This window comes from Pseudomonas sp. 28 E 9 (assembly GCF_900004785.1).
Classification (GTDB): domain Bacteria; phylum Pseudomonadota; class Gammaproteobacteria; order Pseudomonadales; family Pseudomonadaceae; genus Aquipseudomonas; species Aquipseudomonas orientalis_A.
Genome location: NZ_CVTK01000044.1, coordinates 1 through 95,412 on the forward strand (window position 1 = coordinate 1; position 95,412 = coordinate 95,412).

Consider the following 95,412-nt stretch of genomic DNA (forward strand, 5'->3'; position numbering starts at 1 on the left):
CCTTGTTGCTCGACGGCCAGCGCGGCCGCCTGCACGTCGACCCCGATGCGGCCACCCTGCAACGCGCGACCGTCGAGCGCGACACTCGCGAGCAACGCCTGCAAGCCGCCTCTGCGCAACGTCATGAACCGGCGCTGACCCGCGACGGCCACGCGGTGGAAGTGTTTGCCAATATCGGCGAAAGCGCCGGAGTGGCCGCAGCGGTAGAGCAGGGCGCCGAGGGCATCGGCCTGTTACGCACCGAGCTGATTTTCATGGCCCACCCGCAAGCGCCGGACGAAGCCACCCAGGAAGCCGAATACCGCCGCGTACTCGACGGTCTCGACGGGCGCCCGCTGGTGGTGCGCACCCTCGATGTGGGCGGCGATAAACCGCTGCCGTACTGGCCGATTGCCGAGGAAGAAAATCCCTTCCTCGGCGTGCGCGGCATTCGCCTGACCCTGCAACGCCCGCAGATCATGGAAGCGCAACTGCGCGCGCTGTTGCGTTCGGCGGACAACCGGCCGTTGCGCATCATGTTCCCCATGGTCGGCAGCGTGGATGAATGGCGCGCGGCCCGGGACATGACCGAGCGTCTGCGCCTGGAAATCCCGGTGGCCGACCTGCAACTGGGGATCATGATCGAAGTGCCGTCGGCCGCGCTGCTGGCGCCGGTACTCGCCCGGGAAGTCGACTTTTTCAGCGTCGGCACCAACGACCTGACCCAATACACCCTGGCCATCGACCGTGGGCACCCGACGCTGTCGGCCCAGGCCGATGGCCTGCACCCGGCCGTGCTGCAACTGATCGACATCACCGTGCGTGCCGCCCATGCCCATGGCAAATGGGTCGGCGTGTGCGGCGAGCTGGCGGCGGACCCGCTGGCGGTGCCGGTGTTGATTGGCCTGGGTGTGGACGAGCTGAGCGTGTCGGCCCGCAGCATCCCCGAAGTGAAGGCGCGGGTGCGTGAATTCAGCCTGAGCCAGGCCCGGGGCCTGGCGCAACAGGCACTCGCGGTGGGCTCGCCCGCCGAAGTACGTGCTCTAGTGGAGGCCGTGTAAATGGCAAGGATTTTGACCCTGACGCTGAACCCGGCGTTGGACCTCACGGTACGCCTGGCGCGCCTGGAACCCGGTGCAGTCAACCGCAGCGAAACGCTCATCACCCATGCCGCCGGCAAGGGCGTGAACGTGGCGCAGGTACTGGCGGACCTCGGCCACGCGGTGACCGTGGGCGGCTTTCTCGGTGAAGACAACCCGCAGGCGTTCGAAGCACTGATCGCCCACCGTGGGTTTGGCGACGCGTTCGTTCGCGTGCCGGGGGAAACCCGCAGCAATATCAAGATTGCCGAACAGGATGGCCGGGTGACCGACATCAACGCGCCGGGGCCGCTGGTGAGCGAGCAGGCGCAAGCCGAACTGCTCAAGCGACTTGCGCTGATCGGCCCTGACTTCGACGCGGTGGTGGTCGCCGGCAGCTTGCCGCGTGGCGTCAGCCCGCAATGGTTTCAGGCACTGATCGAGCAATTGAAAAACCTCGGTTTGAAAGTGGCCCTGGACACCAGCGGCGAAGCCTTGCGCGCCGGGTTGAAGGCGGGCCCCTGGATGGTCAAGCCCAATACTGAAGAGCTCGCCCAGGCGCTGGACAACGCCACCGATGCCATCCGCCAGTTGCATCAACAGGGCGTGGAACATGTGGTGGTCTCGGACGGTGCTGCCGGCGTGAGCTGGTACAGCTCGGGGGCGACCCTGCAGGCCACGCCGCCCAAGGTGACGGTGGCCAGCACCGTAGGCGCCGGCGATTCGCTGCTGGCGGGCATGCTCCACGGCCTGCTGCGCGACGAAGCGCCCGAGCAGACCCTGCGCCGCGCCACGGCGATTGCCGCGATGGCGGTGACGCAGATCGGTTTCGGCATCAGCGATGACGCGCAGTTGGCGCGTCTCGAAAGCGGCGTCGATGTGCGCACGCTGACAGAACAATAAGAGGGTTTGTGATGAAGTTAGCCATTGTTACCGCCTGCCCGAACGGCATGGTCACCAGTGTGCTGTGCGCCCGCTTGCTGGACGCCGCTGCACAGCGCCAGGGCTGGAGCACCAGTGTCGAAGTGGTGGACGTGCAACGCCCGGAGAGCCAGCTGTCCCAGGCGACCCTCGATGACGCCGAATGGGTGTTGCTGGTCAGCAGCACGCCGCTGGATATGCAGCGTTTTGTCGGCAAGCGCGTGTTCCAGAGCACGCCGGCCCAGGCGCTGGCGGATGTCGACGCGGTCTTGCGTCGGGGCGCCGAGGAGGCGCAGGTGTACGTGGCGACCGAGGCACCGGCCGGGAATGCCCCGCGCATTGTCGCGATTACCGCTTGCCCGACCGGCGTTGCCCATACGTTCATGGCCGCCGAGGCCCTGCAGCAGACGGCCAAGCGCCTGGGCTACGACTTGCAGGTCGAGACCCAGGGCTCGGTCGGTGCGCGCACGCCGTTGAGTCCGCAGGCCATCGCCGACGCCGACGTGGTGCTGCTGGCGGCGGATATCGAAGTCGCCACCGAGCGCTTCGCCGGCAAGAAGATCTACCGCTGCGGCACCGGTATTGCCCTCAAGCAATCGGAAGCCACGCTCAACAAGGCGCTGGCCGAAGGCGCGGTGGAAAGCGCCGGCAGCGGCGCAGTGGCCAAGTCGGAAAAAACCGGCGTGTACAAACACCTGCTCACCGGGGTGTCGTTCATGTTGCCGATGGTGGTGGCGGGCGGTTTGTTGATCGCCTTGTCCTTTGTGTTCGGCATTCATGCCTTCGAAGAAAAAGGCACCCTGGCGGCGGCGCTGAAAACCGTCGGCGACCAGGCGTTCATGCTGATGGTGCCGTTGCTCGCCGGCTACATCGCCTACTCGATTGCTGATCGCCCCGGCCTGGCGCCGGGCATGATCGGCGGCCTGCTGGCGGGCACGCTGGGCGCCGGGTTCATTGGCGGGATCTTCGCCGGTTTCCTGGCCGGCTACAGCGTCAAGCTGATCTCGCGGGCAGTGCGCCTGCCGCAAAGCCTGGAGGCGCTCAAGCCGATCCTGATCATCCCGTTGCTGGCCAGTTTGTTCACCGGGCTTGCCATGATCTATCTGGTTGGCCCACCGGTGGCGCGCTTGCTGACCGGGCTGACGGATTTTCTCAGCACCATGGGCACCACCAACGCGGTGCTGTTGGGCATCCTGTTGGGCGGCATGATGTGTGTCGACCTGGGCGGGCCGATCAACAAGGCGGCGTACGCGTTTTCCGTCGGCCTGCTGGCGGCATCGAGCGGGGCGCCGATGGCCGCGACCATGGCCGCCGGCATGGTGCCGCCGATTGGCATGGGCATCGCGACGTTCCTGGCCCGACGCAAGTTCGCCCAGACTGAACGCGAAGCCGGCAAGGCCGCGATGATTCTCGGCCTGTGCTTTATCTCCGAAGGCGCGATTCCGTTTGCCGCCAAGGACCCATTGCGCGTGATCCCGGCCAGCATCGCCGGTGGCGCATTGACCGGCGCGCTGTCGATGTACTTCGGCTGCAAACTGGCCGCGCCCCACGGCGGGTTGTTCGTGTTGGTGATTCCGAACGCGATGAATCATGCGCTGCTGTATCTGCTGGCGATTGTGGCCGGCAGTGTGCTGACCGGTGTGGTGTATGCGCTGATCAAGCGGCCGGAAGCGGCTGAGTTGGCCGTCACTGCCTGACGCGGAAAAAATGTGGGAGGGGGCTTGCCCCCTCCCACATTTGGATTTGCATTGGCGGTAAAGGGCGGTGTCATATCTGCTTCATCCGCCCGTGCTTAAGTGGCCCTTTTGATACTCAAGAGGGCACACGCATGAGCCATTTCGATCTCGGCCGTCGCCGCGTGATGCAAGCTGTCGGCGCGGGCCTGTTGTTGCCGGGCCTGGCGCCGGCGGTGATTGCGTCGGTCAAGGACCGCCCGCTGCTCAACGATGGCGTGCAATCAGGCGATGTGCTCGGTGACCGCGCGATGATCTGGAGCCGCAGCGACCGCCCGGCGCGGATGGTGGTGGAGTGGGACACCCGCAGTGTGTTCAGCAACCCACGCCGATTCGTCTCGCCCCTGGCCGACAACCGCAGTGATTTTACCGCCCGCGTCGAACTCACCGGGTTGCCCGCCGACCAGGCGATTTTCTACCGCGTGCATTTCGAAGACGCCCAGACCGGCATCGCCAGCGAGCCGTGGTTCGGCCACCTGCGCAGCGTGCCGCAACAGCGTCGCGACATCCGTTTTGTGTGGAGTGGCGACACTGTCGGGCAAGGCTTCGGCATCAACCCGGACATCGGCGGCATGCGCATCTATGAAGCCATGCGCCTGCGCCTGCCGGACTTCTTTATCCACAGCGGCGACACTATCTACGCCGACGGCCCGGTGCCGGCGCAACTGGCCACCGAAGGTGGACGCATCTGGCGCAACATCACCACCGAAGCCAAGAGCAAAGTCGCCGAAACCCTGGATGAATATCGCGGCAATTACCGCTACAACCTGCTGGATGAAAACGTGCGGCGCTTCAATGCCGAGGTGCCGCAGATCTGGCAGTGGGACGATCACGAGGTGATCAACAACTGGTCGTCGAGTAAACAGCTGGATGAGCGCTACCAGACTCGCGACATCAACACCCTGGTCGGCCGTGCGCGCCAGGCCTGGCTGGAATATTCACCGATGCGCCGGCAAAGCGCCGACGCGGGCGGGCGAATTTATCGCAAGCTCGGTTATGGTCCGCTGCTGGATGTGTTCGTGCTGGACATGCGCAGTTATCGCGGCCCGAACGACGACAATCTGGGCGGCGAAAAGCCCTTCCTCGGCCGCGAGCAACTGGACTGGCTCAAGCGCGAACTCAAGGCGTCCCAGGCGCAGTGGAAAGTGGTCGCAGCCGACATGCCTATCGGTCTGGGCGTGCCCGACGGTGAAGTCAGCCCCGGCGTGCCGCGCTGGGAAGCGATTGCCAACGGCGATCCCGGCCCGGCCCAGGGGCGTGAGCTGGAAATTGCCGAGTTGCTGGGGTTCCTGCGCGCGCACAAGGTCCGTAACCATGTATGGCTGACCGCTGACGTGCACTATTGCGCGGCGCATCACTATCACCCGGACCGGGCGGCGTTCCAGGATTTCGAACCGTTCTGGGAGTTCGTCGCGGGGCCGTTGAATGCGGGGAGCTTCGGGCCCAATCCGTTGGACAAGACCTTCGGGCCCGAGGTGGTGTTCGAGAAGGCACCACCGGCGCAGAACACCTCGCCGTTTGCCGGGTTTCAGTTTTTCGGCGAGGTGCAGATTGATGGGCAGACGGCGGAGTTGACCGTGATCCTGCGAGACTTGGATGGGCTTTCAGTGTTCGAACAGAAGCTGCAACCCGCCTGAAAACTGTAGGAGCGAGCTTGCTCGCGAAAAACGTCAACGATAACGCGTGTTTTCTGAATGAACGCGGTGCCTGTGAGTTTTTCGCGAGCAAGCTCGCTCCTACAAAAAGCCTTAAGCCCCTCCCACATTGATCAGTACACATCCCGACGATAGCGGCCTTGTTCGATCAGGCGCTCCACCGCTTCACTGCCGAGGATGTCCACCAGCGCCTGGTCCACACCCGTGGCCATGCCCTGCAAACTGCCGCATACATAAATCACCGCACCGTCGGCCAGCCATTTGCGCAGCACGTCGGCGGATTCGCGCAGGCGATCCTGCACGTAGATTTTTTCCGCCTGGTCCCGCGAGAACGCCAGGTCCAGCAGGGCCAGGTCGCCACTGGCCAGCCAGCCTTGCAGTTCTTCCCGGCACAGGTAGTCGTGGGCGATATGGCGTTCGCCGAACAGCAGCCAGTTACGCTGCCGACCGTCGGCAATGCGCGCCTTGAGCAGGCTGCGCAGGCCGGCCAGGCCGGTGCCGTTGCCCAGCAGGATCAGCGGCACGGGCGCCTCGGGCAGATGGAAGCCGCTGTTGCGGCGCAGGCGCAGGCTGATGCTCGAGCCTACGGCGGCGTGTTCAGTCAGCCAACCGGAGCCCAGGCCCAGGCTGCCGTCCGGATGACGCTCCTGGCGCACGATCAGCTCCAGCACGCCATCACTGGCAATCGAGGCGATCGAGTATTCGCGCATGCCCGGCGGCACCAGCGCATCCACCAGTGCCTGGGCATGCAGGCCGACCAGGTGGGTGCGGTTGTCCGGCAGTTGGCGTGTGGCCAGGGCCTGGTCCAGCGTTTGCGCCAGGCCTTCGATCAACACGCCGTCGCCGCCGGCCAGGCCCAGCCCTTCCAGGAAGTGCTCGACGGCCCGTGGGCCATTGCGCGGCAGGATTTCCACCAGATCACCGGCCAGCCAACTGCTGGGCGAGGGTGGCGTGAGGCCCAGCAGGTACACGGGAGCGCCGACGCTGTCCGGGTTGAGCAGGGTGCGTTGACTCAAGGTCCAGTGTTCAAACCGGGCCGTCTGCCACGCCGCTGCCGGCGCGTGACCGGTGAGCTGGCCGAGTTGTTGTTGCCAGGTCAGCAAGGCCTCGGTGTCGCCACTGTCGACTTCCACCGGCGCAAACAGCGGGTTGCCGCCCTGATGGGTCAGCCAGAAGTGCAGGCGCCTCGCAAAACCGCAAAAGTGCGCGTACTGGCGGTCGCCCAGGGCCAGCACCGAGTAGTTCAAGCCTTTGAGCGACAGGTCCTGACCGAGCACGCTGCGCTCAAAGCCACGGGCGCTGTCGGGCGCTTCGCCGTCACCGAATGTACTGACCACGAACAACGCCTGTTGCGCCTGACTGAGGTCATCGCGGCTGACGCTGCCCAGGGGCTGCACCTTCACCCCAAGCCCTGCGGCCTGCAATTGCCCGGCGGTCTGCCAGGCCAACTGTTCGGCAAAGCCGCTCTGGCTGGCAAAGCCGATCAACCAGGCCGGCGCGTCGTCGTGGCTTGCCACCAGGCCTTTGCGCGCGTCACGCACCTGGCGTTTTTTGCGGCGACGGTCCAGGTACAGCAGCCAGCCGGTGATAAAGAACAAGGGCATGAGCAGCGCGCTCACCGTGAGCACAATTCGCCCCACCAGCCCGAAATAACTGCCGGTGTGCAGCGCATAGACACTGGTCAGCAACTGCGCCTTGAGGCTCTTGCTGGCGTAACGCTCATGGGCCGTGACCTCGCCGGTGGCCGGGTCGAGGTTGATCTGGTTCAGCGCGCGGTCATGGGGCGAGCTGTCGAGCAGGTAATACACGGTGGCCGGTTGCCCGGCGACGGCCGGCAGGCGGATGTTATAGGCGCTCAAGCCAGGGCCTGCATTGCTGTAGATGCTGCTCCAGATCGCTTCGTAGTTGGCCGCAGGCGCAGGGCCTGCGGGTGGCGGGCCGCGCTTGCGCATGCGCTCGTTCTGCGGCGCGTCGGACAGCAGTTGGGTCACGCCACGGTTGTACCAGTCGTAGGACCAATACAGCCCGGTCAGCGCTGCCAGCAGATAAAGCAGCAGGCACCAGGTGCCGAACACCGAGTGCAAATCCCAATTGAAGCTGCGGCCCTTTTTACGCCAGTCCAGGGTCAGCCATACACGCCAGTTCCTGACCTGGCGCGGCCAGCGCAGGTACAGGCCGGAAAGGCAGAAGAACAGCAGGATCAGGGTGCAGGCGCCAGTGATGTTGCGGCCGGTGTCGCCGATGGCGAGGAAGCGGTGCAACTGCAGGATGAAGCCGAACACATCCTGGCCGACGGCGTCACTCAGGTAGTCGCCGGTATACGGATCGAAGTAACGCAACGGGCCACGCTGCTCGCCTGGCGGCGGGGTAAAGGACACGCGGGCGGCTTTGCCGCTGTGGTCTTCCACCCACAGCATGGCCACGCGCTTGCCTTCGGCGGCTTCCAGCTTGCGCACCAACTCGGCGGGCGGCAGCACGCCGGCTTCGCGCTTCTGCACGTTCAGTACCGTGGGGTTGAGCGCGCGCAGGATTTCATCCTGGAACGAGTACGCAGCCCCGGTGATCCCCATCAAGGCCAGCACCAGCCCGGCCGTGATGCCGAAGAACCAATGCAACTGAAACAGGGTTTTCTTCAACACGTCAAAGCGCCTCGCTTAGCTGGATATAGGTGTCACGGCGCGCATTATGCCGTGAGTTGCCGAAAAACACGCAAAAGCCCCGCGCATCTGATGCGTGGGGCTTGTTGTGCTTGATGGAGAACGTGCTGATGGCCGCGCGGATGGATCGCTCACGTGGATGGGTGGTCAAAGCAAGCGCTTGCCGATTGGGTCGATCAAGAGCAAGAGCGCAGTCGCTTGACGCGTCGACACTATGTTTTACGGTTATGGCACGTTCGCGCGGACTGCTGAAACTTCGGAGCACGCACAAAAAAGCCCATGAAACGTCATGGGCTTTTTAGTTGCAGCCGTCTTACACGTAAAACGATTTCAACGGCGGAAACCCATTGAATTCTACCGCGCTGTAGCTGGTGGTGTAGGCGCCGGTCGACAGCCAGTACAAGCGATCGCCAATCGCCAGGTTCAGCGGCAGGCCGTACTTGTAGTTTTCGTACATGATGTCGGCGCTGTCGCAGGTGGGACCTGCGATGACCACTTCTTCCATCTCGCCTTTCTTCTCGGTCCAGATCGGGAACTTGATGGCTTCGTCCATGGTTTCGATCAGGCCGGAGAACTTGCCCACATCCGTGTAAACCCAACGCTCGACGGCGGTACGCGATTTGCGCGCTACCAGCACCACTTCGCTGACCAGGATACCGGCGTTGGCGATCAACGAACGGCCCGGCTCCAGAATGATTTCCGGCAGGTCGTCACCGAAGTCTTCCTTGAGGAAGCGGATGATTTCTTCAGCGTAGGTTTCCAGGCTGTTGGTGCGGGTGATGTAGTTGGCCGGGAAGCCACCGCCCATGTTGATCAACTTCAACTCGATGCCGTCTTCTTCCTTCAGGCGTTCGAAGATCACTTTGACCTTGGCGATCGCCGCGTCCCACACGCTGATGTCGCGCTGCTGGGAACCGACGTGGAACGAGATGCCGTAGGGCACCAGGCCCAGGTCACGGGCGAGGATCAGCAGGTCCATGGCCATGTCGGTCTGGCAGCCGAACTTGCGCGACAAAGGCCAGTCGGCCGTGGTCGAGCCTTCGGTGAGAATGCGCACATACACTTTCGAACCCGGCGCGGCCTTGGCGATGTTGCGCAGGTCGGCTTCGGAGTCGGTGGAGAACAGGCGCACGCCCTTCTCGTAGAAGTAGCGGATGTCCCTGGATTTCTTGATGGTGTTGCCGTAGCTGATACGGTCCGCGCTGACGCCACGGTCCATGACCTTGTCCAGCTCGTAGATCGAGGCGATGTCGAAGCTCGAACCCTTGTCTTTCAACAGGTCGATGATCTCGACGGCCGGGTTGGCCTTGACCGCGTAATACACCTTGGCGAATTCGAAACCGGCGCGCAGGTCATCGTAGGCCTGGCTGATCATCGCGGTGTCGATCACCACGAACGGGGTTTCCTGTTTGTCGGCGAACGCCTTCATTTTGTCAAAGGTGGCGCGCGCGAAATAATCTTCGACGTTGATCGACATGCTGGGAACTCCTAAGGGCAAACTGTATTAATCAATGGGTGCAAATGAACGTCCTCCGTATCCCCACTTTGGTTCGCCTACTTCCCAAGGCATGTCGCCGAAAGCAAAAAGGCCATGGGATACGCGTCCCTTGGCCTTGCTGTCTCGTCGTCAGTACTTGAGCCGGATGGATCGTTTCCAGCATGGACGTTCGGCGCGAACTTTAGGGCTTGATGGGCGTGGGATCAACTAAAAATGTCGCGTTTTTGCACGCGTTCGTCGCGCGACCCCGTGCAGCTACTTATGTAACCGACCGGTGTGACGGATTGATGTTCCCCGGATGGGGAAAATCGACTGTATTTCACTGACACCCTGGGGGGCAAATGTGGGAGGGGGCTTGCCCCCGATGGCGGTGGCTCAGTTAAATAGTTATCAACTGACCCACCCTCATCGGGGGCAAGCCCCCTCCCACATTTTGACCTGTGTCGCGTCAGGTCAGGCCAGAGCGGTCTCGGCCGGGGAGACGATACTGGTCTTGCCGCCACGGGACTTGCCGGAACTCAGGTACTCGGCAATCGACTCCTGGGTCACCTCGCCCAGGAACACCCGCTCGGCATCCATCACCGGCAACCATGAACGGTTGAACTCGTACATGCGCGACAGCAGGATGCGCAAATGCTCGTCATACGCCGCCGTGGCGTTGAACTCGCGCAGGTATTGGCCGCAGGTACCGGTCTGACGGTGCAGGTCGCGACGGCGTACATAGCCCAGCGCCTTGTTCTCGGCGCAGGTGACCACCACATAGCGGCGGTCGTGCTCGTCCATCAGTTCCAGCGCATCGGCCACCGGGGTTTCCGGGCTCACCGACGGCGCGTTGTCCGCCGCGTCTTCGGCCTTGACCAGCAACAGGCGCTTGAGGGTACTGTCCTGGCCGACGAAGTTGCTGACGAACTCGTCCGCCGGGTGCGCCAGCAGCGTGTCCGGGTGGTCGATCTGCAGCAGCTTGCCGGCGCGGAAGATCGCAATCTTGTCGCCCAGCTTGATGGCCTCGTCGATGTCGTGGCTGACCATGATCACGGTCTTGTTCAGCGCACGCTGCATTTCGAAGAACTCGTTCTGGATCATCTCGCGATTGATCGGGTCGACCGCGCCGAACGGTTCATCCATCAGCAGCAACGGCGCATCGGCCGCCAGGGCACGAATCACGCCGATGCGCTGTTGCTGGCCACCCGACAATTCACGCGGGTAGCGGTGCAGGTACTGCTTGGGTTCGAGCTTGATCATGCTCATCAGTTCGCGGGCGCGGTCGTGGCATTTCTGCTTGTCCCAGCCGAGCAGCTTGGGCACCACCACGATGTTTTCTTCGATGGTCATGTTCGGGAACAGGCCGATCTGCTGGATCACGTAGCCGATGTTGCGACGCAGGGTCACTTCGTCCAGGTCGGTGGTGTCTTCGCCGTTGATCAGGATCTTGCCCGAGGAAGGCTTGATCAGACGGTTGATCATCTTCAGCGTCGTACTCTTGCCGCAGCCCGACGGGCCGAGAAATACGCAAATTTCGCCTTCGTTGACGGTCAGGCTTACATCGTTGACGGCGGTGACAGTCTTGCCGTTGCTTTGAAAAGTCTTGGACAGGTTTTGAAGTTCGATCATTTGAGCAATCCTTTTGGAGTCAGCGAGCGTTGCAGCCATTGCAGAAGCAGGTCGGCGAAGATGGCCAGGAGACTGACCAGCACGGCGCCGACAATCAGCATCGACATGTCGCTGCGGCTGATGGAAGCCAGAATAAGTACACCCAGGCCACCGGCGCCGATGGTGGCGGCGATGGTCATCACACCAATGTTCATCACCACGGCGGTGCGTACGCCGGCGAGGATCACCGGCACGGCAATCGGCAGCTCGACCATGCGCAGGCGCTGGCCGAAGGTCATGCCGATGCCTTTGGCCGCCTCGCGAATGCCCGGCTCGACACCGGTGAGCGCCAGGTAGGTATTGCGCATGATCGGCAACAGGGAGTAGAGGAACACGGCGGTAATCGCCGGCATCGGCCCCAGGCCCTGGCCGAACCTGGAGTAGAACGGCAGCAACAGGCCGAACAGGGCGATGGAAGGCACCGTGAGCAATACCGTGGCGCTGGCTTGCAAGGGGCCCGCGAGGGTCGGGTAGCGGGTCATCAGCACGCCCAGGGGCACACCGACGACAATCGCGAGAATCACAGCGATACCGACCAGGGTGATGTGCTGCCAGGTGAGGTGCAGGACCTGGGCCCAATCAAGATGGGAAAAGGCGTTCAAAAATTCCATGTCTTCTCCTCGTTAGTTGATTGGATGTTGGCGCAGGAAATCGGCGGCAACGGCGGACGGGCTTTCATGGTCGACGTCGACCCGCGCATTGAGCTGGCGCATGGTTTGGTCGTCGAACAGCGTGGCCAAAGGCTTGAGCTCGGCGGCCAGTTGCGGGTGCTTGTCGAGGTAGTCCTGGCGGATCACAGGCGCGGCGGTGTAGTCCGGGAAGTAGTGCTTGTCGTCCTCGAGCAGCTTCAACTTGAACGCGTTCAGGCGACCGTCGGTGGTGTAGACCAGGCCGGCAAACACTTGGCCATTACGCAACGCGGTGTAGACCAGGCCTGCGTCCATCTGCCGAGTGTTCTTGCGCGTCAGGTTCATGTCGTACAGCTTGACCATGCCTGCCAGGCCGTCGGAGCGGTTGGCGAACTCGGTGTCCAGGGCGACCAGGCGGTGATCCCTGGCGTCTTCGGCCATGGCTTTGGTGAGATCGCTGATGCTGTTGATCTCGGGGTGTTCCTGAGCCACTTTCTCGGGCAACGCCAGGGCGTAGGTGTTGCTGAAGCGCGATGGCGACAGCCAGACCAGGCCCTTTTTCGCGTCGAGTTCCTTGACCCGCGCGTAGGACTGTTCGCTGTCGAGCTTCTCGTCGATGTGGTTGTAGGCCACCAGCGACACGCCGGTGTATTCCCAGATCAGATCCAGTTGCCCGCTTTCCTGGGCGCTGCGCGCCAGGTTGCTGCCCAGGCCGCCGGTCACGCGGGCGTCGTAGCCCTTGCTGCGCAGGTACTGGGAAGTGATTTCGGCGAGCAGGGTCTGTTCGGTGAACACCCGGGCGCCGATGCGAATCACCGGTTTTTCAGCGGCTTGCGCAATACCTGCAAACAGCAGGACGCAGCCTAATATCAAGCTTAGTTTTTTCATCTCGATTCCTTACCTGGCGTTAAGACGGGCGCAGCCCGCGTTCCAGCCAAAGGCGGCTGGCCATGGTCACCAGGCCATCAAGCAGCAATGCGAGCAGCGCGGTGCAGGCGGCGCCGAGCAGCAGTTGCGGCTGGTTGTTCAGGGCGATGCCGGGGAAGATCAGGCTGCCCAGGCTGTTGGCGCCGATCAGGAATGCCAGCGGCGCGGTCCCAACGTTGATCGCCAGGGCCACCCGCACGCCACCGATGATGATCGGCACAGCGTTGGGCAATTCCACGCGAAACAGCACCTGGCGCGGGGTCATGCCGATGCCGGTGGCGGCTTCCTTGAGTGAGCCCTGCACATTTTTCAGGCCTTCGTAGGTGTTGCGCACGATGGGCAGGAGAGAGGCGAGAAACAACGCGAAGATGGCCGGGCCGCTGCCGATGCCGAGGACGCCGAGGGCGATGGCCAGTACGGCCAGGGGAGGGACGGTGTTGCCGATGTTGAAAATCTGCATGAAACGTTCTGCGCGCCCGACCATGTTCGGTCGACTGAGCAGGATACCGGCGGGGATCCCCACAATCAGGGCGGCCAGCATGGAGACCAGGACGAGAATCAAATGAGCTTGCAGGTAAAACAATAAATCGTCGCGGTACAGTTCGATCGTGTTGATGCCGATCCAGTGGACCAGCAGGGCCAGGAGCGCGACGACAACCGCTGCTCCCATAAGCCCTTTGCCATAGCGAATAGCCACAGGCGGACTCCTTTTTTCTTCTGTCGACGAACACATTCCCGCGTGGCAAGCCATTGCTGGCTGTCAGCGAAATGTGATCGCGAAATGCAGCTCGCCAATGCCGTCAAAAGCGGCATGAGTTCGAGCCATAAGCGCAGCCTCGTCAGGCTAACTTGCTGATTTTCCAGCCCCTGTTCCGAGTGCGTAAGCAGGGGAGTGGACGTCTCTACCTTTTAAAAGGTTCCACACTTGGGAGCATTTAGCCACCCCCAATGGGCTCAACGGTGGTCCGTACCCTCGCGTTTGCGCTATACTCGCCGCCCTTTTTTGACTCACCTGCCAGGCGATTTCCCATGACCCACCAGGCCGCCGAAGTCGCGAAACGCCGCACTTTCGCCATTATTTCCCACCCCGATGCCGGTAAAACCACCATCACCGAAAAGCTGCTGCTGATGGGCAAGGCAATCGCGGTGGCCGGCACGGTGAAATCGCGTAAATCCGACCGCCATGCGACATCCGACTGGATGGAAATGGAAAAGCAACGGGGTATTTCCATTACCACGTCGGTCATGCAGTTCCCGTATCGCGACCATATGGTCAACCTGCTCGACACCCCGGGCCACGAAGACTTCTCCGAAGACACCTACCGCACCCTTACTGCGGTGGACTCGGCATTGATGGTCCTCGACGGCGGTAAGGGCGTCGAGCCGCGCACTATCGCGCTGATGGACGTTTGTCGTCTGCGCGACACACCGATTGTCAGCTTCATCAACAAACTCGACCGCGATATCCGCGATCCCATCGAGTTGCTGGATGAAATCGAAGCCGTGCTGAAGATCAAGGCCGCGCCGATCACCTGGCCGATTGGTTGCTACCGCGATTTCAAGGGCGTGTATCACTTGGCCGATGACTACATCATCGTCTACACCGCCGGCCACGGGCATGAGCGCACCGATGTGAAAATCATCGAAAAGCTCGACTCCGACGAAGCCCGCGCCCACCTGGGCGACGAGTACGACCGTTTTGTCGACCAGTTGGAACTGGTGCAGGGCGCCTGCCACGAGTTCAACCAGCAGGAATTCCTCGACGGTCAGTTGACCCCGGTGTTCTTCGGCACTGCCCTTGGCAACTTCGGTGTCGACCACGTGCTCGACGCCGTGGTGAATTGGGCACCCAAGCCTCTGGCCCGGGTCGCCAACGAGCGTACCGTGGAACCGGTCGAAGAGAAATTCACCGGCTTCGTGTTCAAGATCCAGGCAAATATGGACCCCAAGCACCGCGACCGTATCGCCTTCATGCGTATCTGCTCCGGCCGCTACGAAAAGGGTATGAAGATGCGCCACGTGCGCACCGGCAAGGACGTACGCATCGGCGATGCGCTGACGTTCTTCTCCTCCGAGCGTGAACAGCTCGAAGAAGCCTACGCCGGCGACATCATCGGCCTGCACAACCACGGCACCATCCAGATCGGCGACACCTTCACCGAAGGCGAAGCGCTGGGCTTCACCGGTATCCCGCACTTCGCACCGGAACTGTTCCGCCGCGTACGCCTGCGCGACCCGCTGAAATCCAAGCAACTGCGCCAGGGCTTGCAGCAATTGGCTGAAGAAGGCGCCACCCAGGTGTTCTTCCCCGAGCGCAGCAACGACATCATCCTCGGCGCCGTCGGTGTGCTGCAGTTCGATGTGGTCGCCAGCCGCTTGAAAGAGGAATACAAGGTGGAATGCTCCTACGAGCCGATCACCGTGTATTCGGCGCGCTGGATCGAGTGCAGCGATAAGAAAAAACTGGAAGAGTTTTCCAACAAGGCCGTGGAAAACCTGGCGGTGGATGGCGGTGGTCACCTGACCTACCTGGCCCCGACGCGGGTCAACCTGGCGCTGATGGAAGAGCGTTGGCCGGATGTGAAGTTCCGGGCGACGCGCGAACACCATTGAGTTAGGCCCCTGATTTTTAGCAACTAACTGAAAGCCCTACAGATTTTATCTTTAGGGCTTTTTTTTACTTCGTAAACGGCTAAGAGTCAACTGTGAAGTTTGACAGTAGATTTTTATAGTGTTCAGCCGTTAGATAGGCAAGAACGTCGTGAGGCCTACCGCCAATGCTTATAAGTAGAAGTTCAATGGCATGTTCTTGGCTCGGGGCTTTTAAAGTACAGAGCTTTATATCAGGTCACCTAGCATGGAGATTGGATCATGGTCAATCATGAGGAAGAGCAGGTACAGAATGCTACCGGGCATTTTGAATATCGTTTTGAAGGCGGGGGGCTTGTAACCCCGCAGTATAAGTACGTATATCTTGAAGAGGGGCCGCAACCGATTCCACCGATTTTTAAAGGTCGGGATACTCAAAATGGTATTCGTGAAACGGGTCTTACCTTTGCATTCAACTCGTATGATTTCTGGGGTGTCAATGTTCCTGTCGGTCAGGGATTCACTGTGCTGCATTGGACAGTAGGGATTAGTACTGAAGTTAAGTCTGGTTTTATTACTGGAATGATAAATCCTTCAGATAAAGCCGGGTTTTTTAAGTTTGATCTCAATGTGGATATTGCGGGTTCGACGAAACGCGTCGAAGGGTTCTTTATATTGAAGCAAAACGTTACTGCATAGTCTTGAAAGGCTCTCTCGCCTGGCTCCAGCATTGGGCCATCAGGTGATAGTGGAAGGTGAGCATCATTAAGATCTTAGCGGTTGAGAGAAGGGTGAAGCTGTCATGGCTTCGCCCTTTTTTGGCTGTGAAATACAATCAAATGTGGGAGGGGCTTGCCCCCGATGGCGGTCTATCAGTGACATGTAACGTCCTGACCCACTGCTATCGGGGGCAAGCCCCCTCCCACACTTTGTCCTCTATACGGCTGGGGATTGGCGAGAATCGTGCGTCGGGTCTAGCGTTCACACATTGACTGCGAAGGAGACCTCTGTGCGAAATGTTCGATATGCTATTTGTCTGATGCTACTGGCAGGCCCGGGGCTGACGACGCTCCCGGCACTGGCCGTCGATGGCACGCCCCAATGGAAGGACACCGGCCCTGTCACCAAGAGAAAGGCCAACGAGGTCAATTCCGGCAGCTGGAAACCGCAGCCCCAGCCCACAGACGTTAAAGATCCGGAAAACCCGATCAACGAAGGGGAAGACAGTGTGACCTTCGACGACGGCGAAACCTGAGACGCGGCGCCAACCCAAAAAGAAGCCCCTCCCGCCAGGCTGATGCGCAACCTGACGGGAAGGGCTGTAGAACTCACTGACGCCGCATCACCCCTGTAGGAGCGAGCTTGCTCGCGAAGAACGCAAGGGCACTGTGATAAACCAGATGCCCGCGTAATTGTTGACGCTTTTCGCGAGCAAGCTCGCTCCTACATGATTCAGGCGACGAACTGCTCTGCGTAGTGGCACGCCACCTGGCGATTATCCAACGGCCGCAACAGCGGCTCCTCGGTGCTGCAGCGCGCTGTCGCGTACGGGCAGCGCTTGTGAAACGCGCAGCCAGGCGGCGGGTTCAGCGGGTTGGGCAGTTCGCCGACGATTTTGATTTTCGGTTTGTTCGGGTCCGGGTGAATGGTCGGGGTGGCCGACAGCAGCGCCTGGGTGTACGGGTGCAGCGGGCGGGCGTAGATGTCTTCCTTGGGGCCCACTTCCACCGGGCGGCCGAGGTACATGACCATCACGTCGTCGGCGACGTGTTGCACCACCGCCAGGTTGTGGGAGATGAACACGTAGGCGGTGTTGAATTCCTGCTGCAAATCCATGAACAGGTTGAGCACCTGGGCCTGGATCGACACGTCCAGCGCCGAGGTCGGCTCATCCGCCACCAGCACTTTGGGTTGCAGCATCATCGCCCGGGCCAGGGCGATACGCTGGCGCTGGCCACCGGAGAACATGTGCGGGTAGCGCTGATAATGCTCGGGGCGCAGGCCCACTTGCTTCATCATCGCCTGCACTTTTTCGCGGCGTTCGGCGGCGGACAGGTTGGTGTTGATCAGCAGCGGCTCGCCGAGCTGATCGCCGACCTTCTGGCGTGGGTTCAACGAGGCGTACGGGCTCTGGAACACCATCTGCACGTCTTTGCGCAATTGCTTGCGCTGGGCCTTGTCGGCACCGGCCACTTCCTGGCCGGCAATTTTAAGCGAACCCGAAGACGGCTCCTCGATCAGCGTGAGGGCGCGGGCCAGGGTGGACTTGCCGCAACCCGACTCGCCTACCACGGCGAGGGTCTTGCCGGCTTCGAGTTCGAAGGACACACCATTAAGGGCACGCACCGTGGCGTGGCCCTTGAACAGGCCACGGGACACTTCGTAGTGACGGGTCAGGTCGCGGGCGGTAAGAACGACGGCCATTACGCCACCTCCTGGTTCAAGGGGTAGAAGCAGCGCGCGAGGCTGTTGGTTTTCGGATCAAGGCTCGGGCGCTGGGTGCGGCAGTTTTCCTGCACGTACGGGCAGCGCGGCGACAGCAGGCAACCCTGCGGGCGGTCATAGCGGCCCGGCACGATGCCGGGCAGCGTGGCCAGCCGCGTGGCGCCCAGGCTGTGTTCCGGAATCGCCTTGAGCAGCGCTTCGCTGTACGGGTGCGCCGGGATGTCGAACAGTTGCGGCACCTGGCCGACTTCCACGGCCTGGCCTGCGTACATCACGCACACGCGCTGGGCGGTTTCAGCCACGACCGCGAGGTCGTGGGTAATCAGCACCAGGCCCATGTTCTGTTCTTTCTGCAGGGCCAGCAGCAGGTCCATGATCTGCGCCTGGATGGTTACGTCCAGGGCGGTGGTCGGTTCGTCGGCGATCAGCAGTTTCGGCTCTCCGGCAATCGCCATGGCGATGGCCACACGCTGGCTCATACCGCCGGACAATTGGTGCGGGTAGGCATCCATACGGCTGGCGGCGCCCGGGATTTCAACTTTTTCCAGCAGTTCGATGGCGCGCTTGCGCGCTTGCCGGCCGGACATTTTCAGGTGCAGGCGCAGCACTTCTTCAATCTGGAAACCCACGGTGTAGCTGGGGTTCAGCGCGGTCATCGGGTCCTGGAACACCATCGCCAGGTCTTTGCCGACGATCTGGCGGCGCTGGCGGTTGCTCAGCTTGAGCATGTCCTTGCCGTCGAAGTTCAGCGCGTCGGCGGTGACGATACCGGGATGCTCGATCAGGCCCATCAGCGCCATCATGGTCACGGATTTACCCGAGCCCGACTCGCCAACGATTGCCAGGACTTCGCCTTTGTCGACGGTAATGTCGAGGCCATCGACCACCGGTACGGCGGTCTTGTCGCCGAAGCGCACGTTGAGATTCTTGATTTCTAACAGTGACATGGGAATCTCCTCAGGCGGCGTTCTTGAGTTTCGGGTCCAGCGCGTCGCGCAGGCCGTCACCCATCAAGTTGATTGCCAGCACGCTGAGCAAAATGGTCAAGCCAGGCAAGCTCACTACCCACCAGGCGCGTTCGATGTAGTCACGGGCCGAAGCCAGCATGGTGCCCCACTCAGGCGTTGGCGGTTGTACGCCAAGGCCAAGGAAGCCCAGGGCCGCAGCATCGAGAATCGCCGAGGAAAAGCTCAGGGTCGCCTGTACGATCAGCGGCGCCATGCAGTTGGGCAGCACGGTGACGAACATCAGGCGTGGCAGGCCGGCACCGGCCAGGCGCGCAGCCGTCACGTAGTCGCGGTTCAGCTCGCCCATCACCGCAGCGCGGGTCAGGCGCACGTAGGACGGCAGCGACACGATGGCGATCGCGATCACGGTGTTGATCAGGCCAGGGCCGAGGATGGCGACAATCGCCACCGCCAGCAGCAGCGAGGGCAGGGCCAGCATGATGTCCATCAAACGCATGATGGTCGGGCCGAGCAGGCGCGGGAAGAACCCGGCGAACAGGCCCAGCAGGATGCCCGGGATCAGCGACATCACCACCGACGACAAGCCGATCAGCAGCGACAGGCGCGAACCCTGGATCAGGCGCGAGAGCAGGTCGCGGCCCAGTTCGTCGGTGCCGAGCAGAAACTGCATCTGCCCGCCTTCCAGCCACGCAGGCGGAGTGAGCAGGAAGTCGCGGTATTGCTCGCTCGGGTTATGCGGTGCAACCCAGGGTGCGAAGATCGCGCAGAACACGATCAGCAGCATGAACAACAGGCCGGCGACCGCGCCTTTGTTCTTGGAGAAGGCTTGCCAGAATTCTTTGTACGGAGACGGGTACAGCAGGCTCTGATCGACTGCTGACACTGGAGTAGAGGTAGTCATGGTCATGATCTCAGCGCTGGTGACGGATGCGTGGGTTGGCGAAGCCGTAGAGGATATCCACCACGAAGTTCACCAGGATCACCAGGCAGGCGATCAGCAGAATGCCGTTCTGCACCACCGGGTAGTCCCGCGCGCCAATGGCTTCGATCAGCCATTTGCCGATGCCGGGCCACGAGAAGATGGTTTCGGTCAGTACCGCACCGGCCAGCAGCGTGCCGACTTGCAGGCCGACCACGGTCAGCACCGGGATCAGTGCGTTGCGCAGGCCGTGCACGAACACCACGCGCGCCGGCGACAGGCCCTTGGCCTTGGCGGTGCGGATGTAGTCTTCACGCAGCACTTCGAGCATCGACGAGCGGGTCATGCGTGCGATCACCGCCAGCGGGATGGTGCCCAGCACGATGGCCGGCAGGATCAAGTGGTGCAAGGCGTCCCAGAACGCGTCCGGCTCGTCGGCCAGCAGCGTGTCGATGAGCATGAAGCCGGTGCGCGGCTCGATGTCGTAGAGCAGGTCGATACGCCCGGAAACCGGGGTCCAGCCCAGGCTCACCGAGAAGAACATGATCAGGATCAGGCCCCACCAGAAGATCGGCATCGAATAACCCGCCAGGGAGATGCCCATCACCCCGTGGTCGAACAGCGATCCTCGCTTGAGTGCCGCGATCACCCCGGCCAGCAGGCCCAGGATACCGGCGAACAACAGGGCGGCCATGGACAGTTCCAGGGTCGCCGGAAAGAGTGCGGTGAACTCGGTCCACACGCTGGTGCGGGTGCGCAGGGATTCGCCAAGGTCGCCCTGGGCAAGTTTGCCCACATAGTCCAGGTATTGCGCATACAACGGCTTGTTCAAGCCAAGGCGTTCCATTGCCTGGGCATGCATTTCGGGGTCAACCCGACGCTCGCCCATCATGACTTCTACGGGGTCGCCTGGAATCATGCGAATCAACGCAAAGGTCAGCAACGTGATGCCGAAGAACGTGGGGATCAATAACCCCAGTCGGCGGGCAATAAAACTAAACATCTTGGTGTATACCTCAATCAGCCGGTTAGGCAGGTTCGGCGCCGTCAGGGTCGACGGCGCCGAGCGTTTTTCTTATTTACTTCACCTGGGTGGTGGCGAAGTTATTTGTACCCAGAGGGCTTTGGGTGAAGCCTTCTACGTTCTTGCGCATGGCGGTGAACAGTTTCGGATAAGCCATGGGAAGCCATGGCTGGTCCTTCTCGAAAACATCCTGTGCTTGTTCATAGAGCGCAGCCCGTGAGGCCGGTTCCTTTTCTGCACGGGCCTTGTCGATCAAGTCCTGAAACTCCTTGTTACACCAGCGTGCGTAGTTTTCGCCGTTTTTCGCCGCATCGCAACTCAGGTTGGGTGTGAGGAAGTTGTCCGGGTCACCGTTATCGCCGACCCAGCCAGCCGAAACCATGTCGTGCTCGCCGTTTTTAGCGCGCTTGAGCATTTCGCCCCATTCCATGACTTTGATATTGACCTTCAGGCCAACCTGCGCCAGATCCGCCTGCATGCGCTGGGCGCCGAGCATTGGATTGGGGTTGGTCGGGCCGCCGCCGTTGCGGGTGAACAGGGTGAATTCGGTGCCTTCCGGTACGCCGGCTTCCTTGAGCAGGGCGCGGGCCTTGTCCAGATCGCGGGGCGGGTTTTTCAGTTTGTCGTTGAAACCCAGCAAGGTCGGCGGATAAGGGCCGGTACCCACTACCGCATTGCCTTTGCCGAACAGGGCATCGGTATAGCCTGCCTTGTCGAACGCGATGTTGATCGCGTGACGTACCCGGGCATCGCTCATGTATTTGTGGGTGGTGTTCATCGCGGTGTAACTGGTGGTCATCGCCGCCAGTTCGTCGACTTTCAGGTTCGGGTCTTTCTTGATGCTCGGAATATCATCCGGCTTGGGGAACAACGCGATCTGACATTCATTGGCCTTGAGCTTCTGCAGGCGCACGTTGTTATCGGTGCTGATCGCCAGGATCAACGGATCAACTGCCGGTTTGCCGCGAAAGTACTCAGGGTTGGCCTTGAAGCGCGCCTGGGCATCTTTTTGATAACGGATGAAGATGAACGGGCCAGTGCCGATGGGCTTGGCGTTAAGGTCATCGGTCTTGCCGGACTTGAGCAACTGGTCGGCGTATTCCTTGGAGTGGATTGAAGAAAATGCCATGCCCAGGTCGGCCAGGAACGGTGCTTCAGGACGGGTCAGGGTAAAGACGACGGTGTGATCATCGGTCTTCTCTACGCTCTTGAGCAGTTCCTTGAAGCCCATGCTTTCGAAGTACGGGTAGCCTACGAGCGACTTTTTATGCCACGGGTGATTCGGGTCCAGCTGGCGCTGGAAGCTCCAAAGCACGTCGTCGGCGTTCAGGTTGCGCGTGGGTTTGAAATAGTCGGTGGTGTGGAACTTGATATCGTCACGCAGGTGGAACGTGTAGGTCAGGCCATCGGCGCTGATTTCCGGCAAGTCCTTGGCCAGCGCCGGGACCACTTCGGTGGTGCCGGGCTTGAAATCCACCAGGCGGTTGAACATGGTTTCGGCGGCGGCGTCAGCGGTCACGGCGGTGGTGTACAGGACCGGGTCAAAACCTTCCGGGCTGGCTTCGGTGCAGACCACCAGCGGTTTGGCCGAAACGCCGATCGCCACGCTCAACAGCGCAGCGGCCATGGCAGCTTGTAACGGGAGCATTTTCATTCAGAGCCCTCTGCAATCGATGGAGCCAGAAACGCGAAGACGGCGGGCTCGTCCTGAGCCCGCCGCTTACCTGGCGCTAATTAAAGAATGTTGAACGGGATGGTGGTGACCAGACGGAACTCTTTGATGCTGCCGTCGGACTGGAACTCGCTGCCACGGTGCTCGACATAGGTTGCGCGCACGGTTGTGGCTTTGAGCGGGCCGCTCTGCAGGGCGTAAGAAGCACCTACACCGTATTCCTGGTGCTTCTCGCCGTCCTGGGACTGGATACCGTCGTAGGCGAACTTGGCGCGGCCATTGTTGCCGGTGTAGTGGGTACCGTCGATGCCCCAGCCGCGGGCCGAGTAGGCGTTGAACTTCAGGCCTGGCACGCCGTATTCGGCCATGTTGATGGCGTAGGCGATCTGGAACGATTTCTCGTTCGGGCCGTTGAAGTCAGACGTCAGGGAGTTGGCCAGGTAGATGCCGTTGGTTTCGTGCAGGTAGTCGAAGTACTCGTTACCGTTCACTTGCTGATAGCCGAAGGTCAGGCTGTGGGCCTGGTGAGTCAGGCCCAGGGACAGGGAGAAGGTATCGTTGTCGATTTCCCCCATCTCTTTTTTGCCTTCATCGACCGTCTTGTAGTAGTTGAAGCCGGTGGTCAGGCCCAGTTGCTGAGCGTCGCCCAGTTCGTGGGTCGCGCCGAAGTAGTACTGGTTCCAGAAGTCCTTCACGTTGGCGGCGAAGAAGCTGGTCTTCAGGCTTTTCAGCGGCTGGTAGTTCACACCCAGGGTGGAGACCTTGTCAGTTTCCGCGCCATTGCCGTATTCGCTGCGGAATTTCGACAGGCTCTGTTCGGTTCGCGGGGAAACGCGATCGAAAATACCGCCCTGGAACGACAGGTTGCTGAATTCTTCGCTGTTGAAGCTCACACCCTGGAAGCTTGAAGGCAGCGCACGGTTGCCGATGGTGTCGACGATGCCGCTGCTGAAGTTCTGGCGACCGGCGGTCAGCGTGGTGTTGGACACGCGGAACTGCACGTTGGCCAGGCCCAGTTTGCTCCACTGGTCGACGGCATCACCGTTGGAGTCGGCCAGGGTGCGGTTGGAGCCGCCCTTGATATCACGCTTGCTGCGGTCCAGGACCAGCGCGTTGTACACCGCCACTTCGGTCTTGACGCCGACAGTGCCCTGGGTGAAACCCGAGCTGGCGTTGAGGATGGTGCCCTGTACCCAGTTGGTACGGTTGCGGTCGGTACGGGTTTCACCATGCTTCTGGTACGAGAAGGTGCCCCCACGGTATTTGCTTTCATGGGAGTACCAGTTACGCGTGGTGCCGCCCAGGCTGAAATCTTCGATGAAGCCCTTGGCCTCGCTTTGGGCGCTGGTGCCGGCCAGAGTGGTAGGAACGAAGTCCTGGCTCTGGGTTTCAGCGTAGGCGGTGGCCGTGATGCTGCTGATGGCCAGGGCCAGAAGCGCTTTGCTGCTCAGTTTCATGGGTGAAGCTCCTTTGGTTCTCTTTTTTATGCCGGTCTTTTTAGGTGAACCGGCTATTGGGTGTGTAACTCGTTCAAGCTGTTGCAAACGTTTGGCGTAGGAAAATTCCCAACAAAAGCCTGCACGTTTGCCGCAGGGCCAACATCGCCCTGCGCAATCCGGTTATTTTTTCTTATGGGGTGATACTGACGCCCGAGAACACGTTGCGGCCGAAGGGGCTCACTTTGAAGCCTTCGACTTTGGCGCTTAACGGCTGGTTGACCGTCGAGTGGGCGACTGGCGTGATCGGCACCTGCTGCTTGAGCAGTTGCTGTGCCTGTTTGTACAGAACAGTCCTTTGTTCACGGTCGGTGACGACCTTGGCTTGCTTGATCAGCTTGTCGTACGCCGGGTCACACCACATGGAGTAGTTGTTCCCGCCGATGGCGTCGCAGCTGTAGAGGGTGCCCAGCCAGTTGTCCGGGTCACCGTTGTCGCCGGTCCAGCCGATCAGGCTGACATCATGCTCACCGTTCTTGGTGCGCTTGATGTATTCGCCCCATTCGTAGCTGACGATCTTCACTTTCAGGCCGATCTTGGCCCAATCGTTCTGCAGCATTTCAGCCATCAGCTTGGCGTTGGGGTTGTACGGACGTTGTACCGGCATCGCCCAGAGGGTGATCTCGGTGCCTTCCTTCACACCGGCGGCCTTGAGCAGTTCCTTGGCTTTTTCCGGGTTGTAGGCGGCGTCCTTGATGCTGTCGTCGTAGGACCACTGGGTCGGCGGCATGGCGTTGACGGCCAGTTGTCCCGCACCCTGGTAGACGGCGTTGAGGATGCTCTGCTTGTTCACCGCCATGTCCAGCGCCTGGCGCACTTCAAGCTGGTCGAACGGCTTGTGGCGCACGTTGTAGGCGATGTAGCCGAGGTTGAAGCCTGGCTTGGTCAGCAGTTGCAGGTTCGGGTCGGCCTTGAGCGCGTCGACATCGGCAGGGCGCGGGTGCAGGGTGATCTGGCATTCGCCGGCCTTGAGCTTCTGCACGCGCACCGAAGCGTCGGTGTTGATGGCGAAGATCAGTTGGTCGAGCTTGACCCGGCTCGGGTCCCAGTACTGTTTGTTCGCCACGTAGCGAATCTGCGAGTCTTTCTGGTAACGCTGGAACACAAACGGGCCGGTGCCGATCGGCTTCTGGTTGATATCGCTGGGTTTGCCTTCCTTGAGCAACTGCTCGGCATACTCGGCGGAGAGGATCGCGGCGAAGCTCATGGCGATGTTTTGCACGAACGCGGCGTCGACCGTGTTCAAGGTGATCACCACGGTGTGCGGGTCGGTTTTTTCGACCTTGGCGATGTTCTTGTTCAGGCTCATCCCGTTGAAGTAGGGGAACTCGGTAGGGTAGGCCTTGCGAAACGGATGGTCGGGGTCAAGCATGCGGTTGAAGGTGAACAGCACGTCGTCGGCGTTGAAGTCGCGCGTCGGCTTGAATTCCTTGTTGCTGTGGAACTTCACCCCTTCACGCAGGTGAAACGTGTAGGTCAGTCCGTCTTCGGAAATATCCCAGTTGGTGGCCAGCCCGGGCACGACGTCAGTTGCGCCCTTTTCGAACTCGACCAGGCGGTTGTACAACGGCTCTGCAGCGTCGTTGTCGGTGGCGGTGGTGTATTGCGCGGTGTCAAAGCCTGCCGGGCTGCCCTCGGAGCAGAACACCAGGCTCTTCTTGTCGGCGGCTTCAGCCGTTGTGGCCACGGCCAGAAGGCCGGTGGCAAACAGTGCGGATAGAACGGTGGTATGGCGCATGACGATCCCGATCCTTGTTTGTAGTTATCAACAGCGAGCGGTCCCACTGGCCACAGCCAGGGAGACATCACTGATCCCACACACAGCGAGTACCTTTCTCAAATTGGGGCCCCTGCCGTCCTACGACGTTATGGGTCGCGGACTTCACAGTAAATGCGCCAAATCGGACTGGCCTTGTAGGTAACGGAGACATGAAGCGCAGTTCATTACTGTAGGACGGCGGCGCTTAAAATGTGGTCTGTTTCCTACGATCTAGGCGGATGAAATAACGGCGACGTTGTGAAACGTCGCCGTGATTGATCCTTACTTGCCGCTTACGCTGACGCCGTAGAAAGAGTTCAAGCCAAACGGGCTGATCTTGAAGTCCTGCACGGTGTTGCGCATGGGTTGATACACCGTCGAGTGCGCGATAGGTGTCATCGGAACTGCGTCTTTGAGTACATGTTGCGCCTGCTTGTACAGCTCGGTGCGTTTGGCGACATCCGATGTGGCCTTGGCTTGTTTCACGATGCCGTCGAATTTCTTGTCGCACCACTTGGAGAAGTTGTTGCCCGACAGCGAGTCGCAGCCGAACAGCACGTTCAGCCAGTTGTCCGGGTCACCATTGTCGCCGCTCCAGCCAATGATCATGGCCTGGTTCTCGCCGCCCTTGGAGCGCTTGATGTACTCGCCCCACTCGTAGCTGGTGATCTTGACCTTCAAGCCGATCTTGGACCAGTCGTTCTGCAGCATCTCAGCCATCAGTTTGGCGTTCGGGTTGTACGGACGCTGAACCGGCATGGCCCACAGTACTATCTCGGTGCCTTCCTTGATGCCGGCTTCCTTGAGCAGCGCCTTGGCTTTCTCGGGATTGTAGGCGGCGTCCTTGATGGTGGTGTCGTAGGACCATTGGGTCGGCGGCATGGCGTTGACGGCCAATTGACCGGCACCCTGGTACACCGAGTCGATGATCTGCTGCTTGTTCACCGACATGTCCAGCGCCTGGCGTACGCGCAGGTCTGCCAGCGGGTTTGGCTGATCGCTGCCCTTGACCTTGTCCATCACGTTGTAGGCCACGTAGCCCAGGTTGAAACCGGCCTGGTGCGGCAGTTTCAGGTCCTTGTCTTCACCCAGCGCCTTGAGGTCGGCCGGACGCGGGAACAGGGTGACCTGGCATTCGTTTTTCTTGAGCTTCTGGATACGCACCGACGGGTCAGTGGTGATGGCGAAGATCAGGTTATCGATCTTCACGTCTTCAGGTTTCCAGTAGTCCTTGTTGCCGGTGTAGCGAATGTTCGAGTCTTTCTGGTAGCTCTTGAACACGAACGGACCGGTGCCGACCGGCTTCTGGTTGATGTCGGCAGGTTTGCCTTCCTTCAACAATTGCGCGGCATATTCGGCGGATTGGATCGAGGCGAAGCTCATTGCCATGTTCTGAATGAACGCGGCGTCCACGGTGCCAAGGGTGAACTTGACGGTGTGGTCATCGATTTTCTCGATGTTCTTGATGTTGGTGTCCATCCCCATGTCCGTGAAGTACGGGAACTCGGTGGGGTAGGCCTTACGGAATGGATCGTCTTTATTGATCATCCGGTTGAACGTGAACAGAACGTCGTCGGCCGAAAATTCACGAGTCGGCTTGAAGTACGGGGTGGTGTGGAACTTGACGCCTTCGCGCAGGTGGAAGGTATACGTCAGGCCGTCCGGGGACACGTCCCAGCTGGTGGCGAGGCCAGGCACCACGGCGGTGCCGCCGCGTTCGAACTGGCTCAGGCGGTTGAACATGGTTTCGGCCGAGGCATCGAAGTCTGTTCCGGTGGTGTACTGGCCTGGGTCAAAACCGGCCGGGCTCCCTTCGGAGCAGAACACCAGGTTAGTTGCCGCTTGGGCAAATGGGGCTGCGGCCATAAGGCCAGCGCTCACTAATAACGGAAGGACTGCGTGTTTAAGCATGTTGGCCTCATGATTTGTTGTCATTTTTGGTGGTGAGGGCGACCTCGTGAGTCGGCCTGCGGATACTTATGCAGGCGCCATACCCATTGCAAGATGTTGAACGGTTGCAAGCACCAAACAGTGGGACGGGCGTACAAGAATGTCGCATTTATGAAAGTTTCGACATAAATGTGTCCGTTTGGCGGTTTTTTTCGGTGCGTCGGGCGCACCGCAAAAGCCCAATCGAGGCGTCTAGTGCACTCGATTGGGGCGTTGTTGTTACTTATCTAGACTCACACCGTAGAACGGTGTCAGCCCGAACGGGCTGATCTTGAAGTCGCGCACTTGCTTGCGCATTGGCTGGAAAACCGTCGAGTTCGCAATAGGCGTTATAGGTACTTGTTCCTTAAGGATTTGTTGTGCCTGTTGATACCACTTGATGCGCTGTTCGCGGTCGTTGCTGACCTTGGCCTGCTGCACCAGCTTGTCATAGGCCGGGTTACACCATTTGGCGTAGTTGCTGCCCTTGACTGCGGCACAACTGTAGAGCACGCCGAGCCAGTTATCGGGGTCGCCGTTGTCGCCGGTCCAGCCATAAATCATCGCGTCGTGTTCACCATTTTTGGCGCGCTTGATGTATTCGCCCCACTCATAGCTGACGATATTGGCCTTGATGCCGACCTTGGCCCAGTCCTGCTGGATCATTTGCGCGGACATGCGCGCGTTCGGATTGGAGGCGCGTTGCACGGTCATCGCCCAAAGATCGATGGTGGTACCAGGTGCAACCCCTGCTTCTTTTAGTAGCGCCCGAGCCTTGGTCGGGTCGTACGGTGCATCCTTGATCGCCGGGTCATAAGACCACTGCGCCGGTGGCAGTGCGTTATGCGCCAATTGTCCGGCGCCCTGGTAGACCGCCTTGATGATTGCAGGCTTGTCGATGGCCATATCCAGGGCCTGGCGCACTTTGAGCTGGTCCAGCGGCGGATGGGTAACGTTGTAGGCCAGGAAACCCAGGTTGAAGCCGGCCTGCTGCAGCACGCGCAAGTTGGGGTCCTGTTTCATCACCTCGATGTCGGCGGGGCGCGGGTAGCCGCTGACCTGGCATTCGCCGGCCTTGAGTTTCTGCAGGCGCGCGGCGGCGTCCGGGGTAATGGCGAAGACCAGGTTGTCGAGTTTCACGTCCTCGGGCTTCCAATACTGTTTATTGGCGACGTAGCGGATCTGCGCGTCTTTCTGGTAGCGCTTGAACACGAACGGTCCGGTGCCCACCGGTTTCTGATTGATGTCCTCGGCCTTGCCTTGCTTGAGGAGCTGGGCGGCGTACTCGGCCGATTGCACCGAGGCGAAACTCATGGCCAGGTTCTGCACGAACGAGGCATCGACGTTGTTCAGATTGAAGCGCACGGTGTGGTCGTCGAGTTTGTCGACGCTTTTGATCGTGGTGTTCAGGCCCATGTCGGTGAAGTAGGGCGATTCGGAAGGGTAGGCCTTGCGAAACGGGCTCTCGGCATCCAGCAGACGGGTGAAGGTAAACACCACATCATCGGCGTTGAAGTCGCGGGTCGGGGTGAAGAAGTCGGTGGTGTGAAACTTGACGCCATCACGCAAGTGGAAGGTGTAGGTGAGGCCGTCTTCGGACACATCCCAGCGGGTGGCGAGGCCGGGCTCGACTTCGGTGCCGCCACGCTTGAACTGGGTGAGGCGGTTGAATACGGTTTCGGCGGAGGCGTCAAAGTCGGTGCCGCTGGTGTATTGGCTGGGATCGAAGCCGGCGGGGCTGGCTTCGGAGCAGTAGACCAGGGTGGTGGAGGCGTGAGCCAGCGGCATAAAGGCCAGGAGGCCTGCGGCAAGGAGGAGCGGTTTGAAGGCAATTCTGTCCATGGAGACCCCTGAAATCGCAACCCTGTAAAAGCTGCGCAAATGAAAACGGCGGTCACCGAGGTTACCGCCGTTCAGGGTTGTCAGGTAGGGGTCACTGCATCTGCACTTCAATCACGCCGTCTGCGCTCATGTTGACTTGGCTGGTGCCGGCTTCCACTTCAGGCGTGGGCGCCGAATCGGCCATCGCCGCTTTCATCATCATGGCGCCGCGCGCGTAGGGCATCGGGTAGCCGTTGGTGTTGAAATTCAGGTTGACGATTTTGTAACCCTTGCCGCCGAGTGCATCGGTAGCCAGTTGCGCACGGGCCTTGAACGCTGCCACTGCGTCTTTGAGCATCGCATCTTCGCTGGCCTTGCGCGTGCTGTCAGCGATGGCGAAGTCCATGCTGTCCATTTTCAGGGTGTTCAACAGCTCGCCGGTGAGTTTGGACAACGCCGGGAAGTCCGCGCTTTCCAGGCGCAGTTCGGCGCGTTCACGCCAGCCGGTGATTTTCTGGTTCTTGCTGTCGTAGATCGGGTAGCTGTTGCGGCTGCCCTGGCGCAGGGTCACGGCCTTGACTTCGCGGGCCTGGCCCAGGGCGGTGTTCATGGTGGTGGTGATTTCAGCGGCAAGCTTGGCCGGGTCGGCGTTTTGCGACTCGGTGTAGAGGGTCACGATCATCTTGTCGCGCGCCACTTCCTGGCTGACTTCGGCGCGCAGGGAGATCTGGTTGTAATGCAGTTCATCGGCGGCCATGGCCGGCAGGCTGGCCAGGGTGCTGGCACCGAGGGTGAGGACAGCGGCACTGCGAATGAAACGGGACATGAAAGCTCCTTGGGATTGTCGTGTTCGGTATGACTGTAGACGGTGGCGCCGGGTTCTTCGGGTTTACATATTCCCTACATGTTGTGACGGCGCCGACGAACGGTCATCTGCCCCGCCTGCGTCAAAGAGCCACACGCGCCGTGCCGGTGGGTCTGCTTCGTTTATACTCATGCCGATCCGCCTGCAGCGCTCATCGGGAGAGCTCATGCTCGCCGCCGTAAAACTGACTTCCGCCACTCGCCAGAATCTCTGGCGCCTGACGTTCATTCGCACCCTGGTATTGGCCGCACAGGCCGGTTCCGTCGGGCTTGCCTATTGGTTCGACCTGCTACCGCTGCCGTGGCTGCAATTGGCTGTGACCCTAGGCTTTTCCTCCGTGCTCTGTGCGTTCACCGCCATCCGCTTGCGCACCACCTGGCCGGTCACCGAGTTGGAATACGCGCTGCAATTGGCCTGCGACCTGTTTATCCACAGTGTGTTGCTGTACTTCTCCGGCGGTTCCACCAACCCGTTTGTGTCTTATTACCTGGTGCCACTGACCATTGCCGCCGTGACCCTGCCGTGGCGCTATTCGGTAGTGCTGTCGGGCATCGCACTGACGCTGTACACGCTGTTGCTGGCGCAATTCTATCCACTGCAGACCTTTCCGATCGCTCGGGAAAATCTGCAGATCTACGGGATGTGGCTCAGCTTTGCCTTGTCTGCCGCCGTTATCACGTTTTTTGCCGCGCGCATGGCCGAAGAGCTGCGCCGCCAGGAAGAACTGCGCGCCATTCGCCGTGAGGAGGGCTTGCGCGACCAGCAATTGCTGGCGGTCGCCACGCAGGCGGCAGGTGCCGCCCATGAGCTGGGCACGCCGCTGGCGACCATGAGCGTGCTGCTCAAGGAGATGACCCAGGACCATCACGACCCGGCGTTGCAGGATGACCTCAGCGTGCTGCAGGAACAGGTCAAGCAGTGCAAGTTGACCCTGCAGCAACTGGTACGCGCCGCCGAAGCCAATCGGCGTCTGGCGGTCGAGATGCAGGATGTCACCCAGTGGCTCGACGAAGCCCTGAACCGCTGGCACCTGATGCGCCCTGAAGCCAGTTACCGTTTCAGTCTGTTGGGCCAGGGCAGCGTACCGCGCATGGCGCCGCCGCCGGATCTCACCCAGGCCTTGCTCAACCTGTTGAACAATGCCGCCGACGCCTGCCCTGAAGGCCTGGGCGTGCAGTTGGACTGGGACGCGGAAAACGTCACCATCAGCATTCGTGACCACGGCGCGGGCGTGCCGCTGGCCATTGCCGAGCAGATCGGCAAACCGTTCTTTACCACCAAGGGCAAAGGTTTCGGCCTTGGCCTGTTTTTGAGCAAGGCCAGCGTGACCCGCGCGGGCGGCTCAGTGAAGCTCTATAGTCATGAGGAAGGCGGTACGCTCACCGAGCTGCGCCTGCCCCGTGTCGCACGAGGAGATATCGATGAGTGACGAGATCCAAGTCGAAGGCGAAGAACTGCCGCATTTGTTGCTGGTAGATGATGACGCCACCTTTACCCGCGTGATGGCGCGTGCCATGAGTCGTCGCGGCTTTCGCGTCAGCACCGCAGGCTCAGCCGAAGAAGGCCTGACCATCGCCCAGGCCGACCTGCCGGACTACGCCGCGCTCGACCTGAAAATGGACGGCGACTCGGGCCTGGTGCTGTTGCCCAAGCTGCTGGAACTCGACCCGGAAATGCGCGTGGTGATCCTCACCGGCTATTCCAGCATCGCCACTGCCGTCGAAGCCATCAAGCGTGGCGCCTGCAACTACCTGTGCAAGCCGGCGGATGCCGATGACGTGCTCGCCGCGCTGCTGTCCGAGCACGCCGACCTCGATACCCTGGTTCCGGAAAATCCCATGTCGGTGGACCGCCTGCAGTGGGAGCACATCCAGCGTGTACTGACCGAGCACGAAGGCAATATCTCCGCCACCGCTCGCGCGTTGGGCATGCACCGGCGTACCTTGCAGCGTAAGTTGCAGAAGCGCCCGGTACGACGCTGAACGGCGACTGAACAACCCGCTTCAGGCTGCACGGATGCACGAACCGATCACCTATGATCGGTTCAAACGCCTGTGATGTTTTCCTACCGAGCCTGAACAATGAATCAGAACGCTGAATATTCCGCGGTCAACGATGCGGTGCGCGGGCAATTCTTCCGCCGAACCTGGGCCATGATCACGCCGTATTGGCGCAGTGAAGAGAAGGGCAGGGCCTGGTTGCTGCTGGCCGCCGTAATTGCTTTGTCGCTGTTCAGCGTGGCGATCTCGGTGTGGATCAACCACTGGTACAAGGATTTCTACAACGCGCTGGAGAAGAAGGACACGGCTGCTTTCTGGCACTTGATCGTTTACTTCGGCGGCATCGCGGCCGTGGCGATCCTGGGCGCGGTGTACCGCCTGTACCTGACCCAGATGCTCACCATCCGCTGGCGTGCCTGGCTCACCGAACAGCACTTCGCACGCTGGCTCGCCCACAAGAACTACTACCAGCTGGAGCAGGGCGGCTACACCGATAACCCGGACCAGCGGATTTCCGAAGACCTCAATACGTTCACCTCCAGCACCTTGAGCCTGGGCCTTGGGCTGTTGCGCAACGTGGTCAGCCTGGTGTCGTTCTCGATCATCCTGTGGGGCGTGTCGGGCAGCATCGAGGTGTTCGGCATCACGATTCCCGGCTACATGTTCTGGTGCGCGTTGCTGTATGCCGCCGTGGGCAGTTGGCTGACGCATTTGATCGGGCGTCGTCTGATCGGCTTGAGCAACCAGCAACAGCGCTTCGAAGCCGACTTGCGTTTCTCCATGGTACGGGTACGTGAAAATGCCGAAAGTATCGCGCTGTACAACGGCGAACCGAATGAAAAGCAGCGCCTGAGCACGCGCTTCGGCAAGGTCTGGCACAACTTCTGGGACATCATGAAAGTGTCCAAGCGCCTGACCTTCTTTACCGCCGGCTACAGTCAGATAGCGATTATCTTCCCGTTTATCGTGGCCGCGCCGCGCTACTTCACCGGCAAGATCGAACTGGGCGAGCTGATGCAAATCAACTCGGCGTTCGGCAATGTGCAGGAGAACTTCAGTTGGTTTATCAACGCCTACTCGGAACTGGCGTCGTGGCGCGCTACCAGTGACCGTCTGCTGAGTTTCCAGCAGGCCATGAGCGACAACGAGCAGCGTGCCCCGGCCATCGATGTGCGCCCTGAAGGCGAACACCTGATGATCAAGAATCTGGGCATGGACCTGGCCGACGGCCGTCACTTGCTCACCGACGCCGACATGACCGTGGAGCCTGGCCAGCGCGTGATGCTCAGCGGGCGTTCCGGCAGCGGCAAGAGCACCTTGCTGCGAGCGATGGGGCATCTGTGGCCGGCCGGCCATGGCAGTATTCGCCTGCCGGCGACGCGCTATCTGTTTCTGCCGCAGAAGCCGTATTTACCGATTGGCACGCTTAAGGCCGTGTTGAGTTATCCACAGGACGACAGCGTCTATCCGGCAGAACGTTATGCACAAGTCCTGGAAACCTGTCGCCTGCCGCACCTGGTCAGCCGCCTGGATGAAGCCAACCACTGGCAGCGCATGCTCTCGCCCGGCGAGCAACAGCGCCTGGCCTTTGCCCGGGCGTTATTGTTCGCGCCGCAGTGGCTGTACATGGACGAAGCCACCTCGGCCATGGATGAGGAGGATGAGGCGACGTTGTATCAGGCGCTGATCGATGAACTGCAGGGGTTGAGCATCGTCAGCGTCGGCCATCGCAGCAGTCTCAAGCGCTTCCATGAAAGGCATGTGCGGATCGAGGGTGGGCGGTTGCAGGAACAACAACCGGCCTAAGGTCATGTGGGGTCAAGTGTGGGAGGGGGCTTGCCCCCGATGGCGGTGTGTCAGTCACCTGCTTTGGATCTGACACATTGCTATCGGGGCAAGCCCCCTCCCACATTAGATCTCCATGGTCAGGGAAACTTAGCCCCAACAAAAAGCCCGGCTGATCATCGATCAGCCGGGCTTTTTAATGGCTTGAATGAATTACTTCTTCAAACCGTAATGCTCATCCAGCATGCCGGGGGCGTTCGGCGTTTTTGGCGCGTAGTCCCGAGGCGGTTCCTGGTTTTCCCGGGGCGGGGTCAGGCGTTCCCGTGGGGTTTGCGGTGCATCGGAATGCAGCGCGGCCAGCAGGCGCTGGCGGGTGATGTCGTCGAGGGCCAGGCGGTTTGCGCCATCGGCGAGATGATCCTGTACTTCCTGGTAGCTCTGGGTGAGCTTCTTGACCAGGGTCGCGGTGCTGTTGAAGTGGGTAACAACCTCGTTCTGATAACTGTCAAAACGTTCCTGAATGTCATCCAGCTGACGTTGCGTGCGGTTAGGCGCGGCATTCGGCAGCAGGCGAGCAACCAGGAATCCAATGGCGACACCGGCAACCAGGGCAAGAGTCGGCAACAACCAAACTAAGAGCGAGTGTTCCACGAGTCCTTCCTCTATAAACGGCTTTGCTTTACGTTAACGGCTCAAACCTGCGCTGTATACCGCGATTAAGCTCGCAATGATGCCATGCACAGACTTTTAGCTAGACGAGTCGACCCCTTGAGAGGTCACGGAGTTCATCCTTGCTCATGCGTGAAACCCCCGTTTTGATCGATGGCCCGGTGGGCCAACTGGAAGCCCTGTATCTGGATCACCCCGAACCACGTGGCCTGGCGCTGATCTGCCACCCCAACCCGGTGCAGGGCGGGACCATGCTCAATAAAGTGGTGTCGACCCTGCAGCGCACCGCGCGCGATGCCGGTTTGATTACGTTGCGTTTCAATTATCGTGGCGTCGGCGCCAGCGCCGGTTCCCACGATATGGCCAGCGGTGAAGTCGACGATGCCGAAGCGGCCGCCACCTGGTTGCGCGAAAAACACCCGCAGTTGCCGCTGACCCTGCTGGGGTTTTCCTTCGGCGGCTATGTGGCCGCAAGCCTCGGTGGCCGCCTGGAAGCCAAGGGCGAAAAGCTTGCGCACCTGTTCATGGTCGCCGCCGCCGTGATGCGTCTGCGCGACACCGATGTGCTGCCACAGGGATGCCCGTTGACCCTGATCCAGCCGGAAACCGACGAAGTGGTCGACCCGCAAGTTGTCTACGACTGGTCCGCCGCCTTGAATCGCCCCCATACGCTGCTGAAAGTGGCAGAATGCGGACACTTTTTTCATGGCAAGCTGACCGATCTCAAGGATCTGGTGCTGCCACGCCTTTCGAATTGACGACAAGCGATCACCCATGACGACCCGTACCCGCATCCTCACCGGTATCACCACCACCGGCACGCCGCACCTGGGCAACTACGCCGGTGCGATCCGCCCGGCGATCCTTGCCAGCGAAGACGCCAATGCCGATTCCTTCTACTTCCTGGCCGACTACCACGCCTTGATCAAATGCGATGACCCGCAGCGCATCCAGCGCTCGCGCATGGAAATCGCCGCGACCTGGCTGGCCGGTGGCCTGGATGTGAACCGAGTGACGTTCTACCGCCAGTCCGACATCCCCGAGATCCCCGAGCTGACCTGGCTGCTGACCTGTGTGGCTGCCAAGGGCCTGCTCAACCGCGCCCACGCCTACAAGGCGTCGGTGGACAAAAACGTGGAGAGCGGCGAAGACCCGGACGCGGGCATCAGCATGGGCCTGTACAGCTACCCGGTATTGATGGCGGCGGACATCCTGATGTTCAACGCGCACAAGGTGCCGGTCGGCCGCGACCAGATCCAGCACGTGGAAATGGCCCGTGATATCGGCCAGCGTTTCAACCACCTGTTCGGCAACGGTAAAGAATTCTTCACCATGCCTGAAGCGTTGATCGAAGAAAGTGTCGCCACCTTGCCGGGCCTGGACGGGCGCAAGATGTCCAAGAGCTATGACAACACCATCCCGTTGTTCACCAGCGCCAGGGACATGAAGGAGTCGATCTCGCGGATCGTCACCGATTCGCGCGCGCCAGGCGAAGCCAAGGACCCGGACAACTCGCACCTGTTCACCCTGTACCAGGCATTCGCGACCAAGGCCCAGGAAGAAGAATTCCGTGGTGAGCTGTTGCAAGGCCTGGGCTGGGGCGAGGCGAAGAACCGTCTGTTCCAACTGCTCGACGGCCAACTCGGTGAAGCGCGCGAGCGTTATCACCAACTGATGTCGCGCCCGTCCGACATGGAAGACCTGCTGCTGGTCGGTGCGAAAAAAGCCCGTGCCGTGGCGGCGCCGTTCCTGGCTGAGCTGCGCGAAGCGGTGGGCCTGCGCTCGTTCGTCAACCAGGCTGCGGCGCCGGTCGCCACCAAGAAGAAAGCAGCGAAGGCTGCGCGCTTCGTGAGCTTTCGTGAGGACGACGGCAGCTTCCGCTTCCGCCTGCTGGCGGCCGATGGCGAGCAACTGCTGCTGTCGCGCAACTTCGCCGACGGCAAAGCGGCCGGCGCGGTGACCAGGCAATTGCAGAGCGGTGATTTGGACATACGCACCGAGGCCCGGCGCTTCAGCGTATGGCTGGACGACGCCGCTGTGGCCGACAGCGCCGAGTTCGCCGACGAAGCCTCTCGCGATGCCGCCATCGCTGCGTTGCGCGTCGCGTTGGCCCCTTCCGAGGATTAACCCGACCAAGGGTTGATTGCCATTATCCAGGGCCGTCGTTACAGTGACGGCCCGTTTTTGTTGCCTTGCTAACGAAATTATGACGCCCCTAGAACGATATCAAGCTGATCTGAAACGCCCTGACTTCTTCCATGACGCGGCCCAGGAAAATGCGGTGCGTCATTTGCAGCGCCTGTATGAAGACCTGGTCGCGGCCTCGCAAACCAAGCCGGGGATGTTCAGCAAGCTGTTTGGCAAAAAAGACCACACGCCGGTCAAGGGCCTGTACTTCTGGGGTGGCGTCGGCCGGGGCAAGACTTACCTGGTGGACACTTTCTTCGAAGCGCTGCCGTTCAAGGAAAAGGTGCGTACCCACTTCCACCGCTTCATGAAGCGTGTGCATGAAGAGATGAAGACCCTGCCGGGGGAAAAGAACCCGCTGACGATCATTGCCAAGCGTTTCTCCGACGAAGCGCGGGTGATCTGCTTCGATGAGTTCTTCGTCTCCGACATCACCGATGCCATGATCCTCGGCACCTTGATGGAAGAGCTGTTCAAGAACGGCGTGACCCTGGTCGCCACCTCGAACATCGTGCCCGATGGCCTCTACAAGGACGGCCTGCAGCGCGCGCGCTTCCTGCCGGCCATTGCGTTGATCAAGCAGAACACCGATATCGTCAATGTCGACAGCGGCGTCGACTATCGTTTGCGTCACCTCGAGCAGGCGGAGCTGTTCCACTTTCCGCTCAACGAGGCGGCCCACGACAGCCTGAGGAAAAGCTTCCGTGCGTTGACGCCGGAATGCACCCAGGCGGTGGAAAACGATAAGTTGATGATCGAGAACCGCGAAATCATCGCCTTGCGTACCTGCGATGACGTGGCCTGGTTCGAATTCCGTCAACTGTGCGACGGCCCGCGTAGCCAGAACGACTATATCGAGCTGGGCAAGATCTTCCATGCGGTGATCTTGAGCGGTGTGGAGCAGATGGGCGTGACCACCGACGACATCGCGCGGCGCTTTATCAACATGGTCGACGAGTTCTACGACCGTAACGTCAAGCTGATCATCTCGGCGGAAGTCGAACTCAAGGACCTGTATACCGGCGGGCGCTTGAACTTCGAATTCCAGCGCACCTTGAGCCGTTTGCTGGAAATGCAGTCCCACGAATTCCTGTCGCGCGGACACAAACCCTAATCGCCCTGCCCCCCCCCCTGTAGGAGCGAGCTTGCTCGCGAAGGTCGTTAACGATAACGCGTGGAATCTGATTCCCCGCATTGTCCTTGAGTTCTTCGCGAGCAAGCTCGCTCCTACAGGCGTGTTTCAGGCGGCCTGCTGGAATTGCTGGCGGTATTGATTCGGCGACAACTCCGTGTGCTGCCTGAACAACCGCGCAAAGAAGCTCGCATCGTCGTAACCCACCTCATAGCTGATGGTCTTGATGCTCTTGCGGCTGCCCGACAGCAGGCCCTTGGCGGTCTCGATGCGCAAGCGTTGCAGATAATGCAGCGGCTTGTCGCCGGTGGCGGCCTGGAAGCGGCGCATGAAGTTGCGGATGCTCATGCCGTGCTCCCTGGCGACGTCTTCGAAGCGGAACTTGTCGGCAAAGTGTTCTTCGAGCCAATGCTGGATCTGCAGGATGATCACATCCTGGTGCAGCTTCTGCCCGCCGAAACCGATGCGCCCCGGCGAATAGCTGCGTTGCACCTCATACAGAATGTCGCGGGCCACGGCCTGGGCGATGTTGGCCCCGCAGAAGCGTTCGATCAGATAAATGTAGAGGTCGCAGGCTGAGGTGGTGCCGCCGGCGCAGTACAGGTTATCGGCGTCGGTCAGGTGCTTGTCCTGGTTGAGCTGCACCTGGGGGAAGCGTTCGCTGAATACAGTGAAGAAGCGCCAGTAAGTGGTCGCTTCCTTGCCATCGAGCAGGCCGGCTTCGGCCAGCCAGAATACCCCGGTGGCTTCGCCGCACAGCACGGCGCCGCGGGCGTGTTGTTCGCGCAGCCACGGCAGCACCTGGGGGTAGCGGGTGCACATGGCGTCGAAGTCGTCCCAGAAGGCCGGCAGCACGATGATGTCGGCATCTTCCAGGCCGCCGTCCACCGGCATGATCACATCGCTGAAACTGCGCACCGATTGCCCGTCGGGGCTGACCAGGCGCGTTTCAAAGGCAGGGGTCAGGCCCAGGCCTTGTTGCTTGCCATAACGCAGGCTGGCGAGGTGGAAAAAATCCTTGGCTTGCATGAGGGTGGAAGCGAATACCCGATCAATGGCCAGAATGCTGACGCGCCGCAGGGGCGTGGAGATTTGGTTAGACATAATTTCATTTATTCTTATAGGGGAAAGTGGTCACCAGACGGCTGGATCGTCTTATTTTTTGTCGCATGTGTCCAGTGTCCCGTGACGCATTCGCGGCATAGGCTCTGTGGGATCGATTTTGTCCGACAATCCACACAGGTGACCCATGATTGCCAGAACCTTGTTCAGCCCGGAGCACGAACTCTTTCGCGACAGCGTGGGCACCTTTCTTGAAAAGGAGGCGGCGCCTTTCCATGGGCAATGGGAGAAACAGGGTCATATCGACCGCAGCCTGTGGAACAAGGCGGGGGAGGCGGGGATGCTGTGCTCGCACGTGCCGGAAGAATACGGCGGGCTGGGTGCGGACTTTCTCTACAGCGCGGTGGTGATCGAAGAGATCAGTCGCCTGGGCTTGACCGGCATTGGTTTTTCGCTGCATTCGGACATTGTCGCGCCGTACATCCTTCACTACGGCAGCGAAACGCTGAAACACAAATACTTGCCCAAGTTGGTCTCGGGCGAGAAGGTCACGGCCATTGCCATGACCGAGCCGGGGGCCGGCTCCGACCTGCAAGGGGTGAAGACCACGGCGGTGCCGGACGGCGATGATTATGTGATCAACGGCTCCAAGACCTTTATCACCAACGGCTATCTGGCCGATCTGGTGATCGTGGTCGCCAAGACCGATCCCAAGGCCGGCGCGAAGGGCACCAGCCTGTTCCTGGTGGAAGCCGATACACCGGGCTTCGCCAAGGGCAAGCGCCTGGAGAAGGTCGGCATGAAGGCCCAGGACACCTCGGAGTTGTTCTTCCAGGATGTGCGTGTGCCTAAGGAAAACCTGCTGGGCCAGGCCGGAATGGGCTTTGCGTACCTGATGCAGGAACTGCCCCAGGAACGGCTGACCGTGGCGATTGGCGCGCTGTCTTCAGCGGAGGCGGCGCTGCAGTGGACGCTGGATTACACCCGCGAGCGCAAGGCGTTCGGCAAGGCGATTGCCGACTTTCAGAACACCCGGTTCAAGTTGGCGGAGATGGCCACCGAGATTCAAATCGGCCGCGTGTTCGTGGATAAATGCCTGGCATTGCACCTGGAAGGCAAGCTGGATGTGCCGACAGCGGCGATGGCCAAGTATTGGGCCACGGACCTGCAATGCAAGGTGCTCGATGAGTGCGTGCAACTGCACGGCGGCTACGGCTTCATGTGGGAATACCCGATTGCGCGGGCGTGGGCGGATGCGCGGGTGCAGCGCATTTATGCGGGGACCAATGAGATCATGAAGGAGATCATTGCGCGGGCGCTTTGATTGTGTGGTGTGGCTGATGGCCTCATCGGGGGCAAGCCCCCTCCCACATTTTGATCTGTGAACAGGGTCAGGTGGGGGGGGCAAGCTCCCTCCCACACATTTTGATCTGTGAACAGGGTCAAGTGTGGGAGGGGGCTTGCCCCCGATGGCGGCCTGAAGGTCAATCAGGGCGCCGGATTCGGATGATCCTTCTGAATCGCCTCAATTCCTTCCAGCACTTCTTTCGACAGTTTCAGCTCGGCGCTGGCAATGTTGCTGTCCAGCTGCTCAAGGCTCGTGGCGCCGATGATATTGCTGGTCACAAACGGCTGTTGCGTCACAAACGCCAGCGCCATCTGCGCCGGGTCCAGGCCATGTTCCCGCGCCAATGCCACATAACGGCTGCACGCCGCTTCCGACTGCGGATTGAAGTAGCGACTGAAGCGGCTGTACTCCGTCAGGCGCGCCTTGGCCGGGCGCGCGCCGCCCTCGTACTTGCCGCTGAGCATGCCGAACGCCAGGGGCGAGTAGGCCAGCAAGCCGCATTGTTCGCGAATCGCGATTTCCGCCAGGCCCACTTCAAAGCTGCGGTTGAGCAGGTTGTAGGGGTTCTGGATCGACACCGCGCGGGTCCAGCCACGGGCTTGGGCCAGGGCCAGGAATTTCATGGTGCCCCACGGCGTTTCGTTGGACAGGCCGATGTGGCGGATCTTGCCGGCCTTGACCTGCTCATCCAGCGCTTCGAGGGTTTCCTCCAGCGGGGTGAGGTCGTCTTCGTCCTTGTGCTTGTAGCTCAATTGGCCGAAAAAGTTGGTGCTGCGCTCCGGCCAGTGCAGTTGGTAGAGGTCGATCCAGTCGGTCTGCAGGCGTTTGAGGCTGGCGTCGAGTGCCTCGACAATGTGCTTGCGGTTATGGCGCAGGTGGCCGTCGCGGATGTAATCGATGGTGTTGCCGGGGCCGGCGATCTTGCTGGCGAGGATCCAGTCGGCGCGGTCGCCACGGCTTTTGAAGTAATTGCCGATATAACGCTCGGTCGTGGCATAGGTATCGGCCTTGGGCGGTACCGGGTACATTTCCGCCGTATCGAGGAAGTTGATTCCGGCCGCCTTGGCCCGTTCGATCTGGGCGAAGGCCTCTGCCTCGCTGTTCTGCTCACCCCAGGTCATGGTGCCCAGGGCGATCGCGCTTACGTTCAGATCGGTCCGGCCCAGCTGTCGATAATCCATCGGGTACTCCTTCGGGGAAAACAATCATAAAAGCAGGTTGAATTTTTTTTCGCAATCTGCATAATTGCCCACCTCTTTCTGCAGTGGAAGTGATGCGCCGCCTGCCGAAGAATCTTGCCGTTGAACGGACGCGCTGACCCGAGCCCCCGATAGCGTCTGTATCCGGCTGCCTTTGACCTTGTCAAAGTACGCACTATTCAGTAAGATCCGCCGTCTAATTTACAGGGCGGCCCCTGAGGCTATTAAAGAATGACAACTTTTACTGCAAAACCGGAAACAGTTCAGCGCGACTGGTTTGTCGTCGACGCCGCTGGTCAGACCCTGGGTCGTCTGGCCACTGAAGTCGCCAGCCGTCTGCGTGGCAAGCACAAGCCTGAATACACCCCGCACGTTGATACCGGTGACTACATTGTCATCATCAACGCTGAGCAGGTACGTGTTACCGGCAACAAAGCGCAAGACAAAATGTACTACCGTCACTCCGGTTTCCCAGGCGGTATCAAGTCTTCCAACTTTGAAGGCCTGATCTCCAAGAAGCCTGAAGCCCCGATCGAAATCGCGGTCAAAGGCATGCTGCCTAAGGGCCCACTGGGTCGCGATATGTTTCGCAAGCTGAAAGTCTATGCGGGCGCTGTACACCCTCATGCTGCTCAGCAGCCCCAAGAACTGAAGTTTTAACGGAATAGTTCATTATGTCGGCGACTCAAAATTACGGCACTGGCCGTCGCAAAACCGCAACCGCACGCGTTTTCCTGCGTCCGGGCACTGGTAACATCTCGATCAACAACCGCTCCCTGGACAACTTCTTCGGCCGCGAAACTGCCCGCATGGTAGTTCGTCAGCCGCTGGAATTGACCGAGACCGTTGAAAAGTTCGACATCTACGTCACCGTTATCGGTGGCGGTGTAAGTGGTCAAGCTGGCGCAATCCGCCACGGTATCACTCGCGCTCTGATGCAGTACGACGAAACCCTGCGTGGCGCTCTGCGCAAAGCTGGCTTCGTAACTCGCGATGCTCGTGAAGTTGAACGTAAGAAAGTCGGTCTGCGTAAAGCGCGTAAGCGTCCGCAGTACTCGAAGCGTTAATTCGCTTTACGTTCCACAAAAACGCCCAGCCTCCTCACGGAGCTGGGCGTTTTTTATTGCCTGGGATTTATGCAGATTTTTCGCCGTGACAACTTGCCACATCCGTAGACCCCCTATACTACAAGGCCTGGGGGTGGAGCTCCGGGTAATTCCCTTGTCATACGTGGGGCTTTTCATTACCATCCGTCAAAATTTTTATAAGTAAAGATTCAACACTTAGTAGACGCCTGATTTAACAGGCCAAAAAGCTGATGGGAGAGGACTGAATGAGCAATGACGGCGTGAATGCAGGCCGGCGTCGCTTTCTGGTAGCAGCCACATCCGTGGTGGGTGCTGCAGGAGCGGTGGGGGCTGCGGTCCCGTTCGTGGGGTCATGGTTTCCCAGTGCCAAGGCGAAAGCCGCAGGTGCACCGGTGAAGGTGAATGTCAGCAAGATCGAGCCAGGGCAGCAGATGATTGCTGAATGGCGCGGCCAGCCGGTCTTCATTGTTCGTCGTACCGAGGAAATCCTGGGGAATCTCAAGAAGATTGAAGGCCAGTTGTCTGACCCCCAATCCGAGAAGTCCGACCAACCCGCCTACGCCAAGAACGAAGCACGTTCGATCAAGCCGGAGATCCTGCTGCTGGTGGGGCTGTGTACCCACCTGGGTTGCTCGCCTACGTTTCGCCCGGAAGTCGCGCCCGCTGACTTGGGCAAGGACTGGGTTGGCGGTTACTTCTGCCCCTGCCACGGTTCCCATTACGACCTCGCCGGCCGTGTCTACAAGTCCCAGCCTGCACCCTTGAACCTGCCGGTTCCTCCGCACACCTACGAAACTGACGACCTTATTGTCATTGGCCTCGATAAGGAGAACGCGTGATGAGCAAGTTCATGGATTGGGTGGATGCGCGCTTCCCCGCCACCAAAATGTGGGAAGACCATCTCAGCAAATATTACGCGCCAAAAAACTTCAACTTCTTCTACTTCTTCGGCTCCCTGGCCCTGTTGGTGCTGGTCAACCAGATCGTCACCGGTGTCTGGCTGACGATGAGCTATACGCCTTCGGCGGAAGAGGCGTTTGCCTCTGTCGAGTACATCATGCGTGACGTCGAGTACGGCTCGATCCTGCGCCTGCTGCACTCCACCGGCGCATCGGCGTTCTTTATCGTGGTCTACCTGCACATGTTCCGTGGCCTGCTCTACGGTTCGTACCAGAAACCCCGCGAGCTGGTGTGGGTGTTCGGCATGCTGATCTACCTGGCGCTGATGGCCGAAGCCTTCATGGGTTACCTGCTGCCATGGGGCCAGATGTCGTACTGGGGCGCCCAGGTGATCATCTCGCTGTTCGGTGCCATCCCGGTGATCGGCAACGACCTGACCCAGTGGATTCGCGGCGACTACCTGATCTCGGGCATCACCCTGAACCGCTTCTTCGCCTTGCACGTCGTGGCCTTGCCGATCGTGATCCTGGGTCTGGTGGTATTGCACATCCTGGCGCTGCATGAAGTCGGCTCCAACAACCCGGACGGCGTGGATATCAAGAAGCACAAGGACGAGAACGGCATCCCGCTGGACGGCATTCCATTCCACCCTTACTACACCGTGAAGGACATTGTCGGTGTAGTCGTGTTCCTGTTCGTATTCTGTTCGATCGTGTTCTTTTTCCCGGAGATGGGTGGTTATTTCCTGGAGAAGCCTAACTTTGAACAGGCTAACGCCTTCAAGACGCCCGAGCATATTGCCCCGGTCTGGTACTTCACGCCGTTCTACGCCATCTTGCGTGCGATCCCCGACAAACTCATGGGCGTCATCGCCATGGGCGCGGCGATTGCGGTGCTGTTCGTACTGCCGTGGCTCGACCGCAGCCCGGTCAAGTCCATGCGCTACAAAGGCTGGCTGAGCAAGATCTGGCTGTGGGTGTTCTGCATTTCATTCGTGATCCTGGGCGTGCTGGGCGTACTGGCGCCGACCCCCGAGCGCACGTTGCTGTCGCAGGTCTGCACCTTCCTGTACTTCGCCTACTTCATTCTGATGCCGTTCTACACCCGGCTCGAGAAGACCAAACCGGTTCCGGAAAGGGTGACTGGCTGATGAAAAAATTATTCGTTGCATTAGTGCTTGCGGCCCTGCCGCTCCTGTCTTGGGCCGCCGAGCATGGCGCGCAGCTGGAAAAGGTCGACATCGACGTCTCCGATAAAGCCGCTCTGCAGGACGGTGCGCGCACGTTCGCCAACTACTGCATGGGCTGCCACAGCGCCAAGTTCCAGCGCTACGAGCGGGTGGCCGACGACCTGGGCATCCCCCATGAGTTGATGCTGGAAAAACTGGTGTTCACCGGGGCCAAGATCGGCGACCACATGAACATCGGCATGAAGCCGGCGGACGCCAAGGCCTGGTTCGGTGCGGCACCGCCGGACCTGACCCTGGTAGCACGTGTGCGGGGCACCGACTGGCTCTACGGCTACCTCAAATCCTTCTACGAAGACCCGACCCGGCCCTGGGGCGTGAACAACAAAGTGTTCCCGAACGTCGGCATGCCCAACGTTCTGGTCGGCCTGCAGGGTCGCCAGGTGGTAGGATGCAAACAGGTTCAGGTCGTTGAAGACGGCAAGAAGCAATATGATCCGTTGACCGGCACGCCGCTGACCCATGAAGCGTGCGATCAACTGACCATCGTGCCCAAGACCGGTACGCTGAACGAAGAGCAGTTCGACGAGAAGGTCAAGAACCTGGTGACCTTCCTGGCCTACTCGGCCAACCCGGTCAAACTGCAGCACCAGCGCATCGGTACGTACGTCTTGCTGTACCTGGCTTTCTTCTTCGTATTCGCCTATCTGCTCAAACGCGAGTACTGGAAGGATGTGCATTGATCCAACCGTAAGCAATTGCTGTTAATCTTGCGCGCCCAGCGGCATCTCTGAACACGTAGCGCCGGTTTTACCGGACGTTACAGGGATGCTCTCTGGGCGCGCTCGTTTTTGAGCTTTCGATAATTTCAACAAGCGAGGAGGACCGCCATGGGCGTGACCAACCGGTTGGCCTGTTACTCCGACCCCGCCGACCACTATTCCCACCGAGTACGCATCGTGCTCGCAGAGAAGGGTGTCAGCGCCGAGATCATCAGTGTGGAGGCGGGCCGTCAGCCGCCGAAGCTGATCGAAGTGAACCCTTACGGCAGCTTGCCCACCCTGGTCGATCGTGACCTGGCGTTGTGGGAGTCAACCGTGGTGATGGAATATCTGGATGAGCGTTACCCGCATCCGCCTTTGCTGCCGGTTTACCCGGTGGCGCGTGCCAACAGCCGCCTGCTGATCCATCGGATCCAGCGTGACTGGTGCGGGCTGGTGGATGTGATTCTCGATACCCGCAGTAAAGAGGCCGCGCGCGTACAGGCGCGTAAGGAATTGCGCGAAAGCCTGACCGGCGTTTCGCCGCTGTTCGCCGATAAACCTTTTTTCCTCAGTGAGGAACAAAGTTTGGTCGATTGCTGCCTATTACCCATACTCTGGCGCTTGCCGGTTCTGGGCATTGAACTGCCACGGCCGGCCAAGCCGTTGCTTGATTACATGGAGCGCCAATTTGCGCGTGAGGCTTTCCAGGCGAGTCTGTCTGGTGTCGAACGCGATATGCGCTAAGGCTTAAGGAGCCGCTGATGAACTCCAGTCGACCCTATCTGGTCCGCGCGCTCTATGAGTGGATTGTGGACAATGATTGCACCCCGCACATGCTGGTCAACTCCGAATTTCCTGCGGTGCAGGTTCCGCAGGGTTTTGCCAGTGACGGACAGATTGTATTGAACGTATCGCCCAGTGCGGTGCGCCACCTGCACATGGACAACGAAGCGGTCAGTTTCGAAGGGCGTTTCGGCGGTGTGCCGCATACGCTGTTCGTGCCGATCGGCGCCATCCTCGGGATTTATGCCCGTGAGAACGGCCAGGGCATGGTGTTCGATCTGGAGTCGCCTTTCGAGGACGACGAAACGATCGAAGGGCAAGGCGGCGATGATGTGCCGCCACCGGATAGCGAGCCGCCGCGCCCTACTGGCCGGCCGAGCTTGAAAGTGGTGAAGTAAGCGGCTGCCGCCTTCGGGCTAGCCTGAAAAATGCCTCGGCGGTTGCCGGGGCTTTTTTTTGCCTGCCGTACAGGTATGAAAGTCGCGACAGGGACGGTGATCGTACAACCGCCATGGGCTATGATGCGTCTTCAGTTCACCGAGAAAGATGACTCATCATGGAAAACGCCAACGCCGTCCCACGTCTTCCCCGCAAGCGTCGCAGCCTTGCCCAGGAATTGGTCACGGTGTTGTCCGAACAGATCCGCGACGGCCAGCTCAAGCGTGGCGACAAGCTGCCTACCGAGTCGGCAATCATGGAGGCCCATGGCGTCAGCCGGACCGTGGTGCGCGAGGCGATTTCGCGCTTGCAGGCGGCGGGGCAGGTGGAGACGCGGCACGGTATCGGTACGTTCGTATTGGACACGCCGAGCCCGAGCGGTTTTCGCATCGACCCGGCCACCGTGGTGACGCTGCGCGATGTGTTGGCGATCCTCGAGTTGCGGATCAGCCTGGAAGTGGAGTCCGCAGGCCTGGCCGCCTTGCGCCGCAGCGAGGAACAACTGGCAGCCATGCGTGCCGCCCTCGACGCGCTGAATGAAAGTGCGGCCCATGCCGGTGATGCGGTGGCGTCGGACTTTGCGTTCCACCTGGAAATTGCGCTGTCCACCGGCAACCGTTACTTCACCGACATCATGACCCACCTGGGCACCAGCATCATTCCGCGTACCCGCTTGAATTCAGCGCGCCTGGCCCATGATGATCAGCAGCATTACATGGGGCGCTTGAGTCGCGAGCATGAAGAGATTTATGAGGCCATCGCGCGTCAGGATTCGGACGCGGCGCGTGCGGCGATGCGCTTGCATTTGACCAATAGCCGGGAGAGGCTGCGCCATGCCCATGAAGAGGCGCAAGCGCAGCGCGGGTAGACGCTCGGTCAAGGATAGGGATTTTGCGACGGTTCGAGGTAGATGACAATTTCGCCGATCGTCTCGTCATAGATTTTGCGTGCGACTTTTTCCAGCGCAGGGTTACCCCCTATATCGTCGTAGTAGATCTCGTCACCAATGTTTGGCTCGTAATCAAGCGAGCGCTTTTTATTGCCTTTCTTGACGGTATTCGTTTTCCAGGTCTTGGACATGGTGTACCTCCAAAAATCGTGAGAGTTGGCATGCTTTCCAATATCGCAGTGCTTCAAGAGGGCTCCGCACTGAGCTATTGGAAAGTAGGAGGTAACTTATGAACGTAGCGGAGAGCGCGCTACTGTCAGAATTGACAGTAGCGACAGACGGTCAAGTCAGTTACTCCTCTCCCTCAAAGGTGTATCTGGTCTGCGTGTAGTCCCCTGGCAGATAAACCCCCACCTCACCAATCGTCCGTCTTCGGACAACCTGTACCCCAGGGCATCATGGATCTTATGACGTCGTCTCCCGTCCCTGATCACCTGTTTCAACGCTGAGCTTGAGATGAGGCCTGATGAATTGCTGTTGACGAATCTTTTTATAGTTGTACGATGACGTACGACATGATTTAAACCAACAACAATGCTTTCCTCAGAAAGTCTTCGCCAGGGTGTTCGAATAATGAATCCACAAGAACTGAAGTCCATCCTCTCCCACGGTCTGCTGTCTTTCCCGGTGACCGATTTCAATGCCCAGGGTGACTTTCACCAGGCGGGCTATATCAAGCGCCTGGAATGGCTGGCCCCGTACGGCGCCACTGCGCTGTTCGCCGCAGGCGGCACCGGTGAGTTTTTCTCCCTGGCCGCCAGCGAATATTCCCAGGTGGTGAAGACCGCTGTTGATACCTGCGCCACCAGCGTGCCGATTCTTGCCGGTGTCGGCGGCGCGACCCGCCAGGCCATCGAGTACGCTCAAGAGGCCGAACGCCTGGGTGCCAAAGGCTTGCTGTTGCTGCCGCACTACCTGACTGAAGCCAGCCAGGACGGGGTTGCCGCCCACGTTGAAGCGGTGTGCAAATCGGTCAAGATCGGCGTGGTGGTGTACAACCGCAATGTCTGCCGCCTGACCGCGCCGCTGCTGGAACGCCTGGCCGAGCGCTGCCCGAACCTGATCGGCTACAAGGATGGCCTGGGTGACATCGAGTTGATGGTGTCGATCCGCCGTCGTCTCGGCGATCGTTTCAGCTACCTCGGCGGCCTGCCGACTGCAGAGGTTTACGCCGCTGCCTACAAGGCCCTGGGCGTGCCGGTGTACTCCTCGGCGGTGTTCAACTTCATTCCCAAAACCGCAATGGATTTCTACCACGCGATTGCCAGGGATGATCACGCCACCGTTTCCAGAATCATTGACGATTTCTTCCTGCCTTACCTCGACATCCGTAACCGCAAGGCCGGTTATGCCGTGAGCATCGTCAAGGCCGGTGCGAAAATCGCCGGCTACGACGCAGGCCCGGTGCGCACGCCGCTGACCGATCTGCTGCCGGAAGAATACGAAGCCCTGGCCGCGCTGATCGACAAGCAAGGCGCGCAATAACTCATCAACAAGGCCGCTGAGCAATCAGCGGCCTTTTGCGTCAGGAGAAGATTCGTGTCCCAAGCAAAGCGTTTTGACAACTACATCAACGGTGAATGGGTAACCGGCGCCGACTACTGCACCAATATCAACCCGTCGGATCTTTCCGATGTGATCGGCGAATACGCCAAGGCTGACGTCGCCCAGGTCAACGCCGCTATCGACGCCGCCCGCGCAGCGTTTCCGGCGTGGTCCACCTCGGGTATCCAGGCGCGCCACGACGCGCTGGATAAAGTCGGCAGCGAAATCCTCGCCCGCCGCGAAGAGCTGGGCACGCTGCTGGCCCGAGAAGAGGGCAAGACCCTGCCCGAAGCCATTGGCGAGGTGACCCGCGCCGGCAACATCTTCAAATTCTTCGCCGGTGAATGCCTGCGCCTGTCGGGCGACTATGTGCCGTCGGTGCGCCCCGGCGTCAACGTTGAAGTCACCCGTGAAGCCCTTGGCGTGGTCGGCTTGATCACGCCGTGGAACTTCCCGATCGCCATCCCGGCCTGGAAAATCGCCCCGGCCCTGGCCTATGGCAACTGCGTGGTGATCAAACCGGCCGAACTGGTACCCGGTTGTGCCTGGGCCCTGGCCGACATCATTTCCCGCGCCGGTTTCCCGGCCGGTGTGTTCAACCTGGTGATGGGCAGCGGTCGCGTGGTGGGCGATGTGCTGGTCAACAGCCCGATAGTCGATGGCATCAGCTTTACCGGTTCCGTCGGTGTGGGCCGTCAGATCGCCGTCAGTTGCGTAGCGCGCCAGGCCAAAGTGCAGTTGGAAATGGGCGGCAAGAACCCGCAGATCATTCTCGACGACGCCGACCTCAAGCAGGCCGTCGAGCTATCGGTGCAGAGCGCGTTCTACTCGACCGGCCAGCGTTGCACCGCTTCCAGCCGCCTGATCGTCACCGCCGGCATCCATGACCAGTTCGTCGCGGCCATGGCCGAGCGCATGAAGTCGATCAAGGTCGGCCACGCGCTCCACAGCGGTACCGACATTGGCCCGGTGGTTTCCCAGGCTCAGTTGGACCAGGACATGAAGTACATCGACATCGGCCAGAGCGAAGGCGCGCGGCTGGTCAGCGGCGGCGGTCTGGTGACCTGTGACACCGAAGGCTACTACCTGGCGCCGACGCTGTTTGCCGACAGCGAAGCGGCCATGCGCATCAGCCGTGAAGAGATTTTCGGCCCGGTGGCCAACGTGGTGCGGGTGGCCGACTACGAGGCGGCGCTGGCCATGGCCAACGACACCGAGTTCGGTCTTTCGGCTGGTATCGCCACCACCTCGTTGAAACATGCCAACCACTTCAAGCGCCATTCCCAGGCCGGGATGGTCATGGTCAACCTGCCGACCGCCGGCGTGGACTATCACGTTCCGTTCGGTGGCCGTAAGGGTTCGTCCTACGGTTCGCGTGAGCAGGGCCGCTATGCGCAAGAGTTCTACACCGTGGTGAAAACCAGCTACATCGGGTCGTAGCACCCGTTTCACTGTAGGAGCGAGCTTGCTCGCGAAAAACCCAAGGACACCGCGTGCACCCTGAATGCCTGCGTATTCGTTGACGTTTTTCGCGAGCAAGCTCGCTCCTACAAGAGGCAGCACCCAGCAAGACATAACCATTACCCGCAAAAAAAATAATTAGTGGGAGTACTTCTACATGCAAGCGACCAAGCCGACTCACGTCCGCTATTTGATCCTGCTCATGCTGTTCCTGGTGACCACGATCAATTACGCCGACCGTGCAACTATCGCCATCGCCGGTTCCAGCCTGCAAAAAGACCTCGGCATCGACGCGGTCACCCTCGGCTACATCTTCTCTGCATTCGGTTGGGCCTACGTCGCCGGGCAAATCCCCGGCGGCTGGCTGCTCGACCGGTTCGGTTCGAAAAAAGTCTATGCCCTGAGCATCTTTACCTGGTCGCTGTTCACCGTGCTGCAAGGCTACGTCGGTGAGTTCGGTGTCTCGACCGCCGTGGTTGCACTGTTCATGCTGCGCTTTATGGTGGGCCTGGCCGAAGCGCCATCCTTCCCCGGCAACGCACGGATTGTGGCGGCCTGGTTCCCCACGGCCGAGCGCGGTACGGCGTCGGCGATTTTCAACTCGGCGCAGTACTTCGCTACCGTGTTGTTCGCACCGCTGATGGGCTGGATCGTTTATCGTTTCGGCTGGCAGCATGTGTTTATCGTGATGGGCGTGATTGGCATTGTGTTCTCGCTGATCTGGCTGAAAGTTATCCACAGTCCGCGCCAGCACCCGATGATCAACGAAGCGGAGCTCAATCACATTGCCGCCAATGGCGCCATGGTGGATATGGACCAGGACAAGGGCCAGGGCAAGAAAACCGATGGACCGAAGTGGGATTACATCCGCCAGTTGCTGACCAACCGCATGATGCTGGGTGTGTACCTGGGCCAATACTGCATCAACGGCATCACCTACTTCTTCCTGACCTGGTTCCCCGTGTACCTGGTGCAGGACCGTGGCATGACCATCCTCAAGGCCGGTTTCATTGCCTCGCTGCCGGCGATCTGCGGCTTTATCGGCGGCGTGCTGGGCGGGGTGATTTCCGATTATCTGCTGCGCAAGGGCCATTCCCTGACCTTCGCCCGCAAGGCGCCGATCATTGCCGGCCTGCTGGTGTCCAGCAGCATCATTGCGTGCAACTACGTCGACGTTGAATGGATGGTGGTGGGCTTCATGGCGCTGGCCTTCTTCGGCAAGGGCGTTGGCGCACTGGGCTGGGCGGTGGTGTCCGACACCTCGCCGAAACAAATCGCCGGCCTCAGTGGTGGCTTGTTCAATACCTTCGGTAACCTGGCCTCCATCACCACGCCGATTGTCATCGGCTACATCATCAGCACCACCGGCTCGTTCAAATGGGCCCTGGTGTTCGTCGGCGCCAACGCGCTGGTGGCGGTGTTCAGCTATCTGGTGATCGTCGGCCCGATCAAGCGCGTGGTGCTCAAGGACCCGCCAAGCAAAGGCCCTGAGTTGACCCACCTTTCCCAAGCGCATTCCTGAGGTTCATGTGATGCAGTTGATTGAACATGCCGATTCGCCGCGCTCGATTCGCCTGCACGAGCGCGACAATGTGGTGATCGTGGTGAACGACCAGGGCGTGCCGGCCGGGACCGAGTTCCCGGACGGCCTGGTCACCGTGGACTTCATCCCTCAAAGCCACAAAGTGACCCTGGAAGATATCCCCGAAGGCGGCCGGATTATTCGCTACGGCCAGACGATCGGCTATGCCCTGGCGCCGATCCCGCGTGGCAGCTGGGTGCAGGAAGACCAGTTGCGCATGCCCACCGCGCCGCCGCTGGACAGCCTGCCGCTGTCCACCGAGGTGCCCGAACCCCAGGCGCCGCTGGAGGGGTTCACCTTCGAGGGGTATCGCAACGCCGACGGCACTGTGGGTACGCGCAATATCCTGGGTATCACCACCACGGTGCAGTGCGTGACCGGCGTGCTGGACCATGCGGTCAAGCGCATCAAGGATGAATTGCTGCCCAGGTACCCGCACGTCGATGACGTGGTGGCGCTGACCCATAGCTACGGCTGCGGCGTGGCGATTACGGCCACGGATGCCTACATTCCGATCCGTACCGTGCGCAACCTGGCGCGCAACCCGAACCTGGGCGGCGAAGCCCTGGTGATCAGCCTGGGCTGCGAGAAGTTGCAGGCCGGGCAAGTGATGCACGACAACGACAGCTCCGTCGACCTGAGCGAGCCCTGGCTGTACCGGTTGCAGGATTCCAGCCACGGCTTTGGCGAAATGATCGAGCAGATCATGGCGCTGGCTGAAGTCCGCTTGAAAAAGCTCGATCAGCGCCGCCGCGAAACGGTGCCCGCCTCCGAGCTGATCCTGGGCATGCAGTGCGGCGGCAGTGATGCGTTTTCCGGCATCACCGCCAACCCGGCGCTGGGTTATGCATCCGACCTGTTGCTGCGGGCCGGGGCGACGGTGATGTTTTCCGAAGTGACGGAAGTGCGCGATGCCATCTACCTGCTGACTTCTCGCGCAGAGACGAATGAAGTTGCCGAAGCGTTGGTGCGTGAAATGGACTGGTACGACCGTTACCTGGCCAAGGGTGAGGCAGATCGCAGCGCCAATACCACGCCGGGCAACAAGAAGGGCGGCCTGTCGAATATCGTCGAGAAGTCCCTGGGCTCCATCGTCAAGTCCGGCAGCAGCGCGATCAATGGTGTGCTCGGCCCAGGCGAGCGCTTCAAGACCAAGGGCCTGATTTTTTGCGCAACCCCGGCCAGTGACTTTGTGTGCGGCACCTTGCAGCTGGCAGCGGGGATGAACCTGCATGTGTTCACCACGGGGCGGGGTACGCCTTATGGGTTGGCGATGGCGCCGGTGGTCAAGGTGTCGACGCGCACCGAGCTGGCCCAGCGCTGGCCGGACCTGATCGATATCGACGCCGGGCGCATCGCCACTGGACGCGCGAGCATCGAGGAGCTGGGCTGGGAGTTGTTTCACTTCTACCTGGATGTGGCCAGCGGCAGGAAGCAGACGTGGGCGCAGCGGCACAAGCTGCATAACGACATCACCTTGTTCAACCCCGCCCCAATCACCTAGGGCTGTCGTTTCCGCCAGCAACGCTCGTTCATCAACGTCTGGATGTGCGCGTGAACCTGGATGGGCGTGTCAGCTCGAAGGATGTGCCCGGACATCTCGGGCATCGGCTGCCTGGTGTAATAGTCGGCGCAAACGAAACCGTCGACCCAACCATCGGCATACACCTGATAGTCGGATCTGGCGTCTCCGACTATCAGGGCTCGACCCGTCAGCCGGCCTTCCTTGCGCCATCGCTGCACGATGCTACTTTTCCCTCTGCCGGGGTTTATCAACGGTGATGGCCTGGGGCACATTGCGCGCGAACCGGCCCAGAAAAGACGGTTGGCGATGACATTATGGGCTTGGATGTTCAGTGATCGAGCAATTGGGGTAATGCACTCCGTGTACCCTCCGGAGAGGATGTACACGTGCGTGCCCTCGCGTTGCAGGTTGTGCACTGTCTGCTCCAGGGACGGGTCGAGGCTGCCAATGATGGTATCGACATAGCGTTGAATATGATGCCTGCGGATATACGGGATCATTTTCATCACACTCAGCATTTCCCAGAAGCTGGCCTTGCCCGTCAACGCCTTGGGCGTGATGAGTTGCAGTTGCTCCAGCATTGGCTGGGCGTTCGGGCTTTCGCCAATCGCCGACTTGACGATCTCCAGGGTGCTTTCATGGTTCACCAGGGTCTGGTCGAAGTCGAAAATGACATGGGTGTCGCGGTTCGTTGTCATGGGTGTGCCTGCGTATCTGTGCGACGGTAGTGGTGTTTGTCTTCTCGGGTCCACTGGGTTGCTGCGATGCCCAGGTGCTCGGCGATACGTGCTTGTATCAAGTCCGAAAATGCCTGGCCGCTTTGGTGTTCATTGCGCTCCAGTGGTTCCAGATAGGCCATTTCGACGGTCATCCAGGGCATAGCCAGCAGGCGCAGAAAGCACGCCAGACCTGATGCATGAAGCGGGCTCGCCACCAGGCCAAAGGGCAGCATCAAGCGTCCCGCAAGTGGCACCACAGGCAACCCGCGGCTCAGCAGCCCGGGGCGGAAGCGATACAAGCCACGGCCATTGTTGATAGTTGCTTCGGGATTGGTGTAAAGGGCGGTGCCTTGGGGGGCGTCTCGCAGACTACGCAGGTTACGTGAAAACGTCTTTTTATCCGCGCCGTTCCAGACGCGGCCACCCGCGCACTTGATCAAAAGGAATGCAGTGAGGCTGATAACCCTGTTGTAGCCGCTCGAGGCCACAAGTGTTGCGCCAGGCATCGCCAGTATGGCGAACGGATCAATAACGCTTACGTGATTGGCTGCCACCACACAACCGTCGGTCAGTGTTGCGATTTGTCGCGTTGAAAGTGCGCACCTGACCCGCAGGCCCATTATCCAGAGAATACCTCGGTATATAACGCGCCTGACGGCAAGTGGAAATGGCCAGGCTAACAGGCTTAGTACAACTATCAAGAACATGCGAAGGACGGCCAGCATGTAGCCGAAGGGCATATAAAGTTGCCTGGGGAAACTAGGATAAGCCCAGGTTTCTCGACTTCAGAGGTCCGCTACGGATTGCAAAGGGCAAGCGGGAGCCGGTTGTGTTTTCAAGGGAGCGAATACTCAATGGTGATTTTCGTCAAGCGGACTGGGTGTGTTCAGGCTTTTTCATGCGGCGCGAGAACCGTGTGATTCGCTCGAGATTTGCCAGCCTTATTTCCTGGAACCGCTCACGTGTAAGATCAATTTTTATGTGAGGACCGTAGGCGGTCTCTATGACTTCTCCCGTCACTGCGGGCATATGCAAAAATGCTCTGTTCATTTCCAGCGCACGGTGATGGTGGATATTGGTAAGCGTGTAGACCTGCTCAAATCCCAGGCGTTGGAAACCGTATTCGAGCGCCAGATGAATCGCAATAAAGGGGTAGGGCGTGCCCCAGTATTTCCTGAGGAAACGGTTGCCAAAGTTGATGCCATATTCTTTTTTTGCGAATCCTGCATAACCGATAAATGATCCTTCCACGCCCAGGCTTACAGCCCAGCGTGACCAGTCCTGATCGATAAGTTCTTTTGTGAATACCGAAATTTCATTGGCGGCGGCGTCTCTGCCCCGTGTAGTGCCGGCCGAAATGAACTTCATTGCCTCCGGATCAGCGAGCAGGTCGGCATAGCCTTCGATGTCCTGATCGTCCCAGCTCCTGATATGCACATTGTGCAATTGACTGAAGGATCTACGCATAGTCACCCCTTGTGTTTCGAACACATGATGGTTCGCTACCGGATAATTAAAATGTTACAGGGAGGATTTTCAGGGGGGATGTCGATATTGCAGAGGCGCGGATTCTTATCAGTGTGTAGGAGCTTGTGTAGCGTTTTGTGGGATGGACTGAGCTTCGCCAAGAACTCTGAGTTACATCCTACAAATGGATGCAGTTCTCCGATCCTGAATTTTATTTGCAGGCCTATTGTTAAATGAAATGTCAGCCGCGCACCCCAGTGCTTTATTATTACGACTCCCTGATAACAGGACTCAAGGCTAATACAGCATGCTCGCCATTTTTCTTACGACGCTCACCATCACCGCGCCGGTGTTCGCCATGCTGTTCCTCGGGGTGCTGCTCAAGCGTATCAACTGGATCAACGACAACTTTATCCATACCGCCTCGTCCCTGGTGTTCAATGTCACCATGCCGGCGCTGCTGTTCCTGGGCATCCTGCATGCCGACCTGCATTCGGCGCTCAAGCCGGGGTTGCTGATTTACTTTGCCGTGGCCACGTTGGTGAGCTTCGCCATGGCGTGGGGCTGGGCGATTTTTCGCTGCAAGCGCGAAGACCGGGGCATCTACACCCAGGGCGCGTTTCGCGGCAATAACGGCGTGATCGGCCTGGCGCTGGCTGCCAGCATGTACGGCGACTACGGGATTTCCCTCGGTGCGATTCTCGCCGCGCTGGTGATCCTGTTCTACAACACCCTGTCGACCATTGTGCTGGCGGTATACAGCCCGGTGATCAAGTCCGACCCGTGGAGTATCTTCAAGAGTGTGGTGGCCAACCCGCTGATCATCAGCGTGATCGTTGCCGCGCCGTTTGCGTACTTCCAGATCGGCCTGCCCGGCTGGCTGGAAAAATCCCTGGGCTATCTTGCGGACACGACACTGCCCCTGGCGCTGATCTGCATCGGCGGCACCTTGTCCCTGGCGGCGCTGCGCAAGAGCGGCAACATGGCCTTGAGCGCGAGCCTGATGAAGATGATCTGGTTGCCGGTGATCGCCACACTGGGCGCGTGGCTGCTGGGGTTCCGTGGGCCGGAATTGGGGATTCTGTTTCTGTACTTCGGCGCGCCAACGGCGGCGGCGAGCTTCGTGATGGCCCGGGCGGCCGAGGGTAATCATGAGCTGGCGGCGGCGATTATCGTGATCACCACCCTGATGGCGGCGGTGACCACGAACATCGGCATCTTTGTATTGCAGGCGGGCGGCTGGATCTGACCGTTACGGCTGGTCCGCCTGATACGCCTCAATCACTTCCTGCGCTGCGCGAAACGCATCGATGGCCGCCGGTACGCCGGCATACACCGCGCAATGCAGCAGCGCTTCGCGGATCTCTTCAACCGTACAGCCGTTGTTCAACGCGCCGCGCACATGGCCCTTGAGCTCCTGCGGGCATTTGAGCGCGGTCAGGGCGGCGAGGGTTATCAGGCTGCGCGTCTTGAGCGGCAAGCCCTCGCGATTCCACACACTGCCCCAGGCGTGTTCATTGACGAAGTCCTGCAGCGGCTGGCTGAACTCGGTGGCATTGCCCAGGGCACGGTCGACGAATGCGTCGCCCATCACCTGGCGACGCATTTCAACTCCTGGTTTTTTCTGACCGGTCATTGCGATTCCCTCTTGTGTTGACGGTGCCAGGCGCGCAGCGACGTGAACAACAGCACCACCACCAGCGCCGGCAAGACGTAAAACAGCATCAATTGTTCAAGTTTGGTAGCCAGCGGCATGCCGGTAGTAAATGCCATCACATGCAGCCCATACGCAAGGTACAGCCCCAGCAACACCAGCCCTTCGGCGCGGGTGACGCGGTAGCCGGTATAGAACACCGGCAGGCACAGGGTGATAGCGCCGAGCATGACCGGCAGGTCGAAGTCCAGGGCGTTGGGCGAGACCGACAGCGGCGACGGTGCCACCAGCGCGGTAAAACCCAGCACGCCCAGCAGGTTGAACAGGTTGCTGCCGATCACATTGCCCACGGCAATCTCCCGTTCGCCACGCAAGGCTGCGATCAGCGATGTGGCCAGGCAGGGCAGCGAGGTGCCGACGCCGATCAACGTCAGCCCGATAATGCGCTCCGACAAGCCCAGGTCGCTCGCCACCGCCACGGCCGCACCCAGCAGCAAATGCCCGGCCAGCACCAGCACGAGCAACCCGCCAAGCATCAACAGCACGCTGCTCAGCCAGGGCGCCCGGGTCACGGTGGCCAGCGTTCGCGGACGCCGCGAGTGGCGCGTCTGGTAGTGCAGCACGCCGAGGTAGGCCACCAGCGCAACCAGCAGCACCAGGCCGTCAAACGGCGTCAGGGCCTCATTGGCGGCGAGGATGATTACCAGCAGGCCGGCGACGATCATCACCGGGATATCCAGGCGCACCAGTTGTCGTGAGACCCGTAACGGAATGATCAACGCAGACAGGCCCAGGGTGACGAGGATATTGAAGATGCTGCTGCCGATCACACTGCCCACGGCGATATCGGTGTTGCCGGCCAGGGTGGCTTGCAGGCTGACGGCCATTTGTGGCGCGCTGCTGCCGAAGGCGACGATGCTCAGGCCGATGATCAGGGGCCGCACCTTGAGGCTGGCCGCCAGGCGCACCGCAGCGCGCACCAGGATTTCAGCGCCGACGATCAGCAGCAGCAAGCCGCTGACCAGTTCGAGCAGGCTCCAGGGCGAGAGGGCGTTCAATCCGAAAATACTCAAGGCGGCCTCGATCAGTTGTTCAGGGCTTGCACGCGCACCCGTGCGGTGCCGCTGCCCAGCATACGCAGTTGCTCGGCGGCCTTGCGTGAAAGGTCGATCAGGCGCCCGCGGCCATGCGGACCGCGATCATTGATACGGACCACCACAGAGCGGTTGTTGGCGAGATTGGTCACCTTGACCTGAGTGCCGAAGGGCAGGCGCCGATGGGCGGCGGTCATGGCGTTCTGGTTGAAGGCTTCACCGCTGGCAGTGCGTTTGCCGTGGTGCTTGGCGCCATAGTAGGAGGCGGTGCCGGTTTCGTCATAGCCATTGGGGTCGATGAGGCCGCTGGCGCAACCGGTCAGCAGGGAAGACAGGGCCAGCAGGCCGAGTAGACGCTTCATTTTTTTGGATATCCCCCTGACAAATGTGGGAGGGGGCTTGCCCCCGATAGCGGTGCAGCAGTCAATACATGTGCCGACTGACACACCCTCATCGGGGGCAAGCCCCCTCCCACATGGGTCCGAGTCGAGCATGACATCCCACTCGGACCGTTCTGCGCTATCAGCCTTCGAGCTTGCTTTTGAGCAGTTCGTTGACTTGTTGCGGGTTGGCCTTGCCCTTGGACGCTTTCATCGCCTGGCCGACAAAAAAGCCGAACATCTTGCCGCGCTTGGCTTCGTCCGCCGCACGGTATTGTTCGACTTGCTCGGCGTTCGCCGCGAGCATTTCATCGAGCACCGCCGAAATCGCGCCGCTGTCGGTGACTTGCTTGAGGCCGCGCTTTTCGATGATCTCGTCCGCGCTGCCTTCTCCGCTGGCCATGGCTTCGAACACCGTCTTGGCGATCTTGCCGGAGATGGTGTTGTCCTTGATGCGCAGCAGCATGCCACCCAGTTGCTCAGCGGACACCGGGGCCTCGTCGATTTCCAGGCCTTGCTTGTTCAACAGGCTGCCCAGTTCGACCATGACCCAGTTGGCCGCCAGCTTGGCGTCGCCGGCGATGCTCACGACCTTCTCGAAGTAGTTGGCCTGTTCACGGCTGGAGGCCAGGACGCTGGCATCGTAGACCGACAGGCCGAACTGCGCCTGGAAGCGTTCGCGTTTTTGCTGCGGCAACTCCGGCAGGGTGGCGCGGATATCGTTGAGGAACGAATCTTCCAGCACCACCGGCAACAGGTCCGGGTCGGGGAAGTAACGGTAGTCGTTGGCTTCCTCCTTGCTGCGCATGGCGCGGGTTTCGTCTTTGTTCGGATCGTACAGGCGGGTTTGCTGGATGACCTTGCCGCCGTCCTCGATCAGCTCGATCTGGCGACGCACTTCGCTGTTGATCGCCTTCTCGATGAAGCGGAACGAGTTGACGTTCTTGATCTCGCAGCGGGTGCCGTATTCGGCCTGGCCCTTGGGACGGATCGACACGTTGCAGTCGCAGCGCAGCGAGCCTTCGGCCATGTTGCCGTCGCAGATGCCCAGGTAGCGCACCAGCGCGTGGATCGTCTTGACGTAGGCCACGGCTTCCTTGGCGCTGCGCATGTCCGGCTCGGAGACTATTTCCAGCAACGGCGTGCCGGCCCGGTTCAGGTCGATGCCGGTAGCGCCGGGAAACTCTTCATGCAGGCTCTTGCCGGCGTCTTCTTCAAGGTGCGCACGGGTCACGCCGACACGCTTGATGGTGCCGTCTTCCAAGGGAATGTCCAGGTGGCCCTTGCCGACGATCGGCAGCTCCATCTGGCTGATCTGGTAGCCCTTGGGCAGGTCCGGGTAGAAGTAGTTTTTGCGTGCAAACACGTTGTGCTGGCCGATTTCGGCGTCAATCGCCAGGCCGAACATCACCGCCATGCGTACCGCTTCCTGGTTCAGCACCGGCAGCACGCCGGGCATGCCCAGGTCCACCAGGCTCGCCTGGGTGTTGGGCTCGGAACCGAACGTGGTGGCGCTGCCGGAGAAAATCTTCGATTGGGTGGCGAGCTGGGTATGAATCTCCAGCCCGATCACAACTTCCCATTGCATAGTGTTCTCCTCAGAAGCCGGTAGGGGTGCGGGTGTGCCAGTCGGTGTGCAACTGGTACTGGTGCGCCACATTGAGCAGGCGGCCTTCCTGGAAATACGGGGCGAGCAATTGCACGCCGACCGGCAGGCCATCGACGAAACCGGCGGGCATGGACAAGCCCGGCAGGCCCGCGAGGTTGGCGGTGATGGTGTAGAGGTCTTCCAGGTACTCGGCAATCGGGTCGCCGGTCTTGGCGCCGATCTTCCAGGCCGGGTTCGGCGTGGTCGGGCCGAGGATCACGTCGACTTCTTCAAAGGCCGCCATGAAGTCGTTCTTGATCAGGCGACGGATCTTCTGTGCCTTGAGGTAGTACGCGTCATAGTAGCCGGCGGACAGGGCGTAGGCACCGACCATGATCCGGCGCTGGACTTCACTGCCGAAGCCTTCGCCACGGGAGCGTTTGTACAGATCGGTCAGGTCCTTGGGGTTTTCGCAGCGATAGCCGAAGCGCACACCGTCGAAACGCGACAGGTTGGAGGACGCTTCCGCTGGTGCGATCACGTAATAGGCAGGAATCGCGTGCTGGTTGTTCGGCAGGCTGATTTCCTTGATCACTGCGCCGAGCTTTTCCAGCTCTTTGATGCTGTTGTGCACAAGGTCGGCGATACGCGGGTCGAGGCCGGCGCTGAAATACTCTTTTGGCACGCCGATGCGCAGGCCCTTGATCGACTCGTTCAGGCCGGCGCTGTAGTCCGGTACCGGCTCATCGATGCTGGTGGAGTCCTGTTTATCGAAGCCTGCCATGCCTTGTAACAAAATCGCGCAGTCTTCAGCGGTACGTGCCAGCGGGCCACCCTGATCGAGGCTCGAAGCGTAGGCGATCATGCCCCAGCGGGAAACGCGACCGTAGGTCGGCTTCAGGCCGGTGAGGTTGGTGAAGGCGGCCGGCTGGCGGATCGAACCACCGGTGTCGGTTGCCGTCGCGGCGGGCAGGAAGCGTGCGGCCACGGCTGCAGCCGAGCCACCGGAGGAACCACCGGGTACGTGATCCAGGTTCCACGGGTTTTTCACTGCGCCGTAGTAGCTCGACTCGTTGGCCGACCCCATGGCGAACTCGTCCATGTTGGTCTTGCCCAGGGTCACGGCCCCGGCGGCGGCCAGTTTGGCGACCACGGTAGCGTCGTAGGGCGCCTTGAAGTTGTCGAGCATCTTCGAGCCGCAGCTGGTGCGAATACCCTGGGTGCAGAACAGGTCCTTGTGGGCGATCGGGGCGCCCAGCAGTGCGCCGTCTTCACCGTTGGCGCGCCGCTCGTCGGCGGCCTTGGCCTGGCTCAGGGCCAGCTCCTGGGTGAGGCTGATGAAGCTGTTGACCTTGGGATCGTGCTCGGCGATACGCGCCAGCAGGGTCTTGGTCAGCTCTTCGGAAGAAAACGTTTTGTCGGCGAGACCGCGGGCGATCTCGGCCAGAGTCATGTGATGCATGAAAGGCTCTTTCCCTTTAGTCGATGACTTTCGGAACCAGGTACAGGCCGTTTTCGACCGCTGGCGCGATGGACTGGTAGGCCTCGCGGTTATTGCGCTCGGTCACGACGTCTGCGCGCAGGCGCTGACTGGCTTCCAGCGGGTGAGCCAGGGGCTCGATGCCGTCGGTATTGACGGCCTGCATTTGGTCAACCAGCCCGAGAATGCTGTTCAGGGCTGCGGTGGTCTGTGGAAGATCGGCGTCATTGAGGCCAAGCGAGGCCAGATGCGCGATTTTTTCCACGTCGGAGCGTTCAAGCGCCATGGGATTCTCCAGTGGAAAACAGAACGGAAGGCGTCCGTGTGTTAGATTGTCGGAACACTACCGCATTTCTACGGTCATATGGCCGCGATTGTGGGGGTTGGTGCACAGAAAGTCGGCCAATTTAGCACATTGGCGCCTTGCCCAAAATCCCTGTCGTTGTTAGAGTTTGCCGCACTTTTTTACCCACGCGTTGCCTAGGGTCCCTTTCCCATGTTCAAGAAACTGCGTGGCATGTTTTCCAGCGATCTTTCCATTGACCTGGGCACTGCCAACACCCTTATTTACGTGCGCGAGCGCGGTATCGTTCTGAATGAGCCATCGGTTGTGGCCATTCGGACCCATGGTAATCAGAAAAGTGTCGTTGCCGTTGGCACCGAGGCCAAGCGCATGCTCGGCCGTACACCAGGCAATATTGCTGCCATTCGTCCGATGAAAGACGGCGTGATCGCCGACTTCAGCGTCTGCGAGAAGATGCTGCAGTACTTCATCAACAAGGTTCACGAAAACAGTTTCCTGCAGCCCAGCCCTCGTGTGCTGATCTGCGTTCCGTGCAAATCCACCCAGGTGGAGCGTCGTGCCATCCGTGAATCGGCCCTTGGCGCCGGTGCCCGCGAAGTATTCCTGATCGAAGAGCCGATGGCCGCCGCAATCGGCGCCGGCCTGCCGGTTGAAGAAGCGCGCGGTTCGATGGTGGTGGATATCGGTGGCGGTACCACCGAGATCGCCCTGATTTCCCTGAACGGTGTGGTGTATGCCGAATCCGTACGCGTTGGCGGCGACCGCTTCGACGAAGCGATCATCACCTATGTGCGTCGTAACTACGGCAGCCTGATCGGCGAATCCACCGCCGAGCGCATCAAGCAGGAAATCGGTACCGCCTACCCGGGCGGCGAAGTTCGCGAAGTCGATGTTCGCGGTCGCAACCTGGCCGAAGGTGTGCCACGTGCCTTCACCCTGAACTCCAATGAAGTGCTGGAAGCGCTGCAAGAGTCCCTGGCCACCATCGTTCAGGCGGTGAAGAGCGCCCTGGAGCAGTCGCCGCCGGAACTGGCTTCCGATATCGCCGAGCGTGGCCTGGTACTGACCGGTGGTGGCGCCTTGCTGCGTGACCTCGACAAATTGCTGGCCCAGGAAACCGGCCTGCCGGTGATCGTCGCCGAAGACCCGCTGACCTGCGTTGCCCGTGGCGGTGGTCGTGCACTGGAAATGATGGATAAACACACCATGGACCTGCTCTCCAGCGAATAAGATCGCCTGGACGGTTCATGCTGGGTCGGCAGGCAGCACTTTGCAGTGCTGCCTGTTGGCGTTTATCTTCTTCAATCTGCATCCAGGCCGGTTTGATGCCGTATGAATAAAGAGAATATTTGCCTGGGAGGAGCGGCCTATTAAACCGCTCTTTGCCAAAGGCCCCTCATTGGGCGTGCGCTTGTTGGTGCTGACCGTGCTTTCGGTCGCGCTGATGGTGGTCGATGCGCGCTTTTCGCTGCTCAAGCCTGTGCGTAGTCAGATGTCGCTGGTATTGATGCAGACTTACTGGATCACCGACCTGCCGCAACGTCTCTACCAGGGCGTGGCCAGCCAGTTCGGCAGCCGCACCGAACTGGTCGCCGAGAACGAAAAACTCAAGACCGAAAACCTGCTGTTGCAGGGCCGCATGCAAAAGCTCGCAGCCCTCACCGAGCAGAACGTTCGGCTGCGCGAGTTGCTCAATTCCTCCGCGCTGGTCAACGAAAAGGTCGAAGTGGCCGAGTTGATCGGCATGGACCCCAATCCCTTCACCCATCGCATCATCATCAACAAGGGCGAGCGTGACGGCGTGGTGCTCGGCCAGCCGGTGCTCGATGCCCGTGGCCTGATGGGCCAGGTGGTCGAGTTGATGCCCTACACTTCGCGCGTCCTGCTGCTGACGGACACCACCCACAGCATCCCCGTGCAGGTCAATCGCAACGGTTTGCGCGCCATTGCCAGCGGCACCGGGAACCCGGAACGCCTTGAGTTGCGGCACGTGGCCGATACCGCCGATATCAAGGAAGGCGACCTGCTGGTCAGCTCCGGCCTCGGCCAGCGCTTCCCGGCCGGCTACCCGGTGGCCACGGTCAAGGAGGTCATCCATGATTCCGGCCAGCCGTTTGCCATTGTGCGTGCCGTCCCGACTGCCGCGTTGAACCGCAGCCGCTACCTGCTGCTGGTGTTCAGCGACAACCGCACGCCGGAAGAGCGCGCCAATGACGCGGCGCAGGCTCAGGAGGCGGAAGACAAGCAGAACGGCACCGCCCCCGTGATTCCTGCCACCGTGCCGAAACCGGCGTTCGTGGGACCGCCCGCGCCTGCGGCCGTACCCGCTACCGCAGCGCCTGTCGCCACGCCGGCCAAGCCCGCTGCACACAACGCCCGCCCGGCGAAACCGGCGGCGACCACCACGCCTGCCGCGAGGCCCGCGACCACCGCCCCGGCCACAACGCGGCAGAGGGAGGAATAATGGCCAGCACTCAATCGCGCAATGGCTGGATTGTCTGGCTGACCTTTGCCATCGGCTTGCTGCTCAGCGTTTCACCGCTGCCGCAATTCATGGAAATTCTGCGGCCGCTGTGGCTGGCCCTGCTGTTGGCGTTCTGGTCGTTGAACCTGCCGCACAAAGTGGGCATGGTCACGGCGATGTGCCTGGGCTTGGCGGAGGATGTGCTCTATGGCACCTTGCTGGGCCAGAATGCACTGATCCTGACCCTTATTACGTTCCTGGTGCTGTCGTTGCAGCAGCGCTTGCGCATGTTCCCGATGTGGCAGCAGTGCCTGGTGATCCTGGTGATCTTCGGCCTGGCGCAGCTTGTTCAACTCTGGCTCAGTGCCTTGACCGGCAATCGCCAGCCCACCCTGGCACTGGTATTGCCGGCGCTGGTCAGCGCATTGCTGTGGCCCTGGGTCAGTTTCGGCCTGCGTGGGTTACGTCGTCGCTATAAAATCAATTGATGGATTGCGAGGCTCTGCCTGGTTATCGAACCCTACAGGGAGAGTCTGCAGTGAATATGCTTTATCTGGCCTCGGGCTCCCCGCGGCGACGTGAGTTGTTGACCCAGATCGGTGTGCCTTTCACCGTGGTCAGCGCCGCCATCGATGAAACGCCTCTCACACACGAAACCCCTGTGGCTTATGTCGAGCGCCTCGCGCGAAGCAAGGCCGCGGCGGGTTTGGCTGCGCTCGAGCAAACCACAGGCATCTGCGTATTGGGCGCCGACACGGCGGTTATCGTCGATGGCAAGATCCTTGGCAAGCCGGTGGACCAGGCCGATGCCTTGGCCATGTTGATGGCCCTGGCAGGGCGTGAGCATGAAGTCCTCACGGCCGTTGCCCTGACCGACGGCCAGCGCTGTGAAACCCGGTGTGTCAGCAGCCGAGTCATTTTTCGCGACATTTCTGTCCAAGAAGCGACGGCCTACTGGCACAGCGGCGAACCCCGGGACAAGGCTGGCGGCTATGCTATCCAGGGGCTTGGCTCGGTGTTCGTGAGCGGGCTCAATGGCAGCTATTCCGCCGTGGTCGGCCTGCCGGTGTGCGAAACCGCGCAACTGCTGGGCCAATTCGGCATACCCTGTTGGCAAAACCTTAACGCGTGCTGAGCGCTTCTACTTTCGCGCCAAGCCATTAGCGGTCGGTCACTATTGTGAAAACGCCTGAACGAGACCCAGCCATGAGTGAAGAGATTCTGATCAATATCACGCCGATGGAATCGCGCGTGGCGGTGGTAGAGAACGGTGTTCTGCAAGAAGTGCATGTGGAACGTACCCAGAAGCGCGGGATCGTCGGCAATATCTATAAAGGCAAGGTGGTACGCGTATTACCGGGCATGCAGGCGGCCTTCGTCGACATCGGCCTGGACCGCGCCGCGTTTATCCATGCCTCGGAAATCTCCCTGCGCGAAGGCCCGGCGGTGGAAAGCATCAGCGCCCTGGTGCACGAAGGGCAGAGCCTGGTGGTGCAGGTCACCAAGGACCCCATCGGCTCCAAGGGCGCCCGGCTCACCACTCAACTGTCGATTCCTTCGCGGTACCTGGTGTATATGCCGCGTACCGCCCATGTGGGGATTTCCCTCAAGATCGAAGATGAAGCCGAGCGCGAGCGCCTGAAGAAGGTGGTCAGCGACTGCGTGGCCGCCGAAGGCATCAAGGAAGCCGGTGGTTTTATCCTGCGCACCGCCGCCGAAGGCGCGGGCGCCGATGAAATCCTGATGGATATCCGCTACCTGCGACGACTGTGGGACCAGATCGCGGCGCAGATCCAGACCATTGGCGCGCCCAGCGTGATCTATGAAGACCTCGGCCTGGCGTTGCGTACCTTGCGCGATCTGGTCAGCCCGAAGATCGAGAAAATTCGCATCGACTCGCGGGAAACCTTCCAGCGCACCACGCAATTTGTCGCCGAGCTGATGCCGGAAATTGCCGACCGCCTGGAGCACTACCCGGGCGAGCGGCCGATCTTCGACCTGTATGGCGTCGAAGACGAAATCCAGAAAGCCCTGGAGCGCAAGGTCCCGCTCAAATCCGGCGGCTATCTGGTGGTGGACCCGGCAGAAGCCATGACCACCATTGACGTCAACACCGGCGCGTTCGTGGGCCACCGCAATCTCGAAGAAACCATCTTCAAGACCAACCTCGAAGCGGCCACCGCGATTGCGCGCCAACTGCGCCTGCGCAACCTGGGCGGCATCATCATCATCGACTTCATCGACATGGAAGATGGCGAGCACCAGCGCCAGGTCCTGCGCACCCTCGAAAAGCAGCTGGAGCGCGACCACGCCAAGACCAACATCATTGGCATCACCGAGCTGGGCCTGGTGCAGATGACCCGCAAGCGCACCCGCGAAAGCCTTGAACAAGTGCTGTGCGAACCCTGCAGCAGTTGCCAGGGCCGCGGCAAGTTGAAAACCCCGGAAACGGTTTGCTACGAGATTTTCCGCGAAATTCTACGGGAGGCACGCGCCTACCAGGCCGAAGGTTATAGAGTGCTCGCCAACCAGAAAGTGGTGGACCGCCTGCTGGATGAAGAGTCGGGTAACGTCGCTGAACTGGAGGGCTTTATCGGGCGCACCATTCGTTTTCAGGTCGAAACCATGTACTCCCAGGAACAATACGACGTGGTGCTGCTCTGATCCCCATTCGCTTTCTCTTTTCGAGACCGACAGGCGCAGACCTGTGGTCCGACCACTGCCTTGAGGGTCGCCTGACATGGAGCGTCTGATACGCTTTTTTGCCGCTTTGACCCGTTGGGGACTGGGCCTGTGTGCGTTGCTGCTGGTAGTGGCGGCGGTGTACGTGAGCCTGGGCCGTGAATTGACCCCGCTGGTGGCCGAATACCGCGCTGAAGTCGAAGCCAAGGCCCAGGTTGCCGTACAGATGCCTGTGCATATTGGCAGCCTCGAAGGCCGCTGGAGCGGTTTTGCGCCAATACTGCTGGCCCATGACGTGATGGTCGGCGAGGGCAGCAGTGCGCTGCGGCTGGACCAGGTTGAGGTAGTGCCCGATCTCTGGGCCAGCCTGATGGCCCGTGAAGTGCGCATCGCCCACCTGCAAGTCAGCGGCTTGCAGTTGAGCGTCAAGGAAGACAAGGACGGTCGCTGGGCGCTGCAAGGCTTGCCCATGCAGGACGACCAGCCACTGGACCCGGAGCAACTGCTCACCCGCATGCAAATGGTCAAGCGCGTATCGGTGCTGGACAGCCAGGTGACGCTGCAACCGTTCGACCGCGCGCCGGTGACCGTGACCTATGTAGGCCTGAACCTGCACACCGGCACGACCCGGCAACGTGTGGACGCGCGCCTGACATTACCCGACGGCCAGCCGTTGGCCTTGAGCCTGCGCAGCCGCATGCGCGCCAGCCAATGGAAAGACGCCGAGGTCGAGGCCTACCTGAGCCTGCCTCAAAGCGACTGGGCCAAGTGGATTCCGTCCCGGCTGACCCAGCAATGGAAGCTCACCCAGCTCAAGGCCGGCGGCGAGTTCTGGCTCAACTGGGCCAACGGCACCGTACAAAGCGCCGTGGTGCGCCTCGATTCACCGCAAGTCAAGGGCAGCTACGCCGAGCGTAAGCCGGTACACATCGAGAACCTCGCCCTGACCGCTTATGTGCAACGCAGCGACGGCGGCCTCAAGGTGCTGTTTGATTCGCTGGCGATGAATATCGGCGAAACCCGCTGGGAATCACGCCTGCAACTGCAGCAGAACCTGGCGACCGATAAAGATCGGGAAGTGTGGAAACTTCAGGCCGACCGGCTCGACCTGACCCCCATCACGCCCTTGCTCAATGCCCTGGCACCGCTGCCGGAAGGTTTCGCCAAGGCCGTCGAGCACCTCAAAGCCACCGGCCTGTTACGCAATGTGCTCGTGGACTTCCGCCCACAGGACAGCACAGATCGGAAAGTCAGTTTTGCCGCCAACCTTGAGCGTGTCGGTTTTGACGCGTATTTCGGCGCACCGGCCGCGCGCAATGTGTCCGGCAGCATCAGCGGCGACCTGGGCCATGGCGAGTTGCGCATGGACAGCAAGGACTTTTCCCTGCATCTGTCGCCGATCTTCGCCAAGCCCTGGCAGTACATCCAGGCCAATGCGCGCCTGACCTGGACGCTGGACAAACAGGGCTTCACGCTCATTGCACCGTATATCAAGGTGCTGGGGGAGGAAGGCAAGGTCGCTGCGGACTTCCTGATTCGCCTGCATTTCGACCATAGCCAGGAGGACTACATGGACCTGCGGGTCGGCATGGTCGATGGCGATGGTCGTTTCACCCCCAAGTATCTGCCCGCCGTGTTGAGCCCGGCGCTGGATGAGTGGTTGCGCACGGCGATCCTCAAAGGCGCGGTAGACGAAGGATTCTTCCAGTACCAGGGCTCGCTGAGCCACAACGCGCTGCCGGCTTCACGCAATATCAGCCTGTTCTTCAAGGTGCACGATGCCGAGTTGGCGTTCCAGCCGGGCTGGCCCCATGTGAGCAAGGTCAAGGGTGAGGTATTCGTCGAGGAGAGCGGCGTGCGCATCCTGGCCAGCAAGGGGCAGTTGCTCGATACCCAGGTCAAGGACGTCTACGTCAATATCCCCCATGCGCCGGCCGGCCAAGACAGCCACCTGCTGCTCACCGGCGGATTCTCCGGTGGGTTGGGCGATGGTCTGAAAATCCTCCAGGAAGCCCCGATCGGCACCGCCTCCACCTTTGCGGGCTGGAAGGGCGAGGGCAACCTGCAAGGCAGCCTGGACCTGGATGTGCCTCTGGCCAAGGGCACCGAACCCAAAATCGTGGTCGACTTCAAGACCGACAAGGCGCGCCTGCAATTGGCGGAGCCCACCCTGGACCTGACACAGCTCAAGGGTGATTTCCGTTTCGACAGCGCCAAAGGCTTGAGCGGCCAGAATATTTCGGCCCAGGCGTTTGACCGCCCGATCACCGCGCAGATTTTTGCCGAAGGCAAGCCCGGCGCCATCAGCACCCGCGTCACCGCCAAGGGGCAGGTCACGGTCAAGCGGCTCACGGACTGGTTGAAAATCAGCCAGCCGCTGCCGGTGTCCGGCGATATCCCGTACCAGTTGCAAGTCATCCTGGACGGCGCGGACAGTCAGCTGATGGTCGACTCCAATCTCAAGGGCGTTGCGGTGGATCTGCCGGCGCCATTCGGCATGCCGGCGAGCCAGGGCCGTGACAGTACGTTCCGCATGACCTTGCAGGGCGCTGAGCGGCGTTACTGGTTTGATTACGGTGAGCTGGCGAATTTCACCTTTGCGGCGCCGTCGGATAACTTCAATGATGGGCGCGGCGAATTGTTCCTCGGTAATGGCGATGCGGTATTGCCCGGCGCCAAGGGGCTGCGCGTTCGCGGGGTGCTCTCAGAGCTGGATATCGACCCGTGGAAAAAACTCGCGAACCGTTACGCGGGTAACGATCCAGGCGGCAGTGCCAAGCAACTGCTCAGTGGCGCCGATTTCAAGGTGGGCAAGCTGACCGGCTTTGGTACTCAATTCGACCAGGTCAAACTGCAGCTGGATCGCAAGCCCGTGGCCTGGGGCCTGCAGTTCGATAGCCAGCAAGCCAAGGGCACGGTGAGTCTGCCGGATGCCAAGGGCGCGCCCATTGCCGTGAACCTGCAATACGTGAAGCTGCCCGCCGTGGACCCTACCGTGCAGGCTGACGAGAACGCGCCGGACCCGTTGGCCGATGTCGACCCCAAGGAGATTCCCGCGCTGGATATCGCCATCGACCAACTGTTCCAGGGCCCGGACCTGGTGGGCGCGTGGTCGCTGAAAATCCGCCCGACCGCCAGGGGCATGGCCTTCAACAACCTGAACCTGGGCCTCAAGGGCATGCAACTCAACGGGGCCGGTGGTTGGGAAGGCGCACCGGGGGCCAGCAGCAGTTGGTACAAAGGACGACTGGACGGCAAGAATATCGCCGACGTACTCAAGGGGTGGGGGTTTGCGCCCACGGTGACCAGCGAGGACTTTCATCTGGACGTGGATGGTCGCTGGCCGGGCTCGCCCGCCTGGGTCGGGCCCAAGCGGTTCTCCGGTAGCCTGGACGCAGCGTTCCGTAGAGGCCAGTTCGTGGAAGTGGAGGGTGGCGCCCAGGCGCTGCGAGTGTTCGGCCTGCTTAACTTCAATTCCATTGGCCGCCGTTTGCGCCTGGACTTCTCCGACTTGCTCGGCAAGGGCTTGAGCTATGACCGGGTCAAGGGTTTGCTGGCGGCCAGTGACGGTGTGTTCGTGACCCGTGAGCCCATCACCATGACCGGACCGTCCACCAACCTTGAGCTCAATGGCACCCTGGACCTGGTGGCGGATCGCGTCGATGCCAAGTTGCTGGTGACCCTGCCGGTCACCAACAACCTGCCCATCGCGGCGTTGATCGTCGGCGCGCCGGCCATTGGCGGTGCGTTGTTCCTGATCGACAAGTTGATTGGCGACCGGGTATCGCGCTTCGCCAGTGTGCAGTACACCGTGCAAGGCCCCTGGAAAGACCCGAAAATCACCTTCGACAAGCCATTTGAAAAGCCAAACTGAGAGGCTGTGGAGTAGCATGGCCGCATGTCCTTTACGGAGTGTCAGCCCATGTCCTTTGCGGTAATTCAAATGGTCAGCCAGAGTGACGTACCGGCTAACCTGGCCCAGGCACGCCGCCTGCTGGAGCGCGCGGCGGCGAATGGCGCCAAACTTGCGGTACTGCCTGAGAACTTCGCCGCCATGGGCCGCCGTGACATGGCCGATATCGGTCGCGCCGAGGCAATGGGTGAAGGTCCGATCCTGCCCTGGTTGAAACAGACCGCCCGCGACCTCACCTTATGGATAGTGGCGGGCACAATACCGTTGCCACCCAGGGATCAACCGGACGCCAAGTCCAACGCCTGCTCGCTGCTGATCGACGACCGCGGTGAAGTCGTCGCTCGTTACGACAAGCTGCACTTGTTCGACGTGGATGTAGCGGACGCCCGAGGTCGCTATCGCGAATCCGACGACTATGCTTTCGGAAGCAATGTGGTCGTGGCGGATACGCCCGTGGGGCGCCTGGGGCTGACGGTGTGTTACGACCTGCGCTTCCCCGAGTTGTACAGCGAGTTGCGTGCGGCGGGGGCTGAGTTGATCAGTGCGCCCTCGGCTTTTACAGCGGTGACCGGGGCTGCGCATTGGGATGTGCTGATTCGCGCGCGGGCCATCGAAACCCAGTGTTACCTGCTGGCGGCCGCCCAGGGCGGTGTGCACCCGGGGCCACGGGAAACCCATGGACACGCGGCGATTATCGACCCCTGGGGGCGCATATTGACTCAGCAGGATCAAGGCGAAGCGGTGCTGGTGGCCGAACGCGACAGTAGTGAACAGGCGTCGATACGGGCGCGCATGCCGGTGGTCAACCACCGGCGCTTTTTCTCGCAGGGCGCACAGCGACCTGCTTCAGAACGATGAATTTAAGGCCAAACCTATGAGCGAGTTGTTGTCCTCAGTCAGTGAACATCTCCTGGCACCCGGTGGCGTGACCATCGAAAATCTGCAAACCGTGCTGGGCGATCTGGCCGGACCGGGGATCGACGCGGCCGACCTGTATTTCCAGGGGCAGATTTCCGAGTCCTGGGCGCTGGAAGACGGCATCGTCAAGGAAGGCAGTTTCAACCTTGACCAGGGTGTAGGGGTTCGCGCGCAATCGGGCGAAAAAACCGGTTTTGCCTACAGCAACGCCATTACCTTGGAGGCCCTGGGCCTGGCGGCGCGTGCGGCGCGCTCGATTTCCCGCGCGGGTCAGAACGGCACGGTGCAGGCGTTCAGTACCCAGGACGTGGCTCAGTTGTACGCGCCGGATAATCCGCTGGAAGTGATCACCCGCGCGGAAAAGGTCGAGCTGCTCAAGCGTGTTGACGCGGCTACTCGTGCCCTCGACCCGCGTATCCAGCAGGTCACCGTGAGCATGGCCGGCGTGTGGGAGCGCATCCTTGTCGCGTCCACCGACGGCGGGCTGGCGGCGGATGTACGGCCACTGGTGCGTTTCAACGTCAGTGTGATCGTCGAGCAGAACGGTCGCCGCGAACGCGGTGGCCATGGCGGCGGCGGGCGTACCGACTACCGTTATTTCCTCGCTGAAGACCGCGCCATGGGTTACGCCCGTGAAGCGCTGCGCCAGGCACTGGTCAACCTGGAAGCGATTCCTGCGCCGGCCGGTACCTTGCCGGTGGTGCTGGGCTCGGGCTGGTCCGGTGTGTTGCTGCACGAAGCCGTAGGGCATGGGCTGGAAGGCGACTTCAACCGCAAGGGCAGTTCGGCCTATAGCGGGCGCATGGGCGAGATGGTCGCATCCAAGCTGTGCACCATTGTCGATGACGGCACCCTGGCGGGTCGCCGGGGTTCGTTAAGTGTGGATGACGAGGGCACGCCGACGGAGTGCACCACCCTGATCGAAAACGGCGTGCTCAAGGGCTACATGCAGGACAAGCTCAACGCGCGGCTGATGGGCGTGGCGCGCACCGGCAACGGTCGCCGCGAATCCTATGCCCACCTGCCGATGCCACGCATGACCAACACCTACATGCTCGGTGGTGAAAGCGATCCGGCAGAAATCATTGCCTCGGTGAAGCGCGGGATCTACTGCGCCAACCTCGGTGGCGGGCAGGTGGATATCACCAGCGGCAAGTTCGTGTTCTCCACCAGCGAGGCGTACTTGATCGAAGACGGCAAGATTACCGCACCGGTCAAGGGCGCGACATTGATCGGTAATGGGCCGGAGGCCATGAGCAAGGTGTCGATGGTCGGTAACGACCTGTCGCTGGACAGCGGTGTGGGCACGTGCGGGAAGGATGGGCAGTCGGTGCCGGTGGGCGTGGGCCAGCCAACCTTGAAAATCGATGCGATCACCGTGGGTGGCACAGGGTCGTAGGCCGTGGAGCTTCGGGTGGCGAAGGCCGCCACCCGGGGAAGAGGATCAGCGCAGACCGCGTTGAGTCTCGTCCAGCTCACGGATGTATTTGAAGATTTTACGGCTGGTGGCAGGCGCCTTGTTATGCGCCTGTTCGTGTTGGGCCTGACGGATCAGGGAGCGCAATTGCTGGCGGTCCGCTTCCGGATAGTCCAATACGAATTTTTCCAGCACGGCGTCATCGCCCGAGATCAGGCGGTCACGCCAGCGCTCCAGGTTATGGAAGCGTTCGTTGTACTGGCGAGTGGAGGCATCGGTTTGATCGAGCAAGGCCAGAATGGCGTCAGTGTCCTGATCGCGCATCAGCTTGCCGATAAACATGATGTGCCGTTTGCGCGCGATATTCGCGGTGTGCTTAGGCGCATCGGCCAAGGCCCGGCGCATTTCGTCGGTCAGTGGCAGTTTGGCAATCAAGTCTTTCTTGAGCGTTGTAAGGCGCTCGCCAAGGTCAACCAGAGCATGCAGCTCGCGTTTGACCTGGGTTTTGCTTTTCTCCCCATCGAGGGAGTCGTCGTAAGAATCAACCATGGTGGCAGTCCGCAAAGAAACGCCGCCATGATAACCAGTCGGGGGCCGCTTGTCCGGCCCGGTCGCTCGATGGCCTTAACCGAGAGCAGAATTTGAGTGGAGAAAACCATGAGTGCAGCCCAAAGCGTCGGTCCGCAAGCGTTACCGGCACTGCAGGAACAAGTCGAGCAGATCCTTGCCGAGGCCAAGCGCCAGGGGGCCAGCGCCTGTGAAGTAGCGGTGTCGCTGGAGCAGGGGCTGTCGACGTCGGTACGTCAGCGGGAAGTGGAAACCGTCGAATTCAACCGCGACCAGGGGTTCGGCATTACCTTGTACGTGGGCCAGCGCAAGGGCTCGGCCAGCACGTCGGCCAGCGGCCCGGAGGCGATTCGCGAGACCGTCGCCGCTGCTTTGGCAATCGCCAAGCACACCTCCGAGGATGAAAGCTCGGGCTTGGCCGACAAAGCGTTGATGGCCAAGGACTTGCAGGATTTCGATCTGTTCCACGCCTGGGACATCACGCCCGAGCAAGCCATCGAGCAGGCGCTGACCTGCGAAGCGGCAGCGTTCGACGCCGATGCTCGCATCAAGAACGCCGACGGCACCACGCTGAGCACCCATCAGGGTTGCCGTGTGTACGGCAACAGCCATGGTTTTATCGGGGGCTATGCGTCCACCCGTCACAGCCTGAGCTGCGTGATGATCGCTGAAGCCAATGGCCAGATGCAGCGGGATTACTGGTATGACGTGAATCGCCAGGGTGAGTTGCTGGCAGACCCGGTAAGCATTGGCCAGCGCGCTGCGCAGCGTGCTGCCAGTCGCCTGGGCGCACGCCCGGTACCCACGTGCGAGGTGCCGGTGCTGTTTTCCGCCGAATTGGCCGGTGGCCTGTTCGGCAGTTTCCTCGGGGCGATTTCCGGCGGCAACCTCTATCGCAAATCTTCGTTCCTGGAAGGCGCGATCGGCCAGCAGCTGTTCCCTGAATGGCTGACCATCGATGAGCGTCCGCACCTCATGCGCGCCATGGGCAGCGCCTCGTTCGACGGCGATGGCCTGGCCACTTACGCCAAGCCGTTCGTCGAGAAAGGCGAGTTGGTGTCTTATGTATTGGGCACCTACGCGGGCCGCAAGCTTGGCCTGCCGAGCACCGCCAACTCCGGCGGCGTCCATAACCTGTTCGTGACCCATGGCGATGAAGACCAGGCAGCGCTGTTGCGTCGCATGGGCCGCGGCCTGCTGGTGACCGAATTGATGGGCCACGGCCTGAACATGGTGACGGGTGACTATTCCCGTGGCGCGGCGGGATTCTGGGTGGAAAACGGCGAGATTCAGTTTGCCGTCCAGGAAGTGACCATCGCCGGCAACATGCGCGATATGTTCAAGCAGATCGTTGCCGTGGGTAACGATCTGGAGCTGCGCAGCAATATCCGCACCGGCTCCGTGTTGATTGAACGGATGACTGTCGCCGGCAGCTGACCTGCGCCGCTTCACCAAAAAGGCGCGCCATCTCGATGATGGCGCGCCTTTTTTTGTGGCTCTGTGAGGCAGGATCGACCCACTGTTCTTGTTTTGATTCTCAATATCATTTAATAATGAATATCATTACTGGATGAGTGTGGATCATGAGTTCTGTCTTGCGTGAGGACCCGTACCTGGAAAGTTGGCGCTGGATGAGTCGGCAGATCCGTTGCGGGCTCGATCCCAATGAACCTCGCCTGATCGAACATTACCTCAATGAAGGGCGGTACCTGGCGTGTTGCACCGCGACGCACCCGTGGACCATCGCCGAAACCTCATTTCGCCTGCTCATCGACACCGCCAACGATATCGCGCTGCCGTGGCATTGGCGCGCCCTGTGCCTGGACCAGGCCTGGCGCCCGCTGCGTGACATGGAAAAACTCTCCCACTGCGCCTGCCGGCTCAAGCGCTGGCAGGCGTTTGCCTGGCAGTTGGCGACCTGCCAATTGCTGCCATCCCTCTCTTTCTCCGACCTGGTGCAAGGATCAAATGATGAGTAACACCCGTATCGAACGCGACAGCATGGGCGAACTGCAAGTCCCCGCCGAAGCCCTGTACGGCGCGCAAACCCAGCGCGCGGTGAACAACTTTCCGATCAGCCACCAGCGCATGCCGGCGCAATTCGTTCGCGCGCTCATCCTGGCCAAAGCCGCCGCAGCCAGGGCCAACGTCGACCTCAAGCAAATCAGCGAAGGGCAGGGCAAGGCCATTGTCGATGCCGCCCAGGGTCTGTTGGAGGGCGACTACATGCAGCACTTTCCGGTGGATATTTTCCAGACCGGCTCCGGCACCAGTTCCAACATGAACGCCAACGAAGTGATTGCAACCCTGGCCAGTCGCTTGCTGGGCGAGGTGGTAAACCCCAACGACCACGTCAACTGCGGGCAAAGCAGTAACGACATCATTCCTACCACCATTCATGTCAGCGCCGCGCTGGTGCTGCACGAGCAGACGCTGCCGGCCTTGCTGCACCTGGTGCAGGTGATCGAGCAAAAAGCCGAAGCGGTTCACCCGTTCATCAAGACCGGGCGCACCCACTTGATGGATGCCATGCCTGTGCGCATGAGCCAGGTGCTCAATGGCTGGGCGCAGCAACTCAAGGCCAATATCGGCCACTTGCAGGACCTGTTGCCGGCACTGCAGGCGCTGGCCCAGGGTGGCACGGCCGTAGGCACCGGCATCAACGCCCACCCTGAGTTTGCCGCACGCTTCAGCGGGCACCTGAGCCACCTGACCCAGGTGAAGTTCACGCCGGGCAAGAACCTGTTTGCGTTGATTGGCTCCCAGGACACCGCCGTCGCCGTCTCCGGCCAGTTGAAAGCCACTGCGGTGTCGCTGATGAAGATCGCCAATGACCTGCGCTGGATGAACTCCGGCCCGCTGGCTGGTCTGGGCGAAATCGAACTGGAGGCGCTGCAGCCGGGTTCTTCGATCATGCCGGGCAAGGTCAATCCGGTAATCCCCGAGGCCACGGCCATGGTGGCCGCGCAAGTCATCGGCAACGATACGGTGATTACCGTGGCCGGCCAATCGGGCAACTTCGAACTGAACGTGATGCTGCCGATCATCGCCCAGAACCTGCTCAGCAGCCTGGAGCTGCTGGCCAACGCCAGCCGTTTGCTGGCAGACAAGGCCATCGCCAGCTTCAAGGTCAACGAAGCGAAGCTCAAGGAAGCATTGTCGCGCAACCCGATTCTAGTCACCGCCCTCAACCCGATCATTGGTTACCAAAAGGCCGCCGAAATCGCCAAGCAGGCTTATCAGCAAGGCCGTCCGGTGATCGATGTCGCCCTCGAACACACCGACTTGCCGCGCAGCCAACTGGAAGTCCTGCTGGACCCGGAAAAGCTCACGGCTGGCGGCGTGTGATCATCGACCGCGCTTTGGAGGTTCACCATGGAGCACTGGAAACGCACGATCGAACGGGCCAATCGCTGCTTTATGGCAGGCGAGCTGGTAGACGCCCGCGAGGCCTACCTGCAAGCCCTGGCCCTGGCCCAAGTGTTGTTCGAACGCTGGGCGGATGCCGATGAAGCGGTTGCGGCTTGCGTTATCTCCCACCACAACCTGGCAGACCTGCACCTGCGTCTCAACCAGCCTGAGGAAAGCGCGGAATACCTCTGCGCCATTCACCAACGGCTGCTGCAGACCATGCAGGACCCACGGCTCAGTCCGCAGTTACGTGAGGCCGCGCTGCGCCAGAGCAGCAAAACCTATGTCGAACTGTTGAATTTCATCAGCGATCACGGCGAATACCCGCGCACCCATCGTTTGCTGGGCGGTGCTGCGAGGCAACCGACCCCCTCTCAATATGGAGCACATTGATATGACCTACACCCTGCCGGCCCTGCCTTATGCCTTTGACGCACTCGAACCCCATATCGATGCGCAAACCATGGAAATTCACTACACCAAGCACCACCAGACGTACATCAATAATCTCAATGCAGCGGTCGAGGGCACTGAGTTCGCGGGCTGGCCGGTGGAGAAGCTGGTGTCCAGCGTTGAAAAACTCCCGGAGAAATTGCGCACTGCCGTGGTCAACCAGGGAGGCGGCCATGCCAACCACTCGTTGTTCTGGGCGGTCATGTCGCCGACGGGTGGCGGAAAACCCGAAGGTGTTCTGGGCCGGGCCATCGACGAGCAGTTGGGGGGCTTCGACAGCTTCAAGGAGGCTTTTACCAAGGCGGCGTTGACCCGCTTCGGCAGCGGCTGGGCCTGGTTGAGCGTCACCCCGCAAAAGACCCTGGTGGTGGAAAGCAGCGGTAACCAGGATAGCCCGTTGATGAGCGGCAATACGCCGATCCTCGGCCTGGACGTCTGGGAACACGCCTACTACCTGCTGTATCAAAACCGACGACCGGAGTACATCAATGCATTCTATAGCGTCATCAACTGGCCCGAGGTTGCCGCACGCTACCAGGCTGCATTGGCCTGATATTCACTCCACAACAAGACCTAAGGCCGACCATGGGCACTGAAACACTGGCGATCAGCAGCGTGCGATTATTTCGCTACGCATTTGGCTCCCTGCTTCTATTAGTCGGTACGGCATTGCTGGTGGCTCATGGCCTGGCCTGGCTCGACCTGGAGCCGCGCATCTTGCGAGCGCTGCAGGGCGGGGCGATCTGTGCGCTCGGTACTGCGCTGGGCGCGGTGCCGGTGCTGGTGATTCGCCGGATGCCGGCGGCGTTGAGCGACACCCTGCTGGGTTTTGGTGCGGGGGTCATGCTGGCGGCGACCGCCTTTTCGCTGGTGGTGCCGGGGATTGCCGCCGCAGAAAACCTCGGGCTCACGCCCTGGGGGGCGGGAGGCTTGATCAGCTTCGGCATCATGCTGGGTGCGTTCGGGCTGTATCTTGTCGACCGCAAGGTCTCGGGCGCCAGCCCGGAAATGCTGGTGGGCACGCCGGATAAGCCGGTGATCCCGCCGCGTATCTGGCTCTTCGTGTTCGCCATCATTGCCCACAACATCCCGGAAGGCATGGCCGTGGGTGTTTCTGCCGGCGGCGGCATGGCGGATGCCGACAGCCTCGCCATGGGCATTGCCCTGCAGGACGTACCGGAAGGCCTGGTGATTGCGCTGGTATTGGCTGGGGCGGGGATGTCGCGGATCAAGGCGTTTCTGATTGGCGCCGCGTCGGGATTGGTCGAGCCCGTCTTTGCCGTGTTATGCGCGTGGTTGGTGAGCCTTGCCGAAGTACTGCTGCCCTTGGGCCTGGCACTCGCTGCGGGGGCGATGCTGCTGGTGGTGACCCATGAGGTCATCCCTGAGTCACGCCGCAACGGTCACGACAAACTCGCCAGCCTGGGATTGTGCATCGGGTTTTGCTTGATGATGGTGATGGATACGGCGTTGGGATAGCAGGAGCGAGCCAGTTCGCTCCCGCAAGAGGAAGGCGTTATTCGCCCTCGTCGAAGTAGTTGTTGATCAGCGCGACTAATGCGTCCATCGCTTCCTGCTCTTGTTCACCCTCGGTTTTGAGATGGATTTTAGTGCCCTTGCCTGCGGCGAGCATCATCATTGCCATGATGCTCTTGCCGTCGACCATCGATTCAGGGTCACGCCCGGCGCGGATCTGGCAGGGGAACTGCCCGGCGACACCGACAAACTTGGCTGATGCGCGGGCGTGCAAGCCCAGCTTGTTGATGATTTCAATTTCCCGAGCCGGCATCGCAGTGGTGTTCCTTTCAGCTAAGGTCGCGGTGGCGAACCTGGACGTTCTTGAGGGTTTGTTGCAGCACCTGGCCCAGTCGCTCCGTCAGATAGACGGAACGGTGGTGGCCGCCGGTGCAGCCGATGGCAATGGTGACATAGGCGCGGTTGCTGGCAGCAAAGCGCGGCAACCATTTGAGCAGGTAGGTGGAGATATCCTGGAACATATCTTCCACATCCGGTTGTGCCGCCAGGTAGTCGATCACGGGTTGGTCAAGCCCGGACTGATCGCGCAACTCCGGTTTCCAATAGGGATTGGGCAGGCAGCGCACGTCGAACACCAGGTCGGCGTCCACCGGCATGCCGCGCTTGAAGCCAAACGACTCGACCAGAAACGCCGTGCCAGGCTCCGGCTGGTTCAGCAATCGCAGCTTGATCGCATCGCGCAGTTGGTACAGGTTCAGGTTGGTGGTGTTGATCTTGAGGTCGGCCAGATCGATGATGGGCCCCAGCAGTTTGGTTTCGTCCTCGATGGCTTCGGCCAGGGAACGGTTGGCGCTGCTGAGCGGGTGACGTCGACGGGTTTCGGAGAACCGCTTGAGCAGGGTTTCCTCGTCGGCGTCCAGGTACAGCACGTCGCAATGAATATGCTTGGCGCGCACCTCCTCAAGCAGTTCGGGGAACCGTGAGAGGTGGCTGGGCAGGTTACGGGCGTCGATCGACACAGCGACCAGCGGTTGCGCCAGTTCGGTGTGGATCAGGGCGCGTTCCGCCAATTCCGGCAGCAAGCCGGCGGGCAGGTTATCGATGCAATAGAAGCCGCTGTCTTCAAGAACGTTAAGCGCAGTGCTCTTACCCGAGCCGGAACGGCCGCTGACGATGATCAAACGCATGATTACTGCCCGCTTTGCTCATCCAGGACGACCTGATACAGCGCCTCATTACTGCTGGCGCTGCGCAATTTGTCGCGCACTTCCTTACGGTCGAGCATGCTGGCGATCTGCCGGAGCAGCTCCAGGTGGGCATCGGTGGCCGCTTGTGGGACCAGCAGAACGAACAGCAGGTCGACCGGGGCGCCGTCGATGGCATCGAAATCGATAGGGTGATCCAGGTGCAGCAAAGCGCTGACCGGTGTTTCGCAGCCTTTGAGGCGGCAGTGGGGGATGGCGATGCCGTTGCCAAAACCGGTCGAACCGAGTTTTTCACGGGCAATCAGCGCCTCGAATACATCTTGCATCTCCAGTTCAGGCACTTGGCTGCTGATCAGATTGGCAATTTGCTCGAGGGCTTTCTTCTTGCTGCCGCCCGGCACGTTCACGAGGGAACGGCCGGGGGTCAGGATGGTTTCAAGTCGGATCATGGGGGGAGAGTTAACGACCTGTACCTTGCATCAGGTGCAGATTCTTTTCCTTATGCTTTTTGAGTTGGCGGTCAAGCTTGTCGGTGAGCAAGTCGATCGATGCATACATGTCTTCATGCTCGGCATTAGCAACCACTTCGCCACCGGGTATCTGCAGGGTCGCTTCGATTTTCTGCTGAAGCTTGTCGACCTTCATGATGACCTGCACGTTGGTGATCTTGTCGAAATGTCCTTCAAGCTTCTTCAGCTTCAGTTCGACGTATTCGCGCATTGGAGGGGTGACTTCTACATGGTGTCCACTGATGTTGACTTGCATACAGCTTCTCCTTCGTTGCCAGTGCATAAAGCGGCAGGCGAAAAGCGCCTGCCACTGGAACGCTATGCCCCGCCCGTCACATCAAACGCTTACGCTCGCTGGAAGGCGCGATCCCGAGGGACTCGCGGTACTTGGCGACGGTTCGACGGGCGACCTGAATGCCTTGTGCCTCCAGTAAACCAGCGATCTTGCTGTCACTCAACGGCTTTTTCTGATTTTCCGCGGCAACCAGTTTTTTGATGATCGCGCGGATCGCCGTGGACGAGCATTCGCCGCCTTCGGAGGTGCTTACGTGGCTGGAGAAAAAGTATTTCAGCTCATATATGCCCCGTGGGGTATGCATGAATTTTTGCGTGGTCACCCGTGAAATCGTCGATTCATGCATGCCGACGGCCTCGGCGATGTCATGCAGCACCAGCGGTTTCATGGCTTCGTCACCATATTCCAGGAAGCCGCGCTGGTGCTCGACGATCTGGGTGGCGACTTTCATCAGGGTTTCGTTGCGGCTTTGCAGGCTCTTTATGAACCAGCGCGCTTCCTGCAACTGGTTGCGCATGAAGGTATTGTCGGCGCTGGTATCGGCGCGGCGCACGAAACCGGCGTATTGCGGGTTGACCCGCAGGCGTGGCACCGACTCCTGGTTCAATTCCACCAGCCAGCGCTCGTTGTCCTTGCGCACGATCACGTCAGGTACGACGTACTCGGCTTCGCTGGACTCGATCTGCGAGCCCGGCCGAGGGTTGAGGCTCTGCACCAGCTCGATGACCTGGCGCAGCTCGTCTTCCTTGAGTTTCATGCGACGCATCAGCTGGCTGTAGTCGCGGCTGCCCAGCAGGTCGATGTAGTCGCTGACCAGGCGCTTGGCTTCAGCCAGCCAGGGGGTCTTGGCCGGCAGTTGGCGCAGTTGCAGCAACAGGCACTCGCTGAGCGTACGGGCGCCAATCCCGGCGGGCTCGAATTGCTGGATGCGGTGCAGGACAGCTTCGATCTCGTCCAACTCGATATCCAGCTCCGGGTCGAACGCCTCAAGAATTTCTTCCAGCGTCTCGTCCAGGTATCCCTGGTTGTTGATGCAATCGATCAGGGTGACGGCGATCAGGCGATCGGTGTCGGACATCGGCGCCAGGTTCAGTTGCCACAACAGGTGACTCTGCAGGCTTTCGCCCACGGACGTACGGGTGGTGAAGTCCCATTCGTCGTCATCATTGCTGGGCAGGCTGCTGGCGCTGGTCTGGTACACGTCTTCCCAGGCGGTATCCACGGGAAGCTCGTTGGGAATGCGTTCGTTCCATTCGCCGTCCTCCAGGTTATCCACCGTAGGGGCGGTTTCCTGATAGGACGGTTCCTGCACGTCGGGATTGGGCTTTTGCTCGATGTTGTCGGCCAAAGGGTCTGTGTTGTCGAAGTCGTCGCCTTCTTCCTGGCGTTCGAGCATCGGATTGGACTCCAGGGCCTCCTGGATTTCCTGTTGCAGGTCCAGGGTCGACAATTGGAGCAGGCGGATGGCCTGTTGCAGCTGCGGTGTCATCGTCAGCTGCTGGCCCATTCTCAGGACTAGCGATGGTTTCATGGCAGGGGCTTAACACCTTATTCGCCGGCGCAATGCGCCATCCACGACAGGGCGCGTGAGCGCCAAACATAAGCAAATTATATGCCTGAAATCAGGGCCTTTGCCTAGAGCGCGGTAACAATAAAAAAACCCGAGGTTTTCATTGACTCGCTCGCACTCTTGCCAATGGCCCGATATCACCGTGTCTACAGGCGGAACTCGTGACCCAGGTAAACTTCTTTCACCAGTTCGTTGGCCAGGATCGTCGCGGAATCACCTTCGGCGATCAGTTGCCCATCGTTGACGATGTAAGCGGTTTCGCAGATATCCAGGGTTTCACGCACGTTGTGGTCGGTGATCAACACACCAATGCCCTTGGCCTTGAGGTGATGGATGATCTGCTTGATATCGCCCACCGAGATCGGGTCGACACCGGCAAACGGTTCGTCCAGCAGGATGAATTTCGGCGCGGTTGCCAGGGCGCGGGCGATTTCCACACGACGACGCTCACCCCCGGACAGGCTCATGCCGAGGTTGTCGCGAATGTGGTTGATGTGGAATTCCTGCAGCAGGCTTTCCAGCTCCTGGCGGCGGCCATCGCGGTCGAGTTCCTTGCGGGTCTCGAGGATCGCCATGATGTTGTCGGCCACCGACAGTTTGCGGAAGATCGACGCCTCCTGGGGAAGATAGCCGATACCTGCGCGCGCACGGCCGTGCATTGGCTGGTGGCTGACGTCCAGGTCGTCGATCAATACGCGTCCCTGGTCCGCCTGGACCAGCCCGACGATCATATAGAAGCAGGTGGTCTTGCCGGCGCCGTTGGGGCCGAGCAAGCCGACGATCTGGCCGCTGTCGATCGACAGGCTCACATCGCGTACCACCTGACGGCTTTTATAGGCCTTGGCCAGATGCTGGGCTTTCAGGGTTGCCATTACTCGGCCTTCTTCTTCGGCTGGATGACCATGTCGATCCGTGGGCGAGGTGTGCTGAGCTTGTTGCCATTGGCGCGACCGGCCTGGGCGACCTGGGTCTTGGTGTTGTAGACGATTTTCTCGCCTTCGGTCGAGTTGCCGTCGGCACTGAGTACCTTGGCCTGGTCAATCAATACGATGCGATTTTGCTGGGCATGGTATTGAATGGTCTTGCCGTAGCCCTTCATCGGGCCTGGGTCTTCCGCCTTTTGCTGCTGCTCGAAGTAAGCCAGGTTGCCCACCGAGGTCACGACATCGATATCGCCGGCCTGGGTACGCGTCAGGGTCACCGTGTTACCGGTGATCTTCATCGAGCCCTGGGTGATGATGACGCCACCTGTGTAGGTTGCGACGCCTTGTTTGTCATCCAGCTGCGCATCGTCAGCCGAGATGTGGATCGGTTGCTGGCTATCGTTCGGCAGAGCCCAGGCGCTCACGCTTCCCAGTGCTGCGCCCAGACCGAGCAAAATAGGGAGGGTTTTAACGAGCCTCATACTGTCCTCTTACGTTCGATAGCAGGTGTATCCTGCTTTCTTTCAAATACGCTTTCATTCCCTTGCCAGTCGATACACCGCCAGCGCCGTCGATTCTAACGTCTTGCTCGGTCTGCGCATATTGCTGTTGTGGGAATACCGTCATGCGACTGCTGGTAATGATGGTGTCACGCTTCTGCGCGTCTGTACGTGCGACGCGCACCGAGTCGATCAGTTCGATCTGGGTGCCGTCCGGATTGACCTCGCCACGCAGGCTGGTGACATGCCACGGCAGTTCGGTGCCACGGTAGAGGTTCAGGTCCGGATTGGTCAGCAGGCTGACTTCCGAGGCCTTCAAGCGCTCGACCTTGTCGGAAGCCAGCACGTACTGCACCTTGCCATCGGGCAGAAACTGCACGGTGTGGGTGTTGGTGGCGAAGTTATCGATGATGCTTTCATCAACCTGCACGACAGGTTTGTCGAGAAAGCGCTCCGGGCTGATATTCCAGTAGCCCACCGCGAGGAACAGCGCGGCGATGACCCCGAATAACAGAAAGTTGCGAATCTTTTTGCTCAGCATATAAGGCTCTATAGGTAGGCGGCGTGGGCCGCTTCAAGACTGCCCTGGGCACGCAGGATCAATTCGCAGAACTCGCGGGCGGCACCCTCGCCGCCACGGGCGGTGGTAATGCCATGGGCATGTTCGCGCACAAACGCTGCAGCATTGGCGACGGCCATGCCCAGGCCTACCCGGCGGATCACCGGCAGGTCAGGCAGGTCGTCACCCAGATAGGCGACCTGTTCATAGCTTAGGTTGATTTGGCCAAGAAGCTCGTCCAGCACCACCAGTTTATCCTCGCGGCCCTGATACAGGTGAGCAATCCCCAGGTTTTGTGCGCGGCGTTCCACAACGGGGGTCTTTCGACCACTGATAATCGCGGTTTGCACGCCGGCGGCCATCAACATTTTGATGCCCTGGCCGTCGAGTGTATTGAATGTCTTGAATTCGCTGCCGTCTTCGAGGAAGTACAGGCGGCCATCGGTCAGCACGCCATCGACGTCGAATATCGCCAACTTGATGTGTTTACCGCGTTGCAACAGGTCGCTGGTCATTTACATCACTCCTGCACGCAACAAGTCGTGCATGTTCAGGGCGCCGATCGGGCGGTCATTGTCATCGACCACCACCAGCGCGCCGATCTTGTGGTCTTCCATGATCTTCAGGGCTTCGGCCGCCAGCATCTCGGGGCGGGCGGTCTTGCCGTGGGGCGTCATCACGGCATCGATGGTCGCGGTGTGGATGTCGATGGTGCGGTCCAGGGTACGACGCAAATCGCCGTCGGTGAACACGCCGGCCAGTCGCCCGTCGGCTTCCAGGATCACGGTCATGCCCAGGCCCTTGCGGGTCATTTCCATCAGCGCATCCTTGAGCAGGGTGCCGCGTTGTACATGGGGCAATTCATCGCCCGCATGCATGACGTTTTCCACTTTCAGCAGCAAGCGACGGCCCAGCGCGCCACCGGGGTGGGAAAAGGCGAAATCTTCAGCCGTGAACCCGCGGGCTTCCAGCAAGGCCACCGCCAGGGCGTCGCCCATGACCAGCGCGGCGGTCGTGGAGGAGGTGGGCGCCAGGTTCAGTGGGCAGGCTTCATGGGCGACATGAACGTTCAGGTTCACTTCGGCGGCCTTGGCCAGCGTCGAGTCCGGGTTGCCGGTGACGCTGATCAGCTTGATGCCCAGGCGCTTGATCAGTGGCAGCAGGGTCACGATTTCGTTGGTGGTGCCCGAGTTGGACAGTGCCAGAATCACGTCATCCCGGGTGATCATGCCCATATCGCCGTGACTGGCCTCGGCCGGGTGCACGAAGAACGCCGTGGTGCCGGTGCTTGCCAGCGTCGCGGCGATCTTGTTGCCGATGTGGCCGGATTTGCCCATGCCAACCACGACAACGCGGCCTTTGCTGGCCAGAATCATCTCGCAGGCGCGTACGAAATCTGCGTCGATATGGGCCAGCAAACCTTCTACGGCTTCCAGCTCGAGGCGGATGGTGCGTTGTGCGGATTGAATAAGGTCGCTGGATTGGCTCATGTCTGAAATCGTATAGCCTGACGAAAAGTCGGCGATTATAGCGGTAATGATCAATTCCCTCACGCAAGTTCGTCAGGCTTTATTCCGAAGGTCTCCCGGATTCGTCTCAATATCACAACCCGCTACGTTTTTTTCGCTGTCCTGAATCTGAACAAGCACTGTTCCGGCCTTGGGGGCGCTGTACCAGCAGTGATATAGTTCGCGGCCAGTTCGGTCCGCCCAACCCATGGCGCAAACATTTGCGCATCCGCGGTAAACGAAAGTCGCATACATGGTGTCTGAGTGAAAGGCTGCATCCCAAGGAGATTAGATGAGTGCCGATAACGCCTACGCGGTCGAGCTGAAGGGCCTTTCCTTCAAGCGCGGTACGCGCAGCATCTTCAATAACGTCGATATTCGCATTCCTCGCGGAAAAGTCACGGGCATCATGGGGCCTTCCGGTTGCGGCAAGACCACCTTGCTGCGCCTGATGGGCATGCAATTGCGCCCCAGTGCCGGCGAAGTGTGGGTCAACGGCCAGAACCTGCCGACCCTGTCGCGCAGTGATCTGTTCGATGCGCGCAAGCACATGGGGGTCCTGTTCCAGAGCGGCGCGTTGTTTACTGATCTCGATGTGTTCGAAAACGTTGCGTTCCCGCTGCGGGTGCACACCCAGCTGTCCGATGAGATGATTCGGGACATTGTGCTGCTCAAACTGCAGGCGGTAGGGCTTCGCGGGGCCATCGACCTGATGCCTGACGAATTGTCCGGCGGCATGAAGCGCCGCGTCGCCCTGGCGCGAGCCATCGCACTGGACCCGCAGATCCTCATGTATGACGAGCCGTTCGTGGGCCAGGACCCGATCGCCATGGGCGTGCTGGTGCGCCTGATCCGCCTGCTCAACGACGCATTGGGGATCACCAGCATCGTGGTGTCCCACGACCTGGCCGAAACCGCGAGCATCGCCGACTACCTTTATGTCGTGGGGGATGGCCAGGTGCTGGGGCAGGGGACGCCGGAAGAGCTGATGAACGCCGATAACCCGCGCATTCGTCAATTCATGACCGGCGATCCCGATGGCCCGGTGCCTTTTCACTTTCCGGCAGCGGACTACCGCGCAGATCTCCTGGGGAAGCGCTGATGCGCAAAACATCTATTATCGAGAAGGTTCGCCTTTTCGGTCGCTCGGGCATCGACATCGTCGAAGTCCTCGGGCGTTCGACTATTTTCCTGTTCCACGCCCTGCTCGGCCGCGGCGGCATCGGTGGCGGCTTTGGCTTGCTGCTCAAGCAACTGCATGCGGTTGGCGTGATGTCCCTGGTGATCATCGTGGTTTCCGGGGTGTTCATCGGCATGGTGCTGGCGCTGCAAGGCTTCAACATTCTGTCCAGCTACGGTTCCGAGCAGGCAGTAGGGCAGATGGTCGCCCTGACGCTGTTGCGTGAACTGGGGCCGGTGGTCACTGCGTTGTTGTTCGCCGGGCGTGCCGGTTCGGCGCTGACCGCCGAAATCGGCAACATGAAGTCCACCGAACAGCTGTCCAGCCTGGAAATGATCGGCGTGGACCCGCTCAAGTACATTGTTGCCCCGCGCCTGTGGGCCGGCTTCATTTCCCTGCCGCTGCTGGCGATGATCTTCAGCGTGGTCGGGATCTGGGGAGGCTCATGGGTGGCGGTGGACTGGTTGGGCGTCTATGACGGTTCCTACTGGGCCAACATGCAAAACAGCGTGACCTTCACGGGCGACGTGCTCAACGGCATCATAAAGAGCATCGTCTTCGCCTTTGTAGTGACCTGGATCGCCGTATTCCAAGGCTATGACTGTGAGCCCACTTCAGAAGGGATCAGTCGCGCCACCACCAAGACCGTTGTGTACGCCTCGCTGGCGGTACTGGGCCTTGACTTCATTTTGACTGCCTTGATGTTTGGAGATTTCTGATGCAAAACCGCACTGTGGAAATCGGTGTCGGCCTTTTCTTGCTGGCTGGCATCCTGGCTTTACTGTTGCTGGCCCTGCGGGTCAGTGGCCTCTCGGCCAGCCCCACCGCCGACACTTATAAACTTTATGCGTACTTCGACAATATCGCCGGTTTGACGGTCAGAGCTAAAGTGACCATGGCTGGCGTAACCGTCGGCAAGGTCACGGCAATCGATCTGGATCGCGACAGCTTCACCGGGCGAGTGACGATGCAAGTGGACAAGAAGGTGGATAATCTGCCGACGGACTCCACCGCATCCATCCTCACTGCGGGTCTGCTGGGCGAGAAGTACATCGGTCTCAGCGTTGGCGGGGAAACAGCCCTGCTCAAGGATGGTTCGACAATCCACGACACACAGTCGTCGTTGGTACTTGAAGACTTGATCGGTAAATTCCTGCTCAACACGGTCAATAAAGACGCCAAATGAGGAATCTGTTCATGATCTCTACCTTGCGACGCGGCCTTCTGGTGCTGCTTGCAGCGCTGCCGTTGATGGCCAACGCAGCCGGTTCCGCCCACGAACTGGTGCAGGACACCACCAACAAAATGCTGGCTGACCTGTCGGCCAACAAGGAAAAGTACAAACAGGACCCGAGCCTGTTCTACAACGCGCTCAACAGCATTGTTGGTCCGGTGGTCGATGCCGAAGGCATCTCCCGCAGCATCATGACCGTCAAGTACTCGCGCAAGGCCACACCTGCGCAGATGCAGCGTTTCCAGGAAAACTTCAAACGCGGCCTGTTCCAGTTCTACGGCAACGCCTTGCTTGAATACAACAACCAGGGCATTACCGTGGCTCCGGCCGGTGATGAGTCGGGTGATCGCACCAGCGTCAACATGAGCGTCAAGGGCAACAATGGCGCCGTGTACCCTGTGCAGTACACGCTGGAGAAGGTCAACGGCGAGTGGAAACTGCGCAACGTGATCATCAACGGTATCAATATCGGCAAGCTGTTCCGTGATCAGTTCGCCGACGCGATGCAGCGCAATGGCAACAACCTGGACAAGACCATTGATGGTTGGGCCGGCGAAGTGGCCAAGGCCAAGGAAACTTCCGATAAGGAAGCCGGGAAGCCAGCGCAATGACCGAGTCGGCTGTTCGTATCGGCGACGCCGGCGAGCTGTTGCTCAGCGGCGTGCTCGATTACCGCACCGGGCCTGACCTGCGCAAGCAGGGCCAGGCTCTGATCAAGGCCAGCAGCGCGCCTGCGCTGGTGGTCGATTGCTCGGCGGTGACCAAGTCCAGCAGCGTCGGGCTGTCGTTGCTGCTGTGCTTTATGCGTGATGCCGAAGCGGCAAAAAAGCCACTCAGTATCCGTGCATTGCCTGAAGACATGCGCGAGATTGCCGAGGTTTCCGGTCTGACCGAGCTGTTGGCACACCCTTAATACACATTTATCAAAAAAGCCCCCCGTCAGAGTCCTGCTATGCGGGGTTCGCAGGCGCGGGGCTTTTTTGTATGATGTGCGACCCGTGCGCACTGGGCGCCGATAGAGGTTGAGCATGCAGGCCCTAGAAGTTAAGAGCTTCCTTGAAGGAAAGCTGCCTGAAACGGCTGTAGAAGTTGAAGGCGAAGGCTGCAATTTCCAGCTGAACGTGATTAGCGATGAACTGGCGGCATTGAGCCCGGTCAAGCGTCAGCAGCAGATCTATGCCCATTTGAACCCATGGATCACCGATGGCAGCATCCATGCGGTCACTATGAAATTTTTCAGCCGCGCGGCCTGGGCCGAGCGCACCTGAGCCCCCAAGGCGTCGAGATTCTTATGGATAAATTGATTATTACCGGTGGTGCCCGCCTCGATGGCGAAATCCGCATTTCCGGTGCGAAAAACTCCGCCTTGCCGATCCTGGCGGCGACCCTGCTGTGCGACGGCCCTGTGACTGTGGCCAACTTGCCGCACCTGCACGACATCACCACCATGATCGAGCTGTTCGGTCGCATGGGTATCGAGCCTGTGATCGACGAGAAATTGTCCGTCGAAATCGACCCTCGCACCATCAAGACCCTGATCGCGCCGTACGAACTGGTGAAAACCATGCGTGCGTCGATTCTGGTACTCGGCCCGATGGTCGCGCGTTTCGGTGAAGCCGAAGTGGCCCTGCCTGGCGGTTGCGCCATTGGCTCGCGTCCGGTCGACCTGCACATCCGTGGCCTGGAAGCCATGGGCGCGATCATCGACGTCGAAGGCGGCTACATCAAGGCCAAGGCGCCGGAAGGCGGCCTGCGTGGCGCGAATTTCTTCTTTGATACCGTCAGCGTGACCGGTACCGAGAACATCATGATGGCCGCTGCCCTGGCCAATGGCCGCAGCGTCCTGCAAAACGCCGCGCGCGAGCCGGAGGTGGTCGACCTGGCCAACTTCCTCAACGCCATGGGCGCGAAGGTTTCCGGCGCCGGCACCGACACCATCACTATTGATGGTGTAAAGCGTCTGCACACCGCCACCTACAAAGTCATGCCTGACCGCATCGAGACCGGCACGTACCTGGTTGCCGCTGCCGTGACCGGTGGCCGCGTGAAGGTCAAGGACACCGATCCGACCATCCTCGAAGCCGTCCTGGAAAAACTCAAGGAAGCCGGCGCTGAAATCACCACCGGTGAAGACTGGATCGAGCTGAACATGCACGGCAAGCGGCCAAAAGCCGTCAATGTGCGTACGGCCCCGTACCCGGCATTCCCGACCGACATGCAGGCGCAGTTCATTTCCTTGAACGCGATCGCTGAAGGCACCGGCGCCGTGATCGAGACCATCTTCGAAAACCGCTTCATGCATGTGTACGAACTGCACCGCATGGGCGCCAAGATCCAGGTCGAGGGCAACACCGCCATCGTTACCGGCATCGACAAGCTCAAGGGCGCGCCAGTGATGGCCACCGACCTGCGTGCCTCGGCCAGCCTGGTGATTTCGGCACTGTGCGCTGACGGCGACACCCTGATCGACCGCATCTACCATATAGACCGTGGCTACGAGTGCATCGAAGAAAAGCTGCAGATGCTCGGCGCTAAAATCCGCCGCGTCCCGGGCTAGTCCCTGCTGCATTGTAGGAGCGAGCTTGCTCGCGAAAAACTCATGTACACCGCGTTGACTCTGAGTGAACGCGTTATCGTTGACGTTCTTCGCGAGCAAGCTCGCTCCTACAAAAACACTGGTTTGTTTCAAATCGAGGCTGTAACGGCCTCGATCTGTGTCTGGCGCCGTTTGCGACCGGACAGCAATAGCCTGATGAAGGACTGACATTTCCCATGTTGACCATCGCACTGTCCAAGGGCCGCATCCTTGACGACACGTTGCCGCTTCTGGCTGAAGCGGGCATCGTGCCGACCGAGAATCCGGACAAGAGCCGCAAGCTGATCATCCCCACGACCCAGGACGACGTGCGCCTGCTGATCGTGCGGGCTACCGACGTGCCGACCTATGTTGAACATGGCGCCGCCGACCTGGGTGTCGCCGGCAAGGATGTGCTGATGGAATACGGTGGCCAGGGGCTCTACGAGCCATTGGACCTGCGTATCGCCCTGTGCAAACTGATGACCGCCGGCCGTGTCGGCGACGTCGAACCCAAGGGCCGCCTGCGCGTGGCGACCAAGTTCGTCAACGTCGCCAAACGCTACTACGCCGAACAAGGCCGTCAAGTCGATATCATCAAGCTCTACGGCTCGATGGAGCTGGCGCCGCTGATCGGCCTGGCCGACAAGATCATCGACGTGGTCGACACCGGCAACACCCTGCGCGCCAACGGTCTCGAACCCCAGGATTTCATTGCCGACATCAGCTCGCGCCTGATCGTCAACAAAGCATCGATGAAGATGCAGCACGCCCGTATCCAGGCGTTGATCGACACCCTGCGCAAGGCAGTGGAGTCTCGACACCGCGGTTGACTCACCTGCGTAGCCCAAAGGCTGCGCCCGTCTATCCGCCTCATAGCCAGAATTCTCAGGTGCCCAAGCGGAGCGAACGGTAGTTTAGGGCGCCTGAGTTTTTTGCCAATCCTATGAGGCCCTCGCTATGACCACGTCCACTGCAATTGCCCGACTCAACGCTGCCGACCCGGATTTCGCCCATCATCTGGATCATCTGCTGAGCTGGGAAAGCGTGTCCGACGACTCGGTCAACCAGCGGGTGCTCGACATCATCAAAGCCGTGCGCGAGCGCGGCGATGCGGCACTGGTGGACTTCACCCGTCAGTTCGACGGCCTGGACGTCAAGTCCATGGCCGACCTGATCCTGCCCCGTGAACGCCTGGAACTGGCCCTGACGCGTATCACCGCGCCCCAGCGTGAAGCGCTGGAAGTGGCGGCGGCGCGGGTGCGCAGCTATCACGAAAAACAGAAACAGGATTCCTGGAGCTACACCGAGGCCGACGGCACCGTGCTGGGCCAGAAGGTCACGCCGCTGGACCGCGCCGGCCTATATGTGCCGGGGGGCAAAGCCTCGTACCCATCGTCGGTGTTGATGAACGCGATCCCGGCCAAGGTGGCGGGCGTGACCGAGGTGGTCATGGTGGTGCCGACCCCGCGTGGCGAACTCAACGAACTGGTATTGGCCGCCGCCTGCATCGCCGGTGTCGACCGGGTGTTTACCATCGGCGGCGCCCAGGCAGTGGCTGCCCTGGCCTATGGCACTGAAAGCGTGCCGAAGGTCGACAAAGTGGTGGGGCCGGGCAATATCTACGTCGCCACCGCCAAGCGCCATGTGTTCGGCCAGGTCGGTATCGACATGATCGCCGGGCCTTCGGAAATCCTCGTGGTGTGTGACGGCCAGACCGACCCGGACTGGATCGCCATGGACCTGTTCTCCCAGGCCGAGCACGACGAAGACGCCCAGGCGATCCTGGTCAGCCCCGACGCTGCGTTCCTCGACCAGGTTGCCGCCAGCATCGACAAGCTGTTGCCGACCATGGAGCGCGCCGCGATCATCGAGAAATCGATCAATGGCCGCGGCGCGCTGATTCTGGTGAGCGACATGGAGCAAGCCATCGAAGTGGCCAACCGTATCGCGCCGGAGCACCTTGAGCTGTCCGTGGCGGACCCACAGGCCTGGCTGCCGTTGATTCGTCACGCCGGCGCGATCTTCATGGGGCGCCACACCAGTGAAGCCCTGGGCGACTACTGCGCAGGCCCTAACCACGTACTGCCGACCTCCGGCACCGCACGTTTTTCGTCGCCGCTGGGGGTGTATGACTTCCAGAAGCGCTCGTCGATCATCTTCTGTTCGCCCCAGGGCGCGTCCGAACTGGGCAAGACCGCCTCGGTGCTGGCCCGTGGCGAGTCACTGAGCGCCCACGCGCGCAGTGCTGAATACCGCATTCTTGAAGAGGGGAAATAAGGCATGAGTAAATTCTGGAGCCCTTTCGTCAAGGATCTGGTGCCATACGTGCCCGGTGAACAGCCGAAGCTGAGCAAACTGGTCAAGCTCAACACCAACGAAAACCCCTACGGCCCATCGCCCAGGGCGCTGGCGGCGATGCAGGCCGAGTTGAACGACAACTTGCGTCTGTACCCGGACCCCAACAGCGACCTGCTCAAGCAGGCCGTAGCCAGCCATTACGGGATCGATGCGGGCAAGGTCTTCCTCGGCAACGGTTCCGACGAAGTCCTGGCGCACATCTTTCACGGCTTGTTCCAGCACGACCTGCCGCTGCTGTTCCCGGATATCAGCTACAGCTTCTATCCAGTGTATTGCGGCCTGTATGGCATCACCTTCGACGCGGTGCGATTGGACGAGCAGTTCCAGATTCGCGTGGCCGACTATGCGCGGCCCAACGGCGGGATCATTTTCCCCAACCCGAACGCGCCGACCGGCTGTGTGCTGGCGCTGGACGCCGTGGAGCAGATCCTCAAGGCCAGCCCGGACTCGGTGGTGGTGGTCGATGAAGCCTATATCGACTTCGGCGGCGAGACGGCCATCAGCCTGGTGGACCGCTATCCGAACCTGCTGGTGACCCAGACCCTGTCCAAATCGCGCTCACTGGCCGGTTTGCGGGTGGGCCTGGCCGTGGGCCACCCGGACCTCATCGAGGCGCTTGAGCGGGTCAAGAACAGCTTCAATTCCTACCCGCTGGATCGGCTGGCGATTGCAGGCGCGGCGGCGGCGTTCGAGGACCGTGAGTACTTCGAGAAGACGTGCCAATGGGTGATCGACAGCCGCAACAAGGTGGTCGCACAACTGGAAGATAAAGGCTTCGAAGTGCTGCCGTCAGCCGCCAACTTCATTTTCGCTCGTCACCCGCGACACGACGCTGCCGGCCTGGCGGCCAGGTTGCGTGAGCAGGGTGTGATCGTGCGGCACTTCAAGCAGGAGCGGATTGCCCAGTTCCTGCGGATCAGCATCGGAACGCCGGAGCAGAACCAGGCGCTGATTGATGGCCTGGGCGAGCTCTAAGCCACACTGGAGATAAAAATGTGGGAGGGGGCTTGCCCCCGATGGCGCCTCTGGGCCGACCAGGATGTTGGATCAGATCGAGTACATATCCGTTTCTGCGGTAACGGCCACTTAGGGTTCCTGACGGCGGCTCACTTTGGAAAAGCCCCAAAGTAAGCAAAGGGCTCTTGCCCCACCACTCGGCACCTCGCTAATGCTCGGTGTGCCCTCACT

91 protein-coding genes and 1 pseudogene are annotated in these 95,412 nt (G+C 60.5%); 52 read left to right on the top strand and 40 right to left on the bottom strand.

All coding sequences use genetic code 11. The annotated features are described in order from the left end of the window. The 4 genes from ptsP to BFQ00_RS12665 form a co-directional block, all read left to right on the top strand. Positions 1–1,040 (top strand): phosphoenolpyruvate--protein phosphotransferase (gene ptsP / locus BFQ00_RS12650; protein ID WP_065933713.1); only part of this gene is annotated, 1,040 nt, incomplete at its 5' end. Continuing rightward, entirely contained in the window at positions 1,041–1,961 is a 921-nt protein-coding gene (pfkB, locus tag BFQ00_RS12655) for a 1-phosphofructokinase (protein ID WP_065893651.1), read from the top strand. Between the two features lie 11 nt (positions 1,962–1,972). Then, complete coding sequence (locus BFQ00_RS12660) at positions 1,973–3,676, top strand: PTS fructose-like transporter subunit IIB (protein ID WP_065933714.1); 1,704 nt, start codon at positions 1,973–1,975, stop codon at positions 3,674–3,676. A 131-nt stretch (positions 3,677–3,807) separates the two neighbouring features. Further along, entirely contained in the window at positions 3,808–5,349 is a 1,542-nt protein-coding gene (locus BFQ00_RS12665) for an alkaline phosphatase D family protein (protein ID WP_065933715.1), read from the top strand. A gap of 131 nt (positions 5,350–5,480) precedes the next feature. Here the strand turns inward: BFQ00_RS12665 and BFQ00_RS12670 are convergent, their stop codons facing one another. Continuing rightward, complete coding sequence (locus BFQ00_RS12670) at positions 5,481–8,006, bottom strand: PepSY domain-containing protein (protein WP_065933716.1); 2,526 nt, start codon at positions 8,004–8,006, stop codon at positions 5,481–5,483. A gap of 113 nt (positions 8,007–8,119) precedes the next feature. On the opposite strand from BFQ00_RS12670, the pseudogene BFQ00_RS30030 reads away from it, so the two are divergent. Further along, a pseudogene (locus tag BFQ00_RS30030) lies at positions 8,120–8,231 on the top strand (CopG family ribbon-helix-helix protein); the annotation flags it as partial. Positions 8,232–8,337: 106 nt separating this feature from the next. Here BFQ00_RS30030 and BFQ00_RS12675 read toward each other — a convergent pair. From BFQ00_RS12675 to BFQ00_RS12695, 5 genes are all read right to left on the bottom strand, one after another. Continuing rightward, positions 8,338–9,501, bottom strand: coding sequence for a type III PLP-dependent enzyme (locus BFQ00_RS12675; RefSeq protein ID WP_057013866.1), 1,164 nt, complete (start codon positions 9,499–9,501; stop codon positions 8,338–8,340). A 474-nt stretch (positions 9,502–9,975) separates the two neighbouring features. Then, on the bottom strand, positions 9,976–11,133 hold the full coding sequence (locus tag BFQ00_RS12680; RefSeq protein WP_005784718.1) for an osmoprotectant ABC transporter ATP-binding protein OsmV: 1,158 nt from the start codon (positions 11,131–11,133) through the stop codon (positions 9,976–9,978). Next, positions 11,130–11,783 carry an ABC transporter permease gene (locus BFQ00_RS12685; RefSeq protein ID WP_065933717.1) on the bottom strand — a complete coding sequence of 218 codons (654 nt, stop codon included), beginning with the start codon at positions 11,781–11,783 and terminating at the stop codon, positions 11,130–11,132. The genes BFQ00_RS12680 and BFQ00_RS12685 overlap by 4 nt, the downstream gene beginning before the upstream one ends. Positions 11,784–11,795: 12 nt before the next feature. Beyond that, a complete protein-coding gene (locus BFQ00_RS12690; protein WP_065933718.1) occupies positions 11,796–12,689 on the bottom strand; it encodes a glycine betaine ABC transporter substrate-binding protein in 894 nt (297 codons plus the stop codon). 19 nt (positions 12,690–12,708) lie between these two features. Further along, positions 12,709–13,398, bottom strand: coding sequence for an ABC transporter permease (locus tag BFQ00_RS12695; RefSeq protein WP_170827556.1), 690 nt, complete (start codon positions 13,396–13,398; stop codon positions 12,709–12,711). A 359-nt stretch (positions 13,399–13,757) separates the two neighbouring features. Between BFQ00_RS12695 and BFQ00_RS12700 the strand changes: the two genes are divergently transcribed. The 3 genes from BFQ00_RS12700 (at position 13,758) to BFQ00_RS12710 (ending at position 16,572) form a co-directional block, all read left to right on the top strand. Further along, entirely contained in the window at positions 13,758–15,341 is a 1,584-nt protein-coding gene (locus BFQ00_RS12700) for a peptide chain release factor 3 (RefSeq protein ID WP_065883636.1), read from the top strand. A 258-nt stretch (positions 15,342–15,599) separates the two neighbouring features. Continuing rightward, positions 15,600–16,016, top strand: coding sequence for a hypothetical protein (locus BFQ00_RS29160; protein WP_130184127.1), 417 nt, complete (start codon positions 15,600–15,602; stop codon positions 16,014–16,016). A gap of 310 nt (positions 16,017–16,326) precedes the next feature. Next, positions 16,327–16,572, top strand: a complete 246-nt coding sequence (locus BFQ00_RS12710; protein ID WP_065883640.1) for a hypothetical protein — start codon at positions 16,327–16,329, stop codon at positions 16,570–16,572. 197 nt (positions 16,573–16,769) lie between these two features. Here BFQ00_RS12710 and BFQ00_RS12715 read toward each other — a convergent pair whose 3' ends face one another. The 10 genes from BFQ00_RS12715 to BFQ00_RS12760 all read right to left on the bottom strand — a co-directional run bounded on the left by BFQ00_RS12715 (position 16,770) and on the right by BFQ00_RS12760 (position 30,176). After that, a complete protein-coding gene (locus BFQ00_RS12715) occupies positions 16,770–17,741 on the bottom strand; it encodes a peptide ABC transporter ATP-binding protein (protein ID WP_057724522.1) in 972 nt (323 codons plus the stop codon). After that, positions 17,741–18,709, bottom strand: coding sequence for an ABC transporter ATP-binding protein (locus BFQ00_RS12720; protein WP_065883643.1), 969 nt, complete (start codon positions 18,707–18,709; stop codon positions 17,741–17,743). The genes BFQ00_RS12715 and BFQ00_RS12720 overlap by 1 nt, the downstream gene beginning before the upstream one ends. Positions 18,710–18,719: 10 nt before the next feature. Next, complete coding sequence (locus BFQ00_RS12725) at positions 18,720–19,631, bottom strand: ABC transporter permease subunit (RefSeq protein ID WP_065883645.1); 912 nt, start codon at positions 19,629–19,631, stop codon at positions 18,720–18,722. Positions 19,632–19,641: 10 nt separating this feature from the next. After that, positions 19,642–20,652 (bottom strand): ABC transporter permease subunit, encoded by a 1,011-nt coding sequence (locus BFQ00_RS12730; protein ID WP_003171721.1) that lies wholly within the window; start codon positions 20,650–20,652, stop codon positions 19,642–19,644. Positions 20,653–20,728: 76 nt separating this feature from the next. Then, positions 20,729–22,327 carry an ABC transporter substrate-binding protein gene (locus tag BFQ00_RS12735; RefSeq protein ID WP_065883647.1) on the bottom strand — a complete coding sequence of 533 codons (1,599 nt, stop codon included), beginning with the start codon at positions 22,325–22,327 and terminating at the stop codon, positions 20,729–20,731. A gap of 80 nt (positions 22,328–22,407) precedes the next feature. After that, positions 22,408–23,802, bottom strand: coding sequence for an OprD family outer membrane porin (locus BFQ00_RS12740; protein WP_065933720.1), 1,395 nt, complete (start codon positions 23,800–23,802; stop codon positions 22,408–22,410). A gap of 172 nt (positions 23,803–23,974) precedes the next feature. Next, positions 23,975–25,579: an ABC transporter substrate-binding protein gene (locus BFQ00_RS12745; protein ID WP_065933721.1), complete on the bottom strand. Its 1,605-nt coding sequence runs from the start codon at positions 25,577–25,579 to the stop codon at positions 23,975–23,977. A 303-nt stretch (positions 25,580–25,882) separates the two neighbouring features. Beyond that, on the bottom strand, positions 25,883–27,511 hold the full coding sequence (locus BFQ00_RS12750) for an ABC transporter substrate-binding protein (RefSeq protein WP_065883656.1): 1,629 nt from the start codon (positions 27,509–27,511) through the stop codon (positions 25,883–25,885). Between the two features lie 258 nt (positions 27,512–27,769). Continuing rightward, complete coding sequence (locus BFQ00_RS12755) at positions 27,770–29,371, bottom strand: ABC transporter substrate-binding protein (RefSeq protein WP_065933722.1); 1,602 nt, start codon at positions 29,369–29,371, stop codon at positions 27,770–27,772. A 91-nt stretch (positions 29,372–29,462) separates the two neighbouring features. Further along, on the bottom strand, positions 29,463–30,176 hold the full coding sequence (locus BFQ00_RS12760) for an SIMPL domain-containing protein (protein ID WP_065933723.1): 714 nt from the start codon (positions 30,174–30,176) through the stop codon (positions 29,463–29,465). A gap of 205 nt (positions 30,177–30,381) precedes the next feature. On the opposite strand from BFQ00_RS12760, the gene BFQ00_RS12765 reads away from it, so the two are divergent. The 3 genes from BFQ00_RS12765 to BFQ00_RS12775 all read left to right on the top strand — a co-directional run bounded on the left by BFQ00_RS12765 (position 30,382) and on the right by BFQ00_RS12775 (position 34,021). Further along, positions 30,382–31,644, top strand: coding sequence for an ATP-binding protein (locus tag BFQ00_RS12765; RefSeq protein ID WP_065893639.1), 1,263 nt, complete (start codon positions 30,382–30,384; stop codon positions 31,642–31,644). Then, positions 31,637–32,197 (top strand): response regulator transcription factor, encoded by a 561-nt coding sequence (locus BFQ00_RS12770; RefSeq protein ID WP_003171731.1) that lies wholly within the window; start codon positions 31,637–31,639, stop codon positions 32,195–32,197. Before BFQ00_RS12765 ends, BFQ00_RS12770 begins: the two co-directional genes overlap by 8 nt. Positions 32,198–32,296: 99 nt before the next feature. Continuing rightward, entirely contained in the window at positions 32,297–34,021 is a 1,725-nt protein-coding gene (locus tag BFQ00_RS12775; protein ID WP_065933724.1) for an ABC transporter ATP-binding protein/permease, read from the top strand. Positions 34,022–34,213: 192 nt separating this feature from the next. Here BFQ00_RS12775 and BFQ00_RS12780 read toward each other — a convergent pair whose 3' ends face one another. After that, positions 34,214–34,651 carry a YhcB family protein gene (locus tag BFQ00_RS12780; protein WP_003171734.1) on the bottom strand — a complete coding sequence of 146 codons (438 nt, stop codon included), beginning with the start codon at positions 34,649–34,651 and terminating at the stop codon, positions 34,214–34,216. A gap of 146 nt (positions 34,652–34,797) precedes the next feature. On the opposite strand from BFQ00_RS12780, the gene BFQ00_RS12785 reads away from it, so the two are divergent. The 3 genes from BFQ00_RS12785 to zapE all read left to right on the top strand — a co-directional run bounded on the left by BFQ00_RS12785 (position 34,798) and on the right by zapE (position 37,970). Further along, a complete protein-coding gene (locus tag BFQ00_RS12785) occupies positions 34,798–35,427 on the top strand; it encodes an alpha/beta hydrolase (protein WP_065883666.1) in 630 nt (209 codons plus the stop codon). 16 nt (positions 35,428–35,443) lie between these two features. Next, a complete protein-coding gene (locus BFQ00_RS12790) occupies positions 35,444–36,796 on the top strand; it encodes a tryptophan--tRNA ligase (RefSeq protein WP_065933725.1) in 1,353 nt (450 codons plus the stop codon). 79 nt (positions 36,797–36,875) lie between these two features. Continuing rightward, complete coding sequence (zapE, locus tag BFQ00_RS12795) at positions 36,876–37,970, top strand: cell division protein ZapE (protein WP_065933726.1); 1,095 nt, start codon at positions 36,876–36,878, stop codon at positions 37,968–37,970. Between the two features lie 126 nt (positions 37,971–38,096). On the opposite strand, the gene BFQ00_RS12800 is transcribed toward zapE, so the two are convergent. After that, positions 38,097–39,017 (bottom strand): GlxA family transcriptional regulator, encoded by a 921-nt coding sequence (locus BFQ00_RS12800; RefSeq protein WP_170827557.1) that lies wholly within the window; start codon positions 39,015–39,017, stop codon positions 38,097–38,099. A 220-nt stretch (positions 39,018–39,237) separates the two neighbouring features. Here BFQ00_RS12800 and BFQ00_RS12805 point away from each other — a divergent pair, with 220 nt between their 5' ends. Beyond that, the gene (locus tag BFQ00_RS12805) at positions 39,238–40,374 is read left to right on the top strand and encodes an acyl-CoA dehydrogenase family protein (protein ID WP_065883670.1); all 1,137 of its coding nucleotides are present in this window, start codon (positions 39,238–39,240) and stop codon (positions 40,372–40,374) included. Between the two features lie 164 nt (positions 40,375–40,538). Here BFQ00_RS12805 and BFQ00_RS12810 read toward each other — a convergent pair whose 3' ends face one another. Next, the gene (locus BFQ00_RS12810) at positions 40,539–41,579 is read right to left on the bottom strand and encodes an NADP(H)-dependent aldo-keto reductase (RefSeq protein ID WP_065933727.1); all 1,041 of its coding nucleotides are present in this window, start codon (positions 41,577–41,579) and stop codon (positions 40,539–40,541) included. A gap of 249 nt (positions 41,580–41,828) precedes the next feature. Here BFQ00_RS12810 and rplM point away from each other — a divergent pair, with 249 nt between their 5' ends. The 8 genes from rplM (at position 41,829) to BFQ00_RS12850 (ending at position 47,624) form a co-directional block, all read left to right on the top strand. Further along, positions 41,829–42,257: a 50S ribosomal protein L13 gene (gene rplM / locus BFQ00_RS12815; protein WP_003171742.1), complete on the top strand. Its 429-nt coding sequence runs from the start codon at positions 41,829–41,831 to the stop codon at positions 42,255–42,257. Between the two features lie 14 nt (positions 42,258–42,271). After that, positions 42,272–42,664 (top strand): 30S ribosomal protein S9, encoded by a 393-nt coding sequence (rpsI, locus tag BFQ00_RS12820; protein WP_002555064.1) that lies wholly within the window; start codon positions 42,272–42,274, stop codon positions 42,662–42,664. A 266-nt stretch (positions 42,665–42,930) separates the two neighbouring features. Beyond that, complete coding sequence (gene petA, locus BFQ00_RS12825) at positions 42,931–43,524, top strand: ubiquinol-cytochrome c reductase iron-sulfur subunit (RefSeq protein ID WP_065883673.1); 594 nt, start codon at positions 42,931–42,933, stop codon at positions 43,522–43,524. Further along, on the top strand, positions 43,524–44,735 hold the full coding sequence (locus tag BFQ00_RS12830) for a cytochrome b (protein ID WP_003188526.1): 1,212 nt from the start codon (positions 43,524–43,526) through the stop codon (positions 44,733–44,735). Before petA ends, BFQ00_RS12830 begins: the two co-directional genes overlap by 1 nt. Further along, a complete protein-coding gene (locus BFQ00_RS12835) occupies positions 44,735–45,514 on the top strand; it encodes a cytochrome c1 (RefSeq protein WP_065883675.1) in 780 nt (259 codons plus the stop codon). Before BFQ00_RS12830 ends, BFQ00_RS12835 begins: the two co-directional genes overlap by 1 nt. A 147-nt stretch (positions 45,515–45,661) precedes the next feature. Further along, positions 45,662–46,279, top strand: a complete 618-nt coding sequence (locus BFQ00_RS12840) for a glutathione S-transferase N-terminal domain-containing protein (RefSeq protein WP_065883677.1) — start codon at positions 45,662–45,664, stop codon at positions 46,277–46,279. A gap of 17 nt (positions 46,280–46,296) precedes the next feature. Continuing rightward, on the top strand, positions 46,297–46,716 hold the full coding sequence (locus BFQ00_RS12845) for a ClpXP protease specificity-enhancing factor (RefSeq protein ID WP_065893632.1): 420 nt from the start codon (positions 46,297–46,299) through the stop codon (positions 46,714–46,716). A 158-nt stretch (positions 46,717–46,874) separates the two neighbouring features. Continuing rightward, on the top strand, positions 46,875–47,624 hold the full coding sequence (locus BFQ00_RS12850; RefSeq protein WP_065883681.1) for a FadR/GntR family transcriptional regulator: 750 nt from the start codon (positions 46,875–46,877) through the stop codon (positions 47,622–47,624). A gap of 8 nt (positions 47,625–47,632) precedes the next feature. Here the strand turns inward: BFQ00_RS12850 and BFQ00_RS12855 are convergent, their stop codons facing one another. Further along, the gene (locus BFQ00_RS12855) at positions 47,633–47,836 is read right to left on the bottom strand and encodes a hypothetical protein (RefSeq protein ID WP_065933728.1); all 204 of its coding nucleotides are present in this window, start codon (positions 47,834–47,836) and stop codon (positions 47,633–47,635) included. Positions 47,837–48,278: 442 nt separating this feature from the next. Between BFQ00_RS12855 and kdgD the strand changes: the two genes are divergently transcribed. The 4 genes from kdgD to garD all read left to right on the top strand — a co-directional run bounded on the left by kdgD (position 48,279) and on the right by garD (position 53,797). Further along, positions 48,279–49,190: a 5-dehydro-4-deoxyglucarate dehydratase gene (kdgD, locus tag BFQ00_RS12860; RefSeq protein ID WP_065883685.1), complete on the top strand. Its 912-nt coding sequence runs from the start codon at positions 48,279–48,281 to the stop codon at positions 49,188–49,190. Between the two features lie 54 nt (positions 49,191–49,244). Then, on the top strand, positions 49,245–50,690 hold the full coding sequence (locus BFQ00_RS12865) for an aldehyde dehydrogenase family protein (protein ID WP_065933729.1): 1,446 nt from the start codon (positions 49,245–49,247) through the stop codon (positions 50,688–50,690). 178 nt (positions 50,691–50,868) lie between these two features. Next, positions 50,869–52,233 (top strand): MFS transporter, encoded by a 1,365-nt coding sequence (locus BFQ00_RS12870; RefSeq protein WP_065883689.1) that lies wholly within the window; start codon positions 50,869–50,871, stop codon positions 52,231–52,233. A 10-nt stretch (positions 52,234–52,243) separates the two neighbouring features. Continuing rightward, positions 52,244–53,797: a galactarate dehydratase gene (garD, locus tag BFQ00_RS12875; RefSeq protein WP_065933730.1), complete on the top strand. Its 1,554-nt coding sequence runs from the start codon at positions 52,244–52,246 to the stop codon at positions 53,795–53,797. Here the strand turns inward: garD and BFQ00_RS12880 are convergent. From BFQ00_RS12880 to BFQ00_RS12890, 3 genes are all read right to left on the bottom strand, one after another. Beyond that, positions 53,794–54,516, bottom strand: coding sequence for an HAD-IB family phosphatase (locus BFQ00_RS12880; RefSeq protein ID WP_065933731.1), 723 nt, complete (start codon positions 54,514–54,516; stop codon positions 53,794–53,796). The genes garD and BFQ00_RS12880 overlap by 4 nt on opposite strands. After that, on the bottom strand, positions 54,513–55,277 hold the full coding sequence (locus tag BFQ00_RS12885; RefSeq protein WP_065933732.1) for a hypothetical protein: 765 nt from the start codon (positions 55,275–55,277) through the stop codon (positions 54,513–54,515). The genes BFQ00_RS12880 and BFQ00_RS12885 overlap by 4 nt, the downstream gene beginning before the upstream one ends. 127 nt (positions 55,278–55,404) lie before the next feature. Continuing rightward, the gene (locus BFQ00_RS12890; RefSeq protein ID WP_065933733.1) at positions 55,405–56,004 is read right to left on the bottom strand and encodes a GNAT family N-acetyltransferase; all 600 of its coding nucleotides are present in this window, start codon (positions 56,002–56,004) and stop codon (positions 55,405–55,407) included. 307 nt (positions 56,005–56,311) lie between these two features. Here BFQ00_RS12890 and BFQ00_RS12895 point away from each other — a divergent pair, with 307 nt between their 5' ends. Further along, positions 56,312–57,253, top strand: a complete 942-nt coding sequence (locus BFQ00_RS12895) for an AEC family transporter (protein WP_065883698.1) — start codon at positions 56,312–56,314, stop codon at positions 57,251–57,253. Positions 57,254–57,256: 3 nt separating this feature from the next. Here BFQ00_RS12895 and BFQ00_RS12900 read toward each other — a convergent pair whose 3' ends face one another. The 6 genes from BFQ00_RS12900 to gatC all read right to left on the bottom strand — a co-directional run bounded on the left by BFQ00_RS12900 (position 57,257) and on the right by gatC (position 62,486). Next, positions 57,257–57,640: a carboxymuconolactone decarboxylase family protein gene (locus BFQ00_RS12900; RefSeq protein WP_065896475.1), complete on the bottom strand. Its 384-nt coding sequence runs from the start codon at positions 57,638–57,640 to the stop codon at positions 57,257–57,259. Further along, positions 57,637–58,716, bottom strand: coding sequence for a calcium/sodium antiporter (locus tag BFQ00_RS12905; protein ID WP_065933734.1), 1,080 nt, complete (start codon positions 58,714–58,716; stop codon positions 57,637–57,639). The genes BFQ00_RS12900 and BFQ00_RS12905 overlap by 4 nt, the downstream gene beginning before the upstream one ends. Before the next feature lie 26 nt (positions 58,717–58,742). Then, positions 58,743–59,114 (bottom strand): septal ring lytic transglycosylase RlpA family protein, encoded by a 372-nt coding sequence (locus tag BFQ00_RS12910; RefSeq protein ID WP_065893621.1) that lies wholly within the window; start codon positions 59,112–59,114, stop codon positions 58,743–58,745. 160 nt (positions 59,115–59,274) lie between these two features. After that, on the bottom strand, positions 59,275–60,720 hold the full coding sequence (gene gatB, locus BFQ00_RS12915) for an Asp-tRNA(Asn)/Glu-tRNA(Gln) amidotransferase subunit GatB (protein WP_065933735.1): 1,446 nt from the start codon (positions 60,718–60,720) through the stop codon (positions 59,275–59,277). 10 nt (positions 60,721–60,730) lie between these two features. Next, entirely contained in the window at positions 60,731–62,182 is a 1,452-nt protein-coding gene (gatA, locus tag BFQ00_RS12920; protein WP_065883708.1) for an Asp-tRNA(Asn)/Glu-tRNA(Gln) amidotransferase subunit GatA, read from the bottom strand. Between the two features lie 16 nt (positions 62,183–62,198). After that, the gene (gene gatC / locus BFQ00_RS12925; protein ID WP_003188556.1) at positions 62,199–62,486 is read right to left on the bottom strand and encodes an Asp-tRNA(Asn)/Glu-tRNA(Gln) amidotransferase subunit GatC; all 288 of its coding nucleotides are present in this window, start codon (positions 62,484–62,486) and stop codon (positions 62,199–62,201) included. A 210-nt stretch (positions 62,487–62,696) separates the two neighbouring features. Between gatC and mreB the strand changes: the two genes are divergently transcribed. From mreB to tldD, 8 genes are all read left to right on the top strand, one after another. Next, positions 62,697–63,734: a rod shape-determining protein MreB gene (gene mreB / locus BFQ00_RS12930; protein WP_002555108.1), complete on the top strand. Its 1,038-nt coding sequence runs from the start codon at positions 62,697–62,699 to the stop codon at positions 63,732–63,734. Positions 63,735–63,873: 139 nt separating this feature from the next. Continuing rightward, positions 63,874–64,968: a rod shape-determining protein MreC gene (gene mreC, locus BFQ00_RS12935; protein WP_083227368.1), complete on the top strand. Its 1,095-nt coding sequence runs from the start codon at positions 63,874–63,876 to the stop codon at positions 64,966–64,968. Further along, on the top strand, positions 64,968–65,456 hold the full coding sequence (mreD, locus tag BFQ00_RS12940) for a rod shape-determining protein MreD (RefSeq protein ID WP_065885772.1): 489 nt from the start codon (positions 64,968–64,970) through the stop codon (positions 65,454–65,456). Before mreC ends, mreD begins: the two co-directional genes overlap by 1 nt. Positions 65,457–65,506: 50 nt before the next feature. Further along, positions 65,507–66,103 (top strand): Maf family protein, encoded by a 597-nt coding sequence (locus BFQ00_RS12945; protein WP_065885773.1) that lies wholly within the window; start codon positions 65,507–65,509, stop codon positions 66,101–66,103. A 71-nt stretch (positions 66,104–66,174) separates the two neighbouring features. Beyond that, on the top strand, positions 66,175–67,632 hold the full coding sequence (gene rng, locus BFQ00_RS12950) for a ribonuclease G (protein WP_065885774.1): 1,458 nt from the start codon (positions 66,175–66,177) through the stop codon (positions 67,630–67,632). Between the two features lie 76 nt (positions 67,633–67,708). After that, positions 67,709–71,524, top strand: a complete 3,816-nt coding sequence (locus tag BFQ00_RS12955; protein WP_065933737.1) for a YhdP family protein — start codon at positions 67,709–67,711, stop codon at positions 71,522–71,524. A 48-nt stretch (positions 71,525–71,572) separates the two neighbouring features. Continuing rightward, positions 71,573–72,421 (top strand): carbon-nitrogen hydrolase family protein, encoded by an 849-nt coding sequence (locus BFQ00_RS12960; RefSeq protein WP_065933738.1) that lies wholly within the window; start codon positions 71,573–71,575, stop codon positions 72,419–72,421. Between the two features lie 16 nt (positions 72,422–72,437). Further along, complete coding sequence (gene tldD, locus BFQ00_RS12965) at positions 72,438–73,880, top strand: metalloprotease TldD (protein WP_065933739.1); 1,443 nt, start codon at positions 72,438–72,440, stop codon at positions 73,878–73,880. Between the two features lie 45 nt (positions 73,881–73,925). Here tldD and yjgA read toward each other — a convergent pair whose 3' ends face one another. Continuing rightward, a complete protein-coding gene (gene yjgA, locus BFQ00_RS12970; RefSeq protein ID WP_065885777.1) occupies positions 73,926–74,447 on the bottom strand; it encodes a ribosome biogenesis factor YjgA in 522 nt (173 codons plus the stop codon). A 108-nt stretch (positions 74,448–74,555) separates the two neighbouring features. On the opposite strand from yjgA, the gene pmbA reads away from it, so the two are divergent. From pmbA to BFQ00_RS13000, 6 genes are all read left to right on the top strand, one after another. Further along, the gene (gene pmbA, locus BFQ00_RS12975; RefSeq protein WP_065885778.1) at positions 74,556–75,902 is read left to right on the top strand and encodes a metalloprotease PmbA; all 1,347 of its coding nucleotides are present in this window, start codon (positions 74,556–74,558) and stop codon (positions 75,900–75,902) included. 146 nt (positions 75,903–76,048) lie between these two features. Beyond that, the gene (locus tag BFQ00_RS12980) at positions 76,049–76,444 is read left to right on the top strand and encodes a FagA protein (protein WP_065933740.1); all 396 of its coding nucleotides are present in this window, start codon (positions 76,049–76,051) and stop codon (positions 76,442–76,444) included. Continuing rightward, positions 76,437–77,813, top strand: coding sequence for a class II fumarate hydratase (locus BFQ00_RS12985; RefSeq protein ID WP_065892645.1), 1,377 nt, complete (start codon positions 76,437–76,439; stop codon positions 77,811–77,813). The genes BFQ00_RS12980 and BFQ00_RS12985 overlap by 8 nt, the downstream gene beginning before the upstream one ends. Positions 77,814–77,840: 27 nt before the next feature. Continuing rightward, positions 77,841–78,269: a hypothetical protein gene (locus BFQ00_RS12990; RefSeq protein WP_065885781.1), complete on the top strand. Its 429-nt coding sequence runs from the start codon at positions 77,841–77,843 to the stop codon at positions 78,267–78,269. 1 nt (position 78,270) lies between these two features. Next, on the top strand, positions 78,271–78,882 hold the full coding sequence (locus tag BFQ00_RS12995) for a superoxide dismutase (RefSeq protein ID WP_065885782.1): 612 nt from the start codon (positions 78,271–78,273) through the stop codon (positions 78,880–78,882). Positions 78,883–78,914: 32 nt separating this feature from the next. Next, positions 78,915–79,808 (top strand): ZIP family metal transporter, encoded by an 894-nt coding sequence (locus BFQ00_RS13000; protein ID WP_065885783.1) that lies wholly within the window; start codon positions 78,915–78,917, stop codon positions 79,806–79,808. 37 nt (positions 79,809–79,845) lie between these two features. On the opposite strand, the gene BFQ00_RS13005 is transcribed toward BFQ00_RS13000, so the two are convergent. From BFQ00_RS13005 to BFQ00_RS13050, 10 genes are all read right to left on the bottom strand, one after another. After that, positions 79,846–80,118: an HPr family phosphocarrier protein gene (locus BFQ00_RS13005; protein WP_065885784.1), complete on the bottom strand. Its 273-nt coding sequence runs from the start codon at positions 80,116–80,118 to the stop codon at positions 79,846–79,848. Between the two features lie 16 nt (positions 80,119–80,134). Further along, positions 80,135–80,992, bottom strand: a complete 858-nt coding sequence (gene rapZ / locus BFQ00_RS13010) for an RNase adapter RapZ (RefSeq protein WP_065885785.1) — start codon at positions 80,990–80,992, stop codon at positions 80,135–80,137. A gap of 2 nt (positions 80,993–80,994) precedes the next feature. After that, the gene (ptsN, locus tag BFQ00_RS13015) at positions 80,995–81,459 is read right to left on the bottom strand and encodes a PTS IIA-like nitrogen regulatory protein PtsN (RefSeq protein WP_065933741.1); all 465 of its coding nucleotides are present in this window, start codon (positions 81,457–81,459) and stop codon (positions 80,995–80,997) included. Positions 81,460–81,469: 10 nt separating this feature from the next. Beyond that, positions 81,470–81,775, bottom strand: coding sequence for a ribosome hibernation-promoting factor, HPF/YfiA family (hpf, locus tag BFQ00_RS13020; protein WP_065885787.1), 306 nt, complete (start codon positions 81,773–81,775; stop codon positions 81,470–81,472). A 76-nt stretch (positions 81,776–81,851) separates the two neighbouring features. Continuing rightward, entirely contained in the window at positions 81,852–83,345 is a 1,494-nt protein-coding gene (locus tag BFQ00_RS13025; RefSeq protein WP_057724573.1) for an RNA polymerase factor sigma-54, read from the bottom strand. Positions 83,346–83,530: 185 nt separating this feature from the next. Continuing rightward, on the bottom strand, positions 83,531–84,256 hold the full coding sequence (gene lptB / locus BFQ00_RS13030; RefSeq protein WP_004372092.1) for an LPS export ABC transporter ATP-binding protein: 726 nt from the start codon (positions 84,254–84,256) through the stop codon (positions 83,531–83,533). After that, positions 84,256–84,789, bottom strand: coding sequence for a lipopolysaccharide transport periplasmic protein LptA (lptA, locus tag BFQ00_RS13035; protein ID WP_065885789.1), 534 nt, complete (start codon positions 84,787–84,789; stop codon positions 84,256–84,258). The genes lptB and lptA overlap by 1 nt, the downstream gene beginning before the upstream one ends. Beyond that, positions 84,776–85,348: an LPS export ABC transporter periplasmic protein LptC gene (gene lptC / locus BFQ00_RS13040; protein WP_065885790.1), complete on the bottom strand. Its 573-nt coding sequence runs from the start codon at positions 85,346–85,348 to the stop codon at positions 84,776–84,778. The genes lptA and lptC overlap by 14 nt, the downstream gene beginning before the upstream one ends. 8 nt (positions 85,349–85,356) lie before the next feature. After that, positions 85,357–85,881, bottom strand: a complete 525-nt coding sequence (locus BFQ00_RS13045; protein WP_065933742.1) for a KdsC family phosphatase — start codon at positions 85,879–85,881, stop codon at positions 85,357–85,359. Next, positions 85,882–86,856, bottom strand: coding sequence for a KpsF/GutQ family sugar-phosphate isomerase (locus BFQ00_RS13050; RefSeq protein WP_065885791.1), 975 nt, complete (start codon positions 86,854–86,856; stop codon positions 85,882–85,884). 310 nt (positions 86,857–87,166) lie between these two features. Between BFQ00_RS13050 and BFQ00_RS13055 the strand changes: the two genes are divergently transcribed. The 10 genes from BFQ00_RS13055 to hisC all read left to right on the top strand — a co-directional run bounded on the left by BFQ00_RS13055 (position 87,167) and on the right by hisC (position 95,199). Beyond that, on the top strand, positions 87,167–87,976 hold the full coding sequence (locus BFQ00_RS13055) for an ATP-binding cassette domain-containing protein (RefSeq protein WP_057724577.1): 810 nt from the start codon (positions 87,167–87,169) through the stop codon (positions 87,974–87,976). Continuing rightward, positions 87,976–88,773, top strand: a complete 798-nt coding sequence (gene mlaE / locus BFQ00_RS13060) for a lipid asymmetry maintenance ABC transporter permease subunit MlaE (protein WP_057724578.1) — start codon at positions 87,976–87,978, stop codon at positions 88,771–88,773. The genes BFQ00_RS13055 and mlaE overlap by 1 nt, the downstream gene beginning before the upstream one ends. Continuing rightward, positions 88,773–89,240, top strand: a complete 468-nt coding sequence (mlaD, locus tag BFQ00_RS13065) for an outer membrane lipid asymmetry maintenance protein MlaD (RefSeq protein ID WP_065885792.1) — start codon at positions 88,773–88,775, stop codon at positions 89,238–89,240. Before mlaE ends, mlaD begins: the two co-directional genes overlap by 1 nt. A gap of 11 nt (positions 89,241–89,251) precedes the next feature. Continuing rightward, positions 89,252–89,899 (top strand): MlaC/ttg2D family ABC transporter substrate-binding protein, encoded by a 648-nt coding sequence (locus tag BFQ00_RS13070; protein ID WP_065885793.1) that lies wholly within the window; start codon positions 89,252–89,254, stop codon positions 89,897–89,899. Further along, the gene (locus tag BFQ00_RS13075; protein ID WP_065885794.1) at positions 89,896–90,201 is read left to right on the top strand and encodes an STAS domain-containing protein; all 306 of its coding nucleotides are present in this window, start codon (positions 89,896–89,898) and stop codon (positions 90,199–90,201) included. Before BFQ00_RS13070 ends, BFQ00_RS13075 begins: the two co-directional genes overlap by 4 nt. Before the next feature lie 115 nt (positions 90,202–90,316). Then, positions 90,317–90,556, top strand: a complete 240-nt coding sequence (locus BFQ00_RS13080) for a BolA family protein (protein WP_065933743.1) — start codon at positions 90,317–90,319, stop codon at positions 90,554–90,556. Between the two features lie 23 nt (positions 90,557–90,579). After that, complete coding sequence (gene murA, locus BFQ00_RS13085; protein ID WP_065885795.1) at positions 90,580–91,845, top strand: UDP-N-acetylglucosamine 1-carboxyvinyltransferase; 1,266 nt, start codon at positions 90,580–90,582, stop codon at positions 91,843–91,845. A gap of 215 nt (positions 91,846–92,060) precedes the next feature. Continuing rightward, complete coding sequence (gene hisG / locus BFQ00_RS13090; RefSeq protein WP_003188599.1) at positions 92,061–92,696, top strand: ATP phosphoribosyltransferase; 636 nt, start codon at positions 92,061–92,063, stop codon at positions 92,694–92,696. A gap of 127 nt (positions 92,697–92,823) precedes the next feature. Beyond that, a complete protein-coding gene (hisD, locus tag BFQ00_RS13095) occupies positions 92,824–94,143 on the top strand; it encodes a histidinol dehydrogenase (protein ID WP_065885796.1) in 1,320 nt (439 codons plus the stop codon). Positions 94,144–94,146: 3 nt separating this feature from the next. Beyond that, complete coding sequence (gene hisC / locus BFQ00_RS13100) at positions 94,147–95,199, top strand: histidinol-phosphate transaminase (RefSeq protein ID WP_065933744.1); 1,053 nt, start codon at positions 94,147–94,149, stop codon at positions 95,197–95,199. Positions 95,200–95,412 lie beyond the last annotated feature (213 nt).

Excerpts from the sequence above, each read along its gene's own strand:
- pfkB (WP_065893651.1), top strand. The coding sequence starts at position 1,041 with ATGGCAAGGATTTTGACCCTGACGCTGAACCCGGCGTTGGACCTCACG.
- BFQ00_RS12660 (WP_065933714.1), top strand. The coding sequence starts at position 1,973 with ATGAAGTTAGCCATTGTTACCGCCTGCCCGAACGGCATGGTCACCAGT.
- BFQ00_RS12665 (WP_065933715.1), top strand. The coding sequence starts at position 3,808 with ATGAGCCATTTCGATCTCGGCCGTCGCCGCGTGATGCAAGCTGTCGGC.
- BFQ00_RS12675 (WP_057013866.1), bottom strand. The coding sequence starts at position 9,501 with ATGTCGATCAACGTCGAAGATTATTTCGCGCGCGCCACCTTTGACAAA.
- BFQ00_RS12680 (WP_005784718.1), bottom strand. The coding sequence starts at position 11,133 with ATGATCGAACTTCAAAACCTGTCCAAGACTTTTCAAAGCAACGGCAAG.
- BFQ00_RS12685 (WP_065933717.1), bottom strand. The coding sequence starts at position 11,783 with ATGGAATTTTTGAACGCCTTTTCCCATCTTGATTGGGCCCAGGTCCTG.
- BFQ00_RS12690 (WP_065933718.1), bottom strand. The coding sequence starts at position 12,689 with ATGAAAAAACTAAGCTTGATATTAGGCTGCGTCCTGCTGTTTGCAGGT.
- BFQ00_RS12695 (WP_170827556.1), bottom strand. The coding sequence starts at position 13,398 with ATGGGAGCAGCGGTTGTCGTCGCGCTCCTGGCCCTGCTGGTCCACTGG.
- BFQ00_RS12700 (WP_065883636.1), top strand. The coding sequence starts at position 13,758 with ATGACCCACCAGGCCGCCGAAGTCGCGAAACGCCGCACTTTCGCCATT.
- BFQ00_RS29160 (WP_130184127.1), top strand. The coding sequence starts at position 15,600 with ATGGTCAATCATGAGGAAGAGCAGGTACAGAATGCTACCGGGCATTTT.
- BFQ00_RS12715 (WP_057724522.1), bottom strand. The coding sequence starts at position 17,741 with ATGGCCGTCGTTCTTACCGCCCGCGACCTGACCCGTCACTACGAAGTG.
- BFQ00_RS12720 (WP_065883643.1), bottom strand. The coding sequence starts at position 18,709 with ATGTCACTGTTAGAAATCAAGAATCTCAACGTGCGCTTCGGCGACAAG.
- BFQ00_RS12725 (WP_065883645.1), bottom strand. The coding sequence starts at position 19,631 with ATGACTACCTCTACTCCAGTGTCAGCAGTCGATCAGAGCCTGCTGTAC.
- BFQ00_RS12730 (WP_003171721.1), bottom strand. The coding sequence starts at position 20,652 with ATGTTTAGTTTTATTGCCCGCCGACTGGGGTTATTGATCCCCACGTTC.
- BFQ00_RS12735 (WP_065883647.1), bottom strand. The coding sequence starts at position 22,327 with ATGAAAATGCTCCCGTTACAAGCTGCCATGGCCGCTGCGCTGTTGAGC.
- BFQ00_RS12740 (WP_065933720.1), bottom strand. The coding sequence starts at position 23,802 with ATGAAACTGAGCAGCAAAGCGCTTCTGGCCCTGGCCATCAGCAGCATC.
- BFQ00_RS12745 (WP_065933721.1), bottom strand. The coding sequence starts at position 25,579 with ATGCGCCATACCACCGTTCTATCCGCACTGTTTGCCACCGGCCTTCTG.
- BFQ00_RS12750 (WP_065883656.1), bottom strand. The coding sequence starts at position 27,511 with ATGCTTAAACACGCAGTCCTTCCGTTATTAGTGAGCGCTGGCCTTATG.
- BFQ00_RS12755 (WP_065933722.1), bottom strand. The coding sequence starts at position 29,371 with ATGGACAGAATTGCCTTCAAACCGCTCCTCCTTGCCGCAGGCCTCCTG.
- BFQ00_RS12760 (WP_065933723.1), bottom strand. The coding sequence starts at position 30,176 with ATGTCCCGTTTCATTCGCAGTGCCGCTGTCCTCACCCTCGGTGCCAGC.
- BFQ00_RS12765 (WP_065893639.1), top strand. The coding sequence starts at position 30,382 with ATGCTCGCCGCCGTAAAACTGACTTCCGCCACTCGCCAGAATCTCTGG.
- BFQ00_RS12770 (WP_003171731.1), top strand. The coding sequence starts at position 31,637 with ATGAGTGACGAGATCCAAGTCGAAGGCGAAGAACTGCCGCATTTGTTG.
- BFQ00_RS12775 (WP_065933724.1), top strand. The coding sequence starts at position 32,297 with ATGAATCAGAACGCTGAATATTCCGCGGTCAACGATGCGGTGCGCGGG.
- BFQ00_RS12785 (WP_065883666.1), top strand. The coding sequence starts at position 34,798 with ATGCGTGAAACCCCCGTTTTGATCGATGGCCCGGTGGGCCAACTGGAA.
- BFQ00_RS12790 (WP_065933725.1), top strand. The coding sequence starts at position 35,444 with ATGACGACCCGTACCCGCATCCTCACCGGTATCACCACCACCGGCACG.
- zapE (WP_065933726.1), top strand. The coding sequence starts at position 36,876 with ATGACGCCCCTAGAACGATATCAAGCTGATCTGAAACGCCCTGACTTC.
- BFQ00_RS12800 (WP_170827557.1), bottom strand. The coding sequence starts at position 39,017 with ATGCAAGCCAAGGATTTTTTCCACCTCGCCAGCCTGCGTTATGGCAAG.
- BFQ00_RS12805 (WP_065883670.1), top strand. The coding sequence starts at position 39,238 with ATGATTGCCAGAACCTTGTTCAGCCCGGAGCACGAACTCTTTCGCGAC.
- BFQ00_RS12810 (WP_065933727.1), bottom strand. The coding sequence starts at position 41,579 with ATGGATTATCGACAGCTGGGCCGGACCGATCTGAACGTAAGCGCGATC.
- rplM (WP_003171742.1), top strand. The coding sequence starts at position 41,829 with ATGACAACTTTTACTGCAAAACCGGAAACAGTTCAGCGCGACTGGTTT.
- rpsI (WP_002555064.1), top strand. The coding sequence starts at position 42,272 with ATGTCGGCGACTCAAAATTACGGCACTGGCCGTCGCAAAACCGCAACC.
- petA (WP_065883673.1), top strand. The coding sequence starts at position 42,931 with ATGAGCAATGACGGCGTGAATGCAGGCCGGCGTCGCTTTCTGGTAGCA.
- BFQ00_RS12830 (WP_003188526.1), top strand. The coding sequence starts at position 43,524 with ATGAGCAAGTTCATGGATTGGGTGGATGCGCGCTTCCCCGCCACCAAA.
- BFQ00_RS12835 (WP_065883675.1), top strand. The coding sequence starts at position 44,735 with ATGAAAAAATTATTCGTTGCATTAGTGCTTGCGGCCCTGCCGCTCCTG.
- BFQ00_RS12840 (WP_065883677.1), top strand. The coding sequence starts at position 45,662 with ATGGGCGTGACCAACCGGTTGGCCTGTTACTCCGACCCCGCCGACCAC.
- BFQ00_RS12845 (WP_065893632.1), top strand. The coding sequence starts at position 46,297 with ATGAACTCCAGTCGACCCTATCTGGTCCGCGCGCTCTATGAGTGGATT.
- BFQ00_RS12850 (WP_065883681.1), top strand. The coding sequence starts at position 46,875 with ATGGAAAACGCCAACGCCGTCCCACGTCTTCCCCGCAAGCGTCGCAGC.
- BFQ00_RS12855 (WP_065933728.1), bottom strand. The coding sequence starts at position 47,836 with ATGTCCAAGACCTGGAAAACGAATACCGTCAAGAAAGGCAATAAAAAG.
- kdgD (WP_065883685.1), top strand. The coding sequence starts at position 48,279 with ATGAATCCACAAGAACTGAAGTCCATCCTCTCCCACGGTCTGCTGTCT.
- BFQ00_RS12870 (WP_065883689.1), top strand. The coding sequence starts at position 50,869 with ATGCAAGCGACCAAGCCGACTCACGTCCGCTATTTGATCCTGCTCATG.
- garD (WP_065933730.1), top strand. The coding sequence starts at position 52,244 with ATGCAGTTGATTGAACATGCCGATTCGCCGCGCTCGATTCGCCTGCAC.
- BFQ00_RS12880 (WP_065933731.1), bottom strand. The coding sequence starts at position 54,516 with ATGACAACGAACCGCGACACCCATGTCATTTTCGACTTCGACCAGACC.
- BFQ00_RS12885 (WP_065933732.1), bottom strand. The coding sequence starts at position 55,277 with ATGCCCTTCGGCTACATGCTGGCCGTCCTTCGCATGTTCTTGATAGTT.
- BFQ00_RS12890 (WP_065933733.1), bottom strand. The coding sequence starts at position 56,004 with ATGCGTAGATCCTTCAGTCAATTGCACAATGTGCATATCAGGAGCTGG.
- BFQ00_RS12895 (WP_065883698.1), top strand. The coding sequence starts at position 56,312 with ATGCTCGCCATTTTTCTTACGACGCTCACCATCACCGCGCCGGTGTTC.
- BFQ00_RS12900 (WP_065896475.1), bottom strand. The coding sequence starts at position 57,640 with ATGACCGGTCAGAAAAAACCAGGAGTTGAAATGCGTCGCCAGGTGATG.
- BFQ00_RS12910 (WP_065893621.1), bottom strand. The coding sequence starts at position 59,114 with ATGAAGCGTCTACTCGGCCTGCTGGCCCTGTCTTCCCTGCTGACCGGT.
- gatB (WP_065933735.1), bottom strand. The coding sequence starts at position 60,720 with ATGCAATGGGAAGTTGTGATCGGGCTGGAGATTCATACCCAGCTCGCC.
- gatA (WP_065883708.1), bottom strand. The coding sequence starts at position 62,182 with ATGCATCACATGACTCTGGCCGAGATCGCCCGCGGTCTCGCCGACAAA.
- gatC (WP_003188556.1), bottom strand. The coding sequence starts at position 62,486 with ATGGCGCTTGAACGCTCCGACGTGGAAAAAATCGCGCATCTGGCCTCG.
- mreB (WP_002555108.1), top strand. The coding sequence starts at position 62,697 with ATGTTCAAGAAACTGCGTGGCATGTTTTCCAGCGATCTTTCCATTGAC.
- mreD (WP_065885772.1), top strand. The coding sequence starts at position 64,968 with ATGGCCAGCACTCAATCGCGCAATGGCTGGATTGTCTGGCTGACCTTT.
- rng (WP_065885774.1), top strand. The coding sequence starts at position 66,175 with ATGAGTGAAGAGATTCTGATCAATATCACGCCGATGGAATCGCGCGTG.
- BFQ00_RS12955 (WP_065933737.1), top strand. The coding sequence starts at position 67,709 with ATGGAGCGTCTGATACGCTTTTTTGCCGCTTTGACCCGTTGGGGACTG.
- BFQ00_RS12960 (WP_065933738.1), top strand. The coding sequence starts at position 71,573 with ATGTCCTTTGCGGTAATTCAAATGGTCAGCCAGAGTGACGTACCGGCT.
- tldD (WP_065933739.1), top strand. The coding sequence starts at position 72,438 with ATGAGCGAGTTGTTGTCCTCAGTCAGTGAACATCTCCTGGCACCCGGT.
- yjgA (WP_065885777.1), bottom strand. The coding sequence starts at position 74,447 with ATGGTTGATTCTTACGACGACTCCCTCGATGGGGAGAAAAGCAAAACC.
- pmbA (WP_065885778.1), top strand. The coding sequence starts at position 74,556 with ATGAGTGCAGCCCAAAGCGTCGGTCCGCAAGCGTTACCGGCACTGCAG.
- BFQ00_RS12980 (WP_065933740.1), top strand. The coding sequence starts at position 76,049 with ATGAGTTCTGTCTTGCGTGAGGACCCGTACCTGGAAAGTTGGCGCTGG.
- BFQ00_RS12985 (WP_065892645.1), top strand. The coding sequence starts at position 76,437 with ATGAGTAACACCCGTATCGAACGCGACAGCATGGGCGAACTGCAAGTC.
- BFQ00_RS12990 (WP_065885781.1), top strand. The coding sequence starts at position 77,841 with ATGGAGCACTGGAAACGCACGATCGAACGGGCCAATCGCTGCTTTATG.
- BFQ00_RS12995 (WP_065885782.1), top strand. The coding sequence starts at position 78,271 with ATGACCTACACCCTGCCGGCCCTGCCTTATGCCTTTGACGCACTCGAA.
- BFQ00_RS13000 (WP_065885783.1), top strand. The coding sequence starts at position 78,915 with ATGGGCACTGAAACACTGGCGATCAGCAGCGTGCGATTATTTCGCTAC.
- BFQ00_RS13005 (WP_065885784.1), bottom strand. The coding sequence starts at position 80,118 with ATGCCGGCTCGGGAAATTGAAATCATCAACAAGCTGGGCTTGCACGCC.
- rapZ (WP_065885785.1), bottom strand. The coding sequence starts at position 80,992 with ATGCGTTTGATCATCGTCAGCGGCCGTTCCGGCTCGGGTAAGAGCACT.
- ptsN (WP_065933741.1), bottom strand. The coding sequence starts at position 81,459 with ATGATCCGACTTGAAACCATCCTGACCCCCGGCCGTTCCCTCGTGAAC.
- hpf (WP_065885787.1), bottom strand. The coding sequence starts at position 81,775 with ATGCAAGTCAACATCAGTGGACACCATGTAGAAGTCACCCCTCCAATG.
- BFQ00_RS13025 (WP_057724573.1), bottom strand. The coding sequence starts at position 83,345 with ATGAAACCATCGCTAGTCCTGAGAATGGGCCAGCAGCTGACGATGACA.
- lptB (WP_004372092.1), bottom strand. The coding sequence starts at position 84,256 with ATGGCAACCCTGAAAGCCCAGCATCTGGCCAAGGCCTATAAAAGCCGT.
- lptA (WP_065885789.1), bottom strand. The coding sequence starts at position 84,789 with ATGAGGCTCGTTAAAACCCTCCCTATTTTGCTCGGTCTGGGCGCAGCA.
- lptC (WP_065885790.1), bottom strand. The coding sequence starts at position 85,348 with ATGCTGAGCAAAAAGATTCGCAACTTTCTGTTATTCGGGGTCATCGCC.
- BFQ00_RS13045 (WP_065933742.1), bottom strand. The coding sequence starts at position 85,881 with ATGACCAGCGACCTGTTGCAACGCGGTAAACACATCAAGTTGGCGATA.
- BFQ00_RS13050 (WP_065885791.1), bottom strand. The coding sequence starts at position 86,856 with ATGAGCCAATCCAGCGACCTTATTCAATCCGCACAACGCACCATCCGC.
- BFQ00_RS13055 (WP_057724577.1), top strand. The coding sequence starts at position 87,167 with ATGAGTGCCGATAACGCCTACGCGGTCGAGCTGAAGGGCCTTTCCTTC.
- mlaE (WP_057724578.1), top strand. The coding sequence starts at position 87,976 with ATGCGCAAAACATCTATTATCGAGAAGGTTCGCCTTTTCGGTCGCTCG.
- mlaD (WP_065885792.1), top strand. The coding sequence starts at position 88,773 with ATGCAAAACCGCACTGTGGAAATCGGTGTCGGCCTTTTCTTGCTGGCT.
- BFQ00_RS13070 (WP_065885793.1), top strand. The coding sequence starts at position 89,252 with ATGATCTCTACCTTGCGACGCGGCCTTCTGGTGCTGCTTGCAGCGCTG.
- BFQ00_RS13075 (WP_065885794.1), top strand. The coding sequence starts at position 89,896 with ATGACCGAGTCGGCTGTTCGTATCGGCGACGCCGGCGAGCTGTTGCTC.
- BFQ00_RS13080 (WP_065933743.1), top strand. The coding sequence starts at position 90,317 with ATGCAGGCCCTAGAAGTTAAGAGCTTCCTTGAAGGAAAGCTGCCTGAA.
- murA (WP_065885795.1), top strand. The coding sequence starts at position 90,580 with ATGGATAAATTGATTATTACCGGTGGTGCCCGCCTCGATGGCGAAATC.
- hisG (WP_003188599.1), top strand. The coding sequence starts at position 92,061 with ATGTTGACCATCGCACTGTCCAAGGGCCGCATCCTTGACGACACGTTG.
- hisD (WP_065885796.1), top strand. The coding sequence starts at position 92,824 with ATGACCACGTCCACTGCAATTGCCCGACTCAACGCTGCCGACCCGGAT.
- hisC (WP_065933744.1), top strand. The coding sequence starts at position 94,147 with ATGAGTAAATTCTGGAGCCCTTTCGTCAAGGATCTGGTGCCATACGTG.